Source organism: Arthrobacter sp. AFG20 (genome assembly GCF_002892795.1).
Taxonomy (GTDB): Bacteria; Actinomycetota; Actinomycetes; order Actinomycetales; family Micrococcaceae; genus Arthrobacter.
On the sequence record NZ_PJMC01000019.1, the window covers coordinates 1 to 98,026 of the forward strand.

At 64.8% G+C, this 98,026-nt stretch carries 90 protein-coding genes and 7 pseudogenes; 53 read left to right on the plus strand and 44 right to left on the minus strand.

From position 1 onward, the window contains the following. Positions 1–112 precede the first annotated feature (112 nt). The 3 genes and pseudogenes from CXZ05_RS23510 to CXZ05_RS18590 form a co-directional block, all read left to right on the plus strand. Positions 113–346: pseudogene (locus CXZ05_RS23510) on the plus strand (CocE/NonD family hydrolase); the annotation flags it as partial. Continuing rightward, entirely contained in the window at positions 335–1,561 is a 1,227-nt protein-coding gene (locus CXZ05_RS23730) for a CocE/NonD family hydrolase C-terminal non-catalytic domain-containing protein (protein ID WP_374754676.1), read from the plus strand. The pseudogene CXZ05_RS23510 and the gene CXZ05_RS23730, both read left to right, overlap by 12 nt. A 389-nt stretch (positions 1,562–1,950) precedes the next feature. Further along, the gene (locus CXZ05_RS18590) at positions 1,951–2,235 is read left to right on the plus strand and encodes a hypothetical protein (RefSeq protein WP_102974007.1); all 285 of its coding nucleotides are present in this window, start codon (positions 1,951–1,953) and stop codon (positions 2,233–2,235) included. A 631-nt stretch (positions 2,236–2,866) separates the two neighbouring features. Here the strand turns inward: CXZ05_RS18590 and CXZ05_RS23735 are convergent. Both CXZ05_RS23735 and CXZ05_RS18600 read right to left on the minus strand, forming a co-directional pair. Then, positions 2,867–2,986, minus strand: a pseudogene (locus tag CXZ05_RS23735) (dihydroxy-acid dehydratase); the annotation flags it as partial. A gap of 23 nt (positions 2,987–3,009) precedes the next feature. Further along, positions 3,010–3,711 carry a GntR family transcriptional regulator gene (locus tag CXZ05_RS18600; protein ID WP_102974008.1) on the minus strand — a complete coding sequence of 234 codons (702 nt, stop codon included), beginning with the start codon at positions 3,709–3,711 and terminating at the stop codon, positions 3,010–3,012. A gap of 174 nt (positions 3,712–3,885) precedes the next feature. Between CXZ05_RS18600 and CXZ05_RS18605 the strand changes: the two genes are divergently transcribed. The 8 genes and pseudogenes from CXZ05_RS18605 to CXZ05_RS23745 all read left to right on the plus strand — a co-directional run. Next, positions 3,886–5,052, plus strand: a complete 1,167-nt coding sequence (locus CXZ05_RS18605; protein WP_102974009.1) for a mandelate racemase/muconate lactonizing enzyme family protein — start codon at positions 3,886–3,888, stop codon at positions 5,050–5,052. 90 nt (positions 5,053–5,142) lie between these two features. Further along, positions 5,143–6,519 (plus strand): cation:dicarboxylate symporter family transporter, encoded by a 1,377-nt coding sequence (locus CXZ05_RS18610; protein WP_219726563.1) that lies wholly within the window; start codon positions 5,143–5,145, stop codon positions 6,517–6,519. Positions 6,520–6,641: 122 nt separating this feature from the next. Then, complete coding sequence (locus CXZ05_RS18615; protein ID WP_102974010.1) at positions 6,642–7,589, plus strand: phosphoglycerate dehydrogenase; 948 nt, start codon at positions 6,642–6,644, stop codon at positions 7,587–7,589. 35 nt (positions 7,590–7,624) lie between these two features. Continuing rightward, positions 7,625–8,705, plus strand: a pseudogene (locus tag CXZ05_RS18620) (tartrate dehydrogenase). Next, entirely contained in the window at positions 8,702–9,013 is a 312-nt protein-coding gene (locus CXZ05_RS23740) for a hypothetical protein (RefSeq protein WP_102974011.1), read from the plus strand. The pseudogene CXZ05_RS18620 and the gene CXZ05_RS23740 overlap by 4 nt, the downstream one beginning before the upstream one ends. A gap of 35 nt (positions 9,014–9,048) precedes the next feature. Continuing rightward, the gene (locus CXZ05_RS18630; RefSeq protein WP_102974082.1) at positions 9,049–9,936 is read left to right on the plus strand and encodes a CoA ester lyase; all 888 of its coding nucleotides are present in this window, start codon (positions 9,049–9,051) and stop codon (positions 9,934–9,936) included. A 104-nt stretch (positions 9,937–10,040) separates the two neighbouring features. After that, a complete protein-coding gene (locus CXZ05_RS23160) occupies positions 10,041–10,178 on the plus strand; it encodes a hypothetical protein (RefSeq protein ID WP_180987454.1) in 138 nt (45 codons plus the stop codon). A 77-nt stretch (positions 10,179–10,255) separates the two neighbouring features. Then, positions 10,256–10,738, plus strand: a pseudogene (locus CXZ05_RS23745) (fumarylacetoacetate hydrolase family protein); the annotation flags it as partial. Positions 10,739–11,092: 354 nt separating this feature from the next. Here the strand turns inward: CXZ05_RS23745 and CXZ05_RS18640 are convergent. The 6 genes and pseudogenes from CXZ05_RS18640 to CXZ05_RS18665 form a co-directional block, all read right to left on the minus strand. Then, positions 11,093–12,424: pseudogene (locus CXZ05_RS18640) on the minus strand (flavin monoamine oxidase family protein); the annotation flags it as partial. A gap of 58 nt (positions 12,425–12,482) precedes the next feature. Further along, positions 12,483–12,737, minus strand: a pseudogene (locus CXZ05_RS18645) (universal stress protein); the annotation flags it as partial. Positions 12,738–12,912: 175 nt separating this feature from the next. Further along, positions 12,913–13,779 carry an ABC transporter substrate-binding protein gene (locus CXZ05_RS18650; RefSeq protein WP_102974013.1) on the minus strand — a complete coding sequence of 289 codons (867 nt, stop codon included), beginning with the start codon at positions 13,777–13,779 and terminating at the stop codon, positions 12,913–12,915. Positions 13,780–13,837: 58 nt separating this feature from the next. Next, on the minus strand, positions 13,838–14,500 hold the full coding sequence (locus tag CXZ05_RS18655; RefSeq protein WP_102974014.1) for an amino acid ABC transporter permease: 663 nt from the start codon (positions 14,498–14,500) through the stop codon (positions 13,838–13,840). Further along, positions 14,500–15,147: an amino acid ABC transporter permease gene (locus CXZ05_RS18660; protein WP_102974015.1), complete on the minus strand. Its 648-nt coding sequence runs from the start codon at positions 15,145–15,147 to the stop codon at positions 14,500–14,502. The genes CXZ05_RS18655 and CXZ05_RS18660 overlap by 1 nt, the downstream gene beginning before the upstream one ends. 7 nt (positions 15,148–15,154) lie before the next feature. After that, the gene (locus tag CXZ05_RS18665) at positions 15,155–15,946 is read right to left on the minus strand and encodes an amino acid ABC transporter ATP-binding protein (RefSeq protein ID WP_102974016.1); all 792 of its coding nucleotides are present in this window, start codon (positions 15,944–15,946) and stop codon (positions 15,155–15,157) included. A gap of 391 nt (positions 15,947–16,337) precedes the next feature. On the opposite strand from CXZ05_RS18665, the gene CXZ05_RS22885 reads away from it, so the two are divergent. Beyond that, the gene (locus CXZ05_RS22885; RefSeq protein WP_146033116.1) at positions 16,338–16,523 is read left to right on the plus strand and encodes a hypothetical protein; all 186 of its coding nucleotides are present in this window, start codon (positions 16,338–16,340) and stop codon (positions 16,521–16,523) included. Between the two features lie 98 nt (positions 16,524–16,621). Here the strand turns inward: CXZ05_RS22885 and CXZ05_RS18675 are convergent, their stop codons facing one another. Next, positions 16,622–16,831, minus strand: coding sequence for a hypothetical protein (locus CXZ05_RS18675; RefSeq protein ID WP_102974018.1), 210 nt, complete (start codon positions 16,829–16,831; stop codon positions 16,622–16,624). A gap of 94 nt (positions 16,832–16,925) precedes the next feature. Further along, positions 16,926–17,606, minus strand: a complete 681-nt coding sequence (locus CXZ05_RS18680; protein ID WP_219726564.1) for a GntR family transcriptional regulator — start codon at positions 17,604–17,606, stop codon at positions 16,926–16,928. A 299-nt stretch (positions 17,607–17,905) separates the two neighbouring features. Here CXZ05_RS18680 and CXZ05_RS18685 point away from each other — a divergent pair, with 299 nt between their 5' ends. The 5 genes from CXZ05_RS18685 to CXZ05_RS18705 all read left to right on the plus strand — a co-directional run bounded on the left by CXZ05_RS18685 (position 17,906) and on the right by CXZ05_RS18705 (position 23,457). Then, positions 17,906–19,291 carry an NAD(P)/FAD-dependent oxidoreductase gene (locus CXZ05_RS18685; RefSeq protein WP_102974019.1) on the plus strand — a complete coding sequence of 462 codons (1,386 nt, stop codon included), beginning with the start codon at positions 17,906–17,908 and terminating at the stop codon, positions 19,289–19,291. Positions 19,292–19,337: 46 nt separating this feature from the next. Continuing rightward, positions 19,338–20,231: a 4-hydroxy-tetrahydrodipicolinate synthase gene (gene dapA / locus CXZ05_RS18690; protein ID WP_102974020.1), complete on the plus strand. Its 894-nt coding sequence runs from the start codon at positions 19,338–19,340 to the stop codon at positions 20,229–20,231. A gap of 4 nt (positions 20,232–20,235) precedes the next feature. Beyond that, positions 20,236–21,723 carry an aldehyde dehydrogenase family protein gene (locus CXZ05_RS18695; protein ID WP_180987455.1) on the plus strand — a complete coding sequence of 496 codons (1,488 nt, stop codon included), beginning with the start codon at positions 20,236–20,238 and terminating at the stop codon, positions 21,721–21,723. 13 nt (positions 21,724–21,736) lie between these two features. Beyond that, the gene (locus tag CXZ05_RS18700) at positions 21,737–23,074 is read left to right on the plus strand and encodes an MFS transporter (RefSeq protein WP_102974021.1); all 1,338 of its coding nucleotides are present in this window, start codon (positions 21,737–21,739) and stop codon (positions 23,072–23,074) included. A gap of 131 nt (positions 23,075–23,205) precedes the next feature. After that, on the plus strand, positions 23,206–23,457 hold the full coding sequence (locus CXZ05_RS18705) for a hypothetical protein (RefSeq protein WP_146033117.1): 252 nt from the start codon (positions 23,206–23,208) through the stop codon (positions 23,455–23,457). A 719-nt stretch (positions 23,458–24,176) separates the two neighbouring features. On the opposite strand, the gene CXZ05_RS18715 is transcribed toward CXZ05_RS18705, so the two are convergent. Together CXZ05_RS18715 and catA are read right to left on the minus strand one after the other, a co-directional pair. Further along, the gene (locus tag CXZ05_RS18715; RefSeq protein ID WP_102974023.1) at positions 24,177–25,460 is read right to left on the minus strand and encodes a benzoate/H(+) symporter BenE family transporter; all 1,284 of its coding nucleotides are present in this window, start codon (positions 25,458–25,460) and stop codon (positions 24,177–24,179) included. A gap of 91 nt (positions 25,461–25,551) precedes the next feature. Continuing rightward, positions 25,552–26,433: a catechol 1,2-dioxygenase gene (catA, locus tag CXZ05_RS18720; RefSeq protein WP_180987456.1), complete on the minus strand. Its 882-nt coding sequence runs from the start codon at positions 26,431–26,433 to the stop codon at positions 25,552–25,554. A gap of 325 nt (positions 26,434–26,758) precedes the next feature. Between catA and benA the strand changes: the two genes are divergently transcribed. The 5 genes from benA (at position 26,759) to CXZ05_RS18745 (ending at position 34,128) form a co-directional block, all read left to right on the plus strand. Continuing rightward, entirely contained in the window at positions 26,759–28,144 is a 1,386-nt protein-coding gene (gene benA / locus CXZ05_RS18725) for a benzoate 1,2-dioxygenase large subunit (RefSeq protein ID WP_102974024.1), read from the plus strand. A 35-nt stretch (positions 28,145–28,179) separates the two neighbouring features. Beyond that, positions 28,180–28,716, plus strand: coding sequence for a benzoate 1,2-dioxygenase small subunit (benB, locus tag CXZ05_RS18730; RefSeq protein WP_102974025.1), 537 nt, complete (start codon positions 28,180–28,182; stop codon positions 28,714–28,716). 123 nt (positions 28,717–28,839) lie between these two features. Then, positions 28,840–30,411 carry a benzoate 1,2-dioxygenase electron transfer component BenC gene (gene benC, locus CXZ05_RS18735; protein WP_102974026.1) on the plus strand — a complete coding sequence of 524 codons (1,572 nt, stop codon included), beginning with the start codon at positions 28,840–28,842 and terminating at the stop codon, positions 30,409–30,411. Beyond that, positions 30,411–31,238, plus strand: a complete 828-nt coding sequence (locus CXZ05_RS18740; protein ID WP_102974027.1) for a 1,6-dihydroxycyclohexa-2,4-diene-1-carboxylate dehydrogenase — start codon at positions 30,411–30,413, stop codon at positions 31,236–31,238. The genes benC and CXZ05_RS18740 overlap by 1 nt, the downstream gene beginning before the upstream one ends. A gap of 58 nt (positions 31,239–31,296) precedes the next feature. Further along, positions 31,297–34,128, plus strand: a complete 2,832-nt coding sequence (locus CXZ05_RS18745) for an AAA family ATPase (RefSeq protein WP_102974028.1) — start codon at positions 31,297–31,299, stop codon at positions 34,126–34,128. A gap of 17 nt (positions 34,129–34,145) precedes the next feature. Here the strand turns inward: CXZ05_RS18745 and catC are convergent, their stop codons facing one another. From catC to CXZ05_RS18765, 4 genes are all read right to left on the minus strand, one after another. After that, positions 34,146–34,424 carry a muconolactone Delta-isomerase gene (gene catC, locus CXZ05_RS18750; protein ID WP_102974029.1) on the minus strand — a complete coding sequence of 93 codons (279 nt, stop codon included), beginning with the start codon at positions 34,422–34,424 and terminating at the stop codon, positions 34,146–34,148. 29 nt (positions 34,425–34,453) lie between these two features. Then, a complete protein-coding gene (locus CXZ05_RS18755) occupies positions 34,454–35,554 on the minus strand; it encodes a mandelate racemase/muconate lactonizing enzyme family protein (protein WP_102974030.1) in 1,101 nt (366 codons plus the stop codon). Next, complete coding sequence (locus CXZ05_RS18760) at positions 35,551–36,483, minus strand: LysR substrate-binding domain-containing protein (protein ID WP_102974031.1); 933 nt, start codon at positions 36,481–36,483, stop codon at positions 35,551–35,553. The genes CXZ05_RS18755 and CXZ05_RS18760 overlap by 4 nt, the downstream gene beginning before the upstream one ends. 77 nt (positions 36,484–36,560) lie before the next feature. Then, positions 36,561–37,934 (minus strand): aromatic acid/H+ symport family MFS transporter, encoded by a 1,374-nt coding sequence (locus CXZ05_RS18765; protein WP_102974032.1) that lies wholly within the window; start codon positions 37,932–37,934, stop codon positions 36,561–36,563. A gap of 329 nt (positions 37,935–38,263) precedes the next feature. Here CXZ05_RS18765 and CXZ05_RS18770 point away from each other — a divergent pair, with 329 nt between their 5' ends. The 4 genes and pseudogenes from CXZ05_RS18770 to CXZ05_RS18785 all read left to right on the plus strand — a co-directional run bounded on the left by CXZ05_RS18770 (position 38,264) and on the right by CXZ05_RS18785 (position 41,284). Beyond that, positions 38,264–38,962 (plus strand): maleylpyruvate isomerase family mycothiol-dependent enzyme, encoded by a 699-nt coding sequence (locus CXZ05_RS18770; protein WP_102974033.1) that lies wholly within the window; start codon positions 38,264–38,266, stop codon positions 38,960–38,962. 446 nt (positions 38,963–39,408) lie between these two features. Then, positions 39,409–39,615 (plus strand): annotated as a pseudogene (locus tag CXZ05_RS23530) (aspartate aminotransferase); the annotation flags it as partial. Between the two features lie 639 nt (positions 39,616–40,254). Further along, positions 40,255–40,806 (plus strand): hypothetical protein, encoded by a 552-nt coding sequence (locus tag CXZ05_RS18780; protein WP_102974034.1) that lies wholly within the window; start codon positions 40,255–40,257, stop codon positions 40,804–40,806. 178 nt (positions 40,807–40,984) lie between these two features. Beyond that, a complete protein-coding gene (locus tag CXZ05_RS18785) occupies positions 40,985–41,284 on the plus strand; it encodes a DUF4193 domain-containing protein (RefSeq protein WP_102974086.1) in 300 nt (99 codons plus the stop codon). 90 nt (positions 41,285–41,374) lie between these two features. Here the strand turns inward: CXZ05_RS18785 and CXZ05_RS18790 are convergent, their stop codons facing one another. From CXZ05_RS18790 to CXZ05_RS18805, 4 genes are all read right to left on the minus strand, one after another. Then, positions 41,375–41,584 (minus strand): hypothetical protein, encoded by a 210-nt coding sequence (locus CXZ05_RS18790; protein WP_102974035.1) that lies wholly within the window; start codon positions 41,582–41,584, stop codon positions 41,375–41,377. 355 nt (positions 41,585–41,939) lie between these two features. After that, positions 41,940–42,683, minus strand: a complete 744-nt coding sequence (locus tag CXZ05_RS18795; RefSeq protein ID WP_102974036.1) for an SDR family oxidoreductase — start codon at positions 42,681–42,683, stop codon at positions 41,940–41,942. 31 nt (positions 42,684–42,714) lie between these two features. After that, entirely contained in the window at positions 42,715–43,470 is a 756-nt protein-coding gene (locus tag CXZ05_RS18800) for an SDR family oxidoreductase (protein WP_102974037.1), read from the minus strand. 104 nt (positions 43,471–43,574) lie between these two features. Beyond that, positions 43,575–44,471, minus strand: a complete 897-nt coding sequence (locus CXZ05_RS18805; RefSeq protein ID WP_102974038.1) for an RNA polymerase sigma-70 factor — start codon at positions 44,469–44,471, stop codon at positions 43,575–43,577. Positions 44,472–46,207: 1,736 nt separating this feature from the next. On the opposite strand from CXZ05_RS18805, the gene CXZ05_RS18810 reads away from it, so the two are divergent. Next, complete coding sequence (locus tag CXZ05_RS18810) at positions 46,208–46,483, plus strand: hypothetical protein (RefSeq protein ID WP_102974039.1); 276 nt, start codon at positions 46,208–46,210, stop codon at positions 46,481–46,483. 44 nt (positions 46,484–46,527) lie between these two features. Here CXZ05_RS18810 and CXZ05_RS18815 read toward each other — a convergent pair whose 3' ends face one another. The 4 genes from CXZ05_RS18815 to CXZ05_RS18830 all read right to left on the minus strand — a co-directional run bounded on the left by CXZ05_RS18815 (position 46,528) and on the right by CXZ05_RS18830 (position 52,268). Then, positions 46,528–47,778 (minus strand): IS256 family transposase, encoded by a 1,251-nt coding sequence (locus CXZ05_RS18815; RefSeq protein ID WP_102974087.1) that lies wholly within the window; start codon positions 47,776–47,778, stop codon positions 46,528–46,530. A gap of 298 nt (positions 47,779–48,076) precedes the next feature. Beyond that, positions 48,077–48,799: an IS3 family transposase gene (locus CXZ05_RS18820; RefSeq protein WP_146033118.1), complete on the minus strand. Its 723-nt coding sequence runs from the start codon at positions 48,797–48,799 to the stop codon at positions 48,077–48,079. A gap of 278 nt (positions 48,800–49,077) precedes the next feature. Then, on the minus strand, positions 49,078–50,118 hold the full coding sequence (locus CXZ05_RS18825; RefSeq protein WP_102974041.1) for an AAA family ATPase: 1,041 nt from the start codon (positions 50,116–50,118) through the stop codon (positions 49,078–49,080). A 560-nt stretch (positions 50,119–50,678) separates the two neighbouring features. Then, on the minus strand, positions 50,679–52,268 hold the full coding sequence (locus CXZ05_RS18830) for an ATP-dependent DNA ligase (RefSeq protein ID WP_102974042.1): 1,590 nt from the start codon (positions 52,266–52,268) through the stop codon (positions 50,679–50,681). A gap of 63 nt (positions 52,269–52,331) precedes the next feature. Between CXZ05_RS18830 and CXZ05_RS23610 the strand changes: the two genes are divergently transcribed. Beyond that, entirely contained in the window at positions 52,332–52,469 is a 138-nt protein-coding gene (locus CXZ05_RS23610) for a hypothetical protein (protein ID WP_180987458.1), read from the plus strand. 378 nt (positions 52,470–52,847) lie between these two features. Here CXZ05_RS23610 and CXZ05_RS18845 read toward each other — a convergent pair whose 3' ends face one another. The 4 genes from CXZ05_RS18845 to CXZ05_RS18860 form a co-directional block, all read right to left on the minus strand. Further along, positions 52,848–53,165 carry a GH32 C-terminal domain-containing protein gene (locus CXZ05_RS18845; RefSeq protein WP_258006640.1) on the minus strand — a complete coding sequence of 106 codons (318 nt, stop codon included), beginning with the start codon at positions 53,163–53,165 and terminating at the stop codon, positions 52,848–52,850. A gap of 158 nt (positions 53,166–53,323) precedes the next feature. After that, a complete protein-coding gene (locus CXZ05_RS18850; RefSeq protein ID WP_146033119.1) occupies positions 53,324–53,797 on the minus strand; it encodes a hypothetical protein in 474 nt (157 codons plus the stop codon). After that, positions 53,794–53,991 (minus strand): hypothetical protein, encoded by a 198-nt coding sequence (locus CXZ05_RS18855; protein WP_102974044.1) that lies wholly within the window; start codon positions 53,989–53,991, stop codon positions 53,794–53,796. The genes CXZ05_RS18850 and CXZ05_RS18855 overlap by 4 nt, the downstream gene beginning before the upstream one ends. A gap of 154 nt (positions 53,992–54,145) precedes the next feature. Beyond that, positions 54,146–54,973: a DUF4386 domain-containing protein gene (locus CXZ05_RS18860; RefSeq protein ID WP_102974045.1), complete on the minus strand. Its 828-nt coding sequence runs from the start codon at positions 54,971–54,973 to the stop codon at positions 54,146–54,148. A gap of 81 nt (positions 54,974–55,054) precedes the next feature. Between CXZ05_RS18860 and CXZ05_RS18865 the strand changes: the two genes are divergently transcribed. The 3 genes from CXZ05_RS18865 to CXZ05_RS23175 all read left to right on the plus strand — a co-directional run bounded on the left by CXZ05_RS18865 (position 55,055) and on the right by CXZ05_RS23175 (position 56,582). Further along, positions 55,055–55,765: a TetR/AcrR family transcriptional regulator gene (locus CXZ05_RS18865; protein WP_102974046.1), complete on the plus strand. Its 711-nt coding sequence runs from the start codon at positions 55,055–55,057 to the stop codon at positions 55,763–55,765. A gap of 282 nt (positions 55,766–56,047) precedes the next feature. Continuing rightward, positions 56,048–56,410, plus strand: coding sequence for a cupredoxin domain-containing protein (locus CXZ05_RS18870; RefSeq protein ID WP_102974047.1), 363 nt, complete (start codon positions 56,048–56,050; stop codon positions 56,408–56,410). A gap of 10 nt (positions 56,411–56,420) precedes the next feature. Further along, complete coding sequence (locus tag CXZ05_RS23175; protein ID WP_180987459.1) at positions 56,421–56,582, plus strand: hypothetical protein; 162 nt, start codon at positions 56,421–56,423, stop codon at positions 56,580–56,582. Positions 56,583–56,859: 277 nt separating this feature from the next. On the opposite strand, the gene CXZ05_RS18875 is transcribed toward CXZ05_RS23175, so the two are convergent. From CXZ05_RS18875 to CXZ05_RS18890, 4 genes are all read right to left on the minus strand, one after another. After that, complete coding sequence (locus CXZ05_RS18875; protein WP_102974088.1) at positions 56,860–57,696, minus strand: aldo/keto reductase; 837 nt, start codon at positions 57,694–57,696, stop codon at positions 56,860–56,862. Positions 57,697–57,763: 67 nt separating this feature from the next. Then, complete coding sequence (locus tag CXZ05_RS18880; RefSeq protein WP_102974048.1) at positions 57,764–58,585, minus strand: SDR family oxidoreductase; 822 nt, start codon at positions 58,583–58,585, stop codon at positions 57,764–57,766. Between the two features lie 64 nt (positions 58,586–58,649). Further along, a complete protein-coding gene (locus CXZ05_RS18885) occupies positions 58,650–59,201 on the minus strand; it encodes a nuclear transport factor 2 family protein (protein WP_180987460.1) in 552 nt (183 codons plus the stop codon). 39 nt (positions 59,202–59,240) lie between these two features. Then, the gene (locus tag CXZ05_RS18890) at positions 59,241–60,743 is read right to left on the minus strand and encodes an MFS transporter (protein WP_102974050.1); all 1,503 of its coding nucleotides are present in this window, start codon (positions 60,741–60,743) and stop codon (positions 59,241–59,243) included. 156 nt (positions 60,744–60,899) lie between these two features. On the opposite strand from CXZ05_RS18890, the gene CXZ05_RS18895 reads away from it, so the two are divergent. Continuing rightward, positions 60,900–61,799, plus strand: a complete 900-nt coding sequence (locus CXZ05_RS18895; protein ID WP_102974051.1) for a helix-turn-helix transcriptional regulator — start codon at positions 60,900–60,902, stop codon at positions 61,797–61,799. Between the two features lie 694 nt (positions 61,800–62,493). Here the strand turns inward: CXZ05_RS18895 and CXZ05_RS18905 are convergent. Beyond that, positions 62,494–63,351: an SMP-30/gluconolactonase/LRE family protein gene (locus tag CXZ05_RS18905; RefSeq protein WP_258006641.1), complete on the minus strand. Its 858-nt coding sequence runs from the start codon at positions 63,349–63,351 to the stop codon at positions 62,494–62,496. A gap of 363 nt (positions 63,352–63,714) precedes the next feature. Here CXZ05_RS18905 and CXZ05_RS18910 point away from each other — a divergent pair, with 363 nt between their 5' ends. Then, on the plus strand, positions 63,715–65,007 hold the full coding sequence (locus CXZ05_RS18910; protein ID WP_102974052.1) for a DUF6379 domain-containing protein: 1,293 nt from the start codon (positions 63,715–63,717) through the stop codon (positions 65,005–65,007). A 32-nt stretch (positions 65,008–65,039) separates the two neighbouring features. Beyond that, entirely contained in the window at positions 65,040–66,518 is a 1,479-nt protein-coding gene (locus tag CXZ05_RS18915; protein ID WP_102974053.1) for a sugar phosphate isomerase/epimerase, read from the plus strand. 62 nt (positions 66,519–66,580) lie between these two features. Here the strand turns inward: CXZ05_RS18915 and CXZ05_RS18920 are convergent, their stop codons facing one another. Next, a complete protein-coding gene (locus CXZ05_RS18920) occupies positions 66,581–67,537 on the minus strand; it encodes a LysR family transcriptional regulator (protein ID WP_102974054.1) in 957 nt (318 codons plus the stop codon). A 233-nt stretch (positions 67,538–67,770) separates the two neighbouring features. On the opposite strand from CXZ05_RS18920, the gene CXZ05_RS18925 reads away from it, so the two are divergent. The 11 genes from CXZ05_RS18925 to CXZ05_RS18975 all read left to right on the plus strand — a co-directional run bounded on the left by CXZ05_RS18925 (position 67,771) and on the right by CXZ05_RS18975 (position 78,640). Further along, positions 67,771–69,060 (plus strand): ABC transporter substrate-binding protein, encoded by a 1,290-nt coding sequence (locus CXZ05_RS18925; RefSeq protein ID WP_102974055.1) that lies wholly within the window; start codon positions 67,771–67,773, stop codon positions 69,058–69,060. A 53-nt stretch (positions 69,061–69,113) separates the two neighbouring features. Further along, positions 69,114–70,073 (plus strand): carbohydrate ABC transporter permease, encoded by a 960-nt coding sequence (locus CXZ05_RS18930; protein ID WP_102974056.1) that lies wholly within the window; start codon positions 69,114–69,116, stop codon positions 70,071–70,073. 3 nt (positions 70,074–70,076) lie between these two features. After that, the gene (locus CXZ05_RS18935; RefSeq protein ID WP_102974057.1) at positions 70,077–70,913 is read left to right on the plus strand and encodes a carbohydrate ABC transporter permease; all 837 of its coding nucleotides are present in this window, start codon (positions 70,077–70,079) and stop codon (positions 70,911–70,913) included. A 127-nt stretch (positions 70,914–71,040) separates the two neighbouring features. Then, a complete protein-coding gene (locus CXZ05_RS18940; protein WP_102974058.1) occupies positions 71,041–71,817 on the plus strand; it encodes a TIM barrel protein in 777 nt (258 codons plus the stop codon). Continuing rightward, entirely contained in the window at positions 71,814–73,373 is a 1,560-nt protein-coding gene (locus CXZ05_RS18945; protein ID WP_102974059.1) for a GMC oxidoreductase, read from the plus strand. Before CXZ05_RS18940 ends, CXZ05_RS18945 begins: the two co-directional genes overlap by 4 nt. 85 nt (positions 73,374–73,458) lie before the next feature. After that, a complete protein-coding gene (locus CXZ05_RS18950; RefSeq protein ID WP_102974060.1) occupies positions 73,459–73,854 on the plus strand; it encodes a DUF6379 domain-containing protein in 396 nt (131 codons plus the stop codon). Continuing rightward, complete coding sequence (locus CXZ05_RS18955) at positions 73,851–74,954, plus strand: sugar phosphate isomerase/epimerase (RefSeq protein ID WP_102974061.1); 1,104 nt, start codon at positions 73,851–73,853, stop codon at positions 74,952–74,954. The genes CXZ05_RS18950 and CXZ05_RS18955 overlap by 4 nt, the downstream gene beginning before the upstream one ends. A gap of 19 nt (positions 74,955–74,973) precedes the next feature. Beyond that, positions 74,974–76,032 (plus strand): sugar phosphate isomerase/epimerase, encoded by a 1,059-nt coding sequence (locus CXZ05_RS18960; protein ID WP_102974062.1) that lies wholly within the window; start codon positions 74,974–74,976, stop codon positions 76,030–76,032. Positions 76,033–76,040: 8 nt separating this feature from the next. After that, the gene (locus tag CXZ05_RS18965) at positions 76,041–76,439 is read left to right on the plus strand and encodes a DUF6379 domain-containing protein (RefSeq protein WP_102974063.1); all 399 of its coding nucleotides are present in this window, start codon (positions 76,041–76,043) and stop codon (positions 76,437–76,439) included. Continuing rightward, the gene (locus CXZ05_RS18970) at positions 76,436–77,623 is read left to right on the plus strand and encodes a Gfo/Idh/MocA family protein (protein WP_180987461.1); all 1,188 of its coding nucleotides are present in this window, start codon (positions 76,436–76,438) and stop codon (positions 77,621–77,623) included. The genes CXZ05_RS18965 and CXZ05_RS18970 overlap by 4 nt, the downstream gene beginning before the upstream one ends. A 12-nt stretch (positions 77,624–77,635) precedes the next feature. Further along, complete coding sequence (locus CXZ05_RS18975; RefSeq protein WP_102974064.1) at positions 77,636–78,640, plus strand: sugar phosphate isomerase/epimerase; 1,005 nt, start codon at positions 77,636–77,638, stop codon at positions 78,638–78,640. Positions 78,641–78,728: 88 nt separating this feature from the next. Here the strand turns inward: CXZ05_RS18975 and CXZ05_RS18980 are convergent, their stop codons facing one another. Continuing rightward, positions 78,729–79,754 (minus strand): restriction endonuclease subunit R, encoded by a 1,026-nt coding sequence (locus CXZ05_RS18980; protein ID WP_102974065.1) that lies wholly within the window; start codon positions 79,752–79,754, stop codon positions 78,729–78,731. A 68-nt stretch (positions 79,755–79,822) separates the two neighbouring features. Here CXZ05_RS18980 and CXZ05_RS18985 point away from each other — a divergent pair, with 68 nt between their 5' ends. Next, positions 79,823–80,239 carry a DUF6379 domain-containing protein gene (locus CXZ05_RS18985; RefSeq protein WP_102974066.1) on the plus strand — a complete coding sequence of 139 codons (417 nt, stop codon included), beginning with the start codon at positions 79,823–79,825 and terminating at the stop codon, positions 80,237–80,239. A 30-nt stretch (positions 80,240–80,269) separates the two neighbouring features. Here CXZ05_RS18985 and CXZ05_RS18990 read toward each other — a convergent pair whose 3' ends face one another. Beyond that, positions 80,270–81,532, minus strand: a complete 1,263-nt coding sequence (locus CXZ05_RS18990) for an ROK family protein (protein WP_102974067.1) — start codon at positions 81,530–81,532, stop codon at positions 80,270–80,272. A gap of 106 nt (positions 81,533–81,638) precedes the next feature. Here CXZ05_RS18990 and CXZ05_RS18995 point away from each other — a divergent pair, with 106 nt between their 5' ends. The 6 genes from CXZ05_RS18995 (at position 81,639) to CXZ05_RS19020 (ending at position 88,614) form a co-directional block, all read left to right on the plus strand. Next, on the plus strand, positions 81,639–82,697 hold the full coding sequence (locus CXZ05_RS18995; RefSeq protein ID WP_102974090.1) for a Gfo/Idh/MocA family protein: 1,059 nt from the start codon (positions 81,639–81,641) through the stop codon (positions 82,695–82,697). A gap of 64 nt (positions 82,698–82,761) precedes the next feature. After that, complete coding sequence (locus tag CXZ05_RS19000; RefSeq protein ID WP_258006642.1) at positions 82,762–83,466, plus strand: hypothetical protein; 705 nt, start codon at positions 82,762–82,764, stop codon at positions 83,464–83,466. Between the two features lie 173 nt (positions 83,467–83,639). After that, positions 83,640–85,136, plus strand: coding sequence for an MFS transporter (locus tag CXZ05_RS19005; RefSeq protein ID WP_102974069.1), 1,497 nt, complete (start codon positions 83,640–83,642; stop codon positions 85,134–85,136). A gap of 16 nt (positions 85,137–85,152) precedes the next feature. Further along, entirely contained in the window at positions 85,153–86,730 is a 1,578-nt protein-coding gene (locus tag CXZ05_RS19010; RefSeq protein WP_102974070.1) for a GMC oxidoreductase, read from the plus strand. Between the two features lie 69 nt (positions 86,731–86,799). Beyond that, on the plus strand, positions 86,800–87,762 hold the full coding sequence (locus CXZ05_RS19015; protein ID WP_102974071.1) for a LysR family transcriptional regulator: 963 nt from the start codon (positions 86,800–86,802) through the stop codon (positions 87,760–87,762). A gap of 72 nt (positions 87,763–87,834) precedes the next feature. Further along, positions 87,835–88,614, plus strand: coding sequence for an SDR family NAD(P)-dependent oxidoreductase (locus tag CXZ05_RS19020; RefSeq protein WP_102974072.1), 780 nt, complete (start codon positions 87,835–87,837; stop codon positions 88,612–88,614). Between the two features lie 52 nt (positions 88,615–88,666). On the opposite strand, the gene CXZ05_RS19025 is transcribed toward CXZ05_RS19020, so the two are convergent. The 8 genes from CXZ05_RS19025 to CXZ05_RS19060 form a co-directional block, all read right to left on the minus strand. Then, positions 88,667–89,443, minus strand: coding sequence for an SDR family NAD(P)-dependent oxidoreductase (locus CXZ05_RS19025; RefSeq protein WP_102974073.1), 777 nt, complete (start codon positions 89,441–89,443; stop codon positions 88,667–88,669). Position 89,444: 1 nt separating this feature from the next. Next, on the minus strand, positions 89,445–90,440 hold the full coding sequence (locus CXZ05_RS19030) for a fumarylacetoacetate hydrolase family protein (RefSeq protein WP_102974074.1): 996 nt from the start codon (positions 90,438–90,440) through the stop codon (positions 89,445–89,447). An 11-nt stretch (positions 90,441–90,451) separates the two neighbouring features. Next, entirely contained in the window at positions 90,452–91,531 is a 1,080-nt protein-coding gene (locus CXZ05_RS19035; RefSeq protein WP_102974075.1) for an amidohydrolase family protein, read from the minus strand. Further along, complete coding sequence (locus CXZ05_RS19040; protein ID WP_102974076.1) at positions 91,528–92,652, minus strand: FAD-dependent monooxygenase; 1,125 nt, start codon at positions 92,650–92,652, stop codon at positions 91,528–91,530. The genes CXZ05_RS19035 and CXZ05_RS19040 overlap by 4 nt, the downstream gene beginning before the upstream one ends. A gap of 67 nt (positions 92,653–92,719) precedes the next feature. Next, positions 92,720–93,757, minus strand: coding sequence for a cyclase family protein (locus CXZ05_RS19045; RefSeq protein WP_102974077.1), 1,038 nt, complete (start codon positions 93,755–93,757; stop codon positions 92,720–92,722). Beyond that, complete coding sequence (locus CXZ05_RS19050; RefSeq protein ID WP_102974078.1) at positions 93,754–94,716, minus strand: fumarylacetoacetate hydrolase family protein; 963 nt, start codon at positions 94,714–94,716, stop codon at positions 93,754–93,756. Before CXZ05_RS19050 ends, CXZ05_RS19045 begins: the two co-directional genes overlap by 4 nt. Positions 94,717–94,723: 7 nt before the next feature. Further along, the gene (locus tag CXZ05_RS19055; RefSeq protein ID WP_102974079.1) at positions 94,724–95,743 is read right to left on the minus strand and encodes a VOC family protein; all 1,020 of its coding nucleotides are present in this window, start codon (positions 95,741–95,743) and stop codon (positions 94,724–94,726) included. Positions 95,744–96,197: 454 nt separating this feature from the next. Beyond that, positions 96,198–97,289 (minus strand): LacI family DNA-binding transcriptional regulator, encoded by a 1,092-nt coding sequence (locus CXZ05_RS19060; RefSeq protein WP_102974080.1) that lies wholly within the window; start codon positions 97,287–97,289, stop codon positions 96,198–96,200. A gap of 331 nt (positions 97,290–97,620) precedes the next feature. Here CXZ05_RS19060 and CXZ05_RS19065 point away from each other — a divergent pair. Then, positions 97,621–98,026, plus strand: a 406-nt coding sequence (locus CXZ05_RS19065) for a transporter substrate-binding domain-containing protein (protein ID WP_146033120.1), incomplete at its 3' end; no start/stop codon positions are given.

Here is a 98,026-nt window from a genome sequence, read left to right on the forward strand (position 1 = left end):
AGCCGTCCAAGCGGCTAGGAGACTTGTGCCATACCTGCCACCCGAGGGTGATCGAAACACTACGACAGCCCCGAAATCACCCACAACAAAAACGTAAGGAGGAGACTTCACCCTCTTCGGTGAGCGCGAACAAGAAGACGGCGCCGAGCTCGTGCACTGGGCCGCCGACCAGCTTGATGGCTCCAACGGCTCGGTGGGCCTCCTCGGCGGCTCCTACCTGGGACTAAACCAGATCTTCAGCCAAGGCCACATCGGCGCCAACACGCCGGTCAAGGCAATGATCCCGGAGTGCGCGGGCGCCGAGTTCTACCGCGAAACCTACTTCTCCGGTGGAATGCCGACCCAAACAGCGAACTTCCCCCGCAACCTGGGATCCATCGTGGGGCCCCGGGCAGGAGTGTTTGGCGCACCACTCGCCGAGGACATCCAGAAAGGAGGGGACGCGGCCTACGATCGCGACTTCTGGAAGTCGCGCACCGCAGGTAATTATGCCGAGGCTATCGCCGATGCCGGCGTTCCCGCCCTGCTGTGGACAAGCTGGGATGACATCTACACCGAGAGCGCACAGAGCATGTACGCCTCACTGCAGAATGCCTATTTCGACCGGCCAACGGATGCGCCGATGAAACCCGGGCAGCCCACCACCAACCGATACCAGATCATCGTCTCGCCTGGCGGCCATTGCGCCGGCGTCAACACAGCCACGGAGCTGGAATGGATGGACACCTGGCTGAAGGGCAAGTCCACCCGCTTCTCAGAGGCTGCTGCGACGCCCATGCACCTCTACCAGCAGGGCAGCGGGACCTGGATCAACACGTCAAACTATCCAATGGTGCAGCACTACACGCCCTATTACCTGAACGCCAGCGGCAAGATGAGCAAGTCCCGGCCGGGCCGGCACGCGGGCAGCGATAGCCTGCGGTTCACCCAACCGTCCGAATCCGGCGGCACCCTCACGTACACCACCGGACCGCTCAAGCAAGGCGCGACCATCGCCGGACCGATCAGTGCAACAATTCACGCTAGTTCCTCCAGTACCAACCTCAACCTGATCGCCCGCCTCGAGAGCGTGGCACCGGACGGAACTGCCACGAGGATCAGTTCCGGGAGCCTGGTGGCCAGCCTGCGCAAACTGGACGCGGGGAGATCCTGGGTCGACAAGTCAGGAACCCCCGTGCGCCCCTACGGAACCTTTACGGGTGACGACTACCTCACACCAGGAAAAGCGTACGAACTCGATGTTGCCATGTCGCCGGATGTCACCCAGATCCTGCCCGGCCATTCGCTGCGCCTCGTGCTGAGCTCCCAGATGCAGGCGAGCGTGTGCTCCGCAGGCCTTGGAAAAGACCCCTGCTTCCCGACGGATCCGCAGTTGAAGACGCTTCCGGGGGAGTACACGATTGCGCACAACGCATCGAACCCGTCGGCCATCAACCTCCCGCTTCTTCCGTACGAGTGTTTTGCCCCGAGCGGAGGGACAGCACAACAGCCGGCAAGCCTCACCGGCGATCCCGGCCAAGGAAGTCACGGAAATCCGTGTGACAACCGCCTGACGCCCTAACGCCACATCCCGAGCGACGACCCTGGTTGCCGCGCCCGGCGATGTTGCCGCGGACACACGGGAAGGGGACTGGCCCATTCGGCCAGCCCCCTTCCGCTGTGGCCAGCCCTTTCTCACCGCCCACGCTTGCCCTGCTGACCGGATTCCGGACACCAGTTACCCCCAGGGATGAAGAACCTCAATTGCCACTGATAGGCAGCAAGCCATTGTTCCAGCCTGTCCGCCTTGGAACCATGGCACCGCGCGCGGATGGGAATGGGCCACCGTACTAAAGCTTGTGCTTCCAGCGGTGCGGGTCCTTACTGGTGGGGGAGGCGAAGCCCCCGAGCCGGGCGCCACCCGCTCCCGTGGTGTGCCGGCTTTACCAGCGACTATCGGAGGTTTGACAAATGTTCGCTCGCGTCAGCACTTACCGGCCCGCTCCCGACAGCACCGGCGAGCCTTCAGCCGACACGGTCCGTCAGGTATTAGCCCTGCCAGGGTGCCAGGGGATTTATTATCTTCGTGGGAAAGACGACAAGTCACTCTCACTCACCCTTTGGGACGACGAGGACGCACTTACCGCCAGCCGTCCGGCGGCGGACCGTATCCGTGAGGAAACGACTGCGGAACAACACATGGAAATCCTCGGGGTGGATGAATTTGAAGTGCTGACCCACCAGCTCAGGGAGTAGCATTCAGCGCACTGTCCCTGGCGTCGTTCAGTGTCGATGAGTGCGTTCCACCCCGGTGCCGCCGCGAGCGACGGAAGAGCGGATTTATGAATGCGCTCCCGGGGCAATGGTCATGAGCGGCGGCGAGAGCGCCGGGAACAACCCGCGCCCAGATCCTTGAGCGGTGTGCGGAAGGTCAGCCTAGCTTCCGCCGCGGAAGTACCGGCGGGAATCGCTCGAGTCATCGCACGCCAAACATCGCTGCCTGTATGTAGGAACGTAAATCACTGGGCATTGGTAATAGGTCTGATCATCGCTGCTGTTGGTTCACTCCTCGCGGTGGCCGGGTACATTATGATCCTCGCCGCGGTGCACCGCGTCCTGGTCAAAATAGATGCTCTTCCCGTCCGTCAGCAGCCGCAGGCAGAGCAGGGATCGACCTACTCCGATCTGACTTCACGTACTGACGGCGATGTTCAGCACAAACTCCGGTCACGATGGCCGATGCCCCAGATCACTAACGGGAGCGCGTTGATTCAGAGCGCATGTCGATCTTTACGTCGAAGTCCAAGACGGCCTCGTCCTCGGCGAGCCGGGGGAGCAGGTACTCGCGGAGCGCGGCGCTGGTGGTCGTGTGTGCGGCGCGGAGGGCTATGTTGATCGTGTCGCCGTTTTCCGCCAGGGCGATGGTTCCACCTGCTGCCTCGGGGGAAACGTGGCCGCTGGAGAGTCCGGACGTTCCACCGGTGAAGCGCCCGTCGCTGATGAGGGCGACCGGGAGGAAGTTTGAGGATGCTAGGCGGTCTTGTCCAAGGTTGCCGACTGATCGTTCTCGCGTTCCTCCAGGGCGCCTGTCACCGAGGCGGTGAGGCTGTTGGCGATGTGGGTTCGTGCGAGTTCGGCTGCGCCGGCGCCGTCCCCGGCGATGACAAGTTCAAGGATCTGGTGGTGCTGATTCAGGTCAATCGTCCGGGGCTCATCTCCATCTGGGAGCTCCAGCCCGACGCGGCGGTAGCGGTCGGACTTGTCCCATAGGTCGTCAAGGAGTTTGATCATGGTGACGTTGTGGGACGCGCTGTAGACGGCGCGGTGGAATTCGCGGTGTGCCTTGATGGCGTCCTCGCCCCAGACGCGGGTGACGGGCAGGAGTTTCTCCGCGGCCGCGCGGATGGCGTCGATGTCAGCGTCGGTCCTGCGGGAGGCGGCAAGTTCAGTCGCTGAGGGTTCCAGTGAGAGACGGACCTCCAGCAGCTCGCGGGCTTCGGCGGCGCTCATGGCGGCCACGCGGGAGTCGCGGTGCGTGTCCATGATGATCAGGCCCTCGCTGGAAAGCCGGCGGATCGCTTCACGCAGGGGAGTGATGCTCATCTGCATGTTCTCGGCCAGTTCGTACTGGGAGATGCGCGAACCAGGGGCAAGCCCCCCGGAGAGGATCAGCTGGCGGAGTTCGTTGTACGCCAGGCTGCCCTTACTGGAAAAGACGTTCGTGGTGCTCATCTGCGGCTCCGGATCTCTCGTCGCGGGTTATGGTCCGCGTCACTGACAGTTTAGTCTCTAAAAACATCTTATAAGAATTTGCTCTTCGGGGGTTGTGCCTCCGGTCACCTTTGGGCTAACGTGATTGCACGATCTTATAAGAAATAAGATATTCGCTCTAGGAGAGATTCAAAGATGAAAATCGTTTCCGCCCACGTCGGCACCATCCCCATCAGTTCCTCGATCCGCAATGCCTTCATTGACTTCACCAAGATGGACTGCACGATCATCGCCCTAGTCAGCGACGTGTTCGTCGACGGAAAGCCCCTGGTCGGCTACGGCTTCAACTCCAACGGCCGCTACAACGCCACGGGCATCCTGAAGGACCGCATCCTGCCGCGCCTGCTGGACGCACCGGCCGAGGACCTTCTTGATGAGGACGGCCAGCTCTCGCCGGAGAAGGCGTGGGACCTGATGATGTCCAACGAAAAGCCCGGAGGCCACGGCGAACGCTCTGTCGCCGTCGGCGTGGCAGACATGGCCCTTCACGACCTCGCCGCGAAGATCGCCGGCGTCCCCCTCTACCGCTGGATCTCGGACCATTACGGCGATGGCAACCCGGACAAGGACGTCTTCGTCTACGCCGCCGGTGGCTACTACGCACCCGGAAAAACCCTCGAGGACCTACAGAACGAAATGCGCGGCTTCCTCGCCAAGGGCTACAACGTGGTCAAGATGAAGATCGGCGGCGCCGACCTGGCCGAAGACCTCCGCCGCATCGAGGCGGTCATCGAGGTCCTCGACGGTGACGGCTCCCGCCTGATGGTCGACGTCAACGGCAAATTCGATCTGGAAACCGCACTTGAATACGGCAAGGCCATCGATAAGTACGGGCTGTTCTGGTACGAGGAAGTCGGCGACCCGCTGGACTACGCCCTGAACGCCACCCTGTCCGAGCACTACAGGAACCCGATCGCCACCGGAGAGAACCTGTTCTCCCTCCAAGACGCCCGCAACCTGGTCCGTTACGGCGGCATGCGCCCGGACCGCGACTTCATCCAGGTCGACCCTGCCCTGAGCTACGGCCTGACAGAATACCGCCGGATCCAGGACATGCTGGCCCAGCACGGCTGGTCCTCCCGCCGCTGCATCCCGCACGGCGGACACCAGTTCTCCCTGCACATCGCCGCAGCACTCAAGCTCGGCGGCAACGAGTCCTACCCGGGCGAGTTCCAGCCCACCGGCGGCTTCACCGACGACGCGGTCATCGTCAACAGCCGCGTAGCCCCCGGCGACCTGCCGGGTATCGGCCTGGAAGGCAAGGCCGAGTTCTACAAGGTCCTGCGCGGGCTGCACGAGTAAGCACTATCGTGCCCGGTCCCGGGCAGTACCGCTGCCCGGGACCGCACCTCTCTTCGTTCCCCCAGTCTGACGTGCAAAGGAGCACCCTGGATGTCGTCCCCCACTGTTAAGAACCCGCAGCACTCACACCCGCCCAAGCAGCGGTCCCGGTTCGGCCGGCTGCTGCGCGAACTCTGGTTCCAAGTCGTCCTGGGCGCCGTCCTGGGCATCGCCGTCGGATTCTTCCTGCCCTCCGTCGGCAAGCAGCTCACACCCCTCAGTGACTGGTTCATCGCCCTGGTGAAGATGATCGTCATCCCCGTGGTGTTCTGCGTGGTTTCCCTCGGCATCGCATCGATGGACAGCCTGCGCAAAGCCGGCCGCATCGGAGTCAAGGCGCTGGGCTACTTCATCGTCCTGTCACTGGTATCAATGCTCATTGGCCTCGTTGTCGCCAACGTCTTCCAGCCCGGCGCCGGCATGAACATTGACCCGTCCAACCTGGACGCCAGCAAGGTCCCGGCCGCAGCCAGCAAGGGCTTCGACGGCCTCGAATTCGTCAGCAACATCATCCCCGAATCCCTGTTCGGCGCCCTGACAGGCCACACCATCATCGCTGCCCTCATGGTCTCCATCATCTTCGGCGCCGCAATGAACGTCTCCGGAGAATCCGGTGCGTTCCTCACCAAGGGCATCCAAGCCCTGTCCACGGTAATCTTCAAAATCGTCAACTGGGTCATGCACCTCGCCCCCATCGGCACCTTCGGCGCACTGGCCGCCGTCGTGGCCAACTACGGCACCCAAAGCCTCCAGCAACTGGGCATCCTCGTCCTGCTGTTCACCGCAACCTGCATCGTGTACGTCCTCGTGGTCCTGGGCACGATCGCCCGGGCCTGCGGAATGAACATCTTCACCGTCATGCGCTACTTCAAGGCAGAACTCCTCATCGCCCTGAGCACCTGCTCCAGCGAGGCCGTCCTGCCGCAGCTGATCAAGAAACTCGAAAACATGGGCGTCGGCAAATCCACCGTCGGCATCGTCATCCCCTCCGGATTCTCCTTCAACCTGGACGGATCCGCCGTCTACCTGACCATGGCCTCGGTGTTCCTGGCCCAGGCCGTCGGCATGGACCTCTCCTGGGAACAGCAGCTGGTCATGGTCGGCGTCATGATGCTCACCAGCAAGGGCACCGCAGGCATCGCCGGCGGAGCGTTCATCGTCCTGGCCAGCACACTGAGCTCCGTCGGCGGCATCCCGCTGGCAGCCCTCGCCCTCATCGTCGGCATCGACCGCCTCCTGAACGAAGGCCGGGTGTTCATCAACGTCCTCGGAAACGCGATGGCCGCCGTCGTCATCGGCAAATGGGAGAAAGACTTCGACCCGGAACAGGCCCGCAGGGCTTTGCACGCCTCAGGCCAGAAAAAGAAGAACGAAATCCCAGCAGAAACCCCCGAACCCGCGGAAGCCGACAAGGTCGACGCCCACTAACACCGGAAACAACGGTCAGGGCCGCTGCGAACTCCGCGGCGGCCCTGACCGGCGTGCCCCAGAGATCCACCATCCACCCAGCAACCACCCGCCCGCACCAGCGACGAGGAACCCATCCGACTATGGCCCCACGCATCCTGATCACCACCGACTACCTCCACCCGGGAGATCCCGTGGACCAGCTCCTGCGCGACCACGGCCTGGAGCCCGTCTACTCACCATCCCGGGGGCCACGCAGCCCGGAGAAACGCCGCTCGTTATTCAACGGCGTCTCCGGGGCGATCCTCGCCAGCGAACCCGTCACCGCCGACATGCTCACCGGCGCTGCCTCCCTCAAAGTCATCGCACGCAGCGGGGTGGGGTACGACTCCATCGACGTCCAGGCGGCCGCCGCACAGGGGATCAGGGTCTGCAACGCACCAGGAACGAACCACCACTCGGTCGCCGAACTCACCATCGGGCTGGTCATCATGGCCGCACGCCGCCTCGCCGAGGTCACCACCGCCGTTCGCCAAGGCCACTGGCCGCGCGAGGCGGGCCATGAACTCCGCGAATCCACCCTGGGCATCATCGGCTACGGACCCGGCGGGCGCGCCACCGCACAACTGGGCACCGCCCTCGGCATGAACGTCCTGGTCAGCACTGCCCACCCCGACCCCGACACCAGCGCCATTCGGTTCACGGATCTCGACACGGTCATCCGTGAGGCCGACTACCTCTCCCTGCACACCCGCGTCGGCCAGTTCACCGGCAAACTGATTGACGCGGGCCGGCTGCAAATGATGAAACCCACCGCCGTGCTCATCAACACAGCCCGCGGCTCACTCGTGGATGAAGAAGCCCTCGCCAAAGCATTGTACGACGGCACCATCGCCGGCGCCGCCCTGGACGTACTCGAGACCGAACCCCTGCCAAGCGACAGCCCCCTCCGGGGCTTGGACAACGTCCTCATCACCTCCCACCTTGCCGGGCAGACGGCCCAAGCCCGGACCCGGGCCGGCCTGGCAGCCGCCCATGCCGTCATCGACGTCCTCGAAAACCGCGAACCGGCACACCCGGTCGACCGCTAAACCGAACACCAAGCACAGACAAAGAAGGATCCCTGATGTCGAAACCCCACCGCATCGCAGTCATTCCCGGCGACGGAATCGGCACAGAAGTCGTACCCGAAGGACTGCGCGTCCTGGACGCCGCAGCCGCAGCCTTCGACCTCAACCTCAAATACGAGCACTTCGACTACGCCTCCGCGGACTACTACACCCGGCACGGGAAGATGCTCCCCGACGGATGGTTCGACCAGCTGAACCAGTTCGATTCCATCTTCTTCGGCGCCGTCGGATGGCCCGACGTCGTCCCCGACCACATCTCGCTGTGGGGAAGCCTCCTGCAGTTCCGCCGCCACTTCGACCAATACGTAAGCCTCCGCCCGGTCAAACTCCTCCCCGGCGTCCCCAGCCCCCTGACCGGCCGTGTCCCCGGCGACGTTGACTTCTACGTCGTGCGCGAAAACACCGAAGGCGAATACTCCAGCATCGGCGGAAAGATCTTCGAAGGCACCGACCGCGAAACCGTAGTCCAGGAAACAGTCATGACCCGCACCGGCGTGGACCGCATCCTCAAATACGCCTTCGACCTGGCCCAAAGCAGGCCCAAAAAGCACCTGACCTCCGCCACCAAGAGCAACGGCATCTCCATCACCATGCCCTACTGGGACGAACGCGTGCAGGCCATGTCCACGGCCTACCCCGACATCGACGTCGACAAGTACCACATCGACATCCTCGCGGCGAACTTCGTCATGCACCCCGACTGGTTCGACGTCGTCGTCGCCAGCAACCTCTTCGGTGACATCCTCTCCGACCTCGGCCCGGCCTGCACGGGGAACCATCGGCATCGCCCCCAGCGGCAACATCAACCCCGAACGAAAGTTCCCCAGCCTCTTCGAACCCGTCCACGGCTCCGCCCCGGACATCGCCGGCAAAGGCATCGCCAACCCCATCGGACAAATCTGGTGCGCCGCCATGATGCTGGACCACCTCGGAGAACCCGAAGCCGCGGCCGCCCTCACCACCGCCACGGAAACCGTGCTCGCCCGTGGACCCGAAGCCCTCACACCCGACATGGGCGGCAACGCCACCACCGAAGAACTGGGCACAGCAGTTGCCTCGGCTCTCACCGCACCATGACCGGGTCAACCGGCCGCCACAGCCAGGACGCGCCTGCCCACGGAGCACCAATCATTCTCCGCCAGTACCTCCACTGGCGCCGGCTCATCGGAGCGACCGTCCAGATCCGCCAGAACGGGCACGTCATCCGCACAGGCACTGTGGACGATGCCATGGCCGACTCCACAGCACTCTGGATCGCCGGCAACGCCACCCAACCACGCACCATGTACGAAGCCGCCCGCGGGATAGAAGTGTGGACAGAACCGAACGAAGCCGAAGACGGGCTCTGCTACCGCATGACGCTCACCGCACCATCAGCCAACTGAGCCACCACGGAAGACCCATGACGCAGCACACATACATGCCCCAAAGCACCCAAGACATCACCCCAGCGCTCAGTACAGTCCCGGACGCTACCCCGGAACGCAATATCCCCGCCGAGATCGCCCGCTCGTGGCTGCTTGTCAACGCAATGAAAACCGAGCTTTTCGACCAGTCCGCGGTGTCCCGCGCGGACTCGATCATCCTGGACATCGAAGACGCCGTGGACCCCTCGCAGAAGGATGCCGCCCGCGAGAACGTCGTAAACTGGCTCACCGGCGGCGGCCAGGCCTGGGTGCGGATCAACGACGCCACCAGCAAGTTCTGGGCTGATGACCTCGCGGGCCTGCGCGGCACGCCGGGGCTGCTCGGCGTCATGCTGGCAAAGACGGAGTCGGCTGACCAGGTCACCGAGTCCTTCCACCGCATGGATGGCAAGACGCCGGTCATCCCGCTCGTGGAATCCGCGCTCGGCATCGAAGAGGCCAACCACATCGCCAAGGCCCAGGGTGCGTTCCGCCTGGCGTTTGGCTCCGGCGACTTCCGCCGCGACACCGGCATGGCGAACACCCAGGAGGCCATGGCCTACCCGCGCGCCAAGCTCGTCGTCGCCAGCCGGGTGGGCAACCTGCCGGGCCCCATCGACGGCCCCACGGTCGGCACCAACCACCCGATCCTGCGCGAGCAGACCGGCGTCACAGTGATGATGGGCATGACCGGAAAGCTCTGCCTGGCTATCGACCAGACCAGCGTCATCAACGAGGTCATCAGCCCCACGCCGTCCGACGTCGCCTGGGCCACCGACTTCATGGCCGACTTCGAGGCCAACGGCCGCGTCATCCGCGACGGCTCCGACCTGCCCCGCCTCGGCCGCGCAGAGAAAATCATGAAGCTCGCCCTCGCCTTCGAGGTGCAGCCGGCACCCTAACACCCGCGCCCACCCCGCCAAGGCTCGCGTCGACGCCCCAGCGGGCGAACGAAGAGCCCCCGCTCACCCCCCATGCGACGCCCACGAATCAGGAAGAAAAACGAATGGCCTACGCAAATTACCGATACAAAGGTCACAACTACGTCGGCGAAGTCCACGGTGAACACCTCATCCCGCTGGCCGGCTCACCGACGTCGGACCGGAAACACCCGCAGAGCTCCTCGCCTCCGCCGCCCGTCTGACCGAATCACGCGTTGCCCTCTCCGAAGTCACCCTTCGTGCTGCATCACCAGGGGCCGGGAAGATCCTCTGCGTAGGCCTGAATTACAAAGACCATGCCGACGACGCCAGCCCGGCCGCCTTTCCCGTCCTGTTCCCCAAGTACGCATCCACCCTCATCGGACCCGGCGATTACATCGTCCTGCCTCCGGAATCCAGCCAGGTCGACTTTGAGGGCGAACTCGCCGTCATCATCGGCAAGGCAGGGCGCCGCATCACCGAACAGGACGCCATAGACCACATCCTGGGCCATTGCGTCTCCAACGACGTCACCATGCGCGACTATCAGAACAAGTCCCACCAATGGCTGCAGGGCAAGATCTGGGACAACACCACCCCGCTCGGCCCCTACATCGTCAGCCCGGCGGAAACCGACATCAGCAAGGCCGGCATCAGCACAACCCTGAACGGAGAGGTTGTACAAAAATCCGACCTCTCCCCACTGATCTTCAGCATCCCCACTCTCATCGCCGCCATCTCCGAATTCACCACGCTGGAGCCAGGGGACGTCATCCTTACCGGCACACCATCCGGAGTCGGCTATCGCCGGGACCCCCAACTGTTCCTTAAAGACGGCGACACGTCACCGTGGCTGTTGAAGGAATCGGCAACATCACCAACAGAATCAGGGCAGAAATCACCTAGGCCCAGTCTGGGATCGTTGTTAGGTTGGGGTGTACCTCATGTCGACGTGTTGAAGATGCTTTTCGCGTCGTCGGCGCGGTCGGCGACTCCACCAGCGCCGGAGAGCTCGCGAGGACCAGGATCAGCTCGGCCCCCGGGCAAGCAAGTCGTAGCGGGCGAAACCCGAAGGGCACATCCTTCCTTGGGAAGCCTGGCTCAGATGCCTCGCGAGGCCAATGCCAGGGTGTCGTCACTAGCCCGTGGGCTGCAGGGAGGCGAGAATCAGGGCAGCGACTCGTTCTGCCTCGGTGTAAGCCCCGTGGGTTCCCGCGGTCTCCGACGTGTAGTCGCCGGCGAAATGCAGCGATCCGATCGACCGCTGCAGTTCACGAAGGATTGCTGCTCTTTCGGGGCTCAACAACGCGAAGCAGTGCTGCCAGGTTTGGGCGTGCACACCGAGAACCCGGCCGCGCAGCTGCGGTGCCACCGTATACACGTCCTCCAGCCACTGTGCGACCCTCTGCTCGTCGTCGGCAAATCCCGGCAGGTAGCCTGCGGAGTTCCCGTAGCAGGTCAATTGGAGAATGTTCGCACGTGAGGTCTCCTCCGTACCTCCCGGGACAGGATTGATGATGGCGTCGAAGGGCATGCCAACGGTCACGATAAAGGCCCAGTCCTTGAACTCGGGAAGCCCCTCAATATCGGCAACAATGTTCAGCGTGGTGCTGCCGGGACTGGCCACCCTCTTCAGCGCTGACGTCTTCCACTCGGGCAGGTTTTGGACCACATCGGGGACGACGGGGGCTGGAACGGCCAGCACCACATGCTTCGCCGTCAGCTTCTGCCCGCCATCCTCGCCCGTCACGGCCACCTCGTTAAAACCTTCCCCCTCGAGCAGGGTCAGGCCGGTTACCCGGGCGTTGTAGCGGACCGTGTGATCAGGCAGGCGTTTCAGGATGGCCCGCGGGATGGCCTGCATGCCTTCCAAAGCGAACAGGCGGTTGTTCTTCTCCCGCGCGAGGTAGCTGGCAAAATAGCGCATCGCGTACTTGGCCGAGAGGTTGGCCGGGTCGCCTACGGCCCCGCCGCGGATAGCGGTGGCGATGATGTCCCGGACGGCCGGCTGCAGGTCGGCGATCCGTTCAGCGACTGTCTCACCTGAAAGCTTGTCGAGTTGGCCGGCTGACGTCCGGTCGCTGACATAGTCCTGGTACTCGGTGAGTGAAGTGCCAATGAACTTGATCAGCTCGGTCTTTTCGGAGTCTGTGAGATTGAGGCCAGCCACCACGTCCTCGTTGGTTTCGGCCACGACGGTCTCGCCGTTGACGTGGATACCGTACGTTTCGGGGAGGAAAGGAACGGTCTCGATGCCCAGCTCATGGACAAGCTCTTCTGATTTTGTTCCTTTGTACACGAACATCGCGCCGGAGTTCGCCGACGTTCCCGCGAGCTTGACCGTGTGTGACCGTCCGCCGATATCCGGGCCGGACTCCAGGACGAGGACGTCCAGCCCCGAGTCGCGCAGATAGTACGCAGTACCCAGTCCTGCGGCGCCTGCACCAACAATTATCACGTCATGCAATGAGGACTCCTCGAAATTCTTCTGTTGTTGCTTTCATGGTTCAGCCGCCGCCTGTAGCGGCTTAGCCTGCGTCGTAAGTGTTGGCGATGTAGACGTCGTAGGGCGCGTTGGGGGCCACGCTGCCCAGGACGCGTCCGATGCCCTGCATCCTGCGGTTGCCCCCGACGATGATGCGGGCTTCTTTTTGGGTTGCTTCCCTGATGAGGGCATCCGCCGGCCTGCCATGGGCTGTGGGGTAGGTAATTTGGATGTCCGCGCCCAGCGTGTCGGCCACTAGCCTGGCGACGTGTTCGGCCTTGTCGGCGTCGGACACTATTTTCGCGCCGTCGGGCTGCCGTCCACCCTACAACAACGATTCCGCTCATGTGCATGCTCCCTTGCTTGCTTGCTTGAACACCTAAGAAATCAGGGTGGCCTTCGGCGCTAGCAAGTACCATCAGGGCGGCGCCGGACAGGACATCCGGCACCACCCTGAGGAAAGTACGACGCCGTTAGAGCTCGGTGGGCGCGCCCGGCTCGCCGACGGAGGGATCGATCCCGTACTTTTCCAAGAGCTTCTTGATGGTGCCGTTCTCGCGGAGCTTCTGGATGTCCTCGTCCAGCGCCTTGCCGAGCGTGTCGTTGTCGAGGCTGGACGGCAACATGACCTGGCCAAGTGCGGCGAACTGGGGGACGTTGGGGTTTGGCTTGACGTCGATCACCTTGGCGCCCTCGATTGGGGCGGTCTTGAACCGGTAATTGGCGGACGCGGAGGATGCTACGAGGGCATCGATGCGTCCGGCCTTGAGGTCTGAGTAGATGGATTCGTCGTCCTGGTAAATCTTGAAGTTGTCTCCAAGCCACTTCTGCATGCTGTCGTTCCAGAGGTTGCCGGCGACCGAGCCAACCTTTTTACCCTCGAGGTCGTTGCTGGTCAGGCCCTTGGTGGAGACGATGGCCTGCGGATCGCTCCAGAGCGGGGTGCTCAGGTAGACGATCTTGGTCCGTTCCTTGGTGCGCAGCCAGTTTCCCGAGCCGATGTCAACGCGCTTTGACTGCACTGACGGGATGACCGCTCCAGCTCCGCCCGAGGTGCTCACCGTGACCTTGAGGCATTCGAGTTTGGCGATCTCGTTGATCAGGTCACCTTCCATGCCGGTGACGTTATCGCCCTCCAGGATGGTGGCGGGCGCATAGTCGTAGCTTGCGACTGTGAGTTCGCCTTCGGTAATCGTTTTGATGCCCTCATGGGCCGGCTTGCAGTCCGATGCGCTGTCGGCGTTACCGCTGCCGCCGCAGGCGGCGAGGGAGACGGCAAGTAGGCCGGCGGCGGTGCCGGCGGAAAGCGTGCGCACGAGTGTACGGGGAGTTGGTGACATGGTTTTTCTCTCTTTGCGGAGTTTGTGGGCGGATTGCCCGGGATAAGTGGGGTAGAGGTCAGTTGCGTTGCAGGTGCCGGCCGAGGCGCAATTCCAGCACTCGGACGAGGCCGAGGAAGACGAGGGTGAGCGATCCGTAGATGACTGCAGTAAGCAGGTAGACGCTGAGGTATTCAAAGGTGATGGAGGCGATCTCGAAGCCCTTGGACATCAGTTCAGGGACGGCGATTACGAAGGCGAGTGCACTGCCCTGGAAGACTAGGACGGCGAGCCCGGCCAGAGGCGGGGTGGATATCCGCAGTGCCTGGGGCAGGATGACGATCCGGAACCCTGTCCAGCCGCGGAGCCCGGAGGTGAGTGCCGCTTCCTTCTGGCCCAGTGGTACCGCCGCGAGTCCTGCGCGGAAGTACTCCGAGGCGTAGGCGCCGGTGTTCCACGTCAAAGCGATGATGGCGGTGGTCAGCGACGTCAGGGTGATGCCGGCATCGGGGAGGCTGAAGTACATCAGGTACAGCAGCACCAGGGCCGGCAGTCCCCGCCCGATCTCCACGAAGAAGAAGGAGACCCACTGCAGGGGCGGGAATTTTGCGGCTGCCATCACGGCGAACAGCAAGCCGAGCGGGAAACCGAAGAGCAGTGAGAGTCCGGTCAGTTGGAGACTGACAAGGAGTCCTGGAGCGAGGTTGGGCAACCATCCGATCCACTGGGTGAGCATGTCCATCACGCCACTCCGATCTTCCTGCGGAGCCTGAGGTCGACCTGCCGTGAGACGAGGGCCACCACGAGGCTGATCACGATGTAGAGCGCGCCGGCAACGATGAACGAAAGAAGGCCCTCGTGTGTCTGCTTCGCGCTTTGCTGGGCGTAGTAGGTGATCTCACGGACACCGATGGTGGAGGCCAGGGCAGAGTCCTTGAGGAGTCCGATGCCGTAGGTGGCGATCGCCGGCAGCGCCACGCGGAACGCCTGCGGGGTGATGATGTGTCCCACCGTGGTGACAGCGCTCAAGCCCAGCGCGTGGGCGGCTTCGCGTTGGCCGTCGGGGATGCTCAGCAGGCCGGAGCGGTAGATCTCGGCCATGAAGGCGGAGGCGATGATGGAGAAGCCTATGATCGCGGCCTGGATGGTGGAGAGCCGCAGCGCGTACTGGGGCAGGCCGAAGTAGATCAGGAACAGCCAGGTAATGGGCGGGATGACCCGGACGATGTTTATGTAAAGGGTCGCGATGGCCCGGACGATGGCGACGGGGGAGCGGACGGCCCCGACAAGCACCAGGCCGATGATGCCGCCGAACAGGAGTGAGGCGCCCGTGACGTACAGCGTGAGTCCGACGCCCCGGGCGATCGCGGGCAGGAGTTCCATGATCATCGAGGGCTCACCTGTCCAGCACGGCTTTGAGGAACTGCCGGGTGCGGTCGTTCTGCGGCTCCGACATCACCTGCTCACTCGGGCCGATCTCCAGCACGCCGCCATTGCCCATCACCATGATGCGGTCCGAGACATCACGGGCGAAGTGCATCTCGTGCGTCACCACGAGCATGGTCATGCCCTCGTCGGCGAGGTCACGCATTACGGCGAGCACCTCAAGGCCGATCTCGGGATCGAGGGCGGACGTCGGTTCGTCGAAGAGCATGACCTTCGGTGACAGGGCCAGAGCACGGGCGATGGCGATGCGCTGCTGCTGCCCTCCCGAGAGGCGGGCGGGGTATGCCTTGGCCTTGTCCGGAAGGCCAACGCGCTTGAGCAGCTTCTCCGCGACTTCCTGCGCCTGCTCCTTGCTGGCGCCCAAAACCTTGCGCTGGGGCAGGGTGATGTTCTCCATTACGGTCAGGTGCGGAAACAGGTTGAAGCTTTGGAAGACCATTCCGGTGACGCGCCGGAGGTGGTCCAGGCGCGCTTTGTCCGGCAGTTTCCCGCCGGCAACAACGCGGGCTCCGCCGATTTCGATAGTGCCCTCAGTCGGGGTCTCCAGGTAGTTCAGGCATCGCAGGAAGGTGCTCTTGCCTGCCCCGGACGGGCCGATGATCGAGACTACTTCACCCTCGTTCATCACCAGATTCACATCTGATAAAACACGGCTCGCTCCATAACTCTTGCCGAGTCCGGAAACCGCAACTTCACCAGAGTGCGTGGTGCGGGGAGCTTTAGTGCCAAAGCTTAAGCCCATTTTAAGTTCCTTTGGGTAGTGGGCGCATTAACCATGAGTCGGTTCACCGACGGTGCCGTGTTGTGCAGGTGCCACGTGACGCGCTTGGTGAGGCACACGCTGTGGCTTGCTTCACGCTGTGTGCTTTACGTCACTCTAGCCAGCGTTTTCATAATTGTCTAGATCTGTGATCACAAATCACGACTGCTACGAGGGGCGCGATGGTTGTGCCGCGGTTCCTGGCACTTGGGCCGCAACTACAAGTGGCTTGGGACCATGACGGTGGTGGAGATCGCCATCACCACCCGATCGCCCGCATGCCGAGCTCCCCGGGCGGTGTCCCGTGGAACCCCCAGTTCGACTGGAAGTTCGTGAACTGCACGCCGCTGGTGGGCGGAACCCTGCTGGCGCTATGGCCTGGGAACTGCGGGTCAAGCACACTCACACCGGCCCCCGCCACACGGTGGACCTGCCCAACGGACTCACCTGCGCTGACGGGCTCGAGATCGAGTACGAAGAGCACCACCCCGGCCACCACCATCACCATGCAGTCCACGTTGGCCACCTGGAGAAGTCCGACGCCAACCACCGCGCCTAACCCCACACGTCCCAAGCCATTGAGTGCAGGGCCCGGCCGCGCTGAACGCAGCCGGGTCCTTTATCGCAGCGACTCTCCGGCGGTGATTGAGCCGAGAGTTAGTCGGCGACGAGGTGCCACGGGGAAGTGGCGAGGTGAGCCACCGGCACGCTAGCCGTGCCGGGGCCGCTGCGTCGTCCCATGGAGTGCGTGCCGGGGGCGAACCGTGCACTGTTGGACGCCACCACCTTGCCCGTCTCCGTGATCAGGGCGACGTGTTCGTCCCGGCGGCCGAGGTTCAGCAGGAAGGTCCTCTCGATGGACTCCATGGAAAGGTCTTTTGAGCACGAAAGACGCGTTTTTGGGCAGACGAGCGATGCTTTGCGCTGCTCCTCCAGCAAAAAATCGGAACTACATGCTGAGCTATGGTGCGCCTTGTTCTGCCAGCCGTGTCTTGATCCTCTCGCTGGCGTCCAGGAGGGAGGCCTCGTTGACCGCTGCGGCGGCTGCAGGGTCCGCGTTCCGGGCGGCGGCCACCAGGTCCTGCTGGTGGCGCCACAGGGAGTCGTCTTTTCCAGTGTCCAGGGAACCTTGGGCGCCAACGATCTTGTACGCCCGGCATTGCTGCCACAGCGCCCGAATCATCTGGAGCAGCACCGGGTTTCCCGCGGCTTCGTAGAGGATCGACAGCATGGCCTCGTCATGATCAAGCAGGTCGATCACCCGGCGTTCGTCAATCGCCTTCCGCATCAGGTCGTATTCGGACTGCATCCTGTCGCAGTCTTCGTCGGTGACCTTCTCAGTGCCCAAGCGTGCGGCCTCGGTTTCCAGGAGCCGGCGGACGTCGTAGACGTGGATGAGTTCTTCGAGGGTCAGGCTCTTGACCACTGCCCCCTTGTGCGGTTGGCGTTCGGCCAACCCGGTCTCCTCCAGGCGCCGGATCGCCTCGCGGACGGGCATCACGCTGGTTCCCACCTGCTCAGCGAGGTCACGCACCTTTAGCCGCGACCCGGCCGGCAGGTCCCCACTCAGGATCGCTGCATGAATCATCGCGTAGACCTGATCGGTCAGAAGGGTGGGCTCGGCGCGCTGGGATATGACCACAGATCAAATATACGACCCTGCCGGGCAGTCCTCCTCCCGGCGACTGCATCAGCCGCCGGTCATGTTCAAAAAATCTTCCGCCAAGCCTTGTGTGATCTGTGATCACATCTTATGGTGGTTTGAGTCACACAACGCACCGCCTTGAAGTCCCACGGAGGGGATGGAAGCGCACCACAAGCTGGTGTGGACGCCAAGGGTGGCGTCCTCCCACGCCAAGCCCTACGAGTTAGCTGCCGTGGTGCCAGGAGCCGCTGCCAGCGGCGGTCACGCAAAAGAATCAACAGCAAGGAATGGGAATCATGAAAGACGCAGTCATCGTCGGAGGCGGACTTGCCGGACTCTCGGCAGCCTGGCGGCTCCGGCACTGGGACACGGTAGTCCTGGAATCTGGAGACCGGGTGGGCGGACGCATCCGCTCCGAACGCAGGGGTGACTACTGGCTGAACTGGGGCGGACACGTCTTCGCCGGCGCCGGATCCTCCACCGATGCGCTGCTCAATGAGGTCGGCGTGATGGCGGTCCAGATCCCTGGGTCGCTGCAGGGCCTGTCGATGAACGGGAAGTTCATCAAGAAGGGGCACATTGCCACCTACCCGTTCCGCATCCCGATGTCCCTTTCCTCCCGGGTGGACACCCTGCGTGCCGGCCTCAAGGTGGTCAGTGGAGTGGCGAAGTACACCGGCGTGGTGCGGAAGCGCGCGGGCGAATCCGGTGCCATGCGGCAGCAGCGCATTTACGACTTTGAGAACAGCACCTCTTTCCAGGACTTCATCGGCAACCTGTCCGAGGACGCCGCTGCCCTGTTCAAGACCACCGTCACCCGCTCTGCCGGTGACATGGACGAGATCTCGGCCGGGGCCGGCATCGGCTACTTCAGCCTGGTCCTCGGGTTTGGCCAGGGCCTTAGCCAGGGCATCGTGGGCGGCCCGTCCACGCTGACCGAATCGATCGCGGCTGCCATGGGGGACCGCGTCCAGCTCGGCGCCGTCGTCCACGAAGTAGTCCATAAGAAGGATTCCGTCGTGGTCCGGTACCGCCAGGACGGCGTCGACCGCGAGGTTGAGGCCCGCACGGTGGTTCTCGCCACCACCGCCGATGTGTCGCACAAGATCGGCGTGGACCTTCCCGAGGACCTGCGCAGGGCACTCAGCCAGATCAAGTACGGCCCGCACGTCAGCACCGCGTTCCTGACCAATGAGACCACAGCCCGGCCCTGGGATGACATCTACGCGATTGCCGCGCCGAAGCGCTCGTTCGCGATCGCCCTGAACCAGGCGAGCATCGTCCGCGGCACCGAGTCCGTCCGCAAGCCGGGCGGCAGTTTCATGACGTTCTCCCCGGCGAGCCTGGGCAAGGCCCTGCTGGAGAAGAGCGAGGAGGAAGTCATCAAGACCCACCTCGCTGACCTCGACCAGGTCCTTGGCCACGGCTTCGCCGACAGCGTGGTGGAAGCCAAGGTGGACCGGTGGAAGAACGCTTCCCCTTACTGCTTCCCGGGCCGGGCCAAGATTCAGTCCACCCTGATGAGGGGTGCGGACCGCGTCTTCCTGGCCGGCGACTACCTGGGAACCCTGTACACCGAAAGCTCCATCACCACCGGGTTCTCCGCAGCCCAGGAGGCTGCCAGCGTGCTGGCCACCCACCGCCAGGCCCGGCCGCTTTCCGGCCTGTCCGTCGTCGCCTGACCATCCATCCCTGATCACATCCCCCGAACTTAAGTAAGGAACCATCATGACCAACAACCTCCGCGGCGTCCTCACCGCCCTGTCCACGCCTTTCAACCAGGACGAAACCATCGACGTCGAAACCCTGCGGAAGATCGTTGACCGCTCCATCGACGCTGGTGTTGACGGCGTCGTGGCCGCAGGATCTACCGGCGAGGTGGGCGCACTGTCCTCCGAAGAGCGGCTGCTCCTCATCGAGACCGTCGTCAAACAGGCGAACGGGCGCGTGCCGGTCATCGCAAACTCTGGCGCCACCTCCACCGCTGAGGCCATCCGACTGTCCCAGGCTGCCGAGAAGCTGGGCGCCGACGTGCTCATGCTCATCACCCCGTACTACGAACCGCTGTCCCTCGAGGAAACAGTCACCTACATCAAAGACGTCGCCCGGTCCGTCAAGATCCCGGTGATGCTCTACAACATCCCTGCGGTCACCGGCGTCAACCTGGACCCGGCCACCGTCCGGGCACTGGCTGAAGAAGTGGACAACATCCGCTACATCAAGGACTCCAGCGCCAACTGGGAACAAGCCCTGCAGCTGATCCACCACCACAGCGATGTCATCGCTACCTTCATTGGCTGGGATGTCTACCTCTACAGCGCCCTGGTCGAAGGCGCAGCCGGCGTTATGGCTGGCACCGCCAACGTGGTTCCCGATGAAATCGTTGCCGTGAGCCGGCGGATCGCCGAAGGCGACCTGGCGGGGGCGCTGGAGCTGTGGAAGAAGGTGTACCCGGTCATCGACGCCCTCCTCTCCGTGCCGTTCATCCCGGCCGTCAAAGCGGGCCTCACCCAGCAGGGACTTCCCGCCGGCTCCCCGCGCCGCCCCACCGCCGACCTGAACGCCGACGACCTGGCCCGTGTCCAGCAGGCCGTCTCCGCCCTCTACCAGAACGTGGGATAAGACCATGACAACAGAAACAGCACTGTTCACCGTCCGCCGGGCGGACTCGCAGCTGTCCCCCTCCCTGCCTCCTTTCGGCCAGTTCATCGGCGGGGCGTTCGTGCCCTCCAGTTCCTCCGAAACAGTGGATATCGTCAACCCGGCCACGGAGGAGGTGCTGACAAAGGTCCCTGCCGGCACGGTTGAGGATGTGGATGCCGCCGTCGCCGCTGCCGTGGCGGCGAAGGACGCGTGGGCGGCAACGACGCCGCGGGACCGCGCCGCTGTCCTGCTGAAGATCGCGGACATCATCGAGGCCAACCGGGAGCTGTTCGAAACCCTCGAAGCAGCGAACACCGGCAAGCCCGCTGCGGTGGCGGAAGACGACATCTCCAGCGCCGTCGACACCTTCCGGTTCTCCGCCGGCGCAGCCCGTGCCTACAGCACGCTCGGCGCCGACGACTACGCCGAGAACCACACCTCGGTAATCCACCGCGAGCCGGTCGGCGTCGTCGGCGTCATCACACCGTGGAACTACCCGCTGCTGATGGCCGCGTGGAAGATCGCCCCGGTCCTGGGCGCAGGCAACACGCTCGTTCTCAAACCCTCCGAGCAGACACCGCTGACCACCCTCAAGCTGGCCGAACTCATTACCGGCGAGGTCCCCGCCGGCGTGCTCAACATTGTGACCGGTCCCGGCCGCGTGGTGGGCAACCGACTCTCCGAGCACCCCGATGTGGACCTCGTGGCCATCACGGGCAGCGTGAGCAGCGGCCAGAAGGTGGCCGCCGCAGCCTCCGGTTCCGTCAAACGCGTGCACCTTGAGCTGGGTGGCAAGGCACCCGTCGTCGTCTTTGCCGACGCCGACCTTGAGGCCGCTGCCAAGGGCGTCCGCAGTGCCGGGTTCTGGAACGGCGGTCAGGAGTGCGGCGCGGCGTGCCGCGTCCTGGTCCACGAATCGGTGGCCGAGAAGTTCACCGAGCTGCTGGTCCGGGAGATCAGCGAGATCACCGTCGGCACCCCCGGCGCCGGCGACGCCGAAATCGGCTCGATGATTTCCAAAGCCCACTACGAGCGGGTCCTCGCAGCACTCGACGACGTCCGGAAGGACGGGCTGACCATCGCGGTCGGCGGCCGCGCCATCGAAGGGCCGGGCTACTTCATCGAGCCCACCGTGGTCACCAACGTCCCGGCCGGTGCCGCGATCACCAGCAACGAGATCTTCGGGCCCGTGGTGTCGGTGGAAACGTTCAGCACCGACGAGGAAGCCGTCACCCGCGCCAACGAGACGATCTACGGCCTGGCCGCGTCGGTGTGGACCAGGGATTCCGCCCGCTCGCTGACTGTTCCGCGGAAGCTGGACTTCGGTACGGTCTGGGTCAACTCGCACCTGGTCATCGCCACCGAAATGCCGTGGGGCGGCTTCAAGGGTTCCGGCTACGGCCGCGACCTCTCCAGCTACGCCCTGGACGACTTCTCCCGCACCAAGCACGTTATGTACAACCGAGGCTAGACCAGGAGCGACCATGTCATCCACGAAGAACTCGGCCGATCATCCGAGCGTTACCTCAGCGGCCGGCAAGCGCCGCTTCCTGATCAGGATGGTCACCGTCCTGATCGGCGGCATGGTCCTGGACGGCTACGTCCTCGGCATCATCGGACCCGTGTCAGGGATCATGGGGGAGGACCTGCAACTCACCGCCTTTTGGCAGGGTCTCATCGCCGCAGCCGCACTGATCGGTATCCTCATCGGCTCACCTATCGGCGGCTGGGCATCGGACAAGTTCGGCCGCAAACCCATTTTCATGTTTGACATCGGGCTGTTCGCCATCGCGTCGGGAATGCAGTTCTTCATCGACTCTCCGGTGTGGCTGGTCGTGGTGCGGCTGCTGATGGGCATCGCGATCGGCACCGAGTACGCGGTCGGCTGGCCCCTGATGGCCGAGTTCTCACCCACCCACCTGCGGGGCCGGCTGATGGCCGCCATGGGCATCGCCTGGTACGGCGGCTTCATGATCGCATTCCTGACAGGCCACCTGCTGGTTGAATACACCGATTTGGGCTGGAACTTCATCCTGGGCACCAGCACGTTCATCGCAGTGGCCATCTTCCTCGCCCGGCTCGGCATGCCCGAGTCCCCGCGGTGGCTATGGAGCGTGGGCCGGAAGGACGAGGCACGCGCCCTCGCCGCGAAGTACATGCCCGATGACGCGCTCGACGACGTCCAGCACGAGGACGTCCGTAAAGGCAGCTTCGGGATGCTGTTCTCCAAAGAGTACTGGCGCTCCACGCTCTTCATCTCCGGCTTCTGGTTCTGCGCCGTGACACCCTACTTCGCCATCGCCACCTTCGCCGACAGCGTGTTGGACCAGTACGGGCTCGCCGGCGGGCTTGCCGGGGGAGTCGGGCTTTCCGCGATCGCCCTGGCAGGTGTCATTGTCACGTTCCTGCTGATCGAAAAGATCGGACGGCGCGCTCTGACCGTTCCCCCGCAGTGGCTGTGCGCCGTAGTTCTCGCAGTCATCGGGCTATGGTCCGGTGCCCCCGCCGTCATCGTGCTGATCCTGTTCCTGGTCTTCTCGTTCTTCAACGCCGGCTACAACACATTGACGAACGTCTACCCGGGTGAGGTCCTCCCAACGGAGATCCGGGGAATCGGAACAGGATTCGCAGCTGCCGTCAGCCGGGTGGGAGCCGGCATCGGAACCTTCCTGCTGCCGATATCGATGGAAAACCTCGGCCCCGGTCCCACCATGCTCATTGCCGCCGGTGTCGCCTTCGTCGGGGCAGGCCTCTCCCAATGGCTCGCACCGGAGACAAAGGGTAAGTCACTCACCGAAGCAGCCGCCGGGTACGCACACTGACGAGATCAGCACCCTCGTACAACGAGGCGTAACTTCCCGCCCTGCTGAGTATGCCCCCGGAATTCCCGGGGGCATGCTCAGTGTGGCCCCTTGCAGACCTTAACAACGAACAGGACGACAGAACTCTGGACATGAGACGCATCAAAGACTGGACCATCCTCTCGGGCGCCAGCGTCGAGATCCAGCAACAAGGTAGCTACATCTGCGCCGGCTATGTAGATGCAGTGACCGATGACGGGAAAATCCTTGGGGTCACAGCACCTTCACAGAACCGCAGACTCTTCGAAAAGGCTGAGTTCTACGAGGCCTGGGCAATAGAAGACAGGGACGGCTTCCACTATGAGGTCACGAAAAACCTCGAACATCAGAACGAAACACCGTGAACCCTTTGCGAAAAGATGCTGAGCAAAGGCTCGGCCAAGGTGTTGGGCGTCAGGTTGGGGTGTGCCCAAACTGGTCGGCCTCGATGCCTGCGGGCGGGTTGCCCTGTTCGTTGGGGGATGTCCCGCGGAACGGCGCGACCGGGCGCTCTCTGTTGTGAATATTGCCGGTAAGTGGCGGGGTTCTGCGATCGCGTCTCGGCTTCTCGCATCGATGCCGCGCCCTCGGGCCGGGGAGAGCCTCTCTCTGTTTTGGAGGCCACATCCGGATCCTCGAACGGCTTGTCCCGCAGATCGTCCGCGTCCTCAAAACCAACCAGCTCGGAACCATCGCCGATGATGTCGTGAAAGCAGCAGCAAGCGTGTTGGTCATCGGAACTAGCGACACGAAGCGACACAAAACGCCGCCACCTAACGCCGAGACTCCATAGCTCTCTGTTCACGGATACTTGCCGCCCGGATCCAGGGCTTACGGGCAGCCACCGCGGCCCGAACGGTTTTGGAGCCGAACCTGCGGGGCTTTTCGATCACCGCGTCGCGGCTGGCGGCGTAAAGTCGCGTTGACTGAACTGGGTGATTGCCTCGGCATCATCAATAGCCGGGGTTTGCCGCGATACTCCAGCTGTCCCGCACTCAGGACCTGTGAGAGGAGGAGTTGATGGATCCACGGTCACGTAAGCCGGGATAAGCCTGTACGCGGACGACGCTGCAGGTTGGCCGACTTAGAGACCCAAATGGTCCCTCTGCTCAAGAAGCCTGGACACCCCGTAGCCAATCACCAGGCCCCAGAAGGCTGCATGGATGTTGAAGAGGTTCATGCCGGAGATGGTCACCACGAACGTCACCAGCGAGCCCAGGGTGAAGCTGGTTGCGAAGGCCGTGACGAAGGCTTGCTGGAGGGCCCGCAGCATCGCGATGCCACCCAGCGCCAGGACGAACTCCTTGGGCGCGGCCAGCATCAGCCGGGTCAGGGTGGGGGCAAACGCTGCGAACACCAGGGCCAGCAGGCCGTACGCCACGGCGGCCGTGTATTGGCGCTGGAGCTTCCCCGACGACGTCAACAGGGCGTTGGTGGGACCTGTGACGCAGGCCGAAACGGCCCCGAACCCTGCGTTCAGTACCGAGAAGGTGCCGGACGCAATGGCGAAGGCATTCACCGGCGGATGGTGGCCGGCGGCGCGGAGTACGGCGATGCCTTGGCCGTTTTGAACGAACAGCACGGTGAGGGCCAGGGGAACCACCAGCTCGAGCTGGGCAGCCCACGTGAATTCAGGCGCGGTGAAAACCGGGGTGGCCAGAAGCGGTCCGCCGTGTGAAAGGTTGAACTGGCCGCTGGCAGCCACGGCGATGCAGCCTGCCACCAGCGTGCCCAGGACCGGCGGCAGATACCTGCCGAGCATGGGAACGGCAGTAAGCACGAGGAACGCGGCCACCATCGGGGCAGCCACGGCCGGGTTGTCCTGGGTGGAGGCGACGATGTCCGTGCCGAACTTCAGGAACACCGCGGCCACCATGGCCATCACGATCGGCATGGGCGCCAGCGCCATGGCTTTGCGCACGAGCCCGGTGGCGCCCAGGGCGAGGATCAGCACGCCGGAGGTGAAGAAGGCCCCGACGACTTCGGGGAAGGTCAGGTGCTGCAGGGAAGGTCCCAGGAGAACCGTGCCGGGGATGGACCAGGCGAAGCCCAGGGGCTGCCGGTAAATGAGTGACATCAGCAGCGTGGCCGCCCCGCCGGAAAAGAGAATGCCAAAAACCCAGGACGACAGCTGGCCCTGGGTCAGGCCGCCCGCCGTACCGACGGCCAGGGTGACGGCGATGGGTCCGGACGCCGCGAAAATGAGCCCGATGGCCCCGTTGGAGACATAGGACAGGCCCAGGTCGCGAAGAATCCGGCGCGGCCCTGCGGGCCGGACCCCCGGGCGTTCCAGTAAGGGTTCCGGCTCCGGCGCCAGCGCGGCTGATCCGACGGACGTGGCGGGCAGGTCGGGACGGGGATGGCTCATCGGAACTCCTGGCTGGCGCGGAAAAACCGGAGGCGCTCCGAAGCATCAGCTCCGGAGCGCCTTCGTGCAGGGGTATCTCCCAGTTTGCGTGCTACTTCTTCTGGCCCTGTTTGGCCAGGACATAGTCATAAACTACTTCCTCGCCCTTTCCGTCGGTACGGGGGCGGGGGTCCAGCATCAGTTCAGGCTTGACTGCCGAGGCGATGTCGTCAGCGTTGTGGGGGTCGCCGGGGAAGTACAGTTGCTGGGTTACCGGCTCGTAGCCCGGTGCGGACACCTTGATGTGGATGTGCGCCGGACGCCAGGCGTGCCAGCCCGCGGCACTGATCAGCTGCCCGCAGGCCCCGTCCGTGGGGATCTGGTAGGGCGCCGGACGCATCGTGTTGATTTCGAACCGGCCGTCGTCCGAGGCCTTGACGGTGGCCCGGAAGAGCCACTCGGGCAGGCCCGGGGCGTACTGGGAGTAGAAGCCGGCGGCGTCCGCGTGCCAGATCTCTACCTGGGCACCCTGGATGGGGTTGCCTTCGGTGTCGGTGAACTGGCCGCTGAAGCGAAGCGGGGTGCCCTCTTCGCCGTCGCGCATTTCAACGGTGGCGGGCGTCTGAAGTTCCGGGGAATTGGGAACGTAGTAGGGGCCCTCAATGGTGCCCACGGTGCCGGGCCGGTCCTGGGAGTTGACGTCCTCAACGGTGTGCTCAAGCCAGACGTCGAGGAACAGCGGCCATTCACCGTCCGTCCCAACCTTGATCAGCCAGGCTTTGAGCGCGTTGTACTCCTCGTAGGTGACCTGGTGCTCGGCGACGATGTCGTTGGCGGCCTTGATCAGCGCGCCGGCCAGCAGGCTCACGCGTTCCTTGGACACTTCCACCTTGGAGAGCTTGCCCGACGCTGCGAACCGCTCGGTTGCCTTGGCGCCTGCTTCGACGGCGGTGCCTTCGTTTTCCGTGCGGCTGTCCGTTGGGGTTTGGGTCATGACGATGTCCACCTTCTTCATTGAATGGGGACAGGAAGGGCTCCTGCACCCGACGCGGGCTGCGGGGCCAGTCGTTTTATCCTGCGCCGCACCGCGTGATCTCGGTCTCAATCGTAGGCCGCAGATAAGGACGCTACAAATATCAACTTGGCGTCTTTTGAGTCATTATCAATACATAAAGACACCCTTGGTCCAACCTAGGTATTTGCCTGATGTGAGGCCAGTCGCGAGCGGCAAGAATTGCTGGATAACGTCCGCCGCCGAAGCCTCTTCCCGAGTGGACCTCCGCCCATCCGTCCAGCAATCTCCAATGAAGGAGCACGCCATGACCGAGAACCTGATCCATGCCCGCGAGGTCCTTGCCGACGCCGTGATCGATGACCGCGAGAACGGTGTCATCCGGGCCAAGCGCGAGATCTTCACTGACCAGGAGATCTTCGAACTCGAGATGAAGCACATCTTCGAAGGCAACTGGGTGTACCTCGCCCACGAGTCGCAGATCCCCAACGTCGGTGACTACTTCACCACCTACATCGGCCGCACCCCCGTGATGATCACGCGGGACAAGGACGGGACGCTGAACTGCCTCGTCAATGCCTGTTCGCACCGCGGCGCCATGCTGTGCCGCCGCAAGACGGACAACCGCACCACCTTCACCTGCCCGTTCCACGGGTGGACCTTCAAGAACTCGGGTGAGCTGCTGAAGGTCAAGGATTCCCGGAACGCCGGGTACCCCGAGACCTTCAACAAGGAAGGCTCGCACGACCTCACCAAGGTGGACCGCTTCGAGTCCTACCGCGGCTTCCTGTTCGGCTCGCTGAAGGCTGACGTGCTCCCGCTCGAGGAGCACCTGGGCGATGCCACCAAGGTCATCGACTCGATCGTCGACCAGTCACCCGAAGGCCTCGAGGTGCTGCGCGGTTCCTCCACCTACACCTACGACGGCAACTGGAAGGTCCAGGCCGAGAACGGCGCCGACGGCTACCACGTCACGGCCGTGCACTGGAACTACGCGGCCACAACTGCCCGCCGCAGCGCCGGAGACTCCGCCAACAAGACCAAGGCCATGGACGCCGGCAAGTGGGGCAAGGTCAAAGGCGGCTTCTACTCCTACGACCACGGGCACCTGCTGCTGTGGCAGGAATGGACCAACCCTCAGGACCGCCCCTTGTGGGACCGCCGCGACGAGCTTGTGGCCAAGTACGGCGAAGAGAGGGCCAACTTCATGATCAACATCTCCCGCAACCTCTGCCTGTACCCGAACGTCTACATCATGGACCAGTTCTCCTCGCAGATCCGCCACTTCCGGCCGATTTCCGCTGACCAGACAGAGGTGACCATCTACTGCATCGCCCCCAAGGGGGAGTCGCAGGAGAACCGTTCCAAGCGCATCCGCCAGTACGAGGACTTCTTCAACGCCACGGGCATGGCCACACCGGACGACCTGGAGGAATTCCGCTCCTGCAACAAGACCTACTGGGCCACCAGCGCCCCGTGGAACGACATGACCCGCGGCTCCACCCACGAGATCACCGGCCCGGACGAGCAGGCTCAGGCACTGGGCATGACCCGGGTGATCGCCTCCGGCGTGCGCACCGAAGACGAAGGGCTCTACCCCATCCAGCACGGGTACTGGAAGGAAGTCATGGACCGGGCCCTTGCGGAGGAAGAGGAGCGTTCCGCGCTGGAATCCGTCCCCGTCTCCGCCTGACAGAGCCCGCCGGAACCACAGAGAGCGCAGAACCCATGACCAACCTGACCCACACCGCCCCGGTCCTAAAGACTGCGGAGGACATTGCGACCCTCGAAACCGTCCGGGCGTTCCTTTACCGGGAAGCCCGGCTGCTGGACGACCGCCAGTTCGATGAATGGCTGGAGTGCTACCACCCGGACTCCGAATTCTGGATGCCGGCGTGGGACGTGGACGACCAGCTGACGCAGGATCCCCAGAACGAGATCTCCCTGATCTACTACGACAACCGCGGTGGCATCGAGGACCGGGTGTTCCGGATCAAGACCGACAGGTCTTCGGCCACCTCCCTCCCGGAGCCGCGTACGGGCCACAACATCACGGACGTCGAGGTTTTGGCGAACGACGGCGGCAAGGTGGAGGTGCGCTTCAACTGGTTCACCCTCTACTTCCGCTACAACACGACGGACACCTACTTCGGCACCAGCTACTACACGGTGGACCTGTCCGGTCCGCAGCCGGTGATCCTGAAGAAGAAGGTGGTCCTGAAGAACGACTACATCCACCACGTGGTGGACGTCTACATGATCTGACCTGCCCGCAACCGGCGCCCGGGACTACGGGCGCCGCACGGCGGCTCCCACCCCGTGCCCGCCGGGCACGCCACAACTTTTTCCCGGGCCGCGACGACGCGCCCGGCCAGTCAGGAGGACCCCATGGGCCACAAAGTAGCCCTCAGCTTCGAAGACGGCGTCACCAAAGTCATCAAGGTCGGCGACTATGAGACTGTCATGGATGCCGCCTACAAGGCGCGCATCAACATCCCTTCGGACTGCCGCGACGGCGCCTGCGGCACCTGCAAGGCGTTCTGCGATTCCGGCTCCTTCGACCCGGGCGACTACATCGACGACGCCATGACCGAGGAGGAACTCGAAAAAGGCTATCTGCTGACCTGCCAGGCCGTTCCGGAGTCCGACCTGACCATCCAAATCCCGGCCACGTCGGAATCGGCGAAGACTGCAGCCGCGTCCTTCACCTCCACCATTAAGGAGCTCAACCGGCATACGGACACCACGGTGTCCTTCACCCTGGAGGTGGACAACCGGGATGCGCTGGCCTTTCTCCCCGGCCAGTACGTCAACCTCAAGGTTCCCGGCACGGATGACGAGCGCTCCTACTCCTTCAGCAGCGGTCCCGAGGTCCAGGGCGCGTCCTTCATGGTCCGTGTGACTCCGCAGGGCGCCATGTCCGAGTACCTGCGCGACCGCGCCGCCGTAGGCGACGCCATCGAGTTCACGGGGCCGTACGGTTCGTTCTTCCTCCGTGAGCCCAAGCGGCCCCTGCTGCTCCTGGCCGGCGGCACCGGGCTGGCCCCGCTCCTGTCCATCCTGGAAAAGCTCGCGGAAAACCCGCCGTCCATCCCGGTCCACCTCATTTACGGGCTCACCCGCGAAGCGGACATCGTGGGCCTGGACTGGCTGCGCGCCTACGAGGCGAAGCTGCCCGGCTTCACCTGGGACTACATCGCCTCCGAGCCCGGCACCTCCGCCCCGCACACCGGCTACGTCACGCAGATCATCGAACCGAAGCACCTCAACGACGGCGACGTGGACATCTACCTCTGTGGGCCGCCGCCCATGGTCAATGCCGTCTCCAAGTGGCTGGACACCGAAGGCATCAAGCCCGCCAACTTCTACTTCGAACGTTTCGCGCCGAAGGAGACCACCGGGGGCGACGCGGAAACGGGCGCCCCGGCTCCGGCCGAGAAGATCCAGGCCGACGGCGACACCATGACCCGCGGCGAGGCCGTTTCCTCGCTGGAGACCGGCCGGCTGGATTTCCGCAAGGAGGACAGCTTCGCCCAGCTCGATGCCCGCATGGGCCTGGAGCTTGCGGTCAGCGAACTGCTGCTGGGAAGGCTCAGCGAAGAGCAACTGCACCAGTTCCGCCGCCTGGCCGAAGCCACCACCCGCTCGGTACAGGGCGGAAACATCACCGATCCCGAGGAGTTCGCACGCACCAACGAGGAATTCCACGAGTACCTCTTCATGATCTGCGATAACCCGATGCTCCTGGAGTCCTACCGCCGCCTCGACGTCCACGCCCAGATGGCCGCGGCCTTCGAAACCGGCACGCCGATCTTCGAACGCGTCACACAGGACCACCTTGACGTCGTCGACGCCTTTGAACGCGGGGACAAAGCCAGGCTGCGCGAAGTCATCATGGCCCACGCCCAGGATGCCAAGGGGACAATGGTCGGGGCCATCGACGCCAAGGCCACACACTGATGGCTGCGCCGTACACCGGACAATACGTGACCCCGGGCAGGTTCGCCGGCAAGGTCGCCGTCGTCACCGGTGCCGCCCAGGGAATCGGCCAGAAGGTGGCCGAGCGCATCGGGGCCGAAGGCGGCGCCGTGGTCCTGGTGGACCGCGCGGACCTGGTCCACGATGTTTCCGGCGGCATCGACGAGGCCGCCAAGGCCTCGGGTTCGGGCGGGTCGGCCACGTCGGTCACCGCAGACCTCGAGACCTTTGCCGGCGCCACCCAGGCCATCAAGGCCGCGCTAGCGGCCCACGGGCGCGTGGACGTCCTGGTCAACAACGTGGGCGGCACCATCTGGGCGCGCCCGTACCAGGAGTACGACGAGGACAAGATCGAGAAGGAAATCCGCCGCTCGCTCTTTCCCACGCTCTGGACCTGCCGGGCAGTCCTGCCGGCCATGATGGAGCAAGGCTCCGGCACGATCGTGAATGTCTCCTCGGTAGCCACCAGGGGAATGCACCGGGTGCCCTATGCCGCGGCGAAAGGTGGCGTGAACGCCCTGACCCAGTCGCTGGCCATGGAGGTGGCGGGGCACGGCATCCGCGTGGTGGCCACCGCCCCGGGTGGCACGGAAGCCCCGGCGCGCAAGGTCAAGCGCGGGCCCGACGCCGAATCCGCCACTGAGAAGGACTGGTACCAAACCATCATTGACCAGACGGTGGATTCCTCGTTCATGAAGCGCTACGGCACCCTGGACGAGCAGGCGGCGCCCATCGTGTTCCTTGCCTCGGACGAGGCGTCCTACCTGACCGGCAGCATCCTCCCGGTGGCCGGCGGCGACCTGGGGTAGGGCCGGTGTGGACGGGCGCCACCAGGGGCGCCCAGGCCGCTCCGGTAGGATTGCGGCCATGACAGCGGGCTCCACCCAGGGCGAAATGGCGGAGGATTTCCCGCTGGCGGGCCGGGCCGCGGCGTTTGAGCAGCTCCTGGAAATCCTCCGGACCGTCCGCAAGGGCAAGGTGGGAACCGTTGTCCTGTCCGGGCCCTCCGGGTCCGGCAAAACCGCGCTCCTGGAACTCTTCCTTGACCACTGCCGGACGGCGGCCCGTGGCGTCCGCGTCCTGTCGGCCATGGGGGACGACTGGGAGGCGCAGTTTGCCCTGGCTGGCTACTCCCAGCTCATGCGTACCCTGCCGCTCCGTACGGCAAAGGATTACGACGGCGGCCCGGCCCTGCCGCCGAGGCCCGTCGCCTTCCTGACCCCCGACCAGGTAGTCAACTACGCCGCCACCCTCAGTACCCATCTCGAAGGCCTGCAGACGCACGGCAGCGTGGTGGTCGCCGTCGACGACGTCCACAAACTCGACGAGGAGAGCCTGCGCATCCTCACTTTTGTCATGCGCAGGCTGCACGACAAGCGGGTCCTGTTCCTGCTGACGCTCAACCCCGTTGATGCGCCGCGTGTCCCCGCTGGGGTGCTCGACTTCCTCACCGGCCACCAGGTGGCCCGCATTCCGTTGGAGCCCCTTTCGCCGCAGCAGGTCCAGGACGTGGCACGGAGCCTGTTCGGCCTGGACCTCAACGCGACGGCGGCCCATGGGCTGGTGACGCACACCGGCGGGATTGCCCAGCCGATCGTGGAGCTGCTCCGTGAGCTGCCCCCGGAGACCTGGCAGTCGTGGTTTCCCTCATTGCCGCCCACGTCCCGGGTGCGCGCCAGGGTTCGCAGCGTCCTGGCCGGCGCATCCCCGGCCCTGGTCGCCGCCGCTGAGGCCGCATCGGTGCTCGGCAACGGCGCGGGCCTGGCTGAGGTGGCCAGGGTGGGCGGCCTGGAATCCGTCATGCCGGCCCTCGATGAGGGGCACCGTGCCGGGCTGCTCGGACTGTCCGTGGACCAGTCGCGCTCCGCCGTCGTCTTCCTGGAGCCCGGCACCGCGGAAGCCGTCTACGAACAGATCGTCCCCAGCCGGCGCATTGCCCTGCACCGAAAGGCCGCCGAGGCTGTCCAGTCCGAGGGCGAACAACTGGGCCACCGCGCTGCCGCCACCCCGGCCGCAGACGAAACCCTGGCCGCGGAACTGGAAGAATTCGCCCTGCGCCAGGCCACGGTTGGAGCGTGGCAGGATGCCTCCACCGCGCTGTTCTCCGCCTCGCGGCTGTCCCCTGATATCCGCACCCGCAACCTCCGGCTCCTGAAAGCCGTCGACGCCCTGGTCGGCTCCGGCAATGTGGCCCAGGCGCAGGCCTGGGCCGGGGCGGTGGATGCCCTGCCGCCGTCGCCCCTGCGCTCCTCGGTGCTGGGGTATCTGTCCACCGTGTCCGGCCAGAATGACAGCGCCGAAAGCCAGCTGGAGATGGCCTGGCGGACCAGCAACCCGCAGCATGAACCCGCCGCGGCAGCACAGGTGGCCCAGCGGTTCGTCCTCCACGGGGTGGCCTCCTGGGACGGTCCGATGATTACCGGCTGGGCCGAACGTGCCATGGCGCTCACGGAGCCCGGAACACCCGCGCACATCGAGTCGGAAGCCATCTACGGCCTCGGCCTCTATGCCCAGGGCCGGATATCGGAGGCCGAGGCCTCCTACCAGCGGGCCTTTGCCCAGGCAGCCGAGAACGCCCAGAAGCAGCGGGTGCAGATGGGCGCCGGCTGGCTGGCCCTTCGCCTGGACAACGCCGAATCCGCGCTGGTGAACTTCGAGTCGGCCGCCCCCACCGAGTACCGCGGCGGGTCCCTGCGGATCTCCCTGTGGGCCGAGGCCTGGCTGGCCCGCACCCACCTCGTGCTGGGCAACTGGGATGCAGCCGCCGCCACCATCTCCCGGGCAAGCGTCCGGCTGGAGACCTCGCGGATGCCGCTGATCCGGCCGCTGCTGTACTGGACGGCAGCCGAGCTGTGGTCCATGCGGGGCGACTGGGACCGGGCACGCTACTACGTCTCGCAGGCCGCGGTGCAGCCGGGAACCTACCGGGCCATGCAGGTCCCGGCCAGCCTGGCCCGCGCCCGCTTCCACGAGGCGCGGGCGGACTACGAAAGTGCCCTGGCCGCCCTGCAACCGCTGACTGAGCTGGACCCCTGGACCGATCAACGGGTGTCCTTCTGGCCGTGGCAGGACACCTACGTCAACGCGCTGGTCATGACCGACAAGCTCGACGCCGCAGAGACGTTCCTCACCGCTTTCGAAGGAGTGCACCGCGAGCGGGAAGTCCCCTCCGACCTGGCCCGCATGGCATGGGCCCGGGGGCGGCTGCTGGCCGCGCAGGGGGACCCGGACACGGCAAGGGAACACTTCGAGGCGGCGCTGGGACACCTCCGCGGGCTCAACCGCCCTTACCTGCGGGCGCGGATAAGTTTCGCGTTCGGGCAAAGCATGCGCCGGGCCGGAAAGCGGCGCCTGGCCTCATCGGTGCTGCGCGCGGCCCGCGACCTGTATGACACCCTCGGCGCAGCCACGTATGTGGAACGGTGCGACCGCGAGCTGAAGGCGACAGGCCTGGACGTCGGAAACCTGCCGGACCCGGCTGATCCGGTGCTCTCTTCGGTGGGCAGCCACCATCAACAGCTCACGGCCCAGGAACAGGCCGTGGCCGAACTGGTGGCTGCGGGGGCAACCAACAAGGAGGCAGCCCGGGCCCTGTTCCTGGCCGAAAAGACGGTGCAGTACCACCTCACGCGGCTGTACCGGAAAATGGGAATCCGGTCACGCAGCGAACTCGCGGCCGCGTTCCGGGTCAAGGAATGACCCGGGGACTGTGGCGGCTACTTCACGTCTGAGGGGTGCTTGGCCAGCGGAACCACGGTGATGTCCATGTACGGGAACAAGGGAAGGTCCTGCAGGATCCCGTGCAGCTCGTCGTTCGATTCGACGTCGAAAATGGAGTAATTGGCGTATTCCCCCACCACGCGCCAGATCTCGGGCCACTTGCCTGAGCGCTGCAGTTCCTGGGAGTAAGCCTTCTCCGTTGCCTTGATTCCGGCGGCTTCTTCGGCAGGCATGCCGGCGGGCAGTTTGACGTCCATATGGACCAGGTACTTCATGGATGACCTCTCAATGGCAGGGATGGGTGTCAGTTGGTGCGGTAGTGCGCGAGCTTGTCGTCATCCACGTCGGTGCCCGCGCCGGGACCCTCGGGAACGTGGATCCGGCCGCCCGTGATGGCCAGCGGCTGGGCCAGCAGGTCATCGGTCATGTCGAGGTAGTTGGACAGCTCCGCGGCACGCTTGGCGGTGTGGGCGAAGGCTGCGCCGAACACCACGGAGGCCACGGTGCCCACCTGGGTGTCGATCTGGTTGCCGATGTACACGTCGATGCCCATGCCCTCGGCCATGCCAACGATCTTGGCGGCTTCGGTGAAGCCGGACCGGGCAGTCTTGACGGACAGGAGGTTGGCCCCTCCCGTGAGGATTTCGCGGGCAGCCTCGCCGAGGTTGGCGGCGGACTCGTCCGCGGCAATGGGAATGGGGGAGTTGGTGACCAGGCGGCGGCGGCCCAGGACCTCGCGGGCGTCGTCCGGCTCCTCAAGGAACTGCAGGCCAAGGTCGGACGTGCGGCGCAGCACCTCGGCGGCCTCGTTGGCTGTCCAGCCGCGGTTGGCGTCCATGTACAGCTCGGCGTCCTCGCCCAGGCCCTCCCGCAGCACCCTGGCGGCCTCGATGTCCAGGTTCAGCGGACGGCGTCCGGTCTTCAGCTTGAAGGTGTTGATGCCGTAGGTTTCCCGGAACTCCAGGGCCAGCGCCAGGAGTTCCTTTGCGGGTTTGAACCCGAGCATGTGGGAGACCCGCAGCGAGTCCGTGTAGCCGCCCAGCAGTTTGGTCACGGGCTGCCCCACGGTCTTGCCGATGACGTCCCACACGGCAATGTCGACCGCGCCCTTGGCCGTCTGGTTGTGGATGGTCCGCGCCATCACGGCCTGGATCTTTTCCCGGTCAAAGACGTCAATGCCCACCAGCTGTGGGGCAAAAACATCCTGCACCATCGCAATGATGGACTTCTGCGTCTCACCATAGGTGTACGGGCGGGGCGGGGTGTCTGCCGTTCCCACCACGCCGTCATCGGTGTGGACGCGGACCAGGACGTGGTCGGCCTCGTGCACGGAGCCGGAGGCGAAATGCAGCGGGTGGCGGTACGGGATCGAGTAGGGGATCGCCTCGATGGCTGCGATCTTCATGATGGGAGGAGCCTTTCGTCAGCAGGAGCGGGGGTGGCGGCAGGGGCGGACGCGTCAGCGGTTGCCGTGGCCACTACGTCCAGGAAGTTTTGCAGCAGGGCGGACCGGTGGCCGCGCAGCCAGGCGACGGCCAGTTCCACCGGCGGAACGTTGTCGATTTCCCGGTACGCGACGCCGTCGAGCTGGAAGGCACGCACGCTGGACGGCATGACGGCGATGCCGCCGCCCGCTGCCACGAACGCAAGCATTGTGGAGGTCTCACCAACCACTTGCGTGATCCGCGGCTGGAAGCCTGCCTGGCGGCAGAGGTCCGAGGTAATGCGGTTCAGCACGGACTCCGGTGTGTAGGCGATGAAGTCCTGGTCCTGCAGTTCGTGCATGGCCACGGGCCGGTCCACCGCCAGGGCGCTGAAGGAGGGAAGTGCGACGACGAGTGGCTCCTGGGAGACGACGCGGTAGTCGATCTCCTCGGAGGCAACGGGGGGACGCAGCAGTGCCGCGTCCAGGGTCCCGTTCCGCAGCCCTGCTTCCATGGCCGGCGTCAGCATCTCTCCGTTCAGTGCCAGCGACAGGCCGGGAAGGACCTGCTTGGTGAGACGCGCTATCCGGGGCATAACGCCGTAGGTTGCCGATCCGGAGAACCCTACCCGGAGGACGCCGGTGGCGCCCCTTCCCACCTGGTAGACATCTGCCCGGAGCGTCTCGACGTCGTTGACGATCTGGCGGCCGCGGTCCAGCAGGAGCTGGCCCGCCGCCGTCAGGTCCACCCGGCGGGTGGTGCGGTTGAGGAGCTGGACGCCCAGCTGGTCTTCCAGCTGGCGGATCTGCTGGGACAGGGGAGGCTGCGCCATATGGAGCCGCTTGGCCGCCCTGCCGAAGTGCCGCTCCTCCGCCACCGCAATGAAGTAGTTCAGCTGCCGGATCTCCATTGCGGTGCCACCTCTCCAAGCGTTCGGGGTGAGGCGGGATGAGGCCTCATTGATTCATATAATAACCATAAAAAGCCTTACTTAGATACTTTTTCGACGTAATCTTGCTGCTCTTCCGCCGCCGGCGCAGCTTCGTCCAGCCTGTGCTGGCGCGGTACCAGGATGGTGACTGCGCCACCAAGCAGGGCCACCCCTCCGTAGATATAGAAGGCTGTTGCCCCGCCGATCCCCGCGGCTGCCAGCCAACCGCCGATGATAGGGCCCAGCACCCCGCCCAGCCGGCCCACACTGGCGCACCAGGCGACGCCGGCGGCACGGGCATTGGTGGTGAAGTAGTTGGACTGGAAACCGTAGACCAGTACCTGGGTGCCCAGGGTTCCCACCCCTGCGGTGGCGATGAAGGTGAAGAGCAGCGGCAACGGAAAACTGAACGTCATCAATCCGAGGGAAATGGTGGCGAGGGCAAACGTGGCAGCGATAACCCGCTGCGGTCCATTCCTGTCGGCCATCCGGGAAGCGACCAGTCCGCCAACCACGGCACCGAGATTCAGGGCCAGCGGGAAGAACAGGGCATAGGTCCTGCCGTAGCCATAGCCCTCCATGATTTTGGGCAGCCAGGTGTTGAGCCCGTAGGTCAGGAGGAGCCCGCAGAAGGACATCAGTCCCAGCAGGATGGATGCCACGGCGAACTGGCGGGAGAAGACGGCGGCGAACCCGGATTTCCGCGGGGCGGCGCCGGCCTCCCGGATCACCTGCTCTTCGGCAAGCGGCACCCCGGTGCGCCAGGCAGCGGCCAGAGCTTCCTCTTCCCGGCCCCGGGCCAACAGCCACCGCGGGGATTCCGGAAGCTTCCGCCAGGCAATGGGCAGGATGACCAGGAGGGGCAGGGATCCGATGATGAAGAGACCGCGCCAGCCGATGCTGTCCAGGAACGCGATGCCCAGGACGGACGCCAGCACGCCGCCCGCGGGGACCCCGGAGTACACGATCGCGTTGTAGAACTGCCGCCGTCCCGCAGGGGCGAACTCGGCCATCGTGGCGCCGGCGCTGGCGATGACGACGCCCAGGCCGAGTCCGGTGGCAAACCGGAGGGCGCCGAAGGCGGTGACGTCCGTGGCCAGGGCGGTGGCGAACATGCCCAGGGAGAACCAGGCGATGCCGGCGAGCATCAGCCGGCGGCGGCCGAAGAAATCGCCGATCGCACCGCATGCCAGCGACCCCACCAGCACGCCGATGAGGGCCCAGGATCCCAGGAGCCCGGCGGTGGCGGCATCAAAATGACCGATTTGGCCTGCGTCTGCGAGCAGTCCCGGAAGGACGGTGCCGTAGACCACCAGGTCGTAGCCATCGAACAGGAGGGCGGCGCAGATGACGAAAGCCACCCAGTTGGCTGTCCGAGCCTCCTTTCCCGGGTTTCCGGAGAGGGTGGATTGGGGGTGCGGCAGCGTCATGGGGCGTGTCCTTTCAGGGGGCGGGTGTGGAGGCATTGCGGCATTCGGATGGATCCGCGCCGGGGCCTCGGCAACCCAGCCTGACAGGTAATGTGACGCACGGCCTATGAGGGAAATGCCCGGTTTCGCGCCGGGGGTGCATTGTGCCGTTTCCGCGTATCAAAGGGGCTGTTTTTGCGATGGATCCAGCGGGAACAGGCCAAATGCGCCCGGCAGCAGGGGCATCCCGGCGTCGGTGGGAGGGTGGGTCTTAGTCCATAGGCTGCCGGTATGAACCCGGCGTGCCGTAACCGTGGCCGGGAGCAGGGCGCCGCGGTTAGGCTGGCGGAATGATCAATCCAGCACGGCTGCACTCAGACCTGTCCCGCCTGGGCCGGGAGACGGATATGTTCCTGGCCACGGTCTCCTCTTTGTCCGATGAAGAGCTGGCTGCTCCTTCGCTGTGTGAAGGGTGGACCCGCGCCCACGTCATCGCGCACGTCGCATCCAGCGGACGTGCCCTGATAGGGCTGATTGACTGGGCCACGTCCGGGGAGGAACGCCGGCTGTACGCATCCCCTGAAGCGCGCTCGGAGGCCATCGCCGACCTTGCTGCCCTGCCGCGGGAGGAGCTCCTGGCTGAAGTGCGGGACTCAGCCGCCGCTTTCGCCGGTGAAGCCGAGCGGTTGACCGGGGAACTTGCGGCGCCGGAAGTCAAGGTGGGTGGCCGGGAGCTGCCGGCCACGTCCATTGTGGCGCTGCGGATTGCCGAGGTGGTCGTGCACCACCATGACCTGGACACGGCCTGGACCATCGAGGAGGCCGACCCTGATTCGCTGCTGAACGCCATCGAGGCCGTGGTACGCGCGATGCGTGCCAAGGGCGGGCCCGGAATGACGCTGGTTACCGAGGAACGCGACCAGTGGATTATCGGCAACGGTGCGCTGCACATCGAGTCCGACCGTGAGGGCCTCCTGAAATGGCTGGCACGCGGCGACGCAGCTCATATTGAGGCGGAGGGCCCGGTGCCAGCACTGCCTAGCTGGTGAGCCGGCCTGCTCGAAGATTGCAGCGTCCCATCCTGAGCGGGTCGGACTGACTTTTCGCCGCCGGTGCGGGGATGTATTCCAGTCCCACTTTGTCCCCAGCAGTGAGCCTTGGAAAGTCAGGTGCACCAGGCCGGGATCGTCTCCCATAGAAATGTGCAGTGACCCTGTCAACCGCGGTGGGTGTGGCAGGTTTGGCTGGACGAAGACCCAACCGCACCCAAGCGAAGAGCGGCCGCTGTCGTCAGGCGTAGTTGCCGGGCCTTGCCCGAGCAGAGGGGACAACAGTCTTAGCCGTTTCCAGTGTGCACGAGGCTTTCGGTGTCCTTTTGGAGGGCCGGGGCGTCGGCAAGGCCTTCAGGGGTGAGGTCGAGGTGCTCGATGGCGGTGGCGAGGGTTATCGGGGACCGGGGTGCGTTTGGTGTTCGTCATGATTGCCTTTGATTCAGGAACGCGTCCTCTACCTAAACCCCGGCTTCCCGAGGTACGAATCCCCGATCGAGTACCTCGGCGGCCTGGCCGTGCCCTACCGCTACCTGCCCACGAGCCAGGGCTTCGCGATTGACCCTGACCAGGTGCGCGCGTCGATCACCCCTAATCCCGAGGCGATCATTTACAACGACCTGCAGAACCCCATTTGGGCCGAATCGACGGCGGGATCTCCCTCTAAAGGAACAGGGACAGCCCTTGCATCCCTTCCAGCGGTGGTGCCAAAGCAGGCCAGAAAGGCCGGTCCCCCACCCGTTTTCACAGGCCGATAATGCGGATTCCGTAAATCTTTGGGGAACTACCGCAGGGCTCTCTGCCTCCGATGCGCTTATCCAATGCCGCCTGATCGGTGCAGGCACGAACCAGCCGGTCGGCATGTGGCCGCAGCACTTGCATGCGCTTGGCGGAACCAGGCTATTGGGGCGGCTTGATGCTGTCGCCTTCTTCCCAGGCGACGCCGGTGCTGGCGAGAAGGTTGAATTCCCGCAGGGGATGTCGTTCAGGTGGGAGCGTCCGACTGGAACTGTGTGCCACGGCTAGGGATCCCGAGTGCCAATAACGGACCTGGAGCGCCCTGCTCTTGCCTACCGGCGCGTAGCGCCCGTTACCGGCGGTAACAGCCGTGTGGAGAAAGGGCCACAAACGTCTTTCGACGGCCCCGAAAAGCGCCCCGGAATCACTGTCCCGTGATTGGACTCCCGGTCGCCTAACGGTTGCACCAAGAACCGGAAACATCCCTCGTCGCGGGCTGTTGGCGCTCCTACGCTGGAGACATCCCATCACTCACACCCACAAGGGGTACCCACATGAAAAAACTAAGCGCCTGGCTCACCGCCATCATCATCGCACTCGGGCTGGGCCTCCTGGCTCCGGGGCCAGCCTCCGCGACCACTTCCTACTGCGGACTGGTCTGGAGCTCACTGGCCAAGTCCAACCAGGCCATGAGCGCCCCATCAGTAACCAACATACGCTCAGGACAGCACACCTGCTTCGACCGGTTAGTGATCGACATCAAGGGAAAGGCAGCCGGCTACAACGTCCGCTACGTCTCAAAGGTCGTACAGGACGGATCCGGACTGCCCATCAAGCTCAGAGGCGGCGCATTCCTGCAGGTCACCGCCCACGCACCCAGCTATGACAGCGTCACGGGCAAGTCCACCTATGCACCGGCCAACCGCTCCGAGGTGACCAACGTTTCGAAGTACAAGACGTTCAGGCAGGTGGCCTGGGCAGGCAGCTTTGAGGGCCACACCGCCCTGGGCCTCGGCGTCCGCGCCCGGCTGCCCTTCAAGGTCTACACCCTTGCCGGCCCCGGCAGCGGATCAAAGCTCGTGATCGACGTCGCCCACCAGTGGTGACGCTAGATGTGACGACCGACAAGACCGGGCAATAGAAACCGGTACAGCGAAGCCCCGCTCCCAGGGGGAGGCGGGGCAGCGCTTTGCTGCACCATGCGGCAGAGCCCAATCGGGGAATTCTTCCTATGTCCTGTACGTTGCAGGACCGGTAAACCCCCAACAGAAAGAGATGCCTCCCGTGGCAACCGATTACGACGAACTGCGCACCGACGTCAAGGAGTCCCAGGAAAACTCACTCGAAGCCCTGAAGTCCGCCAAAGCACCGGACGCGCAGTCTGTGGTTCAAGAGCTCGACGAAGCTGACGCCCTCGACGGCCTGACCCCAGGCGGCGAGTTCATTGCCGAAGAACTCGTCGTGCAGGTCATCCCGCAGGCTGACGATGAGTTCACCTGCTGCTCGTGCTTCCTGGTCCGCCACCGTTCGCAGAAGGCGCGCGAGAAGGACGGCCATGCCTACTGTGTCGAATGTGAGGGCTGAGCCCCACCACTGACCGGCTGTCCCGGAGCACCTCCGGGACAGCATCCCCGAGGAATTCACGCCGCTGCCCAGGACCTCGCGGGGCAACCGTTATTCGTCGCGCCGCACCCACGTATAGGGGTTTGGCTCGTGGCTGCCACGCCTGCCTTGCTCAAACCCCTGCTGCCACGCCTTTCCGACCGCGGACACCAGGCCCGCGAGCAAGGGGTAGTAGGGATGGTCCGGACCGATATAGATCATTTCGTCGGTGGCCCGGTCCACGGCGGCCCGGACTTCATTCTCGGTAGCGGGACTGCTCATGGTGCCGCCCTTCCTCCCTGGAACTTCTGCGTCCGCCTCGACGGTAACGCCTGCCTGCGGAAGCGTCCATGGGTGCAACGGCCGGCACCTTGGGGAGAAAGCGGCCCTGATAGATGCCCGCAATCAGCCCTTTTTGCGGGCACTCGCTGCCTATTTTTCAAGCGCCGATAACCGGGATTCCGTCAACCTGCCTCGGTTGGGAAAACCGTGCGTGCTGATCCCGCGGAGCAAGAAGAGCGGTGCGAAGGGCATGGGCGAACTCCTCGACCGAGCTCTGGTCAGCGCGTTCTACCGAAAAGCTGGGCGCGGAGTGCCCTTACAACGGTCCTCTGTGAAGGACACCCCGCGGGGTCCGCTACTGCTGGTTCAGCCATTCTTCGAAGCGGGTTTCACAAATGGTCGCGTCGATTCCGGGAAGCAGTTCGCCATCCTGGAGCATGGCGTTGAAGTAGCGTGCGGTAGGGTCGGTGACGACCTCGCGGGAGTCCCCAAGGAAGCTGAGGCCTTTGCGGATGAGGTCGTCGAGACCGAACTGCTCGGGACCGGCGACCTCAACGGTAGCGTTTAATGGACGTTCGAGTGCGGTACGCGCAACAGCGCTGGCTACGTCCTCGGCGGCCATGGGCTGGATCAGGGCGGGTGACAGCCGAACAGTGTTTCCCTCGGTCGCTGCCTGGGCGATGCTCTTGACGAACTGGAAAAACTGCGTTGCATGAACGATCGAATACGGGACGCCCGCTTCCTTGATGAGCTTCTCCTGAGCAATTTTCGCCCGGAAGTAGCCGCTCTCGGCCAGGCGCTCGGTGCCCACGACCGACAGGGCGACATGGTGCCCAACACCGGCCTGTTTCTCGGCGGCGAGCTGGTTGCGGGTGGAGGTGGTAAAGAAATCCAGCACGGCCGCATCTGCAAACGAGGGTGAGTTCGACACATCGACTACGGTGTCGGCTCCCTGCAGCACATCCGAGAGGCCCTCGCCGGTGAGCGTGTTCACCCCCGACTCAGGGGAGGCGGCCACTGCTTCGTGTCCGTGTTCGCGGAGCCTGCCGACCAGTTTCGAGCCGATCAGGCCAGTACCGCCGATAACTACGATCTTCATGATCTTCCTTTCAATAACTTCTTGTAACGAGCTACAGGCCGGGCTGGGAGGTCGCATTCAGCCACTCCTTGAGGGTGATGTCCCCGATGCGGGATTCACCCACGGGAACGATGCTGGTCTCTTCGATTGGTATGCCGAAGTAGCCGGCCTGGGGATCAGTGACCACTGGGCGGGAGTCGTTGCGGGCAGCGAGAACACGACCCACGAATTCATTAAGTCCTGCGCGCTCAGGGCCCGCCATTTCAAGGACGCCGTCAATCGCGGGCGAGAGGGCCGTCTCCGCCACAATGCGGGCAACGTCGGCAGCAGCCATCGGCTGCATCAGGTGACTTGTCACGTAAACCGACCCGTCGCGGGTTCCTGCATCGGCGATCATCGGGAGGAACTCGAAGAATTGAGTGGCCCGCAGGATGGTGTATGGCACTCCGCCTTCTCTAATTGCCTTCTCCTGCGCGGTTTTTCCGGCGAAGTAGCCGACGCCGATGCGGTCGGTTCCAACGACTGACAGGGCCACGTGATGCCGTACGCCGGCCCTTTTCCCGGCAGCGAGAAGGTTGCGTGATGACGTGGAGAAGAAGGGAACGACCACCTTCTCATCGAAATCGGCAGTATTCGTCAAGTCGACGACTACGTCCGCCCCCACCATCGCCTCATCCAACCCCTGGCCGGTCACGGAATTGACCCCGGTGGAAGGGGACGCCGCTTTAGCCTCATGGCCCTGACTGCTGAGGATCTCCACAACCTGCTTGCCGATCAGCCCAGTGCCGCCGATTACAACGATCTTCATGATGATCTTCCCTCCGATAAAGGCTTAGCGGAATGCAGTGGCATCCCGTCCACCAGCTATGACCGGAGATCACACCAATCTGTGACAGGCTTTGGAAAATTGCGTCAGGCGCCAACCCTCGTTACGCCGGAGAGTTTGTCTGGATTCATCGTCCACAACAGCCGATCGATGCCATCGGCAGACGCGGTGAGAGTCACCACCGCAAACACCACCCCGTCCTGGGCCAGCAGTGCGGCGGGCCGGCCGTTGGCCATAAAGGGCTGGGTATCCACGCCCAGCCAGAAACGCGACGCGAACGCCTGGTAGTACTTCGCGACCCGTTCCCGTCCGACAACAGGGAACTTGGAAGCCCGAACCTTACCGCCGCCGTCAGAGTAATTGACGACGTCGGCGGCGAAAAGTGCCTCCAGCGCGGCCAGGTTTCCGGTCCGGGCAGCAGCAAGGAATGCCTCCAGCAGCTGCCGCTGCTCACTCACGCTCACCTCGGCGCGTTTCTCTTCAGCAAGGCGTTTGCGCGCCCGGCTGACCAATTGGCGGGCATTCCCTTCTGTCTGTTGGATGATCTCAGCGATCTGCTCATACGGGTAGTCGAACGCTTGCCGCAGCACGTACGCTGCCCGTTCGGTCGGCGACAACTTTTCCAGTATCAGCAACACCGCAAACTCGAGCGCTTCACCACGCAAGGCGCCCAGTTCGGGGTCGGCGCTTGTGTCCACCGGCTCGGGCAGCCAGGGACCGACGTACGTCTCACGACGGACACGTGCCGACTGCCCGGCGTTGATGGCAAGACGGGTGGCGGTGGTCGCTAGGAACGCGGGGGCGTGCCGAACCAGGCTGCGATCGCAGGTCTGCCATCGGACCCACGTCTCCTGGACGATGTCCTCCGCCTCGCTGACCCTGCCGAGCATGCGGTAGGCGATCCCGAACAATCGAGGACGGACCTCAGCGAAAATGGTCGATGCCGTTTCCAGTTCGGCCGGTGACCCGGTGTCGGCATCCATGCGCCCAATGTTACTGCTCACGGGTTGGAGCCTGGGCTGGCTGTGAACGCTGGATTTGTTCTCCCAAGCAATTCGAGGAGCCGATAGTTGATATTCCGTCGACCCTGCATATTCCTGCCGAAGCTTCACACGAGTAGGGCCCGAACACGCGGACCTTTCCTGGCGGTCCAAGTAGCGGAGCCCGGCCAAGAGCGGCAGACCGGAGTTCCGTGTCTAAAAGCTACGTCCCACCCCTTGAAGTTGGCTAGGGATGTCACCGACAACTGAAGCAAAGCCAAGGAAAGAAGTGGCAGCAAGTGGCGTTGACGACCCCTTCCATCAGGCCAAGTCAAAGAGCCGGAAATTGCGATTCGTCATGCTGCAAACGCGCTGGGCCTCTTGGCTGTTCGGTACCCCTTTTGCGGCGAGGTCCGGGTCATGCCGTCTTCCATAGTCTCGCCCATGAGACGCTCGAAGGAGGCCGCGACGGCTATGACGTTCATTGAATCCCATCCCTCGGGTTGCTCGGGACAGAAGCGCCCGGCCAAGGTCGTGTGTCGGATTCCGGCTCCAGGGAATGTGCGCGGAGTGGCGTCCGGCGGTGGCGAGGGATTCTCCACGTCCCGAGGGACCATTCACGCGGGTCCGTCGTGGCTCAGAACGCTCACAAAAGAGGGTGTGCACAATGTGCACACCTCGGGCTTCGGATTCGGTTGTACCGGCGTCGGACAGGGCCGGACTGGGGAGGTCTTCGGGGGAGCGGCGGGTTTTCAAGGGTTGGCGCCCGGTTCGAGTCCCACTTCGGGCACAGTGTTTTCCCTGTTCATGGGCTTGTGAGCCTCTGAGTGTGGACAAATTCTTCGCTTGTGGGCCCCTTCGGGGCCTTTTTTATTGGTGGCCGGTGCTGTGGCCGGGGACCTCCTTGCCTTCCTGGATCGACGGGTTGTTGTTCGTTACCAGTTCATGGGCGTTCATAGCTCGGTCAACATGATTTAAGAAGAATTCGGTGCGAGGTTCTTTATTGCGTCGTCGTTGGGTGTTCACTGGGCACCTCCTTGGCGGCTGTTGGTGGCTGTTCTTCTTCATCGTGGTTCCGGGGGAGGGCGGCATGACTGGCGCCCAACCGATAGGGAAAGGGTGTCGCCGGACGCCCGCAGGCTGTCCGACACTGCCCGACAGCGCGGCAACTTCGCCCCGTGTTGTAGCCGATGATGCTCACCGTCCTTCCGTCCATGGATCGAGGGTTTTTTCGTCGTTGGCTGTTCATGGTTGCCCTAGGCGTCGACGACGTGACGCTGTGGACTTCTTGCCGTGGTGTCTCGAAGCGTGGTGCTGCTGCCTGGCTGGTCTTTCATGGTTGTTCATTGCCGGCCTGTTGGCTGACTGCATGACTGAATGATGAGCCGTCGAAGCACCCCTTAGTAGTCGGACGGCTCCTCGCAAAAGACCCGAGCTCAACACCCTGGCTGCCCAGCAGGGCTTCCGCCCCTCCGACCGCGACAAGCTCGTCGACGCGCTCAAAGAACACAACCTGCCGCTGCCGGGGAGGGCTGCCACTACAGCGTGAGTCTCCCCACGTTATTTTGAGTAGCTATCAATAAGGCGTTAAACTTGGATGTAGGCCAGAGTAGCCCTCGAGTACCGCACCGGTGAACATCCCTGGGCCGGCAGGGCAAGCGACACAACCCGCAACGCCCTTCTGCTTGAGCGGCACTGGAACCTGAACTGGCCCTGATCCTGAACCCCGAGGAGAACCCATGACTTTGCTGGCCGAACGCCCCGCAACAACCGAACCCGTCTCTGAGACCGCTACCGGCACCACTGTCGTGGGCACCGCACTGCGCGGCGGCAGCTACGTAACTCTGCCCGGCGGCAGCGCCCCGGCCCGTGTTGAAGGCACCTATGTCACCGTCCCCGGCAGCCGAAACCTGCCTCCCGTCACCCATGGAAGCTATGTCACGGTAGCCGGCGCTCCCGCTGTTGCCACCGGCCTCGTTGAGGGCAGCTACGTAACGCTTCCGACGGCAGCCTAAATGGGACTGTCCGATAAACGGTGTGTGGGTCCGGCCGGTTTTCATTAGTTAGTGGTTCGTTCGAACCGGCCGGCGAAGGTAATCGCGAACGCGTTCAGTGCAGGCTTCCACCTCATGACCCAGCGTGCCCTACCGCCGCCGGTCGGATCAAGAGACCTGGTGACCAGATACAGGCATTTCAGGGCGGCGGCCTCGTTTGGAAAGTGCCCGCGGGCCCTCACAGCCCTGCGGTAGCGGGCATTGATCGACTCGATTGCGTTCGTCGTGCAGATCACCCGCCGGATCTCCACGTCGTACTCCAGGAACGGCACGAATTCCGCCCAGGATGACTCCCAGAGCCGCACGATCGCCGGATACCGCTGGCCCCACTCGGCCGTGAACTCGGCGAACCGGTCCTTGGCCGCTTGCTCGGACGGGGCGGTGTAGACCGGTTTGAGGGCCTTGACGATGCCGTCGCGGTGCTGGCGTCCGGCGTAGCGGAAGCTGTTGCGGATCAGGTGCACGATGCATTGCTGCACGACCGTTCGCTCCCACGTGGTCGTGATCGCCTCCGGCAGGCCCTTGAGCCCGTCACAGACGGCGATCAACACATCCTCGACACCGCGGTTCTTCAGCTCGGCGAACACCTGCAGCCAGAACCGTGCACCCTCGCCGCCGTCGCCGGCCCAGATCCCCAGAATCTCCCGCTCCCCGTTCACGGTGACGCCCATAACGACATAGAACGGGGTGTTCCGCACCTGCCCGTCACGGACCTTGACGACGATCGCGTCCACGAAGAGCACCGGATAGACCGGATCCAAAGGCCGGGCCGACCACTCCGCGAGTTCGCCAACAACCTTTTCCGTGATGCGGCTGATGGTGTCTTTGGAGACCTTGGCCCCGTAGACCTCCTCGAAGTGCGCGGCGATTTCCCCGGTGGTCAATCCCCGGGCGGAGAGCGAGAGCACGATCTGGTCGATCCCGTCCAAACGCCGTTTCCGCTTGGGCACAATGACCGGCTCGAACGAGCCGTCCCGATCCCGGGGCACCTCAATTTCAACCGGGCCGATCTCGGTAAGCACGGTCTTGGACCTGGTGCCGTTGCGCATGTTGGCTGCGATCGGCGTCTGGCCATGCTCGTGTCCGAGGTGCTCGGTCAGCTCCGCTTCCAGCGCGGTCTCCAGCACGTTCCGCGTGAGCTGGTTCAGCAGCCCGCCCGGGCCGACCAAGCTCACGCCCTGCTCCTTGGCCTGCGCGAGCAACCGCTCCGCGAGCTCCTTCTGATCGATGATCTCTCCCGTCACAGGATCGATCATCACCCCTGTCATCTCGGTCGTGGACTCTGACACGGCCGTCTCCTTTCGGATCAGGCCGGACCCTCACACACCGTTTTTCTTACAGTCCCGCCTAAATCCCCAGCGTCTGTGGTGGATGGCACCGTGCGGCGTAGAAAGGAGGCCGACGGCGACACTGCGTGTCGTCGTCGGCCTCCTTTTTTAGTGCAGTCTTCGGAGTCGGACGGGTGTTCCATATGCAGGGGACCCGGCAGCCACGCGAGGGCTTGCCAGCGTCATTGTGAACTGGTCCCCGATAGTTGGACTGGGTTAGTAAGGCCTACGCCGCGAGGGCCTGGCTTCGGTATTGTATCGGGCTCAGGCCCTTGAGCTTCGTCGAGATTCTTTCGTTGTTGTACCAGCGGATGTACTCGTGCAGTGCTGTTGCCAGTGCGCCGGTGCTGAGGAACCGGACGTGGTGGAAGACTTCTTCCTTGAGGTGGCCGAAGAAGTTCTCCATCACCGCGTTGTCGTAGCAGTTGCCCTTGCGGGACATTGACTGGACCGCATCTGCGTCCTTGAGGAGAGTGCGCCAGGAGATGTGCTGGTACTGGACGCCCTGGTCAGAGTGCACCAGCGGTTTCTGCCCGTCCTGGAGCAGCGCCAAGGCCTCGCGCAGCGACGCGTTCGTCAGTTCCAGGTTCGGGGACGAGCCGATGGCGTAGGAGATGATCTGCCGGTCGAAGAGGTCCATGACCGGGGAGAGGTAAAGCTTCCGGCCCCCGACGCTGAACTCGGTCACGTCGGTGACCCACTTCTGGTTCGGGGCGGTGGCGTCGAACTCCCGGTTCAGCAGGTTCGGGGCGATCCTGCCCTGCTCACGCTGGTAGGAGTTATAGCGCTTCCTCCGCCGGACCTTGCAGACCAGCCCCAGCACACGCATCAGCTTCAGTACGGTCTTCTTCGCGACCGTCCACCCTTTCTTGAGCAGCTCTGTATGGATGCGCCGGTGCCCGTACCGGGCCTGGCTGTCGTTGAAAATCTCGGTGATCGTGGTCTTCAGCGACGCTTGCGGATCGGGTGAACAGCTCCCCGAAAGTTGGACTGAAAATTCAGTTCTAACTTACGGGGAGCAGTTTACGTTCAGGGCAGTTCGTCGTTTGAGGAGCAGCGCGAAGCCGCGGTGGCGCTGTTTGCGACTGATTGGGGGTCCAGGGCCGTAGCGAGCAAGCTCTGGGTGGTTAGGAAAGCTGTCCTCCGGTTGCACCACAGGGCAATAGTTGTGCTTATTCCTGCTCGGAGGCGGTACGCGCATTCGCCTGACAGCCGCCGCGGATCCGGTCAGACCAGCCAGCGCCACCAACGTGACTGCACCGGTTCCGACGTCGGCGTCGGTTCCGGCTCCGGCTCCTCGCCCAAGGCCAGCGCGGCCTCGACGATGTCGTCCGCGGTGAGCGTCATCACGGCCTCACGATCGAGCGCGTCGAGACTTTGTTCCTCGTCGCGCGACAGTCGCAACGCCTGGCGGTTGAGCGCCTGCTCGAACAGCGTGCGGGCGAACCGGGCGTTGCCGGAGTCCTCGCCCGCGTGGAGCCCGGTGAAAATACGGCGCAGCATCTGGTCCGCACCCGGCTCCAGCGTGTACTCGTGCTGGGCCAGCATCTGGTGGAAGATCGTCTGGAGTGCGTCGACGGAGTAGTCGGGGAACGTGATCTCGCGGGCGAACCGGGAGCGCAGTCCGGGGTTCGAGAGCAAGAAGGACTCCATCAGCCGGGGGTACCCGGCCACGATCACGACCAGGCGGTGGCGGTGGTCCTCCATCCGCTTGAGCAGGACCTCGATCGCCTCGGGGCCGAAGTCCATCCGGCCGTCCTCCGGTGCCAGCGCGTAGGCCTCGTCGATGAACAGGACGCCGTCCAGCGCACGCCGGATCACCCGGTCCGTCTTGATCGCGGTCGCTCCGACGTACTGCCCCACCAGGCCCGAACGGTCGACCTCGACCAGGTGGCCTTTCTGCAGCAGACCGACCGCGCGGTACATCTCGGCCAGGAGCCGCGCCACGGTGGTCTTGCCCGTGCCCGGGTTTCCGAGGAACACCAGATGCTGTGATGTGGCCACCTCCGGCAGGCCGTGCGCCTTACGGCGGGCCTGGACCTGAAGCAGTGCGACGAGGGCCCGCACCTGTTCCTTCACGGTCTCCAGTCCGACCAGCGCGTCGAGCTCGGCCTGCACCTCGGACAGCGGCCGGGCTGGCCCGGGCCTCGCACCGATGAGATCGCTGACCAGGTCGTCGACGCGCTCCGAACTGGGCAGCTTGAGCTGATCGGCCAGATGGCCGATGGTTTCGCGCAGGTCGTCGAGCGGATGGCGGCTGGCAGCCATGCATCCACTGTAGTACTCGATTCCCAGGTATTGAACGCGTGAAGCTCTTGGCTCCACGAGAACTTGGGTGAGAGTGCCAGTCGGCTGGCTGAACATATGAAGCGTCGGCAACGAAGGCCACCTGACAGTACGTCAGGTCCATCTGCTCCACTTCGGAAGCGGCAACGCAACGGGTCTCGTCAGCCCCGTGGGGCGTAGCGGAGCACATCGCCGACGAACACGTCCCTGCCTAGCTGCGACAGGCCTAGCCGGTGCAATCAGAACGCTATGAAGGTTCTCCGCGGAAGCCGGCAGGGCGCGGTTCCATGCCCCTTCCGATTCGGGCCGGGGCTCTCGGTTGGCGGTTTCTCGTTGAGGAGGTTGTCAGGTTCGGACCGGCGGAACCACGCCGGCTCGGTTCGTCCGGCTTCCCTCCATCGAAGCAATATCCTAATTAAGGATCCTCAGCCAGGGCCCGGAGTGCTCGGCACGTGGCGATCGTCGGCTCTCCAGGACCTTCGCCGCTGCTGGGATCTGAAGCTCGTGCGCGCGCCTGCACGGAAAACGCTAAACCGTCGCTTTTACGGGAGTGGCGCGTCTCTTCCCGAATCTGGTTCCGCCGGCGCGGGCGATACCTTACTGCCCCCTGGGGTATGGAGCAGAGCGCGCAACGTCTGGATGGTGTCGGCCTCCGCGGCCGTCTTGTCGTCACGGTAGCGCTTGACGCGTGCGAACCGAAGCGCGATTCCACCCGGATAGCGGGGAGAGTGCTGGACGCCGTCGATGGCAATCTCGACCACGGTGACCGGCTCGGTCCACACCGTACCCGCCGTACGCCGCACCTCCAACTCCTGGAACCTTTCAGTCTGCCATTGCAGCAGCGCATCGGTGAGGCCCTTGAAAGTCTTGCCCACCATCACGTAGCCGCCGGGTTCGCCGAACTCGCCAACAGGGTCCAGGGCTCCGAGGTGCAGGTTCGACAGCAGCCCAGTGCGCCGTCCTGACCCCCATTCGCAGGCGAGCACCACCAGGTCGTAGGTGAGCACCGGCTTCACCTTGATCCAGTTCGAACCCCGCCGCCCGGCGGCGTAGGCCGAGCCCACCGCCTTCACGACCACACCCTCATGGCCGGCGGCCAGCGCATCGCGCGACACGCTCTCGGCAACAGCCGCATCCGCAGTGATTTTCCCCGGGATGCGGTGACCGGGGGCGATGCGCTCGAGCACGCCGATGCGCGTGGACAGCGGCTCGTCGAGCAGGTCGCGCCCGTCGATGTGCAGCACGTCGAAAAACCACGGATGCAGCAGTGTGGTGCGCGCCGCGTTCGCCCCGAACCGTGACATGGTCTCCTGGAACGGCCGGGGGCCGCCGTCCTCGTCTAGGGCTAGAGTCTCGCCGTCCAGGATCACATCGCGCACGGGCAGTCCGCGCACCACCTCCACCACCTCAGGCAGCCGATGGGTCACTTCGGCCAGGGTGCGGGTGTAGATGCGCACCTCGTCGCCGGCACGGTGAACCTGGATGCGTGCGCCGTCGAGCTTGTATTCCACCGACGCTTCCCCCGTCGCCTCCAGCGCCTCGCTCGCACTGGCCGCGGTTGCGGCGAGCATGGGCTGCACGGGACGCCCGACGACGAGGCCGACAGCGTCAAGCTGGGCCGCGGTGCCCGTGATCGCCAGCAGGGCGGCCCAGCCGAGATCGCCGGAGAGCATCGCTGCGCGGCGTACGGCCTCGACCTGCCGGCCGGCGGCGCGGGCGACCGCATCCGTCAGTACGCCTTCGAGTGCACCGGTACGAAGTTCTCCGAGCAGCACGCCGGCGATGAAGGCCTGCTCTCGTTCGGTGGCTTCCGCCATCAGAGTCCGAAGGGTGGCGGCGCGTTCCACGGTCGAGCCAGCGCCTGCGGCTGCCTGCAGCCTGTCCAACGCAGCATCGAGGTGGGCAATAGTGAGATTCGGCTCAGGAGCGGGCTCGCCCCCGGCCGCCCTCATGCCGCTCCAGCCGATCCCGACTCGGCCCTGGCGAGGCTTGGCGGTGAGCAGACCCACCGCCGTCGGGATGTCCGCGGGGTCGAGCCGGAGCAGCAGGTCTGCAAGTACGTTGACCTTGGCGAGCCGGGAGCGGGTGGCCGCGACGGCTTCCAAGGTCCTCACGAGCACGTCGAGCAGCATGACACCAGTTTGTCACGGCCGCTGGCTATGGACCGCGATTAGGCCCTGTTCCAGAATGGGCGCGTGGGAATCATCATCGCCAACCTGTTTGGCAGCACCTTGGTGCCCGCCCACGCCGGAGCCACCAGTGAATTGGAGACGACGAACTTGGGCGCCCGGTTAAGCGTGCCGGCGATCCCGTCGGACTGGTGCGGCCAGTAGGCCGTGAAAATGTAGTAGGTCTTACGGGTCGAGGAGCAGGGCGCCGATGCGGCCAATCTCCTCGCCGATGGCAGCGCCGGCCTCGTCATCGGACACCGGCGCCTACCAGCCACCGAAGGAAAATCCGTCCGCGGTATCTTCTTCGCTGCCGCCCGGCGCCTGGTAGACGCCGTCCGGGTGAGAAATCCGGTCACCCTCGGGCAGGGCAAGCGGATCTTCGACGCCGGAACCGTACTACCGCCTCCTTCCGCCTCGCCGAGCCGGCGCGCACCTTCCCGAAGGGGGCAGTGTCGCTGGTCTACGACCGAGCGGGTCGGCAACGGGGAGCTGACCCGCCTTTGACGCCGAATCCGATTTGTTGCGCCCGCCGGGGGTTTACTACTTCTTGGGCAGGAACATCGACGTCTGCAGCGGTGTCACGGTCAGCGACTTCAGCTGGGCTGTCCCGCCGTCAGCGAACTGGGCCATCTTGTCTGCGCCAGCGTTGGGGAACACCTGGTCGGTGATGGTCCTCAAGCCGTTCTGGGCGAACACTTCCACTGATGAGCGGTCCAGATAGATCCGCATGGTGATGTTGCCGTTCCTGTCCAGGGTGACGGGGGCGTGCTCGATGGAAGCAAACGAGATCAGGGCGGCGGGCACGAGCCATCGGGTCCGGGGATTGATACGGAAGCGGGAAATGGTTGCAGTTGTCATGGTTTGGCTCGCCGGTTGGTGCCCTCATGTTCTCGCCGGGATTTGGTCAGCTCGAGAACCCTTCAGCCTCCCAGCGGGCACGCAAGAAGCGGCGGTGCGCAGTGCCGGCCGCCGTTGGTCCTAATCCTTCTTGATCGGCCGACGAGCGATAGGGGACGCTAACGGTACGTGTGGAGCTGGTCCGGGTTGCCGAGCACGCTGGCGGGTTTTCCGGCCAGGGCTGCCGGGAAGACCCGGTCGCCGAGGTTGGATTGTGTGCCACCGCGGGGGCCGAAGTAGTCGCAGACGCGTCCGATGGCGACTTGGACGCGGCCGGCGCGGTGGGCCGCGAGGAGTTCTTGGGACATCCTGGCCCAGAGTTGGCCTTTTTTCGTGTGGGGTTGTAGGCGCGGGTTTCCGTTAGCGGGCGTCCGTCGGGGTCCATACATGTAGACGTTTTCCATGCTGGCCAGACGGGCGCCGTGCTTTCTGCGGCGGCGAGAATGCCAGACTGCAGGGCGGGGAACCATCGGGGACGCCTGCACGTCCTGTTGCTTCACGAGTCGGATGGTCTGGCCGCGGTGCCGGAGGGCGTCGAACGTGGCGAGACCGATTGCCCCGGTGCCGAAGATGACGTGCAGTCCCGTGCTCATGCCTCGGCCGCTGCGGTCGGCCGTCCGGGGCACCGCTCCGTCGTCGATCGGACGGGAATGAGGATTTGGAGCAGGAGTCCGGCGATTGCTGTGACGACGAGTGCTCCGCTGGCGCCGAAGACGATGAATTGCTGGCCGACCTGGATCATGAAGAGGGTGGTGATGATCCAGCCCAGGGCCCATAAGGCTGGCATGGCGGCGGCCGAGATCCAGCAAGGTTCGTCCGACGGGGCAGGGCCAGGGCTTGGGCGGAACCGAGGATGAGCCCATTTATGGCTCCCATGAGGGCAAGATCGGCGAGGGAAGTGCGGTAATTGACGGCAGCGGCGCTGAGGAATAGTCCTTCGGTCATGCCGATGGCAGTCGCGGAGATCCATTCCTTTTGCCGGTTGTTGGCTGCCGGGGTGCTGTGGGTGCTGAGGGGGAGGGAGTAGCGGGGGTGGTGGCGGTGGGGCTGCTGCGGCGTGCGGAGCGGATCAGGATGCAAACGCCCAGTGCGGCCACCCACAGTCCCCAGCCGGTGCTGCCGAGGAGGCCGGCCAGGTCCCAGACGGGGAATCCGGGGACTGCCGTGGCGAGGATGTCGCCCTGGTTCAGCAGGTAGACGATGCTGACGAGGAGCCCGGCGATGCCGAGCCAGCGCGGGAGAATCCTGCTGCGCAGGATGATCACACTGAGTGTGATTGACCACGCGATGACGAGCAACTGGCCCAGGTGTTCTCCCAGCAGCGCCCCGCCGAACTGGTGTTGCGCGGTCCAGGCGGCGTCAACTGCCGCCCGTGTTGGTGCATCTCCGGTGGCGTAGGAGCCGGCGAGGGGCGGAACGACGAACACCCAGCGCAGGAACCCGATCAGGGACAGGAGCACCGAAGCGGCACCTACATTAGTGGCGACCCGCATGACTGGATGATCGCCGAGGCCGAGCGCTGCGGGCAGCAACAGGACCGGTACGGCCAGGAGCCCGTAGGTCCAGGCCGTTGCAAACCACGTCCAGACCAACCCGGGTCCGCCGGCCGCGAAGGCGGGCAGCACAACGCTCGCGGGTTCCCGCAGGATGTCGGGCCAGTCAAACGTTGCCGAAAGGGTGGTGGCTGCCGCGGCGAACGCCAGGGAGCTCAGGACGAACAATCCGCCGGTAACCCGTAGGAGGTTCCTGTTCGGGTAAGTGGATGTCATGGGTCCGTCTTCCAGAGAATGTTGTACGGTGTACAAATACTGTACGATGTACAAAAGATTGTCAAGAGAGGATCCGCTGCAATGCCGCAAGTAGCCCGGAAGTCCAAGCCCGGGCCCCGCCGCACCCTCACGGAGGAGGAGATCCTGGAGGCCACCCTGGACCTTCTGGATGAGGGCGGCATGAAGGCGGCGTCCATCCGGGGCATCGCTGCGCGGGTCGGCGTGGCTCCGAACGCGGTCTACACATACTTTCCGGACAAAGCGGCGGTGGTCCAGGCGGTTGTTGAGCACCTGCTCGGACTGGTCGACCATGCGGTCTTCGCGGACCGCGACGTACCCTGGCGCCAAAGAATTGAAGCTCTCGCCTTGGAGCTGCGGGAACGCCTGACCGCGCATCCAGGCGCGGTCAACCTGATGATTGGCGGCCCCATGAACGGCCCGCATGCACTCGCCCTTAACGAGCGGCTTCTGGGGATTCTCGTGGATACCGGTTTCACACCGGCGGAGGCTGCCAGGGCAGCCTATCTGCTGGTCGTCTACGTCTTCGGCTCGATAGCCCTGGAAGTCGCGGAGTCCGGAGAAACACACCGGTTGCCCCCGGAAGCAGAACGGATTGCCGAACGCCAGGCCGGCTTTTCCGCCATCCCGACCGAAACCCATCCGCTGTCCGCGGCCGCAGCAGTGACCATGGCCGGCTACATATCCACCGCGCAATACACGTGGGGACTGCGGAAAGTCCTCGACGGCCTCACGGTCGGACCCAACGGCGTGGACCAACGAGCTCCCGGCTGAGTTCTCGGTAACGAAGAATTTCAAGACGTGTTCGATACGAGAATCGTGCGGCTTGCGGGCTCACCATTCCGACTGGTCCCGGAGCCGTCGTCCAGTAGCTCGATGGCCAAGGTTCCCGCCGCTGCCCTGCAATAAGGACGGGAGGTGGAATTCATTGACGATCACGATCCACCTGGATGTTCCCCGGAGTGCGCGGGGCATTCGAGGGTTAGCCGGAGTGCTTTTGCACTGGTCCGGGTGCACAATGGACACACACATGCGCGCAGTTGAGGACGGTGGCTGATGAAATCAGCTAAGGCGGTGGGCGCCCTGACACTGGTGGCGATACTGTCCGGAATGGCGGGATGCGGGGTCGATAGCCGGACCCCCTCGGAGACGGCCCGCCCGGCGGCCCCCGCTACAGCGATCACTATCAGGGACTTCTCCTACCAAACGCCCACGGCCGTGTCTTCAGGCGCGACGGTAACGGTGGCAAACATGGATACCGACGCACACTCCGTGACAGCCGACGAAGGATCGGCGTTCGACGTAAACGTCACGGGCAGCGGCGGGACAGCCACGTTCACTGCCCCGTCCAAACCCGGCAGCTATCCTTTCCACTGCTTCTTCCACCCGGACATGCGCGGAACGCTGACCGTCGAATGAAAGGAATTTCTTGAGCTTTGACGTTCTACTTCCTGCCTTCGGAGTCGCTGAATGTGCACTGGTCAATGCTAAAGCTGCACGGAATAACCCGGGGCGCGAGACCTCGATGGGCCGCGAATCCGCGGCGCTGGTCGAAGCTCTCACCGGCCGTTTCACCGGCCACCACGCATGATGAGGGCAGGGCGGAGTGACAGGTCCGCTTCGTGGACGGCGAAACGGGGCGGCGCGCCCACCATCGGTCGCGCTGAAGGGATGAAAGATGGGGTCACCGCCACGATATCAGGCACCTGATCTTTGGGGCAGCTGGCCTGTGGAGGAGCGGACGATGAGTTTTGGGCTGACAGTGGTGACCGCCCCTGACGGGCCGTTGGCGATATCGAAGAGGAGCATTTGGAGGCGCCGGGCTCCGAGCGAGTTTGCCGTAGTGCACTGGTCCTTTCTCGTGCCTGTCAGGCTTCGGGGATGGTGAGGCCGAAGCTGTCGAAGTCGATCTGGTCGGGATCCATGGTGTCTCCGATGTGGAGGCCGTCGATGCGTGCCAGTTCGTCGGCGGTGAGTTCGAAGTCGAACACGTTGAAGTTCTCTGCGATCCGGTCCCGGCGCACCGACTTGGGGATGGCGGAGCGGCCCTGCTGGATGTGCCAGCGGATCATGACCTGAGCGGTGGTCTTGCCGTAACCGTCGGCGATGGCCTGAATGGTGGGGTCGGTCAGGGGTGTGGTGGTGTCGCCCCTGTAGTGCCGGATGCCGCCGATGGGTGACCAGGCCTGCGTGAGGATGCCGTGGGCCTTGTTGGCTGCCTGGAGGTCCGGCCGGGTGTTGTATGGGTGCAGCTCGATCTGGTTCACCGCCGGCACGACGTCTGTTGCGTTCATGAGCGCCTCGAGCCGGACTGGGTTGAAGTTGCTGACGCCGATGGACCGGACCGCACCGTCGGCGAGGAGTCTCTCCAGCGCCTTGTAGGCCTGGATCGTTTTGTCGAAGGTGTTGGGCTGGGCCTGGTGGAGGATCAGGAGATCGATCTGGTCCATGCCGAGCTTCTTGGCGCTTTTTTCGAAGGCGTGGAGCGTGGTGTCGAAGCCGTAGTCGCTGACCCAGACCTTCGTCTCCACGAACACGTCTTTACGGGGGACGCCGGAGCGGCGCAGGCCTTCCCCGACCTCGCGTTCGTTGGCGTACGCTGCGGCCGTATCGATGTGGCGGTATCCAATTTCGAGGGCGGCCTCCACGGCCGCGACGGTCTCGTCGGGAGGTGTTTGGTAGACGCCGAGCCCGACCGAGGGCATGGTGACGCCGTTATTCAGGGTGATGAGTTCAACCACAGCGGGTTTGTCCTTCTTATTGGGCGTTTTGTTAGAGCTGTCCGGCGCGCATTGCTGCGATGACGCCGCCGTCGATGAGCAGGTCTGAACCGGTGATGAAGGCACCTTCCGGTCCGAGGAAGAACGCCGCGATACTTGCGACTTCGGCCGGGGTGCCCATGCGGCCCGCGGCTGAGGTGCGGATCATGTTCCGGTAGCCTTCGGCGAAGGGGCCGGACATCTCGTCCTGGGCCAGGGGAGTGGAGATGATGCCAGGGCTGAGGGAGTTGATGCGTGCCCCGCGGGCGCCCCAGGTGGTGGCTGCTGCCTGGACGCGCAGGGCGTTGCCGCGTTTGGCCAGCGTGTAGGCAGCGCCGGAGTCGCCGACCTTGTCGGCTGCGAGGAACGGCAGGTCCAGCAGTTCCCCGGTGGGGGTGTAGGCGAGCGCGTGTTCGACGTCGCGTGGGTAGCCCTCGCCCATGTGCCCTGCCATGCTGGAAATAACGACGCCGGAACCGCCCGGGGCGATGACCCGGCCGAATTCTTCCAGGACGTAGGCGGTGCCGAGAAGATCAACGTGCAGGACCCGTTCGGTGCTCGCCTGGACCGGGGACACGCCTGCGGCGATGACCACCCGGGTGACGTCCCCGGTGGCCGCGGCTGTGGCGGCCAGCGCGATGACGGCGTCGTGGTCGGAGATGTCGACCTGGTGGGTGGTGACGTCGTAGCCTTCGCCGCGCAGCTGGGCAGCGACAGGGTGCATGGTCTCTTCGTTGTAGTCGGCGAGCAGGACGGACCGGCCGATGCCGGCGACGCGGCCGATCGCTACTCCGATGCTGCCCGAGCCGATGATGACTGCTACTTCTTCTGCCATGATGTGTTTCCTCTACTTGTTGTGAATGTCTGTGGTGGGCTGATGAGCTGAACCGGTGCGACGGTTAGTACGTGCGCGCCCGGGAGTGCTGGGCTTTCCATGTCCCGCCGTCGTGGACGTAGGTGGTGGTGGACTCCAGTGGCCAGGCCCCGCGGGAGCCGTAGATGGTGGCGTCCACCAAGCTCCGGGTGATCGCCACGGCCGAGTCACCGTCAATGGTGACGGTTGCGGAGACCTCCTGGAAGTCGTGATAGCGCATCTGCCCGGACCTGATCTGGGCCAGCCACTCGGCTTTGGTCTGCTCGTACCCGGTGATGTGTACGGCGACGAAGTCCGGGCTGAGCAGGTCATCGAGTTCATCCGTGCGCTGCTCCACGAGCAGCCGGCTCCGCTCCCTGTTCACCTCAAGGACTGCGGCTTCATCGGAGTTCGTGGGCGGGGAACTTGAGTCTTCGTTCATGGGGCTGGGACTTTCTGAGGTTGTTGCCTGGGACAGGGTTGGTTCATTGGATTCTGCACCGGGTGAGGTGGCGGCTGGTGTGCAGGCGGCCAGGACCGCGGCCAGGGAGATGCTGGCCAGCAGGGCGCTGCCCGGCTTTCTGAGAAGGAACGGCAAGGTGATCCTTTCCATACTCTGCCTCGGGCCAAATCACTTTTAGTAGTGGGTTAGTACGGTCGCGGAATCAGTGGACGATCCATCGACGACTGCATCGGAGGGGCCGGTGGAACGGACGAGCGCGAATGAAGTGACTGCGGCAAGAATGAGGGCACCGGCAGCCCACCAGAAGGCAGTAACGTAACCATGAACAGCGGCCTGATCCGCTGCCGCGGTTGCGGCGGTTTGGTTTGTTGCCAGCCAGGCGGCGGTGGCGCCGGCGGCGATAGCGCTCATGAGTGCGGTTCCGACGGCTCCGCCGATCTGCTGGGAGGTATTGACCATGGCGGAGGCGACACCGGTGTCCGCCGGGTCGACATTGGACGCGGCAAGGACCATGGAGCACATGAAGGCGGTTCCAAGGCCCAGGCCCATAACCACGCTGGCGGGGAAGACCACTTGCCAGTACGCGTTCTCGACGGTCAGTCGGGTCAGCCAGAACATTCCGGTGGCGCCGACAAGGTAGCCGCCGCTGATCAGCCACCGGACGGGAAGCCTGCCGATGAGTCGTGTCCCGAGCTGGGTGGAGCCGAAAATCAGGCAGGCCACGAGGGGAAGGAAAGCCACGCCTGTCAGCAGTGGGGAGAAGCCGAGGATGGACTGCATGTAGTAGGTGAGGAAGAGGAACTGGGTGAAGTTGCCGGCCATGGCAAGGGACACGCTGAGGTAGGCGCCACCCCGGTTCCGGTCCAGGATGACGCGCATCGGCAGCAGGGGAGCCGCGGCCCGGTTTTCGACGGCGACGAACACGGCCAGCAGGACCACGGCCGTCACGAATGAGGTGCTAGTGGCTGTTGCGCCCCAGCCTTCGGTCTCGGCCCGGTTGAGTCCGAAGACCAGGGCGGCGAGGCCGACTGAGGCCAGCACGGTGCCGGGGACGTCAAGGCGTTGACGGTGTCGTTCAGCGCCAGCATCACGGACGTATATGAGGGCACCGGCGACGGCGACTGCACCGAAAACGATGTTGACGAGCAGGGTCCACCGCCAGGAAGCGAACTCGGTCAGTACCCCACCGAGCAACAGGCCGATAGCCCCGCCGGCACCAGCGACGGCGCTGAACACACCAAACGCGGTGGCACGCTCCTTACCGTCCGCGAAGGTTACCGACAGCAAGGACATGGCAGCCGGGGCGAGGAGAGCGGCGAACACGCCCTGCAGGACCCGGGCGACCAGCAGCATTTCGATATTCCCGGCGAAACCGCCCAGCACCGAAGCGACACTGAAACCAACGAGCCCAACGATGAACGACCGCCGGCGCCCCCACTGGTCCGACACCCGCCCGCCCAGGAGGAGCAGCGCCCCGAAAGCCAGACTGTAAGCGGTGATCACCCACTGGCGGTCGGCGTCGCTGAACGCCAAATCCAGCTGGGCCTGCGGGAGTGCGATGTTCATGATCGAGGCGTCAAAGATCACCATCAGCTGGGCAATCGAGATGAAGACCAACGCGGTCCAGCGCCGGCTCCTGGTGACGTCCGCGGGGTGTGCGGCAAGTGAGTCTGTCATTCAGGGATTCTCCGTAGAAGTCTTGGATAGTTGAGGCGCTTTCGCGTCCCTTCATCAACAAGTCAACCGTCACACCTGTTGCCGAGGTAGTGGCTGGTGTTCCATGTAATGCCAGTACCTCCCACCGGCCATCTGTTCGCGCGTACCGTGGAAACCGTGAGCAACAACAGCGAAGTACGCGAATTCCTCAAATCACGGCGCGCCCGGATCACCCCGGACGCTGCAGGGCTGCAGGTCTACGGCGGATTGCGGCGCGTGCCCGGACTCCGCCGCGAGGAACTGGCCATGCTCTCCGGCATGAGCGTCGACTACTACAACCGGCTCGAACGCGGAAACCTCACCGGTGTATCCGACAGCATCCTCGAATCCCTCGCCCGTGCCCTCAAACTCGACGACGCCGAACGCACCTACCTCTTCGACCTCGCCCGGGCAGCAAACCAGAAACGGCCCCGGCAGCGCCGGCGCGGCCCGCAGAAGCTCAACCCGGCCATCCAGCACCTGCTCGACGGCATGACCGGCATTCCGGCCTTCGTTCAAAACGGGCGGCTCGATGTCCTCGGCATGAATGACCTGGCGCGGGCGCTGTACCACCCCAACGGAGACGAGCCGGAGCAGCCGCAGAACTTTGCCCGTTTCGTCTTCCTCGATAACACCTCGCAGGAACACCTGACGGACTGGGAGTCAACGGCGCAGGACGTCGTCGCGATCCTCCGGCAGGAAGCCGCCCGCGACCCCCACCACCGCGACCTCACCGACCTCATCGGCGAGCTCGCCACCAAAAGCGAAGACTTCCGGACCATGTGGGCCGCGCAGAACGTCCGCCTCCACCGCTCCGGTTCAAAGCCGTTCCACCACCCCGTCGTAGGCGACTTCGAGCTCACCTTCCAGGCCATGCAACTCCCCGGCGATGAAGGCCTCACCCTCATCGCCTACAGCGCCGAACCCGGCACCCCCGGACACGACGCACTCAACCTGCTCGCCACCTGGGCCGCTACGATGCGGAGCGGAACCAACCAAAAAGTGGGGGGCGCGCATGCCCGTCCCGGGACCATCTGAAACACGAACGCGTCGTCCGCACAACCACCAGCTCGGCCGCCCGTTCCGGCGTGAGGGTCTTTTTAGCGGCTGACTGGCTCCTTCGCTTCCAGGAGCGCGAGTTCGTGGCGGCGGGGGAATCCTTCCCAGTCGCCGGGGACCAGGCAGCGAAGGCGCCGGTGGCGGTGGCGGTGCGCAGGCGTTCTTTGGGCGTTCGGCCTTCCATGAGTTCAGCAAGGTAACCGGCGCCGTCGGCACCAAGCTTGATCACGGCCTGGCCCGGCCCCAAGGGCGGCGATTTTCCGGGCCAGCTTCTCGGGTTCACCTGGGCCGACGGCGATCGCTGCCTCGTCCTCGCCGGCGAACACGATGTCCGCCAAAGGGATGATGTCGCGGTAGACGCTTCGGCACCCTCGGCGGACCAGAGGTTGCGCGGAAGTTAAGGTCGAAGGACGTCCACCCCTTGGGCGCGGATTTCGCGCTCCACCAGCTGCCCCAGGAGTCTGCACCGACCCGCCCCGCACCAGACGGCGTTCAGGCCGAGGCGCTCGAGGCCGAGGCGACATTGGACTCGGAGCCGCCGATGCCCAGGCTCATGGTGGAGGCGTGCGCGAGCGGGCCGGCCTGGTCGGCGCGCATCAGCGCCATGGTCTCGCCGGACGCCTGTACTCAAGTTGAGGCGTCGGACTGCCACCGGCGGTGCGGGAGCAACAAGTCAATGCGGTGCGCCAGGACCTGATCCGCCTGCTGGGTTCGTTTTCTGGGCAGCGTCCCGTGTGCTGGTATGGATCCGGTAGAGGCTGGTGGTTGCCGTTATGAAGAGATCGCGGCCATCGGGGCCGCCGAAGCACACGTTGGACACCCGCTCGGGCAGCGGAAGCGTGGCAAGAAGTTCGGCGGACGGGGAGTAGACCTGTACCGAAGGCCCGGCCGAAGTCCAGATCCTGCCTTCAGCGTCGACGCGAAGACTGTCGGCCGGGTGATCGTCGTCGAACTCGATGAAGGTACCGGTGGCGGTGCAAACGCCGTCGTTTACGTCGTAGGCGGAAATTCTCAGCGGCACGCCGTGACTGGGGCCAGCTGTGTCCGCCACGTACAGCACCGACTCGTCGGGTGAAAAGGCAAGTCCGTTCGGGTGGATCAAGTCCTTAATCACGTCAGTGAGGGTGTCGGTCGCCGGCTCGTAGCGGAAGACGTAGCAACCGGCGTACTCCTGCTCGCCCTCGTGCCCCTCCGCGGTGCCGGGCAGGATCCCGTAGGGCGGGTCGGTGAACCAGATCGTCCCGTCTCGGGCGATCACCACGTCATTGGGCGAGTTCAGCCGCCTGCCCCCGAAGGAATCGACCAGAGCGGTTACAGTCCCTTCACGGTCGCGCTCAACCCGGCGCCGTCCGTGGCTGCACTGCACAACGCTGCCATCGGCGTCCAGGGTCCGGCCGTTGGTGAACTCGACTCCCGTCGCGTACTCGCGGGTCATTCCCGTCGCGGGGTAGAACTCGAGTATGCGGTCGTTCGGTATGTCGCTCCAGCGCACGGCCTCGGATGAGGGCACCCACACCGGGCCCTCGGCCACACGGTGCCATTGAAGAGCCGCTCAACCCGGCGGGACATCAGTTCTGGACCCATGCAATATCCTCCTTTGATCCACCTAGTATTCCCGCCTGTCGTGGCGGAGCGTGTTACGGCACGCGTGCCTGCTGGTTTCCGCCAACGAGCTCTTTTGGAGGAACAAGCATCTGTTCGGCGGCTGAACCGTTTTCGTCGCTGGCTGACCTGGCGGGCGTGATGTCCCGTTGGAAATCCGGGAACGCAAGGCTCATTGGCATGACCGCGTCAAAGACCCCTCGACGACTTGTGACTATTTAGCGCTTACTTAGGCACGAAACCTGCAGAACGCTGCTAAGCTGGGTTTCGCACCTAGAGAGAGTGAGCAACGATGCTTCTCGAAAGAGACCTCATCCAGTCCGTCGGCTTCCGCAACGTAACCGAGGGCGGGCGTGTGACCGGCTTCCAGTTCCGGGTCCGGATGCCCTCCTACCGGGGCATGGCCGCATCGCTCATCGACGGCATTGCGGTCCGCGTCGGCAAGCTTATCGACGTCGGCCCTGAGGTTCCGCTGTGGACCCTCGGCGGGCGGACCTACACCCTGCATCAGCTGTGGGAAAGTGACGGCGTGCGCTGGCCCCTTGAGGAGGCGGCGGTAGTCACTGTTCCGTTCGACGGCGGTCTGCCGCAGGGCGTCCATGAGCTCACCATCGAACTGCGGCTGCGCATGTCCTATATTCCCGTCGAGCACCAGCCCACCATCCACCGCGTCAGCCGTGCGGTGACGCTGGCCCCGGAGGGCGGTGAGGGAATCTTCCGCTACGGCGTTTCCCTCTACAGCTTCATGGGCGACTACGGCACCGTGATGGACCTGGAAACCTCCTTGGCCTCCATCGCCGATGTGGGCGCCACCGGCGTCGAAATCCTCGGCGAGGGCCACATTCCCGGCTATCCGGAACCCACCCCGGCGTGGATCGACAACTGGTTCAGCCTGCTCGAGAAGTACTCCTTAGAGCCCACGAACTACGGATCCTGGATCGACACACGGCTGCACCCGGGCCGGCGCATGACCGTAGCCGAGGGAGCCGAAGCACTGCAGCGCGACCTGAGGCTTGCCCACCGGCTGGGCTTCGGCTTCGTCCGGCCCAAGATCGGGGTCGTATCCAGCGACCTGGTTCCCGACCCTATCTGGACCGCGTCCGTGGAACGCTCCCTTGACCTCGCCCATGAGCTGGGGATCATCATCTGCCCCGAGATCCACTCGCCCACGCCCATCAAGCATCCCGTCGTTGACGACTACATCAGCCTCATCGAACGGACCGGAACAAAGAACTTCGGCCTGCTCATCGATACCGGAATCTTCCAGGACCGGCCCATTCCGCTGCGCGAAGGCGAGACCCGCGAAACCCGGCCCGCCTTCCTGGACGGCATCGGCGTCGACTCCGCCGACTTCGCGGACATCGCCAAGTACGTGGTGTTCGTCCAGGCGAAGTTCCACGACATCAACGAGCAACTCGAGGACCAGCAGATTCCCTGGCTGCCCGTACTCAAGGCACTCAAGGACGCCGGCTACTCCGGCTACCTCTCCAGCGAATACGAAGGCGAACGCACGCCCTGGCGGGCCATCGAACAGGTGAGGCGCCAGCACGCCCTCATCCGCCGCATCACCTCCGAACTTCCCTAAACCCATCCCATCTCCCAGCGAAGAGAACAACCATGCCAAACGGACTTCTTGTCGATTCAAGCCTCCGCACCCACCCCGAAGGCCTCGCGCTGGCACTGACGCTGCCGTGGTACCGGAGCCTGTGGCTCTCCTCCGTCTCCAGCCTGCGCCTCACCCTGGATGGCGAGGAGATCCCCACCGGGCACCTGTCGCTGGAACTGGGCGGCGTCCGGTATGCGCTTCCGGACCTGCCGGCACAAAGCGAAACCCTCTGGTACCTCCAGGAACACCCGCTGCTGATCGCCAAGCGGGATACCCCTGCGGCCTTGGGCGAGCAGCACACCGTCCAGCTCATCGGGGAGCTGCGCCTGCCTTATATGCAGATCGCCCCGGGCCAGGACGGTGGCCCCGGGACGTATGTCCCCAACTTCGTGAACCAGACACTCGAGCTGACCGTCACCGACGAGGCAGCGTCGGCTCCTGTTCTGACGACGGCGGTCGCGCCGCCCCCGCCGAAAGCCGAGGAGGACCCGTTCTCGCTGGGACTCACTCTTTACTCGGCCAGCGCCGAGTTCCGGGCCGGCTGGTACGACTTTGACGGCCTCCTGAACCGTGTGGCGGAGCTGGGCATCGGCCCCGGCATCGAGATCGTGGCCTCCCAGGTCCTGCCGACGTATCCGCACGTCTCGGAGGACTTCGCCCGTTTCTGGCAGGAGGCCTTCGACAAGCACGGCTTCACCGCCAGCTCCTTCGGCGCCAACCTGGACATGGGCCGCCGCCGCGACCGGGACATGACACCGGACGAGGAATACGAGTTCACCGAGACCCTCTTCCACGGCGCGAAGAAGCTCGGGTTCCCGCTGGTCCGCATCCAGAGCGCAAAGCCGGAGCTGCTGCGACGGCTGCTGCCGCTCGCCGAGGACCTGGAGCTCAAGCTTGCCTACGAGATCCACGCACCGTTGGGTCCCAACTCGCCGGAAATTATGAAGGTCCGCGACGTATACGAGGAGCTTGATTCACCGCTGCTGGGGTTCGTGGCGGACTTCTCCTCCACCATGCACAGCATGTCTCCCACGCTCCTGCGTGCGGTCTGCCGTGCCGGGCTCGACGGCGAAGCCGTCCAAGAGCTGCAGGCCATCTGGGCCACCGACGCCTCGATGCGGGCACGGCAGGAGGAGTTTATCGGCTACCTGCGGGGTCGGGATTTCGATCCAGCCCGCCTCGGTTCCTTCGCGCACCTGGCCTTCAACATGCACGGCCACGTCAGCCCGAAGGAGTGGGCAGACATCCTGCCCCAGATCATGCATGTCCACGCGAAGTTCTACGACATCGATGAGCACGGCAACGAGCCCGCCATCGACTACCCGGAACTCGTCCGCGTGTTCGTGGAGGGCGGCTACCGCGGCTACTGGTCCAGCGAATGGGAGGGCCACGCCTTCGCCGAGCTCGGCGAGGTGGATCCGCTGATGCTGGTCCGCAAGCAGCATGACCTCATCCGCAAGAGCATGCGGTCTGCGCTGGCATCAGCCTGACCCTGCAACCGGCTTTTGCAGCCTCAGTGCCCGTCCGTTCATCTGGCCGGGCACTGAGGCATTTAAGCCGGGACCTTAGGGGCGTCCTTGGCGGCTGCGGCGGCAACGATGTCAGCAGCATCCTTGAAGAGGCCGCGCATCCACTCATGCTCCGAATCACGGTTGTGCACCGGATGCCACCACAGGGCGTTCACCAGCGGCGTGGCATCGAAAGGCAGCGGCAGGACCCGCACGCTGCCCACACGCAGCGCAAACGGTATCAGCGCTGCCTGGATGAGTGCGATCCGGTTGGTTCCCACCACAAAATGCGGCAAGGACTGGAAGCTCTCCACCACCACGTCCACCCGCGGCTCAACACCGAGCTGCATAATCTGGCGTTCGGCCGAGGTCGACGCCGAGCGGGTCTGGTAGGTCATCACCCACGGAAGTTCGGCGATGTTCTCCATGGTGATTTTTTCGCCGACGGCTTGGTTGGAGGAAGAAACGACGGCGACCCAGCCGTCCCGCCACAGGTCCAGGTAGGGGAGCCCGCTGAGGAACCCGTGCGGAATCACCATGCCGTCCACGGACCGGAGTCGGTTGGCTGCGTCTTCCACCACCATCGGATTGTGCAGCATGAACCGGAACCGGACGCCGGGGGCGCGCTCGGCCGCAAGCTCGGAAACAACCCGCCCAATTGTGGTGAACCCGTAATCCGAGCCATAAATGGAAAACTCGCGCTCGGATTCACTGGGCTCCCAGGTTGCCTGACTCTCGAAGACGCGGCGCGCGGCCTCCAGTGCTGTGGTGGTGTGCTCCGCCAGTCGCAGGGCGAAGGGTGTGAGTTCATAGGCATTGCCCCGGCGGGCCAGGATGGGATCCCCGAAATGGGACCGCAGCCGCGCCAGCGAGGCGCTTAGCGCCGGCTGGCTGAGATGGAGCCGCTCGGCCGCCCTCGTCACGCTCCGCTCGGTAATGAGGGCATCCAGCGAGATCAGCAGGTTGAGGTCGAGCCGGGAAAGCTGGACATTATTCGTCACGACGCGGCGATCTTTCAACGGTGAACTTTCGTCAGGCCAGTGTATCAGCGGGATCAATACGTTTGGTGGGACGCATCACATCCTCCGATGCATGGCTTTCGCAGACCCCCGTGAAACTTATGTCTGGCATCGGTAAGACTTATGTGCTTTTTCTGCACATCTCCTGCATACTTGTGAGTGACCGGGGTCACGGCTCCCGGATATTTTCGACAATGAAGTCAGAAAGGCTGGATATGACACAGCACCGTCGCTCCACGGGCTTGAAAGTTATCGGCGTCCTTGCAGTCCCAACCATCGCGGCCCTTGCCCTGACTGGTTGCTCAAGTTCCGCCGGAAGCACCTCATCTTCGGGTGGGTCAAAGGAGTTTTCACTCTCCTTCGCGACATCCAACACCATTGAAAGCCCTTTCAAGGTGTTGGCGGAGAATTACATGAAGTCGCATTCCGACGTGAAGATCACGTTCAACCCGCAGCCCAATGATTCCTACGACCAGACGCTGCGGACCCAGCTGCAGGCAGGCAACGCCTCGGATGTCGTGGTGACGTCACCGGGTTCTGGTACAGGGCGCAGCATCCTTCCGCTCGCTGAGGCGGGCTTCCTTGAGCCGCTGGACAATGCCGCCAAGGAACTGCTTCCCGAGGGAAGCGCCAGCACCTTTGGTTCCGACGGAAAAGTGTACGGCCAAGCCACGGAAATCACAGTCGCTGCCCTGGTGGCGAATGAGACGGCCGCACAGGCAGCCGGTGGCTTCCCTGCCGACTTTTCCTCCCTCCAGCAGCAGTGCAAGGATCTGGAGCCCTCCGGTAAATCCCTCTTTGCCCTCGCCGGAGCAGCCCCTCCCAACACAGGGCTGATGGCGATGTCCCTGGCCGCGTCGCGCGTCTATGCGGAAGACCCGAAATGGAACGATAAGCGTGCCGCCACGGAGACCACCTTCGCCGCTTCGGACGGTTGGAAGTCGGCCCTCGAAGCCGTCAATACCCTGAAGGACGCGGGTTGCTTCCAGAAAGGTGCTGCCGGTGGCGGTTTCGACGCCATCACCAAGGGTCTTGCCAGCGGAACGTCCCTGAGCGGCTTCATCCCGGCCCCCAGCTGGAAGCAGCTGGAGTCAGCCGGCGGGGGCTCCAAATTCGCCGTACGCCCGCTCCCGGCGGAAAGCTCGAGCAAGAGCTACGTATTCGCCAGCGCGAACTACGCCTTCTCCATCAACGCGGCTTCCAAGAACAAGGACGCTGCCAAGGCTTTCCTTGACTGGGCTGCCGAGCCGGAGCAGACCAAGGCGTTCGCCGAGATCGACGGCGCGCTGCCGGTCACAGGACTGGACAAGTACGACTTTGAGGGCAGTGCCTACAAGAACGTCGGCGACCTGATCAAGGACGGCAAGTACGGCCCCCTGCCGAACATCCAGTGGCCTAATTCTGCCGTCTACGACGCGCTGGCGACGGGGGTTCAGGGCATCATCACCGGCCAGAAGAGCCCTGACCAGGTCCTGCAGGCCATGGACGCTGCCTGGGGCCAGTGACCGTTACACATCACCAAAGCTCCGACGACTCAAAGGGACAAGCAAGGATTACCATGACTGCGACGATGCAACCTGAAAGCGAAGCAGCTGAAGCACCCCGGCGAGGCGGGCGTACTCCGGTGGCGGGCCAGAAGACCCGCCCCCGGGGCCGCGGCCTGGAGTTCGGACACTGGTGGTGGGCCCTGCCCGGGATCGCCCTTGTTTTTGCCATCCACTACGTGGCAACCGGAATAGGTGGATTCTTCGCCTTCACCAACTGGACAGGCATCGGCGCATTCAAGATCACGGGCTGGGCCAACTTTGAGGCCATCTTCAAGGACCCCACGAAGCTCGGAGCCCTGTCCAACACCCTCTTCCTCGCCTTTGGCTCGGTTCTCCTGGGCAACATCGCCGGGTTGCTGATAGCGCTGGGCCTGAACCGCGTCCTCAAGACGCGCTACATCCTCCGGACCCTGTTCTTTATGCCGGTGGTGCTCAGCCCGCTGGCCACGGCCTACATCTGGAAATATATCTTCGACTTCGACGGTCCGCTCAACGCCTTCCTCACGGCCATAGGCGCCGGAGACCAGACCAAGCCGTGGCTGGCCGACCCGCAGTGGGCCATCTGGACCGTCCTGGTGGTGCTGGTCTGGTCTTCCACCGGCTTTGCCATGGTGATTTTCATGGCCGGACTTGCCGGTGTCCCGGCGGAAGTGGAGGAGGCGGCGGCCATTGACGGCGCCAACCTGTGGCAGCGGTTCCGCAACGTTACCCTGCCCGCCATCCGCCCCGCCGTCGCCATTGCCACCACGCTCGGAATCGTCCAAGGACTGCGCGTCTTCGATCCCATCATGGCGCTCACCGCCGGCGGACCCGCTGGGGCAACCGAAACGCTGGCCACCCAGGTCTACAAGCAGGCCTTTGCGCTCGGGAACTTCGGGGGCGGTGCCGCCCTGGCCCTCGTGCTCGCCGCCATCATCCTGATCTTCGCCGTAATCCAGCAGCGGCTGACGCGTTCGAACCCTGAGGACTAAGCCATGTTCCGCTACACCAAACTCACCCTGCTCCGCGAAGTCGGCCTCTGGGCACTCGCCCTGCTCTTCCTCGCACCGTTCTACTTCCTGGTGACCACCGCCCTGAAGCCGGACAACGAATTGTTCACCACCTCGGCCCTGGCTCCGCCAAAAAGCCCGGACTTCAGCAACTTCATCGACGTCCTCACCGCCACCGGAAACTCCAACGTGGTGACGGGCCTGATCAACAGCGTCATCATCACCGCCGGCAGCATCCTGGGACTCATCGCCCTCGGCTCCGTCACCGGCTACGTGATCTCCCGCAGCACCCGCCGCTGGAGCAAGGGCGCGTACTACCTCTTCCTGGTGGCCATCATCCTCCCCGGCCAACTCGGTGCCGTCCCCCTCTATATGGGTGCAAGGGCCCTAGGCCTCACCGGATCCGCGTGGGGCCTGATCGTCCTCTACACCGGCATGCTCCTGCCGCTTTCGATCTTCCTCTATGCAAACTTCTTCCGCGGCCTCGGCACGGAGTATGAGGAAGCGGCCACCATTGACGGCGCCAGCAAGTCCCAGATCTTCTCCAAGGTGGTGTTCCCCATGATGGCTCCCGCCACGGGAACGGTCACCATTTTCGCCGGGCTCATCGTGTGGAACGACTTCTTCACGTCGCTGATCTTCCTGGGCGGTTCCGACAACCAGACGCTGCCGGTGGCCATGTACTACTACATCGGCTCCCTGGTCTCCCAGTGGAACTCGATCTTCGCCATTGTCATCGTGTCCATGGTCCCCATCCTTGCCCTGTTCCTGTTCGCGCAGAAGCGCTTCATCCAGGGCTTCTCCGGCGGCCTGAAAGGCTGACCCTCATCGGTTGACCACCGCGCAGCGCCTCAACGCTGTGTGGCGGTACCGCACACCCAAAAACTGGTGTGCCGTGCCTGCTGCCACTCCAAGTTTTAACTGAACCCTCAACTACCAGGAGCCACACATGTACCAGCTCGCGCCCAACATCGACCTTTTGTTCTCAGAAGCAGGCGCCAGCGCCGCCGACCGTGTCCGCGCCGCAGCTGCCGCCGGATTCGATGCCGTGGAAATGTGGGGCCCCACAGGGAAGGACATTCCCGCCCTCAAGGAAGCCCTCGAAGAAACCCGAGTCCAGCTCACCGCCCAACTGGCGGAGCCGCGGATGCAGTTCATGATCCCGCCCAAGGACCACGCGCCGTTCTACACCGGACTGGACGCCGGCGTCGAAGTGGCCCACCAACTCGGCTGCCCCCGCATTGTGGTAGGCAGCGGCACCGGCTTCGGCGGCCGCAAGCGGCAGGACCAGCTGGACGAGTTGATCGAAATCTTCACCAAGGGCACAGCGCATATTGAGGGTTCCGGCATCACCCTTGTCCTCGAACCGGTGAACATCCGTGTTGACCACCCCGGGGCCCTCCTGGACCGCACGTCCGAAGCTGTTTACGTTGCCAGGGGCGTCAATTCGCCCAACTTCGGCGTTCTCTACGACCTTTACCACTCCACCGTTGAGGGCGAGGACGTCGCCGCGGAGCTCGCCAATGCCGGGGACCTCATCAAGTACGTGCAGGTCGCCGATGCTCCGGGCCGCGGCGAGCCCGGCTCCGGCTCCATCGACTGGCCCGCCCGGTTCGCGGACCTGCGGACCAGCGGCTACACCGGCCCCATCGGCCTCGAGTACTACCCCACCATCGACTCGGCAAAGTCGGTGCGCCGCATCCAGGAACTGGTGGCGGGACGGTGAGCAGTCACCGGTACCCGGCCCACGTCGACGTCGCCATCGTCGGCAGCGGCCCCACCGCATCGGCCTACGCGCGGATCCTCAGCGAGGAAGCCCCCGGCACCACTATCGCCATGTTCGAGGTGGGGCCCATTGTCAGCAACCCGCCCGGGGCACACGTCAAGAACATCGAGGATCCTGATCGTCGAAGCCTTGCCCAGCGGGCGTCCGAAGGCCCCGGTGCCGGTGCCGCAACGGTGAACTCGCCGGGCGCCGTCAAGAGCGGCGAACGCCGCGCGCGCCCTGGGACCTACCTGCTGCAGGACGGCTACGCCTTCCCCGGAGAGGACGGCATGCCCGTCGCGGCCATGTCGAGCAATGTGGGCGGCATGGCCGCCCACTGGACCGCCGCCTGCCCCCGCCCGGGCGGCAAGGAGCGCATCCCGTTCCTGCCGGACCTGGAAGAGCTCCTTAACGACGCCGACCGGCTCCTGGGCGTCACCACCCACGCCTTCGATGGTGCCCCGTTCTCGGACCTGGTCCACGAACGCCTCGCCGCGGTAGTGGACCAGGGCCGCAAGCCTGCCTGCCGCGTCCAGCCCATGCCCCTTGCCGTACACCGGCGGCAGGATGGCGGCCTCGTATGGTCCGGCTCCGACGTCGTCATGGGGGAGGCTACCCGGGAAAACCCGCAGTTTGAACTCTTTGATGAGTCGCTGGTGACCCGTGTGCTGGTAGAGGAAGGCGCTGCTGCCGGCATCGAAGTCCAGGACCGCGGCAGCGGTGACACCCATCGGGTGGCCGCCCGTTACGTTGTGGTGGGGGCGGACGCCCTGCGCACACCGCAGCTGCTGTGGGCTTCCGGCATCCGGCCCGACGCCCTGGGCCGCTACCTCAACGACCAGGCGCAGGTGGTGTTCGCGAGCAGGCTCCGCGATGTCCAGCCCGAGGACGCGCCGGCAGCCGCCAACGGTGCCCTTAGTGAACAGAGCGGAGTGGCCTGGGTTCCCTACACGGACGAGGCGCCCTTCCACGGCCAGATCATGCAGCTGGATGCATCCCCGGTTCCCCTGGCCGATGATGATCCCATCGTCCCGGGCTCCATCGTGGGGCTGGGCCTGTTCTGCGCAAAGGACCTGCAGCGCGAGGACCGGGTGGCGTTCGACGACGATACCCGCGACCCCTACGGCATGCCCGCCATGCGCATCCACTACCGGCTGACCGGGCGGGACCACGAGGTACTGGACCGCGCCAGGCAGGAAATTGTCCGCCTGGGCAAGGCTGTCGGCGAACCGCTGGACGAGCGGCCCTTCGTCCTGCCGCCGGGTGCGTCGCTGCACTACCAGGGCACCACGCGCATGGGTGAGACGGACGACGGCGAGAGTGTCTGTTCACCGGACAGCCAGGTGTGGCAGGTCCCCGGCCTCTTTGTGGCCGGCAACGGCGTCATTCCCTCCGCCACTGCCTGCAATCCCACGCTGACGTCGGTGGCCCTCGCCGTCCGTGGCGCACGGAAAATCGCTGAAGAAATCAACAGCGCTTTACTTATGTCCGAATCAGACAATAGACTGTCTAAATAATGAATAAGTGCCGGTAGCGCGGCCACTTCGTTTCAGTACAGGCATTTCACACACGGCAAGGCATGCCGCAGACAAGGAGGTCTCGATGATCGCCGACCGCATAATCGAGCAGGGAACACTGACCACCCAGGACGGCCGCACCGCCGTCGAAGTACGGATCCCCTGGTACCGCGCCCTTCCGGGCTCATGCATCGCCGGCGCAGCACTGACGGTTGACGGCGTTGCCGCACCGGAGGACTCGCTGCGCTGGACCATGAACAACCGCACGTTCAGCTTTGAAGAACTCGTGGATGAAACCGGCGAATGGTGGTTTCCGCTGGACTCGGCCGTCCTTTCCGGCGACCTTCCCGTCCATGACGGCCAGGCCGAGCACGAGGTCCGGGTGGACCTGAAGCTCTACATCCCCTACATCATCACCGACCACGGCGTGCTGCACATCGAAGAGCACGACACCAAGACCATGAAGGTGGCACAGCGATGACCAGCCTCGGCACGCCGATCCAGGGCGTCACCCTTTACAGCTTTACCCGGGCCTTCCATGCCAGGCAGTACGACCTTGACGGCCTCATCCGCAAGGTGGCGGCTGAGGGATTTGGCCCGGGGCTTGAGGTTATCGGGTTCTCCAGCCTGCGCGGCTTCCCGGACCGCATCGATGACAACTTTGTGGGCCAGTTCCGCGACCTGGTGGCTGAGGTGGATCTCGTTCCCACCTCGCTGGCGGTCAACGTTGACACGGGCATCCGCCGGGACCGGTTGATGAACCACGACGAGCTGGTCGAATACATGCGCAAGCAGATCGAGGTGGCCGCCCGGCTCGGCTTCCCGATCGCCCGCGTGCAGATCTCACTGACCCCTGACGCCATGGAAAGCCTGCTGCCCGTGGCCGAGAAGTACGGTGTGACCCTTGCCCTCGAAGTCCACGCGGACCAGCACGGCGCGCACGAACGCGTCCTGGCGCTGCGTGACCGCTACGAAAAGCTCGATTCGCCGCTGCTCGGCTTCACTGCCGACTGGGGTGCCACGGTCACCGGTTTCGCCCCCTCCCTGCTGGAGGCCTACCGCCGCAGGGGTGCTTCGGAGGACCTGCTCCGGCAGGTGGTTGAGCTGTGGGACGGCTTCTATGCCGAAGGACCGCCCAACACCCAGAAGGTCCACGGCGAACGCTTTGGCGCCTTCATTGGCCTCGCCGCCCGGAACCGCCGGCCGGACCTGGGCATCGACTTTGCCATCAACGGAACGGGACTGTTCGGCCCTGCACCCCTGGACACCTGGCTGGAAATCATGCCCTGGGTCCGCCACGTGCACGGCAAGTTCTTCGGCATCGACGAAAACGGCGAAGAGCCCTCAGTGCCCGTGCGCGGGCTGGTCCGGCAACTCGTGGAAAACGGCTACTCCGGCGCCATCTCCAGCGAATACGAAGGCTGGCACTGGAACAACTGGCAGGACCCGTTCGAGATCATCCGCGGTGAGCAGGCCGTCCAGCGTTCAGCAGCGGCCAACGCCGGTTCCGCCATGATCACCGACGCAACGGACGCCCGCCGCATCCTCAGCAGCCACCTCGCCCAGCCCGTCCGCGGCTGAAACAAAAGGAATCAAAGACATGTCAGAAGGCATCGCAGGCTCGGGCATCGAGCTTGGCATCACCCTTTACTCACTCACCTCCGAATTCGCCGCCGGGCTCTACACCCCGGAGACCCTGATCAAGGCCGTCGCCGATGAAGGACTCGGCCCCGGCGTCGAGTTCAACATCGCACAAATGCTGCGCACCTACCCGGACGTGGACGAGGGTTTCGTCCGCCTGTGGCGGGACAGCATGGACCGCTACGGCCTGACCCCCAGCGCCGTGGGCACCAACCTGGACATGGGCCGCCGTAAAGACCGGGACATGACGCCGGACGAGGAGTTCGACTTCTTCGCCAGGCAGCTCAAGACCGCCAACACGCTCGGCTTCAACAAGATCGTCATCCGGTCCGCGGGCAAGGAACTGCTCCGCCGGTTGCTTCCGCTGGCCGAGAAGTACGACCAGAAGCTCGGCTACGAGATCCACGCGCCCCAGGGCCCGAACGATCCCAAGATCCTCCAGATCCGCGAGATGTATGAGGAGCTCGGCAGCGACCGGCTGGGCTTCACGGCAGACTTCAGTTCCACCATGCACAGCCTGTCGCCCACGCTGTTCCGCACCCTGACCCAGATGGGCCTGCCGCAGGAGCACTTCGCGGTCATGCAGGACATCTGGCGCAAGCCGCTGCCCATGCAGGAGCGGAACCAGGAGTTCGAGGACTACCTGCGTGAAAACAACTTCGATCCCGCCCGGCTGGGCCCCTTCACCCGGCTGGCGTTCAACATGCACGGACTGGTCCCGCCGGAGGAATGGCTGGACATCATGCCGCAGATGTTCCACGTCCACGCGAAGTTTTACGACATCGACGAGAACGGCAACGAGCCGGCCATGGACATCCCGCGCATCGTGCGCCAGTTCGTCAAGGGCGGCTACAAAGGCTTCCTGTCCAGCGAATGGGAAGGCCACGCCTTCGCCGACCTCGGCGAATCGGACCCCATCGACCTGGTGAAGAAGCAGCACGCACTGATGCGCCGCGCCATCGAAGAATCCGTCGAAACAACTGTTTCCAACCCGACCCTGGTCGAGACTGCGAAGTAAGGAAAGCCATGGCAACTCACAACTCCCTGTTCCAGGACGCCGACGTCCGCAGGCACCCCGAGGGCATTTCGGTGTCCGTGCAACTGCCCTGGTACCGCAGCCTCTGGTTGTCCGCCGTGGATGATGTTGCGGCCACGGCCAACGGTGTGGCGATCCCCAAGGAATCCCTCCGCTTCGAACTTCAGGGCACGTCCTACTCCATCGCGGAGCTGCCCGAGCAATGGGATACCTTGTGGTTCGTCGCTGACAAGCCGGACGTCATCATCCCCCTGGACCGCGTCCCCGACGCGGGCGAGGAGATCGACGTCGAAGTCATCCTCACCCTCCGCCTGCTCTACATGCAGATCGCGCCCATGCGCTATGTCGGAAACCGGGTGGCGGTTGAGCGCAAGGTCGTGCTGGCATGACAACCCTGCGGGTGGCCATGATCGGTTATGGCTTCATGGGCGCTGCCCACTCCCAGGGCTGGCGCACGGCACCGCGCATGTTTGACCTGCCGGCCGAACCGGAAATGGCTGTCATCGTGGGGCGGAACGCCGACTCAGTGGCGGACGCAGCCCACAAGTGGGGCTGGGCTGAGTCCGCCACAGACTGGCGCGAGGTGATCGCCCGGGACGATATCGACGTCGTCGACATTGTCACCCCCGGTGACTCCCATGCAGAGATCGCGATCGCGGCGCTGGAAGCGGGCAAGCACGTGCTCTGCGAGAAGCCGCTGGGCAACACGGTGGCCGAAGCTGAAGCGATGGCCGAGGCGGCGGAGCGGGCGGCAGCAGAGGGCATCCGGGCGATGGTGGGTTTCACTTACCGCCGCGTCCCCGCCGTCACTTTCCTGCGCAACCTCATCGCTGAAGGTGCCGTGGGGGCGGTCACCCAGGTGCGTGCCTCTTACCGGCAGGACTGGCTGGTGGATCCTGACATGCCGCTGGCCTGGCGCCTGCAGAAGGAGCACGCCGGCTCCGGGGCGCTGGGGGACATCGGGGCCCATGCCATTGACCTGGCCCAGTTCGTGACCGGGCTGAACCTGGAGAAGGTGTCCGGCACCATCGACACCATTGTTAAGGAGCGCCCGCTGCTCGATTCAGGTTCCGGCCTGTCCGGCACTGCGGGCACCGGCTACGGGCAGGTGACAGTGGACGACATCGCCATCTTCACGGGCCGGTTCGAATCCGGTGCCCTGGGATCGTTCGAGGCATCACGCTTTGCCACCGGACGGAAGAACGCGCTGCAGATCGAGGTCTCCGGGGACAAGGGCGCGCTGGTGTTCGACTTGGAGGACCTTAACAGTGTCCAGTTCTACGACCGTACGGCGCCCGCTGACCGCCAGGGCTTCCGGAAGATCCTGGTGACGGAAGCGGAGCATCCCTACGTCTCGGGGTGGTGGCCCGCAGGGCACATGCTCGGCTACGAGCACGGGTTCTCCCATCAGGTCAAGGATCTGGTGGAGGGCATTGTGGGCGGCACCGACCCGCATCCGACGTTTGCTGACGGGCTGAGGGTGCAGCGGGTGCTCGACGCTGTTGAACGCAGTTCCGTGAATGATTCAGCCTGGACCAGCGTGGCCGCTGGCGTCCCGGCGCAGGTCTCGTAGGAGGGGAAGTACATGGCACGACCTATCACTCTGTTCACCGGCCAGTGGGCCGACCTGCCGTTCGAGGAGGTGGCGCGGCTCGCCGGCGAGTGGGGCTACGACGGGCTCGAAATCGCGTGCTGGGGCGACCACCTGGACCCTTGGCGCTGGGACGACGACGCCTACGTCCAGGGAAAGCTGGATATCCTTGAACGCCATGGCATCAAGGTATGGACCATTGCCAACCACCTCAAGGGACAGGCCGTCTGCGACGACCCCATCGACGAACGGCACCGCGGCATCCTGCCCGATGTTGTATGGGGCGACGGCGACTCTGAAGGGGTGCGCCGCCGCGCGGCCGAGGAAATGAAGAACACGGCGCGGCTCGCCGCCAAGCTCGGTGTGAAGACGGTGACCGGGTTTACGGGTTCGTCCATCTGGAAGTACGTGGCGATGTTCCCGCCTGCCTCGGAAAAGATGGTCGACGCCGGCTACCAGGACTTTGCCGACCGGTGGAACCCCATCCTCGATGTCTTCGACGAAGTCGGTGTCCGCTTTGCCCATGAGGTGCACCCGTCCGAGATCGCGTACGATTACTGGACCACGCGGCGGGCGCTGGAGGCGATCGGGCACCGCGAGGCCTTCGGGCTGAACTGGGATCCGAGCCACATGGTGTGGCAGGACATCGACCCCGTGGGATTCCTTTGGGACTTCAAGGACCGGATCTACCACGTGCACTGCAAGGACACGAAGAAGCGGCTCAGCAATGGCCGCAACGGGCGGCTCGCATCGCACCTGGCATGGGCTGATCCGCGCCGCGGCTGGGACTTCATCTCCACCGGCCACGGCGACGTTCCCTGGGAGGACGCGTTCCGGATGCTGAACTCCATCGGCTACCGCGGCCCGCTGTCCGTGGAGTGGGAGGACGCCGGCATGGACCGTCTGGACGGCGCCCCCGAGGCGCTGGCGTTCGTGCGCAGGCTCTCCAGCTACGAGCCCTCCGCGGCAGCTTTCGACGCCGCCTTCAGCACCAAATAAGTACATAGCAAAAGGACCGCTCCTGGACATCCAGGATCGGTCCTTTTTGTGTGTCAACCGGTGATTGGGCCTGTCGACATCAGGCTTTTTAGCCGGTGATTGGGCCTGCCGAAATCAGGCTCTCGACAGGGTCAACCAGCGCTGCTTCCGCCAGGGCCAGGTGCCTTCGGGTCATCTCGGTGGGGTCGTCCTGCAGCCACTCGTGGCCGCCCCATTCGCTGGTCAGGGTGCCGCTGAAGCCGTTACGGCGCAGGAGGCCGCCCAGATCCCGCAGTGGTTGCGAAACCCGCCCGCCGTCGTCGTCCAGGTCCCAGAACTTCAGGTGGAAGGCGCCCACCAGGGGCAGGATGCCCTGCAGGTCCGCGGCGTGACTGCGGCCAAAACGGATCAGCAGGTTCATAAAGAGGGTGTGGATCCGCGGCGGCACGTTCCCTGAACGGAGCAGGCCGGTGACGGCGTCGAGGGTGGCGGGATCCCGCCAGTCATTCTCCAGGCGCGCCAGAAGGTCCGGTGAAACACCGCCCTGCCGCAGCTCCCCTAGATAGGTGACCGGAAGGGCCGGCATGAGCATGCTGATGTCCACGAGCACCCGCACGTGGTCATCTCCGAGCGTCGCGATCGCCTCCAGGGCAGGTTCGACGGCGGGGCTGCCGGGAGCCTGCTGCCCCTGGATTTCCTCGTACAGCACCAGGTCGAGCTCGTGCAGGATCGGCTGCACCAACGTGAGGAGTTCGGCGCCGGCCTGTCCGATCGGGAGCCTGATCCCGCGGGCCCCTGCCCGGTGCGCGGCATGCAGTTGGGGGACCAGGAAGTCCAGGCGCTGCTGCAGGGAGCGGCGCCCGGTAGGGGACGTGAAGTCATCCAGGCTGGCCCCAACGATGCTGATGGCGCCACCTTGGGCCGCCAGGGCATCACGCAGCTCGTCCACTTCGGCATCCTGCGGAGCCGGGAACGACCGCCACACCAATCCGGGCTCGAGCTCTACTGTCTTCACTGTCGAGTTCGCGATGCCGGTGACGATGTCCTGGGCCGGCTGGCGTGCGGCGATGATGTCCGGCGTCCAGTTGAAGGAGCTGGCGCAGAAGGTCCAGCTGCTGGGAATTTCGGGAGCCATAGCGCGTCTTCCCCTTTATGCTTGTTAATGACAAGCTTATGTCACTTTTAGGATAAAGGATGAAAGCCATGTTGGAAACCGCCTTGCGCGACGATGCACTGACCGCCACTCCGGGAGGCTTTGAGCTCCGGCTCGGCCTGCCGTGGATCCGCTCCATGCCACTCTCCAGCGTCGCCGGCCTCGCCGTTGAGGTCGACAGCGTTCCGGTGGCACCGGGGGAGTTGGCGGTGGAACTGGGATCCCGACGCGTATCGCCTGATGCGCTGCAGGCAGAGTCCGGCTGGTGGTTCGTGCAGGACAGGCTCGTCCTGGCGGGCCGGCGCGAACTCTCCGGCGGGCCGCACACCGTCGCCGTCGACTTTCGGCTCATGGTGCCCTATCTGCAGGCGCGCCCTGGCTCTCCGCTGGTCCTGCCATTCCGCCTGGAAGCCCGGTTGGAGCTTGACCGGGCGCCGGTACCCAGCGTGTCCCGCGACGTGGCCTGAGCGGGTACGCCCGGCGTGCGCCGTGGAGCCCTAGGCGGGAACTGCGACCCGTTCCGGCGTGGGTCGGCCGTCCGCAAACCAGCGCGGGAAGGTGACATCAAAAAGCTGCTCTCGGGCCAGTTCAGCTCCACCGCGCAGGGGTTCGCGCTCGTCATTGACGGACAGGGTGATGGTGAGGTCGCGGGTGGCGAGCGGCAACGACAGTTCGTAGACGCGCTGGCGCACTTCTGCGAGGAACACCTCGCCGGCAGATCCCATAGCACCGCCGATGACGATGACTCCGGGATTGAACATGTTCACCAGGGCTGAAATGGTCTCGCCCGCTACCCGCGCCGACTTCTGAATCAACGTGATGGCCAGCGCGTCGCCGGCCTGGGCTGCGAGGGTGATCTCCTCGAGGGTTAGTGCTCCCTTTTTCGCCAGTGAAGCCAGGGAACTGTTGGCACCTTCCCTGATGGCCTGTTCGGCATCCCGGACGAGGGCCCAGCCGCCAGCCACCGCTTCCAGGCAGCCAATCTTGCCGCAGCGGCACTGCACATCAGAGTCCGAGACCCGGACGTGGCCGATGTCGCCGGCGGCCCCGTTGGCGCCACGATGAATCCTGCCCTTGGACAGGAGGCCGGCACCAACCCCAGAACCGATCTTGCAGTAGATGAGGTCCACCAGGGAGTCGCGCCGGCGGGCACGTTCGCCAAGGGCAAGAAGGTTGGAATCGTTATCAACCCATACCGGTGCATTGAATCGTTCCTCGAAAGGCCTGCGGACATCGTAAGCGTTCCAGCCCGGCATGATTGGGGGTGCCACGGGATGCCCCGAAGCGAAGTCCACCGGGCCGGGAAGCCCCACCACCACACCCCATACGGGCACCTTGGGGTCCTTCTTTAGGACATCATCAATCAGGGACATCACCGCGTCGATGGTCTTCTCCGGACCCTGCGCGATGTCCCACGTGCGGTGCGTGTGCTCCAGGATGTCGCCGTCCAGGGCAGCTACGCCAACCCTTATATGAGCCGCTCCGAGGGCGCATATCACAATTCGCCCCTGCTCCGCGCGGAAACGCAGGGTCCGGGGCGCGCGGCCGCCGGACGAGGCTCCGAAATCGCCATCGCCCAGGAAGCCGATCTGGATGGCCTGATCCACGCGCTGACTGACGACGCCCCTGCCCAGGCCTGTGACCTTGCCGATTTCAGGGCGGGTGGTGGCCTCGCCTGTTCGCACCAGGTTGACGATCCGCAGGAGGCTCGTTACTTCATCCGTCTGTGCTCCAAAGCGGAGGGTCGAGTCAGTCGTCATGACAATAATTCTCACACACGGGAGCCGACTAAAGTATGGTTAGCCGCGACTATAGCCAGAAATTTCCCCACTTATGAATAATAAGGACATAAGAAGGAGGGCGATGATGCCTTGGAACGTAGGAATTCTTGGAGCGGGGCCGGGGGTGTCGACCCTTCATCTGCCGGTGCTGGGACGGCTGGCAGAGCTGTTCAGGGTGGTCCACATTGCCGATGCTGGAAGCGGGCGCGCCCGTCGGCTGGGCGAAAGGTGTGGTGCCCGCTGGTCGGAGGGCGAGTCGGACCTGCTGGCGGACCCGGCTGTGGAGGTGGTGGCCGTTTGCAGCCCGCCCAGTGAACACGCGCGCCAGATCCTGGCGGCGCTGGCATCGGGTAAGCGCACCATTTTCTGCGAGAAGCCGCTGGCTGCGAGCAGACCGGAGGCGGATGAAGTTATCTCTGCCTGCCGTGCCGCAGGCGCAGTTCTCCTGGTGGGCACGAACCACCTGTTTGATGCCGCGTGGGGGCGGGCGAAGCATCATCTTGTGGCCTTGGGGGACCGGGTGCAGGCCATCTCTGTGACGCTGGCGCTTCCGCCGAATGACAGGTATCACGGGGTGGTTGCCGAGGGCGGCCCCTTCCAGGCTGCCCGGCGGGGCCGTCCGGACCTGGATGACCCTGCTGTGGCGGCCGGCATACTGAGGCAGTTGCTGACAGGGCTTGCGATCCATGATCTTCCTGCCGTGAGGGACATCGCGCCAGGCATAGATGAAGTGGTCTATGCAAGAGTAGCTCCGCCCATCGGCTACCTGGTGGGGTACCGGGCCGGCGGAGTCCTGGTCCAGCTGGCCCTCACCATGCTCCCGGAGGGGCCGGATGCCCTGTGGCGGATGAGCATCGCCACGTCCCACGACCGTATCGAGGTGAATTTCCCGCCTGCCTTTGTCCATGCCGGAAGCGCTGCCACCCGGGTGCGAAGCGTGGACGGGCAGTGGACGGAGTACCGGCGCGACGAGGAAGACGGCTATGTGGCCGAATGGCGGCTGCTTGCCTCGCTCCTGGAGGGTGCCGCCCCGGTGGAGTATGACGAGCTGCTGGCTGACTCGCACTATGCAATCGACCTGGCCGATGCAGTCACAGCGAAATTCGTGAAGGGGTGCGCCAATGAGTCAAAATCGTGCGTGTAGTGTCTTCGCGGAGTTACCGGCCTACACGGCCGCTGTTGCCGAGCTTCCCGTTAGCGCTGCACTCGTGGACGACGCACATAGGGCGGTGGCAGTGGTGCCCGGAACTGGTGATTGGTGGCAGAGCATGCTGGCCGCCCTGGCCGGGGGAGCTTCGGCGGTGGTGCTTGCGGATCCCGTGGTGCTGCCCCGGCGAGCCGTTGAGCCTGACCAGTGGCCCCGGGACGTTCCGGTGATCGTTGAGCGCCCCCGCCTGCGTCCCGATATCGTTGGTGACGCCGTGGGAGCGCGGAGGGGCAGCCATGCCCGCATGGTTACTGTTGAGTGCGCCGCCCCCGCTGTGGGCCTTGACGGCGCCATCCTTGACGGATTCGGATGGGCGCGGTCCCTGATTGGGGGGCCATTGTCGTTTCGGGCGGGCATTGCCACGGCGCAGGGCAGGCTCGCGCTACTGGATTCGGGCGCCGATGACGGCTCAGTCCCCGCCAGTTTGATGGGGACTCCCGTCGGGGGCCTTCATGGCGGAGGCCTGCTTCAGGTGCTGGCCCTCGGCGAGGTGCGAACCGAGGTCACCGTGGACCAGCCGGCCGGGCTGAACCGGGTGGAGACCGTCACTGAGGAAGGGGCATTACGGGCCCCGGAACGCTATGAATCGTCAGCGCGCCTTGCGCTCCGCCGGGCCATTGAGGCCTGCTCGTCAGGCGGGCCGGTAGCTGACCTGCACGATCTGTTCCAGGACATGGCATTGACCTGGGCCCTGCTCGATGCGTAAGCACGGCGGCCCGGCCTCACGTCTAATCCGAACGTTCTTATGTTGTTTTCAGACTAAAGTGGAGTATTATGGAGAACGGCGCCGGGGTTCTTTCCGGACCCGTTCTCCGTCGTGATGCTGCGCCGGAGGCACATTACGTCGCGTCGACGGCCCGATCGTTCGGGTAGATCACCATGCCACTTTCGCCTCTGAGACTCCGTCTCCTTGTAATCTCTTTGCTCTCGGTCTCCTTCCTGGGGGCCCTGGACCACACGGTGGTGTCTACTTCCCTGGCCACCATCGCCGGTGAACTGGGCGCGCTGACGCTGATGAGCTGGGTTGTCGTGGGTTACACCCTCGCCAGCACCGTGCTGCTGCCGGTGCTCGGCAAACTCGGTGACGTACTGGGAGCGCGCCGCATCTTCCTGGGCTCCCTCGTGATGTTCCTGGCCGCGTCCCTGGCGTGCGGCTTCGCCGCGGACATGACGTGGCTGATCGCCGCGCGCGTCCTGCAGGGCATGAGCTCCGCGGGCCTGCAATTGATGTCCCAGACCATCATTGCCCGCGTCACCACCCAACGTGAACGGCCGCGCTACATGGCCATCATCGGCGCAGCCTTCCCCATCGCCATCCTGGTGGGCCCCGTTCTCGGCGGCGCCATCACCGATTACTGGGGCTGGCAGTGGGTCTTCTGGATCAATATCCCGGTGGGCGCGGCTGCCCTGGGCCTCGCGCTCGTCGCCGTTCCGCACCTGGAACCCGGCCCCATGCCCCGCCACTTCGACGTTGCCGGGGCGGCTGTCTTCACCAGCGCCCTGGTGGCGCTCGTACTCGCCGTCACATGGGCCGCCGAACTGAACGCAGGCCCTGCCACCGCTGCCGCACTCGCGGCGAGCATCGCCGGCTTCGTCGCCTTCTTTTTTATCGAGCGGCGTGCGCCCGAACCCATCGTTCCGCTCCACTTGTTCGCCAACCGGACCATTGCCGCGGGCACGGCACTCTCGGCGATTATCGGCGTCGGTCTCTTCTCCATCACTGCCTACCTGCCCACGTACTTCCAGATGGCTTACCAGACCACCGCCACAGTGTCCGGGCTGGTGCCGATCGCCACCGTGTTCGGCATGCTGATCAGCAACCTGCTCACCGGATGGCTGGCCAGCCGGACCGGGCGGTACCGCATCTTCCCGATCCTGGGAACATCGATGGGGGCCGCCGGGCTTTTTGTGATGGCCGTGCTGCCGGGCGGGCTTCCGCTGTGGGCTCCCATGCTGGTGATGGCCGTGGTGGGGATGGGCACCGGAGCTTTCATGAGCCTGATCGTCGCCGTGGTCCAGGGAGCGGCCCCGCCCAGCCAGACCGGCACGATCACCGCCACCATCAACCTGATGCGGCAGGTGGGGTCCACGGTGGCGACGGCGGTCATCGGCGGAGTGATCGGCGCCGGCGTCGCGGGCCTCCTGCCGGCAGGCCTGGACGCCTCCACCCTGACGCCGCAGCTGGTCCACGGGGCGGCGCCGGCCATCCAAGCCAGCGTCGCCCAGATCTACACCACAGTTTTCACACCCATTTTCATCGCCCTGGCGGCTACCTACGCCTTGGGAATTGTCGCAGCTGTCCTGCTTCCGCACGGGCGCCTGTCCGACGAACCCGTTCCCGAACCCCACGCACCTTCCGAATCACTCTCGGCCTGATTTCAAAGGAGACATCATGTCCAACCCCACTATCGCCATCGTCGGCAGCGGACCCATCGGTTCCACCTACGCACGGGTGCTCTTGGAGCAGGTCCCGGATGCCCGGGTGGTGATGTTCGAAGCTGGTCCACAGCTGACCAACGTCCCCGGCGAGAGTGTCCGCAATATCCCGGACCCTGGCGAGAAAGCACGTGCACGGGAAATGTCCCAGGGGCCGCAGGCCGGCGCCTACCGGGAGTCAATTGGCATCCCCCCAGCCACCGTTACCGAGGGAATGTTCACCGCCCGCCAAGGCACCCATCTGCTGGACTTCGGGGGAACGGGTTCCGCCCACGCCCCCTCCTTCCCGGCAGCGGCTGCGGCCACGAACGTGGGCGGCCAGGGTGCGCACTGGACATGCGCGACGCCGTCGCCCGCCTTCAGCGAAAAGATCCCCTTCATCGCAGACGACGAATGGGACGGGTTGATTGAGGACGCCAAGCAGCTGCTGCATGTCCACAGTGCCGCGTTCGCCGATTCCCGTGTGGGTGAGGCCATTCGGTCCCTCCTGGACGAAGAGTTCGGCGCGGAACTGCCGGACGGCTACGGGGTGGGGACCCTTCCGGTGGCCGGGGACCCGCAGCCTGACGGGTCGGTACGCTGGGCAGGTGCCGACGTCGTCCTCGGCCCCCTGATCGATAAAGACAGCCCCCTCTCGAAGCAGTTCGAACTCCGCGACCTCACCCTGGTCCGCCGCGTGGAGCTGGACGGACATCGCGTCACCGGCGTCACAGTCCAGGACCTCCGCACCGGTGAGACATCCTTCGTGGCAGCTGACATCGTTGTGGTGGCTGCCGATGCCTTCCGTTCTCCGCAGCTCCTGTGGGCATCGGGCGTGCGGCCGAAGGCTCTCGGCCACTACCTGACCGAGCACCCGGTGGTCATCTCCACGGTGGCGCTCGACGCCGAAAAGATGCGCCGCTTCGCCACGGAGGAGGACCTCGGCATCGAACTGGCCCGGCGCGCGCAGAACGCTGCAGACCCGGTGGCGGCAGTGAACCGCATCCCGTTCTCCGAGCCGGAGCACCCCTTCTCCGTCCAAGTGATGTACTCGGAATCGACTCCGTTTCCGATGGACCCGGGCACCCCTTACTCGGAAAACCACTGGGGCTACGTCAACATGGGGTACGGCATGCGCAAGCACCCCCGCTTCGAGGACGCCGTTACCTTTGACGACAACGAGCCGGACTACCGTGGCTTCCCGAACATGAGCGTCGAGTACGCGCTTACGGAGCGGGAAAACGCCGAGATTGCCGAGGCCACGGAGCGGCTGCGGCGTGCCGGCAAGGCACTTGGTGTCTTTGTTGCCGAGCCGAGGCTGATGCCCAACGGCTCCAGCCTGCACTACCAGGGCACCATGCGCGTGGGCGAGACCAACGACGGCACCTCGGTGGCGGATCCGTGGTCGCGGGTGTGGGGCTACGAGAACCTGGTGGTGGGCGGCAACGCGCTCATTCCGACGGCGACGGCCATGAACCCCACGCTGATGAGCGTTGCCATCGCGGTGCGCGGCGCCCGGAAGGTCGCTGAGGGGCTTGGTTGTGAGGGCGCCTGAACTGACGGTGTTTTAGGAGCCGCTCAGCCGTTGGCAGGGTTGGACTTGGGACATGGATAACCTGTGGGTATGAAGAACCTGGACCTCAACCTGCTGCCCCAGCTGCAGGTCCTGCTGGAACTGCGGAACATCTCCCGGGCGGCGGAGCGGCTCCAGCTCAGCCAGCCGGCAACCAGCGCGGCGATGGCCAGGCTTCGGCGCCATTTCGACGACGAACTCCTGGTGCGCCACGGCCGCACCTATGAGCTGACGCCCTTTGCACAGTCCCTGGTCCCGCTGGTTGATGAAGCGGTGCTTCACATCCAGCGGGCCACGCGAGTGCGGTCCGGCTTCGACCCGGTCACGAGCGAGCGGGAGTTCGTTATTGCGGCCTCGGATTATGCGGCGGCGCTGATTGTGGGGCCGCTGCGCGGGATCCTGCGGGATGAGGCGCCGGGAGTGGCAGTGGATTTCGTTCCCACAGCGAAGTCCGGGATCCAGGGCCAGATGACTGACTATTCGAAGATCGACTTGCTCGTCGGGCCCACGGGATACCAGATGCAGGGGGCCAGCAAGCAGTTGTTCCGGGACAGTTTCGTGGCCGTGGCCGACGCCGGAAACCCCCTTCTCCGGCAGCCCCGCCTCACCCTCGAGGACCTGACCGCGGTGCCCCACGCCGTCGGCTACTTCGGCGAGGGAATCAGCACCCCGGCGGACAAGCTGTTCGAATCGCGGGGCCTGCAGCGCAGAGTAGCGGCGGTGGTGGCCGGGTTCCTGTCCCTGCCGCTCCTGGTCGAAGGGACTGACCTCGTGGCACTGGTCCCGGGCATGCTGGCCGCACGGGCCCAGCGAGGCGCGGACATCGTGGTGCTGGGGTTCGCCGAAGGTGCCGAAGCATCCCTGGTGGAGGCCATGTACTGGCACCCGTCCCAGGCGGAGGACCCGGCCAGCGTCTGGCTGCGGTCAGTGGTCCAGCGCTCCTGCGCCCGGCTGCATGAACTCTTCGCCGTCAAATCCCACCCAGTGACTATCCACGCGGCGGATACCACCTAGACCCAAGACGCCGTTCCCCGCCCGGGTCATTCCTGCGAGAGTCGAAGAAACACGTCTTCGGAAGGACCCTTCATGTCTGTCTCCAGCCAGCGACTGGCCGGCAAGACCGCCGTCATCACCGGAACGGCCAGCGGCCAGGGCAGGGCCGCTGCGCTCGCCTTCGCATCGGAAGGGGCCTTCGTGGTGGGCTGCGACATGGACGACGACGGCGCCGCGGCCACGGTTGCGGCGGTCACCGAGGCCGGGGGCCGGATGAGCAGCAGCCGGGTGGATCTCACGGATGAGGCAGCGGTGGCGGCCTGGGCTGCGGACGTCGCCAAGCACGGCCAGGTCCACATCCTGTACGCCAACGCCGCCGTCACGCGCTTCGCCCCGGTGGAGGAACTCAGCTTCGATGACTGGAAGTGGAACATTGAACACGAGATGGACGTGGTGTTCCTGCCGGTCAAGTACTTCTGGCCGCAGCTGATCCAGGCTGCCAACAGTGCGATTGTCCTGGTGGGCTCCACGGCGGGGGTCACAGGATCCATGACCAACGGCCGGCTGGCCCACACCGCCACGAAGGGGGCCGTCGTGGCCATGACCAAGCAGCTTGCCGCCGAAGGGGCCCCGCACGGACTGCGGGTTAATGCGGTCAGTCCCGGGATGATCCGCACCGCGGCCACCGAGGGCAACCTTCTCGCTCCCGACCATCCGATGCGGACCATCGCCGGCAGCATCCCGCTGGGCCGAATCGGCGCGCCCGAAGAAGTTGCCGCGTGCGCGCTGTTCCTAGCCTCCGACGACGCCTCGTACGTCACCGGTGCCAACCTGATGGTCGACGGCGGCTGGTCGGCCGTGCTGCCGGGTTGATCCCCGGGGTTCCCACCCAACCGATATGTGGGTCGGTTGGGTGGGAAGGCGGCTAGCGCAGAGCGTCGGAGACTGCCTTCGCACCGCCGTGGGCTGACTGGCCGCCGTCCACCGGGATCTCGGCGCCCGTCACGAAGGAGGAGATCGGGCTGAGTAGGAAGAGTACGACGCCGGCCACCTCCTCCACGCTTCCGGTGCGCCCCAGCGGGGTCTCGCCCAGGGTTGCCTGGCGGAACGCGGGCTTGGCACTCGCCGTCATGGGTGTCTCGATGAACCCCGGGTGGACGGTGTTCACCCTTATCCCGCGCGGTCCCAGTTCCATAGCTGCCACCTGGGAGAGCCCGCGCAGGGCCCATTTGCTCGCGGTGTAGGCCACGGGATAGTGCGCCGTCAGGCCTGCGACAGAACCGACATTAACAATCGAAGCCCCGCTGCGCATTAGCGGCGCGAGCGCCTGGATCCCCAGCAGGCTTCCGGCGACGTTGATTTCGTAGACCCTTTGCAGGTCAGCCACAGATGCCTCCAGCAGGCGGCTGCGCTGGGTAATGCCGGCATTGTTGACGAGCCCGTCCACCTGCCACCCCTGGCACTGAATCCAGGCGGCGAGGGTGGACCATCCGGAGGAGTCACTTACGTCCAACTGCCGGTACACCAACGCGTCTGAAGCAGACAAAGGCAAGTCCGCCAAGCCATCGGGCAGGTCCGCCGCCAGGTCCGTGGCGATGACGCGCGTCCCGGCCTCGACCAGCGGGCGCGCTTCGGCAGCGCCCTGGCCTTGGCCTGCCCCGGTAACCACCACCGTCCGGCCATCGAGCCGAAGGGAAACCACCCTAATTGCCAGACGTAACCGCGGCAGCAACCCGGTTGCGCGGGCGGGGCCGGGCTGGCACGCGGGTCACGGCCTCACGCCGCTCACCAACGGTGTTCTCGATGCTGCCGATTCCCTCCACCGTCATCCGGACCACGTCGCCGGTTTTCAGCGGCTGGGGAGTCTTTGCACCGTTTCGTCCCCAGAGCTCGGCGAGGCAGCCGCTGCCACAGGTGCCGGAGCCCAGCACATCGCCGGGCCGCACCACCGAGTCCTGCGAGGCATAGGCCACCAGCTCGGCGAACGGCCAGCCCATGTTGGACAGCAGGTCCTGGCCGATGGTCTCTTTATTGACCTCAACAGCCATGGAGATCGGCAGGTACCCCTCGGCGTCGTGCAGGCCCTCGAACTCGTCCGCGGTGACGATCCAGGGCCCCAGGGTGTTGGCGAAATCCTTACCTTTGCACGGCCCCAGGCTGACTTTCATCTCCCGGCGCTGCAGGTCCCGCGCGGACCAGTCGTTGAGCACCGTGTAGCCGAAGATGTGCCGGTGCGCCTCCGCGGCGGTCAGGTTCCGGCCGTCGCTTCCGGGAACACGTCCGACGACGGCGGCCACTTCTGTCTCAAAGTCCAGGTCTTCGCAGCCCGCCGGAATGCCGATCACCTCGCCGGTGCCGGTCACCGTGTGCGGGTTGGTGAAGTAGAACGTGGGCGCCTCGTACCATTCGGTTACCACGCCGGCCACGCCGTCGATGCTCTTCCGCACGCCTTCGACGTGTTCCTCGAACGCCACGAAGTCCCGGATGGTGGCGGGCACCAGCGGGGCGAGCAGCTGCACCTCCGCCAAGGGAACGGCAAGGCCGGATCCGATGGTCTGGCGGGCAAGGCCCAGCGTCTCTTCGAGTCCGGCGTCGAGCAGCGTCTGGACGCCGCCCGAGGGCAGCGGGTAGCAGTTTCCGCCGTCCACGAAGCCGGACTGCGTTCCTCCGTCGTAATTCCAACGAGCAATCTTGACCATGGGAGTGTTCCTTAAGCGTTGGGCCGGGCAGCCAGGGCGGCAGCCGCGGTAATGCCCAGCGTGCGGGCGTTGCCGGCCAAAACCTGCGCCTCGTCGCCGGCAGCAAGTCCGGCAGCCTGAACCTCGTCCACAGGGAGGTCGGAGCCCATATCGAACGGGTAGTCCGAGCCGAGCAGCACCTGCTCCGGGCCCGCGGCGGCCACGAGGGCCCGGAGTTCACCCGGGCTGTGGACCAGGGAATCGAAGTACAGCTTCGTCAGATAGGACGACGGCGGTTGGGCGCAGCAGTGTGCCTCGGGCCGAACGCGCCAGGCGTGGTCGGAGCGGCCGAGGGTGGTGGGAAGGTAGCCGCCCCCGTGTGCGGCCAGCACCTTGAGGTCCGGGTGCCGGTCCAAGACCCCGCTGAAGATGAGGTGGGAAAGTGCCACCGCGTTTTCGGCGGGCTGGGAGACGGTGTTGGCGAGGTAGAAGCGGTCCAGCCGCTCATCCAGGGAGCAGCCGAACGGGTGCAGGAACACCAGGGCGCCCAGCTCCTCGGCCCGGCCCCAGAACGGTTCCAGCCGGGGGTCGGACAGCTCCACGGTGCTGCGTTCCGGGTCCTCAGGGGTGGCGGCGAACGAGCCGATTTCGACGCCGAGCAGGCCGCATTCCAGCACGGCGTGTTCCAGGGCTTCGACCAGCAGGGCAGGGTGCTGCAGGGGGACCAGGCCGAGGCCGTTGAGCCGCTCCGGCGCACGGTCCACGAATTCCCGCACTGCCTGGTTGGCGGACATAGCTACTTGCAGGGCCAGCTCTTCGCCGGCGAAGTAGTAGAAGTGCGACGGCGACGGCGAAACCAGCTGCACGTCCACGCCTTGGGCGTCCATGTCAGCGAGCCGGCGGTCCAGGTCCGTCAGCTGCGGCCAGCGTTCCTTGATCATCCTGCCCGATGCGGCCATGGATTCCGGTCCGTTGCGCCGCACTTCCAGGGCCTGCTGGGCGCCGAAGCCGTCCGGATCGGCTTCGGCCACGAGCTGTTGCAGGGCCGGAAGCAGGATGTGGGCGTGGACGTCCACCGTGGGGGTTTGTCTGTCAGCGGAGTGGGTGCTCATGCGGGTTCCTTCAGCATGACGGCGAGGGAGTGCATCAGGCCGGGCACGTCAGCGTCGCGGACGCCGTCGAGCATCCACTGGCCCAGCTGGACGGAGGCGTCGACCACTGCCTTGGCCCGGTCCAGGCGGCGGTCGGTGAATTCCTTCCACAGGGTTTCGGTGAGGTCGTCGGCCTGGACCAGCAGCTCGGCCAGTACAGTGGCGTCCTCCAGGGCCATGGCTGCACCCTGGGCCACTGTGGGTGGGCAGCTGTGGGCGGCGTCGCCGATGATTACGGAGCGGCCGCGGTTCCACGGACCGTCGACGAGGTGTGTGGTGAACCACGTGTAGTTGATGCGGGCGGTGTGGTCCAGGTTGGCGCGGATTTCCTTCCACGGGCCGCCGTAGGCCGCGGCGAGTTCGGCCATGATGCGGGGGCCGTCCTCATGCTTGCGCTCCTGGGCCTTCTCCACCAGGTAGGCGTAGATGGTCTCGGGGCCGGTGGGGCAGTAGCCGGCGATGAAGCAGGGTCCGCCGTAGGTCAGGTCCGTGCGGACCACCTCTTCGGGCCGCTCCACGAAGGCACGCCAGATGCCCATGCCGGTGGGCTGGGGTTCCATGTCGATGCCGATGGCTTTGCGGACGGCTGAGTGCAGGCCGTCGGCGCCGATCAGGAGGTCGTAGGTGGCGGCGGCGCCGTCGGCGGTGCTCACGGTGACGGACCCGCCGTCGTCCGTTATTCCGGTGACGGTCTTGCCGTAGCTGATGCGTGCACCCGCCTGTTCAGCACGTTCGCGGAGGATGGCGGTGAGGTCCGGGCGGTACATGCCCAGCGTGGCGGGCAGGTCATCGCCGCCGGTGCGGATGTCTTCGAGGACTGCGATGACACTGCCGGCGGGGTCCGGGGCGCGCAGGCCGAGCGTGCTGAACGCGTAGCCCTTCGCCTCGATCTGGTCCCATACCCCGAGCTGGCGGAAGATCCGCAGGGCGTTCCCCTGCAGGGTGATCCCGGACCCGAGGGTCTGCGGGGAGTCCGCCTTCTCGAGGATTTCAACCTGGATTCCGGCGTCGGCCAGGAGGATGGCGGCGGCCAGGCCCGCGGCTCCCGCCCCAACGATTCCGACGTTCTGTACTGCTGCCATCGCTGACTCCTTTGTATTGACGGCGTACTGCTGGTGGTTTGTTGTACTGAAAGCTACCGGACGGTGCTTACCGGACAGCGATCGGGTTGACCGGCGAGCCAACGGCACCGGTGATGGGAAGCGGCGCTGCTGTGAGCAGGAAATCGTACCTGCCGTCCGCTGCGCACGCTTCCGCCAGCCCGTCCGGGTCCCACATCTCGCCCAGGAACAGTCCCAGGTTGGGAATGGCGATCTGGTGGAGGGGCTGGAACGCGCCGTCGAACTCGTTCGGCCGGACCTCGAAACCCCATGTGTCCGTGGCGATCCCGGCAATTTCGGAGGCGTGCAGCCACGGCGCGGCGCTGAAGGACAGCCCCGGGGCTGACCCGCCGGCGTAGTCGCCCCAGCCGTCGCGGCGGACCCTGGCGTACTGACCGGTGCGGATCACCACGATGTCGCCCCGGCCCACTGTTGAGCTGGGACCTTGGAGTTCGATGGTCCGCTGGAGATGCTCCGGGGTGATGGCGAATCCGTCGGGCAGTTCGCCGTCGTTCCGTCCCAGCTCGGGGCCGAGCGCCCGGCCGACGTCGAGCAGCACGCCGCGGGTGATGATCTTGGCAGCGGCAGTCTCGATGCCGGTCACCAGGTCGCCCTCGGAGGTGACCACGTCCCCGGCTGCGCGGCCGTTCCAGGCCTTGCCCTGGTCAAAGATATGGCCCAGGCCGTCCCACTGCGTGGAGCACTGCAGCGGCATGGCGATCACGTCGTCCGCGCCGCCGAAGCCGTGCGGGAAGCCCTGATTGCCGCGTTCTGCGTCCACACCGGTGTCCGTCATGGTGTGCACGGGATTGGTGCGGCGGCGCCAGCCCTTCTGCGGACCGTTGGTATCGAACGGCTGGGACAGCGAGAAGGCGTCGCCGGTCCTCACCAGTCCTGCTGCTACGACGCGTTTGGCGGCGTCGATGAAGTTAAGGGTCCCCAGGACGTCATCCTCGCCCCAGCGGCCCCAGTTGTTGTGCGCTTCGGCCATGGCGCGGATGCTGCCGAGCGGGTCCTCACGCCGGATGACCGGGAAATCAGTTGATTCCCCGGCGCCGATGGCGGGTGCTGTGTCCTGGGCGGTCACGGCTTGCTGCTTTCGGTTGTCACTTCGTCCTTGCAGTGGATGAGCTGGGTGCCCAGTCCGGTGATGGTGCCTTCCATAACGTCGCCGTCCTGGAGCAGCCGGCCCCAGTGCTGGCCGTTGCCGGCCGGGCTGCCGGTGAGCACCAGGTCGCCGGGGCGCAGTGGCATGATCTGGGAGGCTTCGCTGACGAGCTTGGCGACGCCGAAGATCATGTCCTGCGTGGACTCGTCCTGCATGGCCTTGCCGTTGAGCTTCAGTGTCACCTGGACGTCCTGCGGGTCGCCAAAGAACTTGGCGGGTACCAGCAGCGGGCCGGTGGGCAGGAATCCGGGGGCGTTCTTGGCGCGGTACCAGTCCGAGCCGATGGCCGGCATGTCCTTGCGGAAGACGTATTCACGGGTAGTGATGTCGTTGACCATGGTGTAGCCAAAGACGTAGTCCAGGGCTTCCTCGGGGGTGACCCGGAATGCGGTCCGGCCGATGACTGCCGCCAGTTCCAGCTCCCAGTCGTGGGACTTGCTGTATGACGGGAGGGCGAGGTCGTCCGTGGCGGACGCGACCGCCGTCGGAAGCCCGATGAAGAAGTACGGCGTTCCCTGGCCTGCCCGCTTGTCCATCATCGCCGCCGTCTTGGCGCGCACTTCCTCTTCGCCCTCGCCCGGTTCGCGGTGGGCTGCGGCGAGGTCGATGACGTGCTTGCGGTAGTTCGCACCGGTTTGCAGCACCTGGGCGGGCTCCACGGGGGCAAGGATTTCGACGTCGGCCAGCGCCAGGCCGGTGTCCTTGCCTGCCGAGGCAGCCAGCGCGTCCAACTGTCCCTCGGTGGTTGCCCAGTGCTCGATTAGGGAGTTGATGTCCCCGTCCAGCGGCAGGACCCGGTCTTCAACCAGCAGGCCCGCGCGGGCCTTGCTGTCACCGGGCTCCTGGAAGCGGATGAGCGAATAAGTAGCTACCGACATAGCGGCCTTAGCCCCGTCCCTGCTTGGCGTACGGGTTCAACAGGGCTTCCTTCATCGCGGGGGAGGCGCCTTCTTCGGTGGCGGTGAAGCCTTCAGCCGGCGGGAAGGACTCGGTCATGGAGTGCGGCATGGCGCCGTTCTTGTAGAAGTTGTTGGAACCTTCGGACGGGTGCCAGGTGTTGGCTTCCCAGTCAGGAACGTAGTTGCGGTAGCCGCCGGAGTTGAGCTCCACGCGCAGGCCGGACGGGTCGCGGAAGTAGAGGAAGTTCTGCTCGCCCACGCCGTGGATGGAGGGGCCGTATTCCATGGGGGTGCCGTTTTCCATCATGACGTCGGCGGTGCGGAGCAGGTCCTCGGTGGCATCCACCCAGAAGGCGATGTGGTTGACGCGGCCGGCGCGGCTGGAGGTGTCCAGGACAACGCCCAGGTCGTGGGACTTCTCGTTGGTGGTCAGCACAGAGAAGACGGTGATGGGTGCCTCGTCCAGGTCCACGAAGGCCATCACGCGGAAGCCCAGGGCCTCGTTGTACCACTTGGCGAAGCCGCGGACATCGGAGGAAGCGACGGTGACGTGGTCCAGGAACCGGGGTGCGGCGGCGTGGCTGCTGCGGCGTTCCGGCCGGTCCGGGTAGGTGGACTCGAAACCGGGCTCGGCGACGAACTTCTCCACGTCGAAGAAGAGGCGCATGTGGTGGCCGTAGGGGCCGGTGAACTCGTAAGCCTTGCCGAAGCCGTGGCCGCCGGCGGTCCAGGTGCCCTGCACGCCGGTCGCTTCGACCCGCTGGGCGGCCGCTTCGAGGGCTGCCTGGGAGTTGGTGCGCCAGGCCATCCGGCCCAGGGACGCTTCCGGTCCTTCGGTGATGACCAGGCTGTAGCGGTAGTGGTCGCCCCAGCAGCGCAGGTAGACGTTGCCGTCCACGCGATCAATGATGCGCATGCCGAATTTTTCCTCGTAGAACCGCGCCGAGGCTTCGACGTCGGGGGTGGTGATCTCGAGGTGGGCAAGATGTGAGAGGGGAGTTTCCACGTTGAAGTCCTTCTGGTTACTGGCTGCGGTCGGTTGGTGCAGGTCCTGTAACTACTGTGAGGGAGTTCATGTATCTGGAGAAGAGCAAGTTTTCCATAGGAGCTATCCACGCGGCTGATAGTTCCGGCGTATCCAGCACGGCTTCGCGGGCAAGGTAAAAACGCGGCATCCAAGGCGGCCGTCGAATTATTGATCACTTGCACTGGTAGTGTCCCGCCGGCCATTTTCACGGTCGTCGCATGTGTGAAGTCCGTGGCCACTTAGAGAGGCGTCGGCAGTTCCTGGAAAATGCTGCGGGAACTGCTCGACACGGGAAACGCCCCAAGGTCGAGCCTGACAAGGGCCAAGTTGAGGCGCAGGGGTTCAACCCGCAGGGTGTGAGCGGAATGCACTCTGGTACGCCAGGCTTTTCCCCGGCGTTCCGTGATGGGGGAGCGCTTGAGTTCGGCGAAGGTTAGCTCCTAGGCGGAGCCACAGAATCGCGAACTTGGAGCCGGGCTTCCAGGACGTTGTGTTTCGGGACGGAAGTGTCGCCAGCGATCCTGGCGAGGAGAAGCTCTGCGGCCATGGAGCCGATCCGGTGCACGGGTTGGTGGATCGTTGTTATGGCCGGTCGGGTGAACTTCATCCAATCGAGGTCGTCGAAGCAGATGATCGAGAGCTGCTCCGGGATTTGAAGATCCAAGTCGGCTATTGCCTGCATCATTCCAATGGACATGGTTCCGTCGGCGGCAAACAGCGCGGTTGGCCGGTCCGGGGACTGGAGGAGGACGGTAGCCGCTTGGCAAGCAGCGTCGGAGGAGTAGGAGCCGACGCGGCCGATAAGGCCTGGGTCGACGGGAACGCCGAAGTCCCGGTGGGCATCGACGTACCCCTGCAGGCGTTGCCAGCTTGGATAAAGCGTTTCCCCGTTGGTTGAGAAGTGGGCAGCCTGTCGGACAAACTCCTCCAGGCTTCCGTTGTGAAGTTCTTCCAGTTCGGCGATGATCGCTATTCGCCGGTGTCCTGCTTTCAGCAGGTGGGTGACTGCCTCGCGGGCGGATCCTCTGTTGTCGACAGTTACTGAGTCGGCAGCCAGATCGTATGAGGCGCGGTCGATCTGCACTGTCGGGCATCCGCCGGCAATAAGGCTGCGGAGGTGCGCGGAACCCCGAACATCACATGGCGCCACGATGAGCCCGTCTACACGTTTTTCGAGCAGGAGTTGTACCGCGTCTTTTTCGCGCTCAAGGTCCTCATCGCTGTTGGTCAGGATGACGCCGAACCCGCGTGCTCTTGCGACGTCGCCGATGCCTCGGAGGACTCTGGCATAGAAGGCGTTGTCGATGTCGGCGGCCACTACTCCTATGGTGTGGCTCTTGCCGGTCACCAGGCTGCGGGCAAGCGAGTTGGGTTTGTAGCCGAGTTTCCGGGCTGCAGCTTGTACCTTTGCCGCGACGTCATCGCTGGTGTAGCCATAGTTGCCGAGAACGCGCCCGGCGGTGGCTGTGCTGACGCCTGCTTCAGCTGCGACCTGCGTGATGGTTATTCTCGGGGAAGCGGGCATTGGTATCTTTCCGTGGCTGGTTTTTGGATTCGGGCCGCGGAAGTCCTCGCCCCGAACGCAGGTCAGTAGCTTACCTGCCCCTGTAGCGGCGCCATGCTCAAGCTTATGAGAACGTTCGCACTTTGTCGAGCTTCTTTTCCGACACCAGCGTGCACTAGTTGCGCGTGTGCATACGGCGCCCGGAGTCGGACTATCCGTGCTTGCACGGGCTCGAGGAGGCGAATAAAGAAATTCTTGACTCAATCCGAAAAAGAGATGTAGCTTACACAGGACCTGATAACGCTCTCAGCTCTTGTGGGCTGAAACCAGCACCTCTACAGATTGGAATGGAATGCGTATCCCTACTTCCCGGACGTTTCGCTTTGGCGCGGCAGCAGCCTCCGCCGCCTTGGCGGTGAGCCTGCTTTCGGCGTGCGGCGGAGCTCCCGCGTCCTCGTCAGCGGAGCAAAATCCGTACGGCCTAATAGAGCAAGGAACTGTCCGGGTTGCAAGCGTTGGAGACCTCAAGCCCTATACGTTCGCCGATGCGCAGGGTAACTTCACCGGCTTCGACGTGGAACTCTTCAAGGACGTGGCCCACCGCGCCGGTGTAGACAAAGTGGTCTTCACCGGTCAGGACTTTTCTGCCATCCTTCCGGCCGTGGCCAACGGCCAGTTCGACGTCGGCGTGGCCGCGATCGGGATCACGGACAAGCGCAAGGAAACCGTTGACTTCTCCGAGGGCTACCTTGCCGGCT

Excerpts from the sequence above, each read along its gene's own strand:
- CXZ05_RS18850 (WP_146033119.1), bottom strand. The coding sequence starts at position 53,797 with ATGAGCACGGGACTGCACGTCATCTTCGGCACCGGGGCAATCGGTCTC.
- CXZ05_RS18795 (WP_102974036.1), bottom strand. The coding sequence starts at position 42,683 with ATGAAGATCGTAGTTATCGGCGGTACTGGCCTGATCGGCTCGAAACTG.
- CXZ05_RS19040 (WP_102974076.1), bottom strand. The coding sequence starts at position 92,652 with ATGGCAGCAGTACAGAACGTCGGAATCGTTGGGGCGGGAGCCGCGGGC.
- CXZ05_RS18615 (WP_102974010.1), top strand. The coding sequence starts at position 6,642 with ATGGCCCCACGCATCCTGATCACCACCGACTACCTCCACCCGGGAGAT.
- CXZ05_RS18970 (WP_180987461.1), top strand. The coding sequence starts at position 76,436 with ATGACAACCCTGCGGGTGGCCATGATCGGTTATGGCTTCATGGGCGCT.
- CXZ05_RS18715 (WP_102974023.1), bottom strand. The coding sequence starts at position 25,460 with ATGAGCCATCCCCGTCCCGACCTGCCCGCCACGTCCGTCGGATCAGCC.
- catA (WP_180987456.1), bottom strand. The coding sequence starts at position 26,433 with ATGACCCAAACCCCAACGGACAGCCGCACGGAAAACGAAGGCACCGCC.
- benB (WP_102974025.1), top strand. The coding sequence starts at position 28,180 with ATGACCAACCTGACCCACACCGCCCCGGTCCTAAAGACTGCGGAGGAC.
- CXZ05_RS19015 (WP_102974071.1), top strand. The coding sequence starts at position 86,800 with ATGAAGAACCTGGACCTCAACCTGCTGCCCCAGCTGCAGGTCCTGCTG.
- CXZ05_RS18935 (WP_102974057.1), top strand. The coding sequence starts at position 70,077 with ATGTTCCGCTACACCAAACTCACCCTGCTCCGCGAAGTCGGCCTCTGG.
- CXZ05_RS18930 (WP_102974056.1), top strand. The coding sequence starts at position 69,114 with ATGACTGCGACGATGCAACCTGAAAGCGAAGCAGCTGAAGCACCCCGG.
- CXZ05_RS18740 (WP_102974027.1), top strand. The coding sequence starts at position 30,411 with ATGGCTGCGCCGTACACCGGACAATACGTGACCCCGGGCAGGTTCGCC.
- CXZ05_RS18845 (WP_258006640.1), bottom strand. The coding sequence starts at position 53,165 with ATGACAACTGCAACCATTTCCCGCTTCCGTATCAATCCCCGGACCCGA.
- benC (WP_102974026.1), top strand. The coding sequence starts at position 28,840 with ATGGGCCACAAAGTAGCCCTCAGCTTCGAAGACGGCGTCACCAAAGTC.
- CXZ05_RS18890 (WP_102974050.1), bottom strand. The coding sequence starts at position 60,743 with ATGACAGACTCACTTGCCGCACACCCCGCGGACGTCACCAGGAGCCGG.
- CXZ05_RS18940 (WP_102974058.1), top strand. The coding sequence starts at position 71,041 with ATGTACCAGCTCGCGCCCAACATCGACCTTTTGTTCTCAGAAGCAGGC.
- CXZ05_RS18925 (WP_102974055.1), top strand. The coding sequence starts at position 67,771 with ATGACACAGCACCGTCGCTCCACGGGCTTGAAAGTTATCGGCGTCCTT.
- CXZ05_RS18880 (WP_102974048.1), bottom strand. The coding sequence starts at position 58,585 with ATGGCAGAAGAAGTAGCAGTCATCATCGGCTCGGGCAGCATCGGAGTA.
- CXZ05_RS18990 (WP_102974067.1), bottom strand. The coding sequence starts at position 81,532 with ATGACGACTGACTCGACCCTCCGCTTTGGAGCACAGACGGATGAAGTA.
- CXZ05_RS18825 (WP_102974041.1), bottom strand. The coding sequence starts at position 50,118 with ATGGCTGCCAGCCGCCATCCGCTCGACGACCTGCGCGAAACCATCGGC.
- CXZ05_RS19050 (WP_102974078.1), bottom strand. The coding sequence starts at position 94,716 with ATGTCGGTAGCTACTTATTCGCTCATCCGCTTCCAGGAGCCCGGTGAC.
- CXZ05_RS18865 (WP_102974046.1), top strand. The coding sequence starts at position 55,055 with ATGCCGCAAGTAGCCCGGAAGTCCAAGCCCGGGCCCCGCCGCACCCTC.
- CXZ05_RS18755 (WP_102974030.1), bottom strand. The coding sequence starts at position 35,554 with ATGAAGATCGCAGCCATCGAGGCGATCCCCTACTCGATCCCGTACCGC.
- CXZ05_RS18830 (WP_102974042.1), bottom strand. The coding sequence starts at position 52,268 with ATGCTGCTCGACGTGCTCGTGAGGACCTTGGAAGCCGTCGCGGCCACC.
- CXZ05_RS18810 (WP_102974039.1), top strand. The coding sequence starts at position 46,208 with ATGACTTTGCTGGCCGAACGCCCCGCAACAACCGAACCCGTCTCTGAG.
- CXZ05_RS18605 (WP_102974009.1), top strand. The coding sequence starts at position 3,886 with ATGAAAATCGTTTCCGCCCACGTCGGCACCATCCCCATCAGTTCCTCG.
- CXZ05_RS18975 (WP_102974064.1), top strand. The coding sequence starts at position 77,636 with ATGGCACGACCTATCACTCTGTTCACCGGCCAGTGGGCCGACCTGCCG.
- dapA (WP_102974020.1), top strand. The coding sequence starts at position 19,338 with ATGACCAACAACCTCCGCGGCGTCCTCACCGCCCTGTCCACGCCTTTC.
- CXZ05_RS18685 (WP_102974019.1), top strand. The coding sequence starts at position 17,906 with ATGAAAGACGCAGTCATCGTCGGAGGCGGACTTGCCGGACTCTCGGCA.
- CXZ05_RS19020 (WP_102974072.1), top strand. The coding sequence starts at position 87,835 with ATGTCTGTCTCCAGCCAGCGACTGGCCGGCAAGACCGCCGTCATCACC.
- CXZ05_RS18665 (WP_102974016.1), bottom strand. The coding sequence starts at position 15,946 with ATGGGCTTAAGCTTTGGCACTAAAGCTCCCCGCACCACGCACTCTGGT.
- CXZ05_RS18700 (WP_102974021.1), top strand. The coding sequence starts at position 21,737 with ATGTCATCCACGAAGAACTCGGCCGATCATCCGAGCGTTACCTCAGCG.
- CXZ05_RS22885 (WP_146033116.1), top strand. The coding sequence starts at position 16,338 with ATGGCCTGGGAACTGCGGGTCAAGCACACTCACACCGGCCCCCGCCAC.
- CXZ05_RS23160 (WP_180987454.1), top strand. The coding sequence starts at position 10,041 with ATGGCCTACGCAAATTACCGATACAAAGGTCACAACTACGTCGGCGAA.
- CXZ05_RS18875 (WP_102974088.1), bottom strand. The coding sequence starts at position 57,696 with ATGCCCTCGGTCGGGCTCGGCGTCTACCAAACACCTCCCGACGAGACC.
- CXZ05_RS18760 (WP_102974031.1), bottom strand. The coding sequence starts at position 36,483 with ATGGAGATCCGGCAGCTGAACTACTTCATTGCGGTGGCGGAGGAGCGG.
- CXZ05_RS18780 (WP_102974034.1), top strand. The coding sequence starts at position 40,255 with ATGAAAAAACTAAGCGCCTGGCTCACCGCCATCATCATCGCACTCGGG.
- CXZ05_RS18960 (WP_102974062.1), top strand. The coding sequence starts at position 74,974 with ATGTCAGAAGGCATCGCAGGCTCGGGCATCGAGCTTGGCATCACCCTT.
- CXZ05_RS18985 (WP_102974066.1), top strand. The coding sequence starts at position 79,823 with ATGTTGGAAACCGCCTTGCGCGACGATGCACTGACCGCCACTCCGGGA.
- CXZ05_RS18765 (WP_102974032.1), bottom strand. The coding sequence starts at position 37,934 with ATGACGCTGCCGCACCCCCAATCCACCCTCTCCGGAAACCCGGGAAAG.
- CXZ05_RS18980 (WP_102974065.1), bottom strand. The coding sequence starts at position 79,754 with ATGGCTCCCGAAATTCCCAGCAGCTGGACCTTCTGCGCCAGCTCCTTC.
- CXZ05_RS19030 (WP_102974074.1), bottom strand. The coding sequence starts at position 90,440 with ATGGTCAAGATTGCTCGTTGGAATTACGACGGAGGAACGCAGTCCGGC.
- CXZ05_RS18590 (WP_102974007.1), top strand. The coding sequence starts at position 1,951 with ATGTTCGCTCGCGTCAGCACTTACCGGCCCGCTCCCGACAGCACCGGC.
- CXZ05_RS18955 (WP_102974061.1), top strand. The coding sequence starts at position 73,851 with ATGACCAGCCTCGGCACGCCGATCCAGGGCGTCACCCTTTACAGCTTT.
- CXZ05_RS19010 (WP_102974070.1), top strand. The coding sequence starts at position 85,153 with ATGTCCAACCCCACTATCGCCATCGTCGGCAGCGGACCCATCGGTTCC.
- CXZ05_RS18860 (WP_102974045.1), bottom strand. The coding sequence starts at position 54,973 with ATGACATCCACTTACCCGAACAGGAACCTCCTACGGGTTACCGGCGGA.
- CXZ05_RS19060 (WP_102974080.1), bottom strand. The coding sequence starts at position 97,289 with ATGCCCGCTTCCCCGAGAATAACCATCACGCAGGTCGCAGCTGAAGCA.
- CXZ05_RS23740 (WP_102974011.1), top strand. The coding sequence starts at position 8,702 with ATGACCGGGTCAACCGGCCGCCACAGCCAGGACGCGCCTGCCCACGGA.
- CXZ05_RS18675 (WP_102974018.1), bottom strand. The coding sequence starts at position 16,831 with ATGGAGTCCATCGAGAGGACCTTCCTGCTGAACCTCGGCCGCCGGGAC.
- CXZ05_RS18695 (WP_180987455.1), top strand. The coding sequence starts at position 20,236 with ATGACAACAGAAACAGCACTGTTCACCGTCCGCCGGGCGGACTCGCAG.
- CXZ05_RS18660 (WP_102974015.1), bottom strand. The coding sequence starts at position 15,147 with ATGATCATGGAACTCCTGCCCGCGATCGCCCGGGGCGTCGGACTCACG.
- CXZ05_RS18815 (WP_102974087.1), bottom strand. The coding sequence starts at position 47,778 with ATGATCGATCCTGTGACGGGAGAGATCATCGATCAGAAGGAGCTCGCG.
- CXZ05_RS18855 (WP_102974044.1), bottom strand. The coding sequence starts at position 53,991 with ATGCCAGCCTTATGGGCCCTGGGCTGGATCATCACCACCCTCTTCATG.
- CXZ05_RS18745 (WP_102974028.1), top strand. The coding sequence starts at position 31,297 with ATGACAGCGGGCTCCACCCAGGGCGAAATGGCGGAGGATTTCCCGCTG.
- CXZ05_RS18950 (WP_102974060.1), top strand. The coding sequence starts at position 73,459 with ATGATCGCCGACCGCATAATCGAGCAGGGAACACTGACCACCCAGGAC.
- CXZ05_RS18630 (WP_102974082.1), top strand. The coding sequence starts at position 9,049 with ATGCCCCAAAGCACCCAAGACATCACCCCAGCGCTCAGTACAGTCCCG.
- CXZ05_RS18600 (WP_102974008.1), bottom strand. The coding sequence starts at position 3,711 with ATGAGCACCACGAACGTCTTTTCCAGTAAGGGCAGCCTGGCGTACAAC.
- CXZ05_RS19035 (WP_102974075.1), bottom strand. The coding sequence starts at position 91,531 with ATGAGCACCCACTCCGCTGACAGACAAACCCCCACGGTGGACGTCCAC.
- CXZ05_RS18915 (WP_102974053.1), top strand. The coding sequence starts at position 65,040 with ATGCCAAACGGACTTCTTGTCGATTCAAGCCTCCGCACCCACCCCGAA.
- CXZ05_RS18800 (WP_102974037.1), bottom strand. The coding sequence starts at position 43,470 with ATGAAGATCGTTGTAATCGGCGGCACTGGGCTGATCGGCAAGCAGGTT.
- CXZ05_RS18610 (WP_219726563.1), top strand. The coding sequence starts at position 5,143 with ATGTCGTCCCCCACTGTTAAGAACCCGCAGCACTCACACCCGCCCAAG.
- CXZ05_RS19005 (WP_102974069.1), top strand. The coding sequence starts at position 83,640 with ATGCCACTTTCGCCTCTGAGACTCCGTCTCCTTGTAATCTCTTTGCTC.
- CXZ05_RS18870 (WP_102974047.1), top strand. The coding sequence starts at position 56,048 with ATGAAATCAGCTAAGGCGGTGGGCGCCCTGACACTGGTGGCGATACTG.
- CXZ05_RS23730 (WP_374754676.1), top strand. The coding sequence starts at position 335 with ATGCCGACCCAAACAGCGAACTTCCCCCGCAACCTGGGATCCATCGTG.
- CXZ05_RS18965 (WP_102974063.1), top strand. The coding sequence starts at position 76,041 with ATGGCAACTCACAACTCCCTGTTCCAGGACGCCGACGTCCGCAGGCAC.
- catC (WP_102974029.1), bottom strand. The coding sequence starts at position 34,424 with ATGAAGTACCTGGTCCATATGGACGTCAAACTGCCCGCCGGCATGCCT.
- CXZ05_RS18910 (WP_102974052.1), top strand. The coding sequence starts at position 63,715 with ATGCTTCTCGAAAGAGACCTCATCCAGTCCGTCGGCTTCCGCAACGTA.
- benA (WP_102974024.1), top strand. The coding sequence starts at position 26,759 with ATGACCGAGAACCTGATCCATGCCCGCGAGGTCCTTGCCGACGCCGTG.
- CXZ05_RS18650 (WP_102974013.1), bottom strand. The coding sequence starts at position 13,779 with ATGTCACCAACTCCCCGTACACTCGTGCGCACGCTTTCCGCCGGCACC.
- CXZ05_RS18790 (WP_102974035.1), bottom strand. The coding sequence starts at position 41,584 with ATGAGCAGTCCCGCTACCGAGAATGAAGTCCGGGCCGCCGTGGACCGG.
- CXZ05_RS18655 (WP_102974014.1), bottom strand. The coding sequence starts at position 14,500 with ATGGACATGCTCACCCAGTGGATCGGATGGTTGCCCAACCTCGCTCCA.
- CXZ05_RS18770 (WP_102974033.1), top strand. The coding sequence starts at position 38,264 with ATGATCAATCCAGCACGGCTGCACTCAGACCTGTCCCGCCTGGGCCGG.
- CXZ05_RS18995 (WP_102974090.1), top strand. The coding sequence starts at position 81,639 with ATGCCTTGGAACGTAGGAATTCTTGGAGCGGGGCCGGGGGTGTCGACC.
- CXZ05_RS18805 (WP_102974038.1), bottom strand. The coding sequence starts at position 44,471 with ATGGATGCCGACACCGGGTCACCGGCCGAACTGGAAACGGCATCGACC.
- CXZ05_RS18705 (WP_146033117.1), top strand. The coding sequence starts at position 23,206 with ATGAGACGCATCAAAGACTGGACCATCCTCTCGGGCGCCAGCGTCGAG.